Raw genomic sequence first — 115,343 nt, 5'->3', positions numbered from 1 at the left:
GAGCAAACAAAGATTGGCGTGAACAGTTTGGTTGGGATACCCATAAAGTGATAGGCTGAAGCATGGAAAAAATCAGCATTACAGAACAGTTTTTTCTCGCGCCACATCACTTCTTCACAGCGTACTGATACTGGGTATAACACCTCATCACCAACGTCAGCAGCGAGCTTTTCAGCCCAGCCTTTAATGACGACGTTGCGTGGGTCTGATTCACTATAGATAGCATGACCAAAGCCCATGATTTTGTCTTTACGCGCCAGCATCGCCATCATCTCTTTTTCGGCTTCGTCAGGTGAGCTAAAGCCTTCAATCATATCCATCGCCGCTTCATTTGCGCCGCCATGCAAGTGACCGCGCAATGAGCCAATCGCACCAGTAATACAAGAATGGATATCAGATAGGGTAGAGGCACAAACGCGCGCGGTAAAGGTTGAGGCGTTAAACTCATGCTCAGCGTAGAGGATAAGAGAAACGTTCATGACCTTGGTATGGAGCTCGTTTGGCTTTTCACCTTTAAGCAGATGCAAGAAGTGACCACCAATCGTGTCGTCATCCGTTTCTGTTTCAATACGCACATTGTCGTGGCTAAAGCGATACCAATAGTTAATGATTGATGGGAATGCCGCCAGCATACGATCTGCTTGGTCGTTTTCCTCATCAAAGCTCATTTCAGTTTCTAAGTTACCGAGCATTGAGCAACCGGTACGTAACACGTCCATTGGGTGCGCTGCAGCAGGTATACGTTCAAGCACTTCTTTTAATGGCTGTGGCAAACCACGTAAGCTTTTTAATTTGGTCTGATAAGCATCAAGCTCGCTTTGGGTTGGCAAGTTGCCATATAACAATAAGTAAGCCACTTCTTCAAAAATACATTTTTCAGCAAGTTCTGATACGTCATAACCGCGATAAGTCAGACCAGAGCCTGATTTGCCAACGGTAGATAAAGCCGTCTTGCCTGCGACTTGACCGCGTAGACCTGCACCTGAAAGTTCTTTTTGTGCTGCCATGATAAATTCCTTTTGTTGGTAGCTTTTGGGGTGAAATACTAGTAATGGTTAAACGATAATTAAACAGTCATCAGTAAAATTAAATATCGATGATTTTGCTGATGACTTACTTGCATGATTATTGATTGTCCGTCCTTACTTACTATCGGCAAATAGTTTATCTAGCGTTTGCTCAAACTCATGATAGTTTAAGAAGTCATAAAGCTCCATACGCGTTTGCATGGTATCGACGACTTTTTCTTGTGTGCCATCATCAAGCAGATGCTGATAAACGTTTAATGCCGCTTTGTTCATCGCACGGAAGGCGGATAATGGATAAAGTACCATATTAACCCCAACCGCATATAACTGCTCGGTGGTGTATAAATCAGTTTGACCAAACTCAGTCATATTTGCGAGGACTGGAATATCCAATACATCGGTAAACTTACGGTACATCTCGATATCGGTCAATGCTTCGGCAAAAATCATATCGGCGCCTGCTTCTTGAAAGGCAACGGCACGTTCAACAGCCGCATCAAGACCTTCTACAGATAGGGCGTCCGTACGCGCCATCACCACAAAGTCTTTATGCGTCTTGGCATCAAGCGCTGCTTTTAAGCGATCAACCATCTCTGAGATGCTAACGATTTCTTTATTTGGGCGATGGCCACAGCGTTTTTGCGCCACTTGGTCTTCGATATGCACAGCTGCAACGCCGGCTTTTTCCATTTTCTTAATCGTTTGAGCGATATTAAATGCACCACCAAAACCGGTGTCGATATCGACCAATAACGGCGTATCCACCGCATCGGTAATACGGCGCGCATCTTCTAAGACGTTATCAAGGCTTGTCATACCCAAATCAGGCAGACCAAATGAAGCGTTTGCTACGCCCGCACCAGAGAGGTACAAAGCTTGATGACCGACTTGGGTTGCCATCATAGCCGTATAAGCATTAATCGCACCGGCAATCTGTAGTGGTTGGTTATTATCGTTTTTTTGTTTCATTGCACTGCGAAAGCGAGCGCCAGCTGATGAGGTCATGTCGTAGTCCTTACGTGGAGGGATAATCTTATCGATATGATGAAGAAGGATGAGATTGTTGTGCTTGATTATACCCAATTATCCATGACTGCAAAGCGGTGTTTTACTGTTATTAATTAATAAAAATTAATAAATCTATTAATTTTTATTAATTAATTCATATTATGAATAGTGATATCCATTTTATAGAGATTTGCTGAGATTACTATTCATATAGTTCAAGTTATAAAATCTTCGCCATATTATTATTTACATTTAGTTACAAATCACTCTGTTTTAGTCTATTTTGGCTTTGTTAAGGCTGACCATAGCACTCAGCAATAAAAAGCCCTGATAGCTGAGCTAAAAGGGCTTTTATGATAAAAGGTTTTATAACGAGATTTTAATCAAAATTAACCCGCACTAACCAAGGATACCAGCAAGATTGGCTAGGAATAACAAGGTAAAACCACCTAAAAATACAAGACTTGCGATTGAATAGGCATTCATACCGGCTGATAGTTTTTTATGGTTTTTCACGAGCGAGTAGTTTAACCAACCAAAGATAGGTGCGGATATAAATGCTGATATCATGGCGAACTTCAGCATAGCGCCTAACTGTCCGGCAAAGAAACTAATAATCACCAGTCCGCCACCGATAGCATAAGTGGTCCAAAAGGCGATTTGTTTCTTATTAATCTCGTCTTCACCTTTAATCAAACGCCAGCATTCAGCATTGGCACGCCCGTAACCATCCGCACAGGTAATGGTGGTGCCAAACATGCACATAAAGGCGACGAAGGCGACGAGTAGTCTTGACCATTCACCGATAGTGGCGGTATACATATTGATAAGCTGATCGATATAAGCGACACCTGCAGTCTGAATCTCTTGACCAGAGCCGTATTGTACGAAAACACCTAACGCTAAGAAAAACAGCGCTAAAATAGCAGAGACTAAGAAACCAACATTAAAATCCAACAAACCCTGACGATGCGTTGTGTTGTCAGCCTTTCTCTTGGCTGATGTCCACATCGAGGTGATGGCAGCGAACTCAAGTGGTGCTGGCATCCAACCCATCAATGCCACAATGAAACCCAAAGTCGCTAAATTCCAAGGAGATGCTGGGACAAAATCAGCAACCATCACCGTCGGCTTGCCAGCAGCAATCATCACGGCTAACACGGTTGCGGATACGAGCGCAATCATAATCCACTTAGTCACACCATCAAGCAACTTATAATGGCCAGCAATCAGAAAAAACCAACATACAGCAACGATGATGATAGCTAAGGTAATGCTTGATAATCCTACAGAAGCTGGCAGCATAAAGCCCAATATTACGGCAGCAAGTAATGTCACGGCCCCAGTACTAATCACCGCCGATAAAATGGATAGAATAAAATAAACCCATAGATAGGCTTTTGAGCGTTTGGCATAGCCTGCAATTAGACTCTCGCCAGTATCATAGACGTAATCAGTACCAAAGCGGAAGAAAGGGTATTTGAAGACGTTGGCTAGAATAATCATAATCGCTAGCTGCCAGCCGTATAGTGCACCTGCCTGCGTAGACGAGATTAGATGTGAGCCGCCAATAGCAGCAGTCGCCATTAAAATACCGGGACCGAAAATTCGCCAGCTAAATCCTTCTTGCTGCGGAATAACGGCAACGGCGTCGTCATCGTCAGTGATACTCGGGTTATTGAGTGGTTGTGTGGTCATGAATACCTCGAAATGGTTAAAACGGCAAATTATCACTTACCTGTGTCAGCTTGCCAATGAGCGTGAGAAAAACGTTTTATAAGAACCTAAATATAAAACGATTCATCTTGAATCGACTTTAGCATAATGCTGCTGGACAGGATAAGGATTATTCTAATTATTATTACTAATAGTTTGCATGCCTATTCTTGATAGTTAGCATAATAAGTGATGAATATCAAGGGTTAGCACTGCGTATTTTTTGCCGGTTCTTTATAACACAATACGCCACCGATATCTGCCCATTTGACGCAGTTTAGCGTTGTGATATAAAACTTTGCTGCCGATAAGTAATACCACGGCGCTCATAGACCTGATAAATCGCGCTCAGCAAGTCGGGGATTTTAGGATGGACAAAGTCTTTGAGACTATGTAAGTAGATAGGAGAAGTGGCATTTTCATGCAGCAGGCGTCGATAGACTATTTGCTCGGTACGCACTGTTTTTAGGCTGGCAGGTACCAAAGTAATGCCTTCGCCAGCGGCAACCAAGCCGAGCGCCACTTGTAAATCACTCACGGTGGTGGTCATAAATGGAGAGATGCCATATTGGGCAAACAGATGCAGTAAAGGTTCGGTCACCGGCTCAAAAGATGGCTGCTCGTTAGACGACTCATTATGTCGGCTGCCGCTTTGATTATTAGCAGTAGCCATATTATTAATAGTGTTCTTAATAGGTTGGGCTGTCGTCGATATAGGCAGGTGGGTTTGATGATATAAAATCAAGCGATTATTTGCCAAGTCAATCAAGCGTTGTTCAGTGATATGGGCGAGCGCATGCGCTTTAGGAAGCGCTACCAAATAACGCTCATGACGCAACAATATTTGCTGAATCCATGGGTCTTGATGAGCAAAGCGACCAAAGCCAACGTCAATTTCGCCCGTTTTTAAGGCTTCAATTTGCTGATAGGAGCTGATGTCCTTTAAATTGACCTCAATATCAGGGTTAGACTGTTTTAGCTTAGCGATGACCTCAGGTAGTAAGCCATACAGCACTGATGGCACAAAACCAATATTTAAGGCGGCACTGGGCGCTGACAAGCGTTGGGTCATACTGGTGACGGTGTCAATCTCTGTCAGTATCGTACTGATTTTATCGTAAAAGAATACACCCGCTTCTGTCAGATGTAGCGGTCTATGATAACGATCAACCAACTCCACTCCCATATCGGTTTCAAGCTGCTTTAATAAACGGCTAAGCGTAGGCTGTGACAAGCCTGTTTTGGTGGCAGCCGCGCTAAAGCTTTTGCAATCAGCGATAGCAATAAAAGCATTGAGCTGTTTTAAATCCATATTTTCATGCTCATCTGTCTATGACGCTTATTTAACCTAATATTGTGGCTATTTTCTATGAATAGGAGAAACAAGCGTAAATTATACTTGAAGGAGGGGATGCGACGCACTATATTGTGTGGTAACGATAGTGTTACAATTTAGCAAACAATTTATGTAAATTAGCCATACAGACCAAGCGTGAAAACAAGCCATTTTTACCCTCATTGTAGCAATCATTTATTTTTCGTGGCATTAACTTTTCTGGTATCACTTCATGAGCGATAAAAAAAGTAACCAAAGTGCGGATTTAGAGGCAAACTTAGCGAAAATTGCTAATGCTAAGCCACGAAGACGTTCGCGTAAAGATAACATTTATGAGCGCTTTATCACGCGTGTCGAAAATGTGGATAGTGCTGATAGTGACGGCAATCGCGAACAAACTAATGGCGAGGGCTGGCTGGCGCCATTAAAACCGCTAAAAAATGCTGATAAGCTGTCATCCTACGAACCTTTGAGCGCCGCAGAGTTGGAACTATTTGCAAGCCAGCAAGATGAGCTACAGCAAGAGACAAGTCTCAAGGGGAAAAACACCACAAGCACGGGCGTTAACTTAGATTTCTCCGATGAGAATGAGGATTTGGCTACAAGTCATGCAGCAGGTTTCAATCTAGATAAACCATCAAATACTGAATCAGATGACGACTATTCAGACAACCATAATGACAATATCGCAAGAGAGACAGCCTCTTTAGGTAATGATGATCATTACCATTATGAAAACCCTGATATCGACGATTTAGCCACACAACGCCCAACTGAGCTAGTGCCGTCAAAAGATATTAAGCTGGCAAGTAGCAAAAAACCGCTCATCATCGGGATGATTGTTGGCTCATTATTGATTGCTGCGATAGTATTGACGCTTATCTTTACCGGTTTTCTGTCAACAACACCGCCTGCCACTGATTCGGATACTAGTAATGGTAGCAATAAAGTAAATGCAGCAGATAATACACCTAATGCTAGCAATCAACCAACCGTAGATTCTGAAACCAGTGTACCAAGCACTGATAAAAAAAATACTGCCAAGAACATACAAGTAGCCGATGGTCAGCCTAAAGCGCTCACGACCAATGATTCAGAAAATGAATCAGCCTCTGAGCCTGCCATTACATACGAGGACTTTAGACAAGAGTCACAAAGTACGTTGTTTCGTGAGACCAACGATTAAGAGATTTCAAGGCATAAAACCAGTATCTTGATACCGTTTATCCGGTAATCCTAGCGCTCATACCAAAAACCATTGCATCACATTAAAGGTTACGTATCATCATATAAACATGCGGCTATATACCGCTAATCACATATATTGATACGGTATTTACCTATGAGCATCTCAACCAACGACATGAATCCTGCTACTGCTACAGAGCTGCCTAGCGATAGCAGTAATGATGTTATCTTGAATGTCGAGGGTCGAAACCGTATGCGCAGGCCTTATGAGCGCTATATGCAGCAAACCACGCAAAAACGTGCAAAAGAACCAACACCTTCATTCTCTACTAACACTGCTAAACCAACCAAGGGTAGGTCGCTTCATAACGCCAAATTTCTCAGCGTCATTAGTATCTTTTGTGCTGCTTTCTTGCTTGCCGTGTTTGCCTCTAATCATTTACTCTCAAAAAAATCTCAGATATCACTAGAGACTAATAGTACAGCAATTTCTGAAAATACAGTTTCTGCCAATCAAATAAAAATAGCAGTAGCAGCAACCAAGCCTAACTTCATTCCTAAGTCTATTGAGACTCCAAATGAAACGCAAAATGCTTATAGGCAAGTAGATACTATGGCAGTTAAAATGTCACTTAGTGAGAGTGATTTTAAACAAGAGGCGCAGAATACATTATTCCGTGACTCAGAAGAAAACAGAGGACACTTACTAGCAATACAAACAAACCATCGTCCTGACACGACAATTCAGCAAGATATTAACCAAGAGGAATTTGGAGTAGAGGCTAAAAATATATTATATCGAGAAGAAGATATTTCAGAAGCATATAAGTTAGCCGAATAAGCAGCCCGGCTAAGTGTCAATAATCGCAGTAGAAACTTAACAGTCTAAACCTTTATTATCAATGACTTTAAACAGTCTATTTAACATAATATACATTATGCGAAAACAAACCAACGGTCTTAAGAGCTGAGTGCAATATATTTTATCGAGTGCCATTTGCAAATCTTCGTCTTCATTTCTATTAGAGTTCATTCAAAAATATTGGTATCAGATTCCAATTAACGACAATGCTTAAGCAAATGCTCTCGTAACGATGTGCCATCTTCATCTAAGATGACGTCTACCACTTTGCAGGCAGAATCATCACACGACAACTCATAATACACATTATTGCCTTGTGCTAAGCTGACTTGGACCAGCCCTCTGGTGGTCACTGAAAACTCCTTATCTTGTCCATAGTCAGGATCTTGAGAACTCCATAACACGTCATAACCAATATGACATGACGCTTGTTTTCTATCAAAGTAATCTTGCTCAAGCTGCATAGCAGCCTGCAGCTCCTGACTGCCATACTGCTGCAATACGACCGGATAATCTTGACCTTGATTATTTACATCCTGCTGATACATATTAGCGATGGTCGTGACTTTCATGGCAAAAGCCGTCTGTAGTGCCTCTGTTAGATTGGCGGTAGCAGACATGGCAGGAAATCCTATGAGTAACATCATGATAGAAAACATTGTTTTTTGCATGGTGTCCTCCATGAATATGACGTTATATGTGCTATATTCATTAAAACATATATAAAATATCGTTTTACGACATAATTGTGTTAATGAGGTTTGTAACCAGAATCAGCATTTACACAGCACCATTATGAACTTTGATGAGTTATGAGTACTATTGATGAGCAAACGCCCATTTAACTCAGTATTTATTCAGGTCTCAGGTCTCAGGTCTAATGCCGCTCTAATTTCAATAAGCTACGATAAGGATATTCTTATGATGCCGTCATCTCGTTTTGATATTTCTCAGTCAGGGTTTTATAAATTAATAACAGCTGCGTGCTTTGCCTCCCTACTTGTTGCGACTGGCTGCTCATCTTCTGCTGATTCTAATGTCAGAATACCCAATCAGCAAAATGGTAATACCTCAGCGCCCGTCATCTCTGACACCAGCCAGCAAACGCTCAGACAGCAAGCGTTGCGTATTCAGCGTGCGTTGGCGACTAATGACTTTGCTCGCATCACCAATGATATCCACCCAACTCGCGGCGTTCGTTTTTCGATGTATGCGTATGTGCGACCTGAGACCGATAAGGTCTTTAGCCGTGAACAATTCGCCCAATACCTACAACAGTCCAAAATCCGCTTTACTTGGGGTGATTTGGATGGTACTGGGGAGTTATTGGTCACGCCGCTACCGACGTATTTGGCGACTTGGGTTGATGCTAAAAAGTTTAACGATGCTCGCATAAAAACTAATGATTTTGAGTCTAGAGGTAATATGATTAATAACGTGAAGGATGTTTACCCAAAATCAGACGTGGTTGATTTTTATTATAAGGGTACGGACGAGTATGACGGTATGGATTGGCGTGGCATGCGCTTAGTATTTGATGACTATCAAGGCAAACGTTATTTAGTGGCTATCATCAATGACCAATGGACGGTTTAAAGCCTTTTTATCCATAAAAACATGAGTTTATAGCCATAAAAACTAGCACAGGGCGGTGTTATTGAATCCATACACTGCCCTTTTTATTGCTTTTTTCACCTATATATATTTTTATTTGCTATAGATACTTAATACTGATGATTTTTATTAAAGCGGCGTTTGGCGAAAAAACTTCACCATAATCTCGTAAATGTCAGGGTAAGCGTCGACCAGCTTTTGCGGCGTCTCAAAAAACACTTCACTGAGTACCGCAAAAAACTCCGCTGGATTGGTTGCACCGTAACGATCAAGACCTGATTTATGATGGGTTTGAAAATCCTCAAAGTCTCGCGTCATAATCTCAGTCCAGCGCGCAGGATCCATATCGGTTTGCAGCGGCGGAAAACCATTGGCGCGACCATTTAACATATCGAGCTTATGCACAAACTCATGAATGACCACGTTATGACCGTCGCGCTCGCCTGAGTGTTTGGCATCTTTCCACGACAGAATGACAGGACCGCGTAACCACGCTTCGCCGCTGCGGTGTTGGCTACCTTCGTGGACGATACCCAACTCATCTACGGTGGTGGTTTCGCTCTTATAGGAACCTGGATAAATAATAATGGCTGACCAGCCAGCATACCATTCAAGGCTTAGATTTAAGATAGGCAGGCAAGCTTGCAAGGCAATAGACTGCCTAACCGCATTGGTAATCTCGAAACCCTGCGCCCCAGTAATTGACTTGTTAGCCAAAAACAACGTCGCCAGCTCAAACAGGCGTGTTAGCTCATTCTCGTTTAGCCTATCAAGTATCACAATACGCTTAGCGGCTTGCATCCAATCAGCATGGGTAAATTCGCTGTTATCCAAGATACGCTGATCGCGCCAGTCTTTTATCATGCTAAACATATTGAATTTCCTTTAATTTTTTGTCGTTAGACTGTGCTTTTTATTATTAGCGTTATGAGTATTACGTGGCACGGATGATAAACCTACTTATTAACTCTCTAAAGACAGCATATTCATAATCAACTTAATCAAGGTTTCTTTTTGGTTGGGGTCAGATTCAGCGACCAATAAGGTTAATGCGGCAAGCCCCGTGTTATTAATAACCATGTCACCTTTATCATTGAGCAGTCGATTATTACGATGCAGAAAATCCACAAACAAAAAAGCGCCGCTGCGTTTATTGCCATCGGTAAAGGGATGGTTTTTGACCATAAAGTACAGCAGATGCGCCGCTTTACTCTCAATGGTTGGGTATGCAGGCTCACCAAACACCGTCTGCTCTAAAGTACCTAGCACGCTGTCCAAACCATCACCGCGAGGCTTAGCAAATAGCTCAGTCGCCTCACCTCTATCTATAAGCTGCGCTTTTAAATCCGTTAGTGCTGCCATAGCTTCAGTCGGACTCGGTAAGATACCGCCCTCTTGCCCTGCAGGGTTATCAAGTAAACCTTCATCATAGCGCTGTAACCATAAGAATGTTTGTGTGTAACGGCTGATAATCTCAACCAAGCCGCGTCCTTCATCAGTTTTAAGCTCGGGACTTTGCGCGGTTTTTCTAATTAAATTTAACGCTTGTTGTAGCTCGCTTGAGTTTTTATCAAAGCGCTCTTGATTGAGCGTATAGCCTTGAACTAAGTATTCTCGTAAGCGCTGAGTAGCCCAGCGTCTAAACTGCACACCTTGGGGAGATTTGATGCGATACCCCACTGAGATAACCACATCTAAGTCATAAAAAGTCACAGGGCGATCAGAATTTGCAATATGCATTTTTTGCATATTGCTTTTTTCAGCGATTTCTTCATCATTGATGGCATTGGCAATATGACGCGAAATAACTGACTGGTCACGACCAAACAGCTCGGTCATTTGTGCTTGTGACAGCCAAACAGTCTCTTGCTCAAAGCGTACGTCTACCTGCGCCTTTCCATCAGCGCTTTCATAAATTTCTACTTTTGCCATGTCATCATTGATAGCATTGATCATCTCAGTTCACCCAATCCTAATCCCAATAAATGCCTGCGCTGTGGTTATTATTCTTAATAAGCAAATCATACAGCGACTGCATGACAGAGTACATAACAATGACTACCCTGTGCTTGGGGTATCTCGCGGCGTATAGCCGAAATGCTGCTTATAAATACGTGAAAAGTAACCTTGATCGCCATAACCGACTCTATGCGCCACTTCATCGATAGTCACGTAGCTTTTGGTTTTTAAAATATGATTGGCCTGCTTTAAGCGCAATTCTTTTACCCATTCTGAAAAACTATAGGGCAAGTTGGCAAACAGCTTATGCAAGTATCTGACGGATATATGACAAGCAGCAGCGACCAGCGCTGGAGTCAAGGCAGGGTTTTCTAGGTGCAAATAGACGTAATGCTCGATGCGCTTTAGATGGACCGACTGTATAGATGAGCTATTACTCATCATCACTTCTTTCGGAGCACTCAATGTTAATACAATAAGATTAAGCAGCTGCTGCTCTAGGATTTTAACCTCTAAAGCCGCCAATCGATGCTGCTGAATCAGCTCTAATATCTGTCTGATTTGAAAAACTAGCAGCCTACCTGCGCCTTCATCAATGGACAGACTACGGGCAAACTGCCGCTCTATGGTGCCCATCTGCGGGGTTAATAACACTAAAGGCACCTTAATCACATATAACGATACTTCTTGCAGATGATAAAACTCGTAAGGTAAGTTTGATAGCTCAATAAAAAACTGACCCGGGCTTGAGATTAATTGGCGGTTTTCTTGCGCAAAACGAACGCTGCCGGTCACAGGAAAGGTGATTAAAATACTGTCATCGCTATTATTGGCATTAATGCCGTCACTATAATGGTTGCTGCTTACTAAAGTGCGTTTATAATGTACGGTATTGGCATGATAATGCGATACCCCGATATCCAAAAGCTTAGCATGTTGCAAGTAACCAGAAAATTGACTTGGCTGGCGAAAGCTCACATTGAGATCAAAATAGGTGTCGTTGATGGTGCGCTTCCAATCAAACGCATCTAATGTTTGTGCCGTGCTTATAGGAGGCGTTGAAGATATTGGCGGAAGTGGTGTTAATAGTGGGAATGGTACTGCCGAATTTGAAATAGAACTCTCCCCTACAATGTCCATGAGACTATCGCTTTTTGCTGTGCCATTTGTCTTATCTGTATCGTGACCTGCATTCATCCTTGAATACTCTATGAATAAAAAATGAGCGGTAATAGCTGCTTATAAGCGCCTTATCGGACGCTAAGCGTTTATTTTTATATCATAAACGTATAACTACTATGATGTCTAATACGATACCTAAAACAAACATCAGGCATTAAACGAGGGTTCAATGCCTGATGGAAAGGTTATAAAGCTAGAACGATAAAAACTGCAAGCTAAGCCGCTTTGATCAGCTTATAAGTGCCCGTTTCATGCAGCTCTGCTTGCCAGCCTTTTTTAATCACAATCGTGGTGGTCGGTTCTTGAATAAGCGCAGGCCCTTCAATCAACGCCCCTGCCCCAAACTCTTCACCATTATAAATAGGCGTATCAATCCATTCGTAGCCTTGATCTAATATCATCTCACGGCTGCCGACTTGTGCCTGACTGATATCACCTTGTTGCTTAGCAAGCTCTGGTAGCTTAGGCTTACTGATTTTACCGATGACAGCGACTTCGATATTAACCAGCTCCACCTTATTGTCACGCTCATCATAAGTATAGAGCTCTTTATGACGATGATGGAAGGCTTCTAAGATCGTTTGAATACTGGCGGCATCAAGTTTGCCATTGGGTATCAGCACATTACATTCATGCACCTGCCCTACGTAGCGCATCTCCATTGTACGCTCGATGATAATATCGTCTTCTGCAAAGCCATCTTCTAGCAGTTTTTGCACTCCTAGGCTTTCTAGCTCATGCAAGGTGGCATTGAGCGACTGTAGCTCTGAATCTGGCGCAATAAGCATCATTTGCGTGGCCAAATAGTTATATTTAATATCAGAGATGATTTGGCCAAAGGCGCAGAGACAAGAAGCAATCTTTGGTATTAAAATAGTACTAATACCCATTTCTTCTGCCAAATCAACAATATGCATGCCAGCTGCACCACCGGCACAGATTAATGCAAAGTCGCGAGGATCATATCCTTTTTCGATGGTAATACGGCGAATGCCGTTTGCCATATTTTGGTTGACGATGGCGCTGATACCAAAAGCTGCATGCGCCAAGTCAATTTTTAGTGGGTCGGCGATATACTTTTGTACCGCTTGCTGAGCTTTGTCTTTATCTAAAGTGACACAGCCACCTAACACGGCATTAGGCTCTAAGTATCCTAACACTAAATTGGCATCAGTAACGGTTGGCAACTCACCACCTTTACCATAAGAGGCAGGCCCCGGTGTCGCGCCAGCACTTTGTGGACCGACCTCCAACATACCAAAATTGTTCACATGACCAATAGAGCCGCCGCCTGCACCCAACGTTTCGACATGTATCATCGGCACGCCAATACGATTGCGTAAGAAATCAATATCACGGTTTAGGCTGGTTCGGCCAGATTTGGCCATAGTGATGTCAAAAGACGTACCGCCCATATCAACGGTGATGATGTTATCAATACCAAAGGCGCTAGCAATATATAAACCCGCTTGCGGTGCTGATGCTGGTCCTGAATTGATGGCATTAACCGCTCTTTCTCGCATGATGTTACCGACAGCAAGTCCGCCATTTGATTGAAAGTAACGGACCGGCTGCTCAGCCCCTAGCGCTTTAAAGTAATCATCAATCTTATGCACATAAGACGCCATAACGGGGCTTAAATACGCATTAACCAGTGTTGTTGAGGTACGCGTATATTCCTTAATCTGCGGATATACTTCACTACCGCAGCAGACAAACACCCCCGGCATATGCTGCTCGATGAGTGCTTTGGCCCGCTGTTCGTGCTGGGTATTGCGAATAGACCACACAAAAGAGATGGCAACCGCTTGCACGTCTTGCTGTTTTAACACTTTAATCGCATCGAGGATATCTTGCTCATTTAGCGGCTCGTGTTCGGTACCGTCTGCTAAGATACGCCCACGGATGGGAAAGCGGCGGTCACGCGTGGCAATCTGCGGCGCTGGCGGGTAACTGGCATCATAGCGGTGTCCTTCTTCTTTGTGCCCTAAGCGTATCTCAATACTGTCTTCATGCCCTTTGGTACATAGCAAGCCCACTTTCACGCCTGTCATCTGAATCAGGGCATTCAGTGCGACTGTTGTACCATTAATACACAAGTCGCAGGCTTGAATGATGTCCTCAATAGGACGGTTAAACTTGTTGGCAATTTGCTGTAGACCATTGGCAATGGCTAAGGTGCCATCCTCTGGGGTCGATGGTGCTTTAAATAGATGAATGTCACCTGTTTTTTCTGCCAAGACAAAATCTGTAAAAGTCCCGCCAGCATCAACGCCAATACGAAAATCGTTGTTCATAAGTCATCCTTAACTCAATCATGAAAGTTCAATGTGTTTTTTATGCGGTTATCTGACGGCGCAAGTACTCAGTCTCGGCTTCATTGAGCGTCAAGGTTTCTGGGTCAATCACCACACCATATTCAATCTTTGCCGCAGAGATTGAGATAATCCTTTCTTGTACATCCTTGATGACCGCTTTAATATCGCGATCAAATGAGCTGCCATAGCCACCGCCACCCGGATTGGTATTACGCGCACGTTCACCCGGCGTGATTTCAGTAACGGTATTTTTTCTATATAAGTCCGTTTGCCCGTCTTTATGCAGTATCTCTAGACGCCCAACCTTAAGCTCGGGTGAGATTTGCTCAGCACCGCCTGCACCCATGGTGGGATGCTGACGACCTTCGCCAAAGGCAATAACCGTCATAGTATGGTCTAATGGCTCAACTTCCCAAACCGTACCACAGCCGCCGCGGTACTCGCCAGCGCCGCCACTGTCTTCTGCCAAACCATACTTATGAATTAAGATAGGATACTGATATTCCAATAGCTCAATATCCCCCGAGCTTAGCGCCCCAAAGCAGCTCAATGGCCCACAAGCATGCCAGCCATCCATTTGCTGCGTGGCGCCGGCCCCTGAAATAATAGACGCCAAAATCATGGTGACGTATTGCTCGCCAGTCTTTGGATCGATACCAGCAATATTAATCCCTGATGAATGCCCCCAAGACGCGGTAACACGCTCAGGTGCCGCCGCTTCAAATGCCATACGTACTGCATCGGTTAAAGTTTCCATTGGCGTGGTCGTACAGTTAACATGCGGCGCAGGTTCTTTGGCATTACATAAGGTGCCATGCTCACCCAAATCAACGCTAACACAGCGATATAAGCCTTCGTTATACGGCGGCTCTACTTGAGCAAACATCATCAGCCCAAGCAATACCCCTGACATCGAGTTACCGGCATAAGAGTTGATGAAATAAGGAACTTGCGGTGGACTGGTGATTTTAATATGTACATCACTGTCTTTAATGACGATATCTGCACTGATGGTCATATCGCCCAAGCCATGACCCGAGTCTTCTAATACTGCCTCGCCATGATAATCGCCATCTGGGATAGAGGAGATTAATGAGCGCATATGGTGGTCGGCCATGTTCTTTAACTCTTCAATCGCACCGCGCACCGTTTCAACACCGTATTTATCTAGCAGCGCAATCATGTTGCGCTCACCGACGGCACACGCCCCATACTGAGCATTGAGATCGCCTTCTTGATTACGGCGTGAGCGCATATTACTGTGTATGAGGTTAATGACATCACGACGTCTAACGCCTTTCTCCCAAATCTTAATAGGCGGAATGCGTAAACCTTCAGCATATATCTCTTTGGCGTCAGGGTTATAGCCTGCGGGTACAGGGCCTCCGATATCAGTGACATGACCTTTACAGACCGTCCAAAAGACCAGCTCACCTTTATAAAATACCGGCTTATACATACAGCAATCTAAGATATGGCTACCCATCATTACAGGGTCGTTATGATAAATCACATCACCCTCATGAATGTCATCACCGTAATATTCGGCGACGGCTTTCATGGCTGGCATGAGCGACCCTAAATGAATGGGAATATCTTGCCCTTGCAAAATCATCTCAGGCAAATGATCAAACAGCGCATTACTGTAGTCATGGGCTAAGTTAAAGACACTCGAACGGGCGGTTTTTTCTAAGGTGGTTGTCATCTCACGCTGCGCCGTTTCTAGGGCACCACGTACGACAGACAAGGTAATAGGATCTATAGAGGGGTGAGCGTTGCTCATAAAAGACTCCTTGTCGAGAAATTTGGGTCAGAAGAAGCGCGTTTATATAGGAGAAATAAAAGAATATGCCGGTCTATATGACCATTTATCCTTACCATTCATCACGCGCTTTATCTGGCTTATCATCTATCCTAATGATCAAGCTTTTTCACTATAGCGAGGTTTTGGCAAAATAGATTGACTGTGCGTGCATAGTTTTTGACTGTGCGTGCACAATCGTAGTAAAAATTACAATAATTGGTTATCAATAAAACGGCTAAAAATGTCAGTTGGGTGCTGTAAAGCTGTCCATATGATTAAAAAGTTTATTGATAAGGGTATGCCCTATTAAATAGTAAATGACAGACATAAAAAAGCAGCGGAGATATCACTGCGCTGCTTATTAAACCATTATTGTCTGTGTCAATTACTAGCCTACTACTAGCCGCATCATCTGCGTACTGATATAACCGCCAAAGGTGCCTACCGCATAGCCTAAAATACCCAAGAACACCCCAACTGGCGCGAGCGATGGGTGAAATGCTGTGGCGACAATAGGTGCCGATGACGCGCCGCCGGTATTTGCGTTGGAGCCAACCGCTAAAAAGAAAAACGGCGCACGAATCATTCGAGCGACCACAAAAATAATCACGACGTGAATACTCATCCATAATAGACCAATTAATAGCAATCGCCACTGTGACACAATACCCGCGAGATTGATTTGCATACCGATAGCAGCAATCAATATAAAGATAAATACCGTACCGAATTTGGAGGCACCAACATGGTCAAGACGGCGAATTTTGGTGAAAGAGAATATGACACCTATGATAGTAATAATCACCACCATCCAAAAGAATGCGCTGGCAAAGCTGTATTGTACGGCCCAACTATAAGGTGCAAAGAAACCTGCAATTTGCCCACCCACAAAATGTGCCACCCCAACCATGGCAAAACACAAGCCAAACATCACCATCAAATCATTTAAGGTCGCTGGACGCGCATGGTCACGCTCATAGCTTTCGACCGCGGCAATCACTTTATCAATACTACTGCTATCCGCCCGTAAAAACTTATCTATCTTAGCGCTGTGCTTGGCCATGACCAAGATAGCTAGCAGCCATAACGACGCATTAGTGGTATCGACCAAGATCATCATGCCAAATAAATCATCGCTGACGCCAAACAGTTCTTTCATCGCCGCTTGGTTGGCGGCGCCGCCAATCCAACTACCCGCGACCGCTGAAAATCCGCGCCATAGGGTATCGTCGGTAAACATCTCAGGCGATATCCACTTAGCGATACCTAAACTGATTGGACCACTAATGATGATAGCGATACTGGCAGCAAAAAACATCGCAATGGCTTTCCAACCTAAGCCTAAGATTTTAGGGACATCCATCGATAAGGTCATTAGTAGCAAACTGGCGGGCAACAGATAGGTAGCGGTAAAGCCATAAATCTGTGAGCCGATGCCATCAGCGAAAACACCTAGACTGTTTAACGTTGCTGGGATAAAGCAGCACAGCACAATACCCGGCAATACCGCATAAAAGCGGCGCCAAAACTTACCGGGTAGCCCTTGGGTATAAAAAACCAAGCCGATAATGGCCATGATGATGCCAAATGCTAATGGCAGACTGTCAATTGCTAAATAAGAGAGGTCGGGCATCAGATGGCTCCGCAGCACATGATGAATAAAAGCTTGTCAGTATAGACAAGGCGAAAAAGACGCGCAAGCAACGATCAGCTATTCCCGACCTTTTATCATACGCATAGATAAGCCTTACTATAAAACCATGACGCACAAAAAAGCCAGATAACAAGTATCTGGCTTTTAATGTTAGGTTAACTGGCTAGACTAACAGCATTTGATAAAATACCATTATTAAGCAGTCACGATAACGATATTACGAGTTGTTACTACGGTTGCCACCGCTTGAACGACCTTGACCACGGCTGTCAGCACGACCAGCTGGGCGACCTTGGCTGCCACTTGGACGACCACGACCCGTTGCAGCACGCTCACCGCGTGGAACGCCAGTGCTATCACCACGGCTAGGAGCACCAGTGCGCTTGCCTTGATACGGCTTGCCACCTGAACGCTCATTTGGTTTGCCAGATGAATCACGTGGCTTACCTTGATAACCGCTGTCATTGCTAGCGCGTTGACCAGTTGGTGCGCTGTCGCTTGAACGACCACGAGCATTAGCAGGATTGCCTTGATAGCCACCGCTTGAGCGACCACGGCCTTGACCGTTACCGCCGCCACTTGAGCGTCCGCGACCACGACCACGACCATTACCTTTGTTTTCGCTAGGTACATAAGTCTTCTTAGGCTCCATACCTTCGATGACCGATACTTCCATTTTGCGATCTAAATAACGGTTGATAGCGTTTAGTTGTGGACGATCATCCATGCTACATAAGCTGATAGCAATACCCGTACGACCGGCACGACCACAACGACCGATACGATGCACGTAGTCTTCTGTTTGACGTGGCAAGTCATAGTTAATTACGTGCGATAGTGCTGGCACGTCAAGACCACGAGCAGCAACGTCAGTCGCTACTAAGATTTTACATTTACCATTACGCAAGTCTTGAACGATACGGTTACGCTTGCTTTGTGGCAAATCACCATGTAAGAAGCTGGCTTTATGGCCTTGCTCTTGTAGAGATTTGGCTAACTTTTCAGTACTACGTTTGGTCGCAGCAAAGATGATGACTTGTTCCATATCTTTATCGCAAACAATTTTGTCAAGCAAACGGTTTTTATGATCAAAATCGTCACAGTAATACACTTTTTCTTCGATATGTGCTGATTCAACTTTGATTGAAACGCGCTCAGGGTTTTTGGTGAAGCTAGCAGCAATTTTGCCAACAGGACCATCCCAAGTTGCAGAACACATAATGGTTTGACGATTGTCAGGAGCCGCTTTTAAGATATCGTTAATATCGTCAGCAAAACCCATGTCTAGCATACGGTCAGCTTCGTCAAGTACCAATATTTCAAGGCTTGATAAATCAACGCGACCGGCATTGATATGGTCAAGTAAACGACCAGGAGTCGCAACAATCACTTGAACGCCTTTTTTCAAAGCCGTAATCTGACCATTGTAAGGTGCGCCGCCTACTAATGGCACACAGAACAAACCGCGCATATCTTTAGAATACGTACGCACACTGTCATGTACTTGCTGAGCAAGTTCACGCGTTGGCGTTAGGATAAGAGCTTTGGTTAATTTGTCAAAGCTAGTGGCACGGCTTAAACGGTCAAGTACAGGGATAACGAATGCCGCTGTTTTACCACTACCGGTTTGCGCTGACAACAATAAGTCGCGACCTGCTAGAGCAAAAGGAATGGCTTGTTCTTGAATAGGTGTTGGATGGGTATAGCCACTGCGATCAAGCGCGGTTAAAATTGGCTTAGCAATATTAAGTTCAGCAAAAGTGATTTTATTTTCTTCAGCAGCGTCAGTAGTAGCCGCTTGATTATTAGTATCGGTATTTGCAGTTGTGTTTGGGGTATCAGTGCTTTCGATGATGCCGTTTTCAGCGGCGATAGCAGATAAGATGTCAGTCATAGTAATCCTTGGTAAGTATAAGCTGCTGTAAATTCAGCAAGCTTGATGCATACCACTGATAACCGTTCACCACGATGCGTTTATGAATTAATTGTTTTACCCTAAAAAGGCTTAACAATCAAAAGCCAAGCTTATAAAGCTTGTCAATGTTATAAAGGCGTTCGTGCTGTCTGACGTATTTTGGTGGTAGTGCCGAGTGTCTCATCCTTGTTTGCTAACAGCGCATTATCTATGCTTTGTCCAAAGCAGATAAAGTCAGGTAACAACCAATCTATCCCATACAGGGTTAGTAGATAAGATATGAGTCAAAAATAACGTGTTTTTCAATATTTATATGAAGGGTTATTTAAGTACACAAAATCATCGGCAACAATTACTTATGGTCATCCTAGACCCAAAATCGCAGGCGATGTTATCAATCTCATAATTCACGCTAGTCTATGCTAACGTGGGGACGTAGTATAACACAATAAAAAAATATAGGTAGCTATTTTTCAACCAATCATTGAACAAGGCTTTGTTATTAGCCACTCACCGCTAATACAATGCTTCTAATCGGGCACTTACTACCTATCTAAGTTATTTGGCTATGCTGCTATTTGCCTAATTTAACTTCAGTCACATAGGTGGGTAACTGCCACGCACCGCCCGCCTCTATCAAACGGCACATGCCTGTGGTGCTTTCGTGGCTTTTTTCAAATGCTTTGCCTGTCCATACCCAGTCAGTCCTAGATAAGCAATCGCCCATCCCGCGGCCCTTTTGTACCGACGTTAATTTGCCATTGCTATAATCGGTTGCACTCGTCGTCACTAAGGTCGGTTGATGAGGCTTAGTGTCATTGAGTACCCAAACCCCCATGCCGGTGTTATATGCGCCGGTCCAGCAATCATGCTGTGCGAGCAGCTGCTTGCTATTAAGGCGGCTGATACGCCAAGGTGATTTATCCGCTAAGTTTGGGCAATCCGTATTCACATCCTTCATGGTGCTTTTCATCATTTCTGATAGCTGAGATGCACGCATGACAAATGTTTTATTATTGCTAGAGATGGCTTTAGGATTGGGCGTTACCAATCTTAAGGAGGGTGCCGCTCGTGGTGTCAAGACAGTGCTATTAGATTTGCTTGTACCATCGGTAAGAATAAAGGCACTTGGCGTCCCTACTCGGCCCTGTGCTTCATCGGCTTTAAGCATGACAGCGCTGGCACCTTTATCTGATAGTTGCCAACGCGTATTGCGAATCACCAGCTCAATCTTGCTTGACTCAGTCAATGCGCCAAGTAACGCGCTCACTTGTGTTGAGGTCAGCTCAGCATGACCGGCAGCCACCGAATAAGGCTTGGTTTCCCCGTAATCTCTGTCGTTGATAAATAATGATATGCGATGGCGATTGCCGAGCTGCATTAATGCCTTAGCTGAGCTTTCTTTAGCACCGCCCAGTTTAACCTTGCCTTCGACTGTCGCATTGGTACCTGCTCGGCGCACCAATAATACAGACACCGGTAAGTCGCTATTATTCTCTGCTTGGTAACCTGCCAACCGGCAAGTACGGGTATTATCGCAAGCCACTTCCCAGTCTTGGCTGTTAAAACTAACAGGCGTGCTAGCCAGCGCTGCTGAGCTAAATAAAGCCGTGCTAATGGCTGCAAATATAGGTAATAAAATTTTCTTTGTCATTAATAAAGGTATCTTTTTTGTTTTTATAGAATTTATTTTGATATGAGCGTTATCTGTTAATAGATTAGATTTTTGATGACGCTGATAATTGGCATTACTCGTAGTATCACCATAATCAACATTCAAATCACTCGTTAAGAGTAATAATGCACGCTGAGTGTTATTATTATCCTTCATAATCATTACTCATTAATAGAATAAAAATCACCACCTGCTCATTAAAGCGGTGGCTGCTATCTTAACGTATCAATGTTTCTATCTGTTATACTAATGTACCATTATGTAAATATGGAAGTACACCCAATTCAATATATAAATGAATATATTTACATTAAAGAATATATAGTGTGGAATATAGCAAGCAAAAGGTTAATAAGCAAACCACTTATTAACCTTTTTTATTAGAGTGTATGTGCTGATATCTACTCAGCGCTACCGTCAATGAGGGTTATGCGATATCTAACTGAACGCACGGCGGTCAACAGTCGCTTAAGCGAACGGTTTAAAATAAATGCTTAAACAATAGGCTTAAGCTCTAAATCTACGGCGCGTTTAACGGCTGGGCGGGCGGCAATTTTTTGCGCCCAACGCTTTACATGATTATAATCATCTACTTGTAAGAACTCGGCAGCATCATAAAGCTTGCCCAGGACTAATTGACCATACCATGCCCAGATAATCATATCGGCAATATTATAGTCAGACTCGTCATTGCCACACATATACTCATGGTGTTTGAGATGAGTATCCAAGACATCAAGCTGGCGTTTGACCTCCATGGCATAGCGGTTGATAGGATATTCCATCGGCTCAGGGGCATAGGCGTAAAAATGCCCAAAGCCACCACCTAAGAAAGGCGCACTGCCCATCTGCCACATGAGCCAAGATAGACACTCTGCCCGCGCTTTGTTTTGCGAGCCATCAGCAGGCGGCACAAACTTACCAAACTTTTCGGCTAAATATAACAAGATAGCACCCGACTCAAAAAGCGCAATAGGCTCACCGTCTTCAGTGTCAGCAGCATAGTCAACCAGCGCAGGGATTTTAGAGTTGGGGTTGATAGCCACAAATCCTGAACCAAACTGATCGCCCTCAGAGATATCGATTTCATAGGCATCGTACTCAGCGCCTTTAATATTGAGCTCGGCAAGCTCTTCTAACAAAATATTTACTTTAACGCCATTGGGTGTATTCAATGAATACAGCTGTAAAGGCGCATCACCAACAGGCAGTTTCTGCTCATGGCGAGCACCAGCCGTTGGTCTATTGATAGTGGCGAACTTGCCGCCATTTTCTTTATCTTGGGTCCATACTTTAGGTGGGGTATATGCGCTGGTCTTGTTTGATTGATTATTGTCATTACTCATAAGATTACCTGCTTTTTTGTCGTTTTATTATTTGTTGTTTGAGTGCTCTTTAATAACTGAAGTCTTTGCTAGCTATATTTCCACTTATGTTTCTGCAAAAAACTTCCTATTAAAACCGTTCTGCTTTATCGGTTTTTACTAGATAGCCACCTACTATAGCGAAGATTAAAGCTTTGATTAAAGCCCTGTCTTGTAACCTGTTTTTTAAGAGCGGCTAATTGGCTTAAAGGTAATTTTATAAGAACTAGGCGCATATCGTTACTTTGCTACTCTTTAACTCAAAGACAGTTGTTTTTATACTACGCACAACTTAGCGTCTTTTTAGACGCTGTAATCGGCTTTTTTAAGCACTCTTAAAAAGACACTTTTAGAAAACCGCTCTTAGCAAAAATGGTCTTAAGATATGGTGATGTCAATATGGTAACCCTAACCCCAACCCAAGATAAATACCTACCCTATGTGCTAGCGGTGGCGTTATTTATGCAAATTTTAGATGCCACCATCTTAAATACCTCTCTGCCGCAGATGGCGCAAGCTCTCGGTGAATCACCGTTAAAAATGCAATGGGCCGTCATCAGCTACGCGCTGACCTTGGCAATCTTTATTCCTATTAGTGGGTTTTTAGCGGACAAATATGGCACACGGCGCGTATTCTTATACGCCATTATCATATTTTGTATTGGCTCGCTATTGTGTGCCGCCTCACCAACGTTAGATTTCTTGATTGGTTCGCGCGTCGTACAAGGCATTGGTGGCGCGATGATGACCCCTGTCGCGCGTTTGATATTGGTCAAGTCTTATCCACGCAATAAGCTTTTGACAGTCATGAACTTCGCGGTAATACCAGCGTTAATCGCGCCCCTAGTTGGACCAGTATTGGGTGGTTATATTGTGCAATATACCAGTTGGCATTGGATATTCTTAATCAATATACCGATGGGTGTTTTTGGTTTTATCATGGGCAAAAAACTGGTACCGGCATTATTTGAAGATACTAAGCGTCTAGACTGGACAGGATTTGCATTGTTTGCGGCAGCCGCTTGTGGTTTTACTCTTGCTGTGGAATTTGGCTCACAGACAGGTCGTGGGCTTTACGGTCTACTGCTCGCATTAGGGGCTAGTATGCTGATAGGCGCTTATGTTTGGCATGCCAAACGCCGTCTGGCCCCGCTATTTCCGCTGAGCTTATTCAGTATTCGTACTTTTCGCATTGGTATTACTGGCAATTTATTCACGCGTTTAGGTATCAGCGCCGTACCCTTCTTATTGCCGCTGTTGCTACAAGTGGTGTTTGAATATTCACCGTCGCAAGCAGGTTGGCTGCTCGCGCCCATCGCTGTTGGTGCCATCGGTATCAAACCTTGGGTCAGTAAAATCATTCAGCGCTTTACCTACCGTAAGGTTTTGGTGGTCAATACCTTTTTGATAGGTGTGCTGATCATTGTCTTGGCGCAATTTAACGATGCCGCAAATTGGATTTGGTTCATTCCTATCTTGACCATCATGGGCGCTTGTAATTCGATGCAGTTTAGCGCGATGAATACCATTACCATCGGTGATTTAGAAGGCACGCAAACCAGTAGCGGTAATAGTTTGATGGCAGTTAATCAGCAATTGGCGATTAGTTTTGGTATTGCCTTTGGCGCGGCGGTATTAAATCTGCTGCGTGAGCGACTTGATCTTGATATCTTGGTAGCGTTTCAAACCACGTATTGGATACTAGGTATCTTGACCATTCTCTCAGGGCTATACTTTTTACGCCTTAAACCTGAAGATGGTCGCGGCTTGTATTGATGGATTGATTGTTTGCATTAAAAACAAGCGAAAAACGAGCAGCTTTTATCGAAAAAGACAGTTAAACATAAAAATGCCAGCACAGATTAAGATAAGTCTTAACTGACCTTCTTAATCTGTGCTGGCAGGTTTGATCTACTTTTTCTATTTTTAAGGCGCTTTTTCATCGTCCATTTGCGATTGGATATAGTTTTCAACGCCTACGTCTTTAATCAAATCCTCTTGCGTCTCTAACCAGTCTTGATATTCTTCGTTACCGTCTTTGAGGGTAACGAGTAACTGGCGCGAGACATAGTCACGCTTGCTCTCACATAACGTAATGGCATCGGTGATAATGGCAAATTTCTGTTTCTCTAAACGCAGGTTGCAGTCGATAATCTCTGGCACATCTTCACCGACCAAAACTTTACCCAATTCTTGCAAATTTGGCAGACCGCCTAATAACAAAATCCGCGCAATCAGCTCATCTGACCACTTCATCTCAGCAATCGATTGCTTATATAGCGAGTCGTTCAACGCCTCTAAGCCCCAATGCCTTGCAATACGGGCATGCAAAAAGTATTGATTAATGGCTATTAATGACTGACCCAGCACTTTATTGAGTGTGCGAATGATCTCTTTATCCCCTTTCATTTTTATCTCCCTGTATTGATTATTTTATTACTGATGACTTTTAATACTTGTTAAAGGCGCTTAGCGAATAAAATACTAAACAATATTAGGAGAGACTTCCGCCATCTGACTTTGCAAATAATTGGGTAGACCAATCATGTCAATTAGGCGCAATTGTTGCTCTAGCCAATGAGCATGATCTTCTTCGGTGTCTTTAAGCTGCTCAACCAACATCTCACGGGTGACATAGTCATGCTCTGCTTCACAAAGCGCAATGCCGTCTTTAAGGTGCTGCTGTACTTGATATTCTAAATCCAAATCAAGCTGGAGCATTTCAGGAACCGTTGTGCCAACTTTAATCTCGTTGACGCTCATCTTAGGCGTGCCGCTTAACATCAAAATACGGCGGATAATCGCTTGGGCATGTAGCGTTTCATCTTGCATCTCATGGCTGATACGGTCATACAATTTACCGTAATGCCATTCGGCGTACATCTCAGAATGAATGAAATATTGGTCACGAGCCGCAAGCTCACCACCTAATAAAAAATTCAAATAGTCAATTACCTTTGGGCTGCCTATCATCACCTATACTCCTGTATTTTCATTTATTTGTATATACATTCACAATAATACATATATGGAAAGCACTATTAGTAAACTAATCAGTAAAGATTAAAACCAACAAAACGTCTTACAAATTCAGACAGATATAGTAGCATACAGACGTTATATCACTTGTAACGATATGAATTAAGAATAAGACGTTGATTGCGAATTGTCATTAACTCGCATAAGTAAAAAGTATTAGCCAGCTTTTTATAAGCGGATAAGACAAACTTAGAAAGGATTGCTAGAAGATGAGCGATGGCCGCTCTGCCCTGTTTATCAGCCTCATTGATAGTAATGATTTATAGCCCTAACAATGAGGCAGTGACAGGAAGAAACGCAGGGCAGAAAGTGCTTTAAGCTGATATTGCTTAGAAGAAAGGACTAAAAACTTATGATCAATAGCAAGGTCTACAAGCAATGGTTAAACGGCATAAGCCAAAGCATCGAGTTTGGCGTGATGCTCATCAAGATAATCATTGACCATAGGTTCACAGCAGCCACAGCAAGTCGCTACATCAAGCGTGTCTTTTAGACCGTCTAACGTATCAATACCTGAGGCAATAGCGGCTTTAATTTGTTTTTCTTTGACGTCGTTACAGATACATACGTACATGTGCAGGCCCCTACATGGATGTCATTCTTGTTATTCGTTATAATAACGATAATTATTACCATTTACAATAGTATTTGAAAGATTCATAATTCATATTTGTTATCATTACATCGCTATATTACGCTTGCTTAATCCATGTAACTGAATATAAATATGTGTGTAACTAAAAGGTACCAAAGGTAGTAAAATGGCGACGAACTGTAGATTTGCTCATTTTTTAATCGATTTTATAGCTAACTGCTGTTATATTGACCCCCTATTAACTAAACCTATATTGGAATTGTTCTATGTCAAATAATAATTCTACGATACAACCGCTTGAGTTATTTAAAGTGTTATCTGATCCAACGCGTCTGAAGATTTTCCAAATCTTATTTAACAAAGAGTCACGCTGTGTGGGTGAGTTGGTAGAAATACTTGACCAACCGCAGCCGACTATCTCGCGCCATTTGAATCATTTAAAAAAGCTGGGTATCTTAAGCTGTGTTCGTGATGGGACATGGATGTGGTATGAAGTGGCGGATGATTTGCCAGAATGGTGCCAAGATATTTTGGAAATTACCTATAAGCAGATATCAACCAAAGATATCAATATGCCTAAACCTGCTTAGTTTGATACCAAGAGCAAGAGGTAGGTATAATCAATACTTCAGCGCATAAAAAAAGACCTATAAATGTATAGGTCTTTTTTTATCTTAAAATACGGCAACGGCTATCGTTAGTGATGTGGTAACACCACTCAGCCTTATTATATTAGGTCTACATCATACTAAGTCTAAGAAATCACTCACAAAAGCGTTGGCTGGCTGGTGAATCAGTTCCTCTGAGGTACCGACTTGCTCAACGCGACCATGGTTCATTACCACAATCTCATCCGATACCGCCCGTGCCTCTTCTTGGTCGTGGGTTACCATGATGCTGGTAATACCCAGCTCGTGGTGGATATTCTTTAGCCAAGTACGCAGCTCTTTACGTACCTTCGCATCTAGCGCCCCAAACGGCTCATCCAGCAGTAATAGCTTTGGTTTAACTGCTAAAGCACGTGCCAGCGCAATACGCTGACGCTGACCACCTGATAATTGATGCGGGTAAGCGTTGGCAACTTGGGGCAGCTGCACCAAATCTAACAGCTCAGCAACGCGCTTATTGATATCCGCCTTACTTGGACGCTCATTTTTTGGGAGCAAGGTCAGCCCAAAGCCGACATTATCAGCGATGTTTTTGTGACGAAATAAGGCATAATGCTGAAACATAAAGCCGATATGGCGCTTTTGCACGGGCGTATTAGTGACATCTAATTCATCAAACAATATTTGCCCAGAGTCCGCATATTCTAGACCGGCAATGATGCGCAGCAAGGTGGTTTTACCGCAGCCTGAAGGACCGAGCAAGGTCGTTAACTTACCAGTAGGTACCGTGATATTAATGTTGTCTAAGGCGGTAAAATTACCGAATTTTTTATTAACGTTGCGAATCTCAATGCTCATAATGGGTTCTCTTATTATATTTTTGGCTTAACGTCTTAATGCGGGCGGCAGATGGTTTTATGATGCCTGCTTTATTAAGCTATTACTTATAGACGACCTGTGCTTTCTGCCAACGTTGCCTCTTTATCAGCGTTCTTAGCATTTGTAGCGTTTGCAGAGTTGGCGCTAACCGGCAGCTCAGGCGCACTGACCAAGCGCTCGGACTTGGCAAATTTACGATCTTGTAGCTTAGTCATCACTTGTTGTATTAGCAGGGTCACGAGTGCCAAACCAGCAAGTAAACTTGATAAAGCAAAAGCGGCGGTAAAGTTATAATCGTTGTAGGCAATCTCAACCAGTAGCGGCATGGTGTTGGTTTCTCCGCGAATATGACCGGATACCACGCTCACTGCCCCAAACTCACCCATCGCCCGCGCATTGGTCAAAATAAGACCATACAGCAGCGCCCATTTAATATTGGGTAGCGTCACATGCCAAAAGGTCTGCCAACCCGTCGCACCCAAAGTGAGTGCCGCTTGCTCCTCGCTATCGCCTTGCGTTTGCATCAGTGGTATCAGCTCACGTGCCACAAACGGAAAGGTCACAAATAACGTCGCTAAAATAATCCCTGGTACGGCGTAAATTACCTGAAAACCCATGCCCTCAAGCCAGCCACCAATGGTAGAGTTGAGTCCAAATAACAGCACAAACATTAAACCTGCAACCACTGGAGACACCGAAAAGGGTAAATCAAGCAACGTCGTCACCAGTTGCTTACCTTTAAACTGATAACGCGTTACCAGCCAAGCAATCGCGATGCCCATCACCATATTAATTGGCAAGACAATGGCGGCAGTAATTAAAGTGAGTTTAATCGCTTGCAAGGCTTCAGGATCGACTAGCGACGCTATATACAATTGCCAGCCGTTTTTAAAGGCTTCATAGAAGACCGCTAGCAGGGGCACCACCAACATGATGACCATAAATAGCACCGCGATAGTAATAAAAGTACGGCGTACCCATGGCGTATCTTTGGTTGCTGGGTTGCTTTGGTAGTCATAGCTATTAGAGATTTGCATTAGCGAGCTCCTACACGGCGCGACAGCTTCCACTGTACGATATTAATGGTCAGTAAAATGACAAATGAGATTAGCAGCATAAATAGTGCAACCGCTGAGGCGCCTTGAACATCAAACTGCTCAAGCTTGCTGATAATAATGAGCGGTAAAATCTCAGACTGCATCGGAATATTGCCAGCGATAAAAATCACCGAACCATACTCGCCAGTGGCACGGGCAAACATCATACCTGCGCCCATGAGCAGTGCGGGTAACAGCTCTGGTAAAATGACTTTACGAAAGGTCGTAAAACGATTGGCACCCAATACTGCGGCCGCCTCTTCAAATTCAACGGACAATTCTGCCAATACGGGCTGTACCGCACGGACGATAAACGGAAAACTCACGACTACTAAAGCGAGCCAAATACCTAATGGCGTAAAAGCGACTTGAATATCAAACTTGGCGAACCACTGACCAATCAAGCCATTAGGTGCATAAAGGGTGGCCAATGAGATACCCGTCACGGCTGTCGGTAGCGCAAACGGCAAATCAACCAAGGCATTAATCAACGATTTACCCCAAAACTCGTAGCGCACGAGCACCCAAGCGACTAGCGTACCAAATACCATATTGGTGAGCATCGCCAAAAACGACATCCATAAACTGAGTTTGATAGCAGCGGTGACTTGCGGCTGAGTGATGGTTTCCCAAAAACCTGTCCAGCCCATTTGTGTGGTGGTATAGGCCATCATGGCAAACGGTAGCACCACCAGTAACGATAAGCTAAAGACAGTGATGCCCATACTTAACCCAAACCCTGGTAGCACATTGCGCTGGCGCAAGCGTGTCAGCCATCCTTTTTTATTGGCGGGTTTGCTGGCAGGAGAAGTTGTTGCACTCATAGTGATGTCCTGTTGCCTAACTGATGGCTCTTAACTCTTAGTCGTAAGCGCCACGTGATATGAAATGTATTATTGGTTTGCGTAAGCTATAAAGGACACAGCGTGGGTAGCCATGTCCTTTATGTGCTTGGACGTTACTCTAAACCCAATTGCTTCAACGACATTTAATAACAAGTTAATAAAAGGTTTGAGCAATCAGCGTACTAGCGGCTTATTTTGGTGCATTAACGGCTAACTGATCGAAAACACCGCCATCGCTGAAGTAAGTAGCCATGATTTCATCCCAAGTACCAAACGCGTCATTGGGACGGAAAGTATCGATAGGTGGCAATTTATCGCTGTTTTTATCAAGCACACTTTTCACGCTTGGGCGTAAGTATAGGTTGGCTGCCAATTGCTGGGCAGGCTCGCTCCATAAGTAATCAAGATATGCTTTTGCCGCATCGGTGGTGCCTTTTTTATCTGTGACTGTCTTCACGACAGCTACCGGACTTTCAGACTTGATAGAGTATTTAGGATAAACAATATCTACTTTACCCAAGCCAAAATCAGTGGCTGCTAAATTAGCTTCGTTTTCAAAGGTCACTAGAACATCACCGATACCGCGCTGAACGAAGGTAGTCGTCGCTGCACGTCCGCCATTCTCATAGACTTTGACGTTTTTAAGCATGTCTTTCACATAGTTTTTGGCTTGCGTTTCATCTTTATTAAACGCATGTAAACCATAACCATAAGCGCCTAAGAAAGCATAGCGACCATTACCCGTCACTTTTGGATTGGCCATAACAATCTCAACGCCTTCTTTGGTCAAATCCTGCCAGTCGTTAATGCCTTTAGGATTGTCTTTACGCACTAGGAATACGATGGTACTGGTAAAAGGTACGGCGTTATCAGGGAACTTGCTTTGCCAATCCGCCTCGACCAAGCCCTTTTTCTCAAGCAGCTCAATATCAGAGCCTTGGTTCATGGTCGCGACATCGGCTTGTAAACCATTAGCGACAGATAAGGCTTGCTTACTTGAACCACCATGTGACTGTTTGATTAAGATCTTACTGTTTGGGTTTTCCGCTTTATAATGCTCAACGAATAATGGGTTGTAGTCTTTATAAAAATCGCGTGCCACATCGTAAGAGACGTTTAACAGTTCAATGTCTTGCCCCTCGGTAGCGGCTGGCGTGCCTTCGGCATTGGTTGCTGGCTCAGCTTTTTCGCTATTGCTACAACCTGCCATACCCAAAGTGAGCGCCACACCGGCGATACTTAGAGCGCTAAGCGTTTTATTTTTATATTTATAACCTGTAGTATATGATGTCATGGCTGCCTCAAAAGGGATTGGTTAGTTAATGCAAGTATGCTAACAGCGCAAGCTTATTATGTTTAATGATGAATATGCGTATGTTATTGCCAAAACGGAATATAGAATTTATAAAGATAAGGTTATCAATAGCTTAAATGCCATAATTTATGAGTCACCTTAAATATTTTATAAATCGAGTATTTGACCCAAAGACTTTTGCTTATAAATGGCGTCGGGGCTGCCTGTTACTTAACCTGTGCCAGCTGGTCAAAACGCCCGCCATCGACAAAGAACGTCTCCATGATACTGTCCCAATCACCAAACACTGCAACCGGCTCAAAGGTTTGAATATCCTTTAAGGTGCCTGTATGGGCTGCTAGCACCTCTTTGTTGCTCGGGCGCAAATACATCTGCGCCATCAGCTCTTGCGCGGGCTTGTCCCACAGTGCTTTTAGATAAGCGGTTGCCGCGTCAGTCGAGCCTTTTTTCTCAGTGACCGAACTGACGATCGCCACTGGATTATGAATGGTGATGGAATAGCTAGGATAAACAATATCCACTTGACCTTTGGCATGCTGAGTGGCCACCAAATGCGCCTCATTTTCAGTGGTAATCAGTACATCCCCTAGCCCGCGCTGGGTAAAGCTGGTGGTTGCGGCGCGCGCGCCATTGTCATAAGTCACGACGTTGGCGAGCATTTTCTTCATAAAGGCATCGGTTTTTTGTGGCTGAGCGACCGATTCTTTAAATTTATGCAATCCTGAGCCATAAGCACCCAAAAAGGCATAGCGCGCCGTACCACTGGTTTTCGGATTGGGCATCACCACGTCAACATCCGCACGTGCCAAATCTTCCCAGTCTTTGATGTTTTTTGGGTTGCCACTACGCACCAGCAATATCATGGTGGTGCTATAAGGAACGGCATTGTCAGGAAACGCCTCGCGCCAATCCGTTTTTACTAGCCCTTTTTTAACCAACATATTCATATCACTTTCTTGGTTTAAGGTCACCACGTCCGCTTGTAGACCATTGGCGACGGATAGCGCCTGTTTACTAGCGCCGCCGTGTGATTGCTGAATGCTGACCTTACTATCAGGATGTTGCCCCTGATAGATATTGGTAAATAGCGAGTTATAGTCTTTATAAAAATCACGCGATACATCATAAGAGACGTTAAGCAGGCTGATATTTTGCTTATCTTTTGTTCCACTATTCGTGCCATCATTCGTACTGTTTTGGGTAGCTTCGGTAGGACTACAGGCTATCATTAGCATGGCAACGGCTAGCACACCGCCCAACTTAAAACTGAAACGAATATGGTTAGAAGCAACCTGTGATTGCCTGCTTTTATTCTCAATAAATGAGGCGGCATTACTAAATTCAAGCTTGTTAGATACTTTTTGAATGCTTTGATTCGTTGCTTGCATAACGGCTCTCGATAATGTTGATAGAAGCGTTTCTTAAAGCATTGGCAACCTTATTAGGGTCTACAATCCTTTAGATTCGGTTCTATGAATGATGAGAGTTATGCTAACAGCCTGAAAGGCAAACGCTTAGTGACAAATGCGCTTATCGAGTGATTAACTTGGCATAAGTAAGTTTGTTGGTTATTCTACACTGCTTGTTTTTTCCGAGTATTTTTGCGATATAGTGATAAGCAGACACTTTTGAGTAAGTTATGGCATTGCTTAGTATGTAGACGAGCCTTTAGGTAAACGATACTATCCCTTACACCCATGCCCGTCAGGTGATTCACTTAGATAGGCAACCACCATCCCTCTTAATCACTCCTTTATCAAAGGTAACTAAATGATCATGTCTCCACCTCGTTACGTTCATTACCCGCGTTTTTTTGCAGTACTTTTAATGACTTCTGCGGCTTTATTTACCTTAAGTGGCTGTAATAATGTGACGCCCAGTATGAACAACCAAACCATTAAGCAACCGATTGCTGCCGTCACGCCAGCGGTACAAGCAGTCGTCGGAGATTACGCTTCTGAAGGGTATGCCAAACGCGCGCAAGACTATGATTGGGTTGGGGTGAGCGTTCAAGCAGACGGGAATGAGCAGATTGCTATTAAGGTGCGTGCGCGTAGCGATGTAAAAAAATCAACATGCCAATTCGATGCTAAAGCCACCCTTATGGGTCAAGACGATGCGCATGGTGTTATTTTTCAAAGTAAGGTGAATGACAGTACGGCTTTTTTTCAATTTAAGGACAATGTCCTAACTATTGATAGCCAAGATAAATATGCATTAAACTATTTTTGTTCGGGTGGTGGCTCGATTGTTGGAGAGTATCAGAAGCTAGCAGGACATCTAGAGTTGAATTAAAGATTTAAATATTAGAAAAAAACCAGGCACATCTCAGAAAAATAAAAAAAGGGCGTCAGATTTATTGTCTGACCCCTTTTTTATTTAGCCGTTATTCAAGTTTTTTATACCGCAGAGGCACCGACTAACTTGACCTCAGCACGCTCATCAAAAGCGATACCCGCATAATAATCACGCAAAATCTCTAGTACTTCAGGGCGGCTAAAGTTTTCTGGCACCTCTTCATCTTCTGATAGTGCCTTACGTAACTTAGTCCCTGATACTTTGACATGCTCAGAGGCGTCATGCGGGCAAGTCTTATCCGAAGCCATGGCATTACAAGCATTACACCAAAACGTCCAGCCAATTTTTAATGGCTGAGTAATGAGATCGTCTTTACCGACATATTCAAAGATAGTTTGCGCATCAAAAGCGCCATAATAATCACCGACACCGGCATGGTCACGACCGACAATCAGATGGCTACAGCCATAGTTTTGACGGAATACTGCATGTAATAGTGCCTCACGTGGTCCAGCATAACGCATATCTAGCGGATAACCTGCTTGAATAACCGTGTCTTGTCTAAAGTAATTGTCAATCAACGTTTTAATCGCTTCTTGGCGCACTTCCGCAGGGATATCGCCTGGCTTTAAGGCACCTAACAATGAATGGATCAATACGCCATCACAAATCTCGATAGCAATCTTGGCTAGGTACTCATGTGAGCGGTGCATTGGATTGCGAGTTTGGAAAGCGGCGACTGTTTGCCAACCTTTGGCATCCAAAATTTCACGTGTCTCAGCAGGCGTTTTATAAATCTCAGGATATAAGGTTGGGAACTCACCCTCACTTAATACTTCAACGTGACCTGCGATATTAACATCACCTTGCTCCAAGACTTGCTGAACACCAGGATGCTCTGGATCTGTGGTCGTGAATACTTGTTGGCACTCATGAGCTTTATCAATGGTATAGGTTTCTTCTACCGTTAAGACACCCATAATCTCGCCATCTTTCGCAACTAACGCGACTTTATCACCTTGCTTTAGGCTGTCGGCAGTCGCTTTAGGCGCGGATAAAGTAATAGGAATCGGCCAAAACAAGCCGGCATTGTCACCACTTTGCAGACGCATGTTATCAACCACACCCTGCCAATCTGCTTGGTTCATAAACCCATTTAACGGAGTGAAGCCGCCAATACCCAACATAATCAAATCGCCTCGCTCGCGTGAGCTTAACGTAATCGTCGGCAAGCTGCTAGCAAGCTTCAACGCTTGCTTGCGCGCATCGCCTTTTAAGAGTAACGGCTTAAGCTCGCTGCTACCGTGCGGCGGAACAAGTTTTGATAATTTTTGATTAGCTATAGGTGATGTCATATTGATTTAGAACCTTTATAGATAGTGATGAACATAGATAATTAGTGATGAAATAAGTAGCGATAAATTGTATAAGCATAGGCTACCTAACTTTCGTTATGAAAATTTATGCTGTGTTTGGATATACATATGTCTTAAAGGAATTTATGTTTATAGACGCAAGCTTATATGATGTGAATCTGAATTGTTTACCTTGCGACTGGCAATAAGATCAAGTACACACGCAAATCATTTTCGTCGCAGCTTTTACGTTTTAAAATAACATTGAGATTACGTCATGTATCAATATAATTACGCTGACCAAACCTTGGTAGAAGAACGAGTCGCCCAGTTCCGCGACCAAACCGAACGGTTTTTGGCAGGCGAGCTGCCAGAAGAGCAATTTTTGCCGCTGCGTTTGCAGAACGGTCTCTATATCCAACGTTATGCACCGATGTTGCGTATCGCCATTCCTTATGGGTTACTTGCCAGCTACCAATTGCGTAAATTAGCGGAGATTACCCGTAAATATGACAAAGGTTACGGGCACTTTACCACTCGTACCAATATGCAGCTGAACTGGCCAAAACTTGAAGAAGTACCAGATATTTTGGCGGAGCTGGCATCAGTACAGATGCACTCCATCCAAACGTCGGGTAACTGTATTCGCAATACCACCACTGACCCTTATGCTGGTATTCATAAAGAAGAGATTGCCGATCCGCGTCCTTATTGCGAGATTATTCGTCAGTGGTCAACCTTTCATCCTGAGTTTGCATTTTTACCGCGCAAATTCAAAATCGCCGTTATCGGTACCGCCCATGACCGCGCAGCGACGCAAGTTCATGATATTGGGCTGCATTTAAAAACCAATGAAGCAGGTGAGCTTGGTTTTGAAGTTATTGTTGGCGGCGGTCTTGGACGTACGCCAGTTATTGGCAAGGTTATCAATGAGTTCTTACCACGCCAGCATCTGCTTAGCTATTTAGATGCTATTTTGCGGGTTTATAACTTACGGGGTCGCCGTGACAATAAATTCAAAGCGCGTATCAAAATATTGGTTGAGAGCATGGGCGGTCCTGCCTTTGCTAAATTGGTCGATGCGGAATGGGAAGCACATACCAAAGATGGGCCACTGACATTGACCGATGCCAACTTTGCCACTGCCAGTAGTTTCTTCACCGAACCTGATTACCTTAGCTTTGATGCACTACAAGTACAATCTGAGCTCCAACAAACGCTTGATAGCGATAAAGACTTTGCCAATTGGTATCAGCAAAATACCGTGGCACATAAAATCGCGGGCTATCGCGCCGTGGTGATTTCGTTAAAGGCAGGTTTGGTTAATGGTAAGTACGTACCTTCAGGTGATATCAGTGAAGCGCAAATGGACGCCCTCGCCGACCTAGCAGATAAACATAGCTTTGGTGAGTTGCGTGGTACTTATCAGCAGAATTTAGTCTTCGCTGATGTACAAACCAACCAGTTGTACGAGCTATGGCAACAGCTGGTCGAGCTACATTTAGCCCGCCCAAATATCAATACCCTAACCGATATGATCGTCTGCCCAGGTTGGGATTATTGCTCGCTTGCCAATGCCACGACTCACAATATCGCTGAGCAAATCGAAAAACAGTTCGATGATCTCGACTACCTTTATGACTTAGGTGACATTCGCCTCAATATGTCTGGCTGCATGAATGCTTGTGCGCATCATCACACCGGCGATATCGGTATCCTTGGTGTCGATAAAAAAGGCGAATACTGGTACCAAATCAGCCTTGGCGGTAACTCTAGTAATAACGCCAAACTCGGCAAGATACTAGGTAGAGCGGTTCCATCTGATGACGTAGCAACGACGATACAAAAGATAATAGACGTCTATCTAGAGCAGCGCGTCAGCAATGAGAATGAAGTAGAAGGCTTTGGTGAGTTGGTCAATCGCATCGGCATCGCACCCTTTAAGGAGAAGGTCTATGGCTAATCATCATGTATTAAATGCGCAAGGCGAAAACATCAGTCAAAATGATCACTGGTTGGCCCTTACTACCAATGAGCTACCAGACGGCATTGGCCTAACCCATATATCATTGCCTGAGCTATTACAAAAACGAGAAAAACCTGATGTACTCTTGCCGCTTAGCGATTTGTTAGATGCTAAAGGCCATATTGCTGGCGGGTTATTACAGCAAGTACTTGAGTTATTAACCCAACATGCCAGCCGTTTTGGTGTTTGGGTGACATCAAATAGCGACACAGACGTACTGACTCGTATACCAGAGTTTTTATTACAGCAAGATTTGATTGTGATTCATGTGCCAGCTTTCACTGATGGGCGCGGCTTTAGCTTTGCCCAGACCCTACGCCAAATCGGTTATGAGGGCGAGATTCGTATGGCTGGCAACTTTGGACGTGATCAAATTGCCTACCTCCTACGCGCAGGTGCAGACAGCTTTGTGATAAGCGCACATGACCTGCAGTCTATCTCTGATATCAGCCAAGCCTTTAACGCGCTGGCCAGCAGCTACGACGGCCGCAACGCGGCGGACTTACCGATGTTTGCAGGTGCCTAATTTATTATTAAATATTCAATTCACTATTAACTACCTAGCTATTTAAATTATTAACTATCACTAAGGAATATATTATGAGCCAATTACACCCAAATTTAGATATCAACCAAGCCAACCAAGACTTGCAAGGTAAATCACCAGAAGAAATCGTTGCCTGGGCATTAAACCAAGCCAAAAACCCAATCATTACCACTAACTTCCGCCCTTACGAATCAGCGATTTTGCACTTAGTTGCTAAACAGCGTCCTGATATCACCGTATTGTGGGTAGACTCAGGCTATAACACCGATGCAACGTATCAATTTGCCAATAAAGTTATTCGCGATTTAAACTTAAACGTCATCACCTATATCCCTAAGCAAACGGCAGCGTATCGTGACGCGACCATGAACGGCATCCCAGGCATCGATAATCCGCAGCATGATGAATTCACTGACCAAGTAAAGCTTGAGCCATTTCGCCGTGCGCTAGATGAGCTAAAGCCAGATGTGTGGTTTAATGCCATTCGTAAGGATCAAACGGAATTCCGCCAAGGACTTGATGTGCTTAGCTTATCAAAAGACGGCGTGTTAAAAGTCGCTCCATTGTTTGAAAAAACAGACGCTGATTTGGATGTTTATCTTGAAGAGCATAATTTACCAAATGAGTTTGATTACTTTGATCCAACTAAAGTAGAAGAAAGCCGTGAGTGTGGTTTGCATACACAGTTATAATATTTTTAATTTAATAAACAGCTATCTAAATCGAAAAAGCCCTTTTATTTTTAAAAGGGCTTTTTCGATTTAGATAGCTTATAGATTTTTTAGAGCGTTATTTACGACCAAGCACCCAACCACCATCCATAAAGACGTTCGAGCCATGCATATAGTTCGAATCATCAGACGCTAAAAATACCGCTAGCGCTGCAATCTCTTCGGGCTTGCCGGCGCGCTGGGCTGGGATACGATTTAAACGCTCATCATCAATACCATCGGTCATAGGGGTCTCGATAAAACCTGGCGATAGAATATTCACTTTGACCCCTTGACTGCCAAAATCAAATGCCAACTGCTTAGTGAAGCCTAACACCGCATGCTTGGAGGTCACATAAGCTGAACCACCCGGACCTGCCATTTGCGTCGCTTGTGAGCCAACATTGATAATCGCCCCACGCCCTTGCTTGATAAAATGTGGAATCACCATTTTTGCGGCGAGATATGGTGCTTTAACATTAATCGCCATCAGTTTGTCATATAAATCTTCTTCTAACTCGACGGCATTATCATAACCATCATGGATGCCAGCACCATTATATAAAATGTCAATTTGACCATAAGTTTCTAAGGATTTATCGACCACCGCTTGAATCTCTGCTTTCTTTGTCACATCAGCAAGCACAAAGAGAGCCTCTTGACCTTTATCTGTCATGTCTTTGACAATGCGATTGCCGTCTTCTTGATCGCGACCCGTGACGACTACCTTTGCACCTTCATCGGCATATGCTTTTGCAGTCGCTTCGCCTAGTCCTGAGGTGCCGCCAAATATAATGGCTACCCTGTCTTGTAATTTCATAATATTCATCCTTGTTATTTTATACTGTAAATTAAGATTTTTTTCTATCTGATTGTATCTGGGTTAGATTAACATAGTCACTTAACTATCAATGTTAGCCTATGTTGGATATTTTTTTACAAGCTAATAACTGACACATATCTACCCTTTTAGTTGCATAAATAACGTTTTCTTAACGTTTTATCGGATAACATTAAGGTATTCTATGGCTTCAAAGCTGGCGTAACATCACATTAAACATTAAGCCAACCTTTTAAAGCTAAACTATGGACGAAGTTGCCCGTCGTTGCGGCTACTTGTGCTCATTTTTATAATCAAGCTCGATCATGGCTTTGCCACACTCATCAATACGGACATTTGATATGCCTTTAATAAAAAAAATTGATTCATTCTATGAAAAACTGCACGATAAGCTGCCAGTCGTAGGCAAAGCGGCTTCTTTTCTCACGGGCGTTAGCGTCCTTACTGCTAATAGTGCGTTGGTTGGTCTGCCGGTCTGGACTATGGGCGCGGCGAAAGTATTGACCGGGTCAAAACTGACCGATGATGCCTTAATTGCGATTACTAAGTATTGGATTAACAGTAATAACGCCGTGATTGACCATGCACTACCTCATAGAGACTGGCGCATTAACTTGCCCGATGACTTGAGCGAAGACAAACAATATCTGCTGATAAGCAACCATCAATCGTGGGTTGATACGAGTATTGTGCAATATATCAGCCAAGACAGACTGCCTTTAACGCGGTTTTTCACTAAGTTTAATTTGATTTACATTCCCGTTATCGGTCAAGCCTTTTACTTTTTAGACTTCCCAATGATGCGCCGCCACTCTAAAGAAGCGATTGCCAAAAATCCTGCCCTCAAAGGTAAGGATATCGAAGAAGCCAAGCGTGCCTGCCGTCAATTAAAAAACAAACCCTTTGCCCTCCTAAATTACTTAGAAGGCACACGTTTTACCCCAGAAAAACATGATAAGCAAGGCTCACCTTATCAGCACTTATTAAAGCCACGGGCTGGCGGTTTGTCGTTAGCCCTTAATGCATTAGGGGATGAGTTAGATTCTATCTTAGATGTCACCATCGTCTATCCAGACGGCGCGCCTGATTATGATGATTTATGGAAGGGTAATATTCGCCGTTTGGGCGTCGATGTGACTCGCCTACAGATACCAGACGAATTGTTTGCCGCCATTATGGATGGTGGCTATGACCGTGATGAAGACACTAAAAAAATGATGTTTGATTGGTTAGAGGATATCTGGCAACAAAAAGATGCGCGCATTACCAAGATGCTGAGTGAGTTTGAGTAGGTTCTTTGCAACCAGTTAACTATATTTATAGCCAATAAAGAACCCAATATAATATTAGCCACAGGCTTTGTAATTAGCCTGTGGCTTTTTCAATGTGCTATTTTACATTTCACCTATTCCACATCCTAGCAAAAATCGTCACTAACATATCAAAAACGAATATGTTAATGCCAATTCACTAGGTGAGCATACGCCTGTGATACCTCATAATAGTTGCATATTTTATATTGATTGAATAACTGGTGATACTATGAACACCTTTCCATTATTTTTTAAATTAGAAGACCGCAAAGTACTGATCGTCGGTGGCGGTGATGTGGCGCTACGTAAGGCAGATTTGCTGAGCCGTGCTGGCACGTGTATTACTGTCCTAGCGCCAAGTATTAGTACTGAGATACAGACCTTATTATCAGATAGTAAGCACGAACTCATTTATGAAAACTATAATAAAGCTTATATGACGGGCGCGCGCGTTATCATCGCCGCCACCGATGATGAAACGCTGAATCATCAAATTCATGCTGACGCCAGCGAGCTTAATATTCCTGTTAACGTCGTTGATACCCCGCATTTATGCGATTTTATTTTCCCTGCCATTGTTGAACGTAATCCCATTGTGATTGGCATATCGTCCAACGGTAAAGCGCCGGTGCTGGCACGTTTGCTGCGTGCCCGCCTTGAAACCTTGATTCCACAAGGCTATGGCAAATTGGCCAAACTGGCTGGCGAGTTTCGAGGCGAGGTTAAAGCCAAAATTCCAACGCTTACAGGACGCAGGCAGTTTTGGGAAAAGGCATTTGAAGGTCAAGTCAGTCAGCTGATGTTTGCTGGCAATGAAGATGAAGCGGCTGCCCAACTGCAAGCTGATTTAGATAACACAGCGGCTGCTATCAGTGAAAAAAATGTAGCAGATGATATATCCACAACATCACAAACCATGCAAAATGCAATAGGCGAAGTTTATATCGTTGGCGCCGGTCCTGGTGATCCAGAGCTGCTCACCTTTAAAGCGCTGCGTCTCATGCAGCAGGCTGACATTGTCTACTATGATGCGTTGGTCTCACCGCAAGTATTGGATTTATGTCGCCGCGATGCTGATAAAGTGTTTGTTGGTAAAAAACGCAGCAACCATGCCGTCGCACAATTAGGTATCAATGAGCTGTTGGTCAATAGTGCAAAAGAAGGTCGGCGTGTGGTACGTTTAAAAGGCGGCGACCCCTTTATCTTTGGGCGCGGCGGTGAAGAAATTGAGAGCTTACGTGCGCATGGCGTTCCTTATCAAGTCGTCCCCGGTATTACCGCTGCCAATGCCGCTGCTAGCTATGCGGGCATTCCGCTTACCCATCGTGATCATTCGCAGTCAGTACGTTTTGTCACGGGATTTTTGAAGGCTGGCGCGCCCAACAGTAACTTTAAGAGCTTCTTAAATACCGACGAGACCGTCGTGTTTTATATGGGTTTGCATTCGCTGCCACGCTTGACGACAGGCTTGATTGACGCGGGACGCAGTAGCGACACCCCAATTGCAATCGTCTCTAATGCTAGCATGCCCAATCAGCAAGTATTGACTGGTACGCTTGCCGATATCGTTGAATTGCAAGAACAAAATCAACTACCAACACCTGCTCTGCTCATCATGGGTGATGTCGTCGCGCTACATCATGACTTGGCTTGGTATAATTTACAGAATCAGCAGCATAATCAAAACGTTAGCGATACCGATGATAATTGGTTACGAGGCGGTACGGCGGCGACACCAAACAGAGAAATTACTAGCCAACAGGCACATGCGTTATCAATGGTAGCTAATTTAGCAACGGCTGATGATGGTTTGGAGCAGCTGGTTATTGGCTAGGATGAGTTTTTTGACGAGCACAAAAAAGCCTGCTAGTCATTGCTAACAGGCTTACTTTATTAATGCTTTCTAAAAACTTAAGTAGAGTTGCATTGTGAGTATTACGCTATAATTCAAGAAAGTCTATAATATGCTGCAGCCATTGATCGTAGTTATAGTTTTCTAACACATGGGCACTCGCATAACGCATCATTTCTTCCTGATGCTTAGTATAGCCTTTAGATAACTGCGCGAATAGTTCATCAGCCTGCTCTTTACTGTCGACAACTTCACACATACCCTCAAAGCGCGTACTAACTGCCAAACTGGGATTAGTAATCGCTAATCTACCACATGCCATAATCTCAATTAATCGACGAGAAAACATACTCGGTGAATCAGTCACAGTATTGACATTAAGTGCATGCGAGTACTGACGATACATATCACCAGTCTTATTGTGAGCGACCGCAGGATATACGTTAGTATTAAGTAAGTCTGGATAGCGATAGACATCAGACTTACGGTCCGAGTTACGATCTATGATATCTAATCCAAAAGGCGACGCTGCACTAAATGCCATATCTTGCCATTGTCGCCGAGCATTATGGACATGCTTACTATAACTACCGATAAATAGACTCTTACGATAGCGCGGTGGTGATGTGGCGGGATAATGAAACTTAGGCTGCACGGCAAAGGGTAGCACCCCTACTTTTACTTTATTACCTAATATCGCTTGGTAGCGCTCGACACAGTTTGAATCAACAGTCAGTACATACTTGAATAAGCTAGCTGAATCGATAAAACGGTTAAAATGTGCACCGTCTTCTTTATTCCAAAATACAGCAGGAATATTATACTTATCTGCCAGCTCTAAAAGTTTGCGGAGTTCGACGTTATTGCGCTCAGGATAATCAGGATAATTGGCCAACTTATAGCGCCATGCATCCTTATACCCTCGCCATACGGATTCGACTAATATAAAGTCTGGTTTAAATATTTTAAATAACTGAAACCAGTTTTTATCTTTAATTTGGAAAACTTTTACAGAGCTTTCGTCCAATGCGAAAGAGGTTAGCTCGTCGCTTATTAAAGCTATTCTAGGTTCTTTAGAGGTATTGAATAGACATTTCATTTTTTACACCTACTAAATAGAATAGCTAAGACTATATGTTTTTATGTATAAAAATCATATAACCTTAGTTAATTAATATAAATTTAACATTAGAAAATCAAGAAAATAGAAATAACAACTAACCTATATTCAGTCTAAAAAATATTTATCTATAATTCAGCTATCGATAGATATTTTGTCTGAATCAAATGTCCTTTTGTCTCCGTGTGCTTTATCTCTAACAAAAGCCTTAATATAAAATACTCCATCAAAGTCCTCTATAAGAAACTCAGCTTTCATATTATCTGTGTACCACTTAGTTTCTATTCTTTCATCATCTTTATATAAGTAGAAAGCATAATCATACTTAGACGGTTCAAAAAAATAGCTGTCAGCTATAAATTCTCCTAGTACTTTGTTTTTTTCTACAGATATATTTACATCAAACATATTTAATCCTCAGTTTCTATAAGTTTATTTTATACTTACGATTATTTTTTCAAAGATACTGTCAGTCTTCCTAAGCCTTTTTCTAATGGATAGTAATGTACGTCAAAGCCATATTTTTTAGCCCAGTTCTCACAAATATCTCTTTCTTCTTGCCTAACGGTATCATCCATCCATACTTCAATACGGCTAGATAATTGATCAAATAACGCAGGTAAAGCAGGGTAACGGCTGTATAGACAAGTATTACCGGGTGGCCCATCTACCCATATCAGATCTATATTTTTAATATTTTTTACTAAAGATTTTGGATACCAAGTTGATGGCTTGTCAGCATCTTCAGAATTGATATGTTCTGCATCCCATTTCTCTAATTCACCAATACGAAGATCTACCCAGCCTTGTAAATGGTTTTGCTGTAAATGAGATAATGTCTGTGCACCATAATATTTACTATTCTCTATAGAGAATAATTTACCTGTACCATTTTGACTGAGTGCATCTGCAATTACTAAAGTTGATGCGCCACTACCGAACTCAACTATTACTGCAGGTTTAGCCTCCATTATATGCGTATGCAATCGCACTAATACATCAGGAGAGCTTGCCCATCCGCGTAGTGAAGGAAGTTGCGTATTAGGTAAAAGACGACGCTGTAACCAAGATAAACTTTCCAATTGTGAATAGATACGATTTTGTACTTTGATTAAATCTTGTGTTAGTTTATTAAATTTTTCTATATTTGCTTCTGCAAATACACTTTCTAAATCCTCAATTTTTAATGTATTCATGACCCTGTCATTCCTATCCATAGCTTAATATATATTCATATAGTACTAATAGCGCATTAGAATTACCAAAATTTTAAGAAAAGAATCTCTATTAAAGACAACAACATAAAAAATCTTAACGACAGTCTGATTTCAATTTTTATCTATAATTCGATATTTTTTAAAGAAAGTAACTCACCTACTGAAATTATTTTTGAAGCATTTATACCTAAACGAGCATTCCATGATGATTTCTTTAAGTCATTCATAGCTGATTGTACTTCTTCTGTTGTAAATAAATTAAATTCAGTTACAGTCTTAGAGTATTTTTCTAAGTCTAAAATCAATAAATCAAACATTGAAACATCATTTTCAGTTCTTTGTTGTCTAGGTTCTAACTCATAAAAAACTTCAAGTTTACAAGGTACTTGAGAAAATTTATTCTTATCTAAACTTCCAATTCTTTTTAAACTTTCATTTATATCTGCCTCGGAGTAGTTCTTTTCTTCTTCGTCAAAAGGAATACCTAAGACATCAGGATAGCATCTAAGGAAAAGATCTAGAACTAATGAGCCCTTTTCTTTCTCTAACTGATTTAGTTCTTCAAAAGCTCTTGCTAAATAAATAGATGCCATTGGAGTAACATAGTATTCACTTAAGTTTCTATGAGTACTTCTTCCTACATGAAATCTAGACCTATAATTCCAATAATAATCAATCATAGATGCTATTTTATTTACAGGAGCCTCAATTTCACTAAGTGCTTTACCAAATTTTCGGTTCAAAGCATAGAGATTACTTTGATTGCTTACCCCTTTTGCAACATTATCCATAAATTTATTTGCTGGTAGTAAATAAAAATCTCTAAAACACTCACCACAAGCTCCATGATAGTGAATTAACGTTTGAGGACGGGAAGACGATGGAAAGTACACGGGAAAGTACACTCCTAAATTTCCTAACTTCCATAAGTCATATAAATCTTCTTGACTACCTTGGCCATATATATATGATTTATTGGTGATAGTGAAACCATATTTATCAGCTAATTTAGTTGCTACCTTATAATCGTCACCTACACCTTTACCACACATAAAATTGATCTTTGACAAATCAACACCTGACGCTAAGATGGTTGCTAGAACGACTCGAGAGTCGACACCGCCGGTAATATCAACTGTAACTCGATCCTCAAAATAATTAATCAATGTGTAGTTGACGTCGATTGTCCGTTTAAAAAAATGATCTAGAGCATCAATATAACTTTGATTTTGTAATACAGGAGGTAAATCAGAAAGGCTAAAGGTTGTATTCCCTTTCATGATTTTTAATACTTTATTGCGTGGTAGTACTTTAATGCTATGAATGAGAGTATCATTACTAACTAATTGCTGTGTAACACCATGTCTTACTTTCAATATATCAATTTGATCATGATCAAGTTGAAGTTGTTCGCCATTAAATGTTAAATGTCTGCACAATAATATGAAAGAGTTGGATATTGCCCATACATTATTCTTGATGTAATAAAATAAAATGTCTTGGCCAAAAATATCTGTTCTAGCTAATACATTTTCTGTATTAATCTTTACGAGCGAAAAGCGTCCATCAAGTGGACTATATAAGTCTGGAAAGTCGTTGTTTTGAAGATATAGTCCAAGCCCTCTTTCACCAATAATAATAGATTTATCATCAAACATAGTTCCGCTAAAATAATAGCTATTTTGTTCACTAAAGCTTGAAGCTACGTAAAACCCTGTTCCTTGAATATCAGTATTCATAAATTACCCTTAAAGCTAGAAAAGATTCAAATAAATAGCATTTTGCTCTATATAAACCGTAAATTATTAATATTGAACCCTTTAACCTAAAAAAAATTGAGAATATTATTTGAAATATTTGAAGAATCAAAGTTTAAGACATACTTTTTATTTGTTTTTACATGTGAATAATTAGAATAAATAAACCTTATTGTCTCAGATACAGAGTCAAAAATACAATCTTCAGGATATATTGTTTCAGCTCCCGGCCATTTTAAAATAACGGGAACAGCACCACTAGCCATACCTTCAGCTACTGACAAATGGAAACTCTCATTATCACTTACCGATAATATCCATCCAATATTCTGTAGCCATTCATCTATTGGCCCATGACCTTCAAAGACAACGCTTTTATCCCAACCATTATCTTTGATTCGTTGATACTGCTGTTGATAATAAGCCATCTCTTCAGCTTTAGCTTTGGAGTGCATCCAGGGGTATTCTTCAGGACGCTTACCCTTAATGAATAGCTTGTAGCGCTTATCCTTTTGATATAACTGCTCAAATATATCTAATGCTCTATCTAATCTCTTAGACTGTGGGACATCACCTATCATCCCTAAATGAAACTTAGAATTAGGTAGTTTAGGCTTATCTAAAAGCTCGGTATCCACCATATTAAAGACCATTTTGCATTTTTTACGTTCTAGCTCGAACTCTGCAATCATTAATTCATAAAAGTATGGAGATACGAATATATAGTTGTCAATATTATCGTGGTTACATTGATCCAGGTGACGAGTTTTTAACTCTTGAGCATGAATGCGGGTTATGAGTTTCTGACCTTGTTTCTTATGATTAGAGTACCAGACCAGATTACCCAGTCCCCATTCGCAGAAAATAATATCAGCTTGATTAAGAAGCTCGATACTTTGTTTTTCATCATGCTTGCTATGACTTTCCCATTTATCAATTAAAACCTCAAAATCATCACTACTTTCAAGTGCTTCAATAATAAACTTAGCAAACTTTAAATCATGACCGGCGATAAGGACTTTCTTTTTGTCTTGTATAAATGTTAATGCCTGTTTTGCCAACTTAGCGGTATTAATATGTGAGTAGTACTCTACCTTATCAACATTAATAGATAAGTACCCTTGCATAGCATCATACATAGCATCCGTAATACCATCGATATCATCTTCAGTTAATGATGCACCACCTATTTCATTTAACATATCAGGCACACACCCATGTGCCATGGTCACTGCTAAAATGGGTTTTTTTGCACCCATATAGTCAGCCAACTTACCAGGATAAAAAGGGGTATCTTTAATACCTTGATCGCTGAAATCCGCATCACGCAATAGAAGACAGTCTGCTTCACTCATTACTTTTAGACTTTCTAAATAACTTACAGTTCCTTTAAAGCTTACTGTATCAACTAGACCGTAGTCAGCAGCAGCTTGTATATAACGATCATTCGCACCATAAAACTCTAATGTAAAGCAACCGCGTAACTCAGGATGTTTTTGCAATAGACGTTGTGCGCCTAGCATAAAAGGTTCAGCAGTACGCTTAAATTTGTAGAGCATGCCAACATGCATAAAACGAAACACATTGTTTAGTCTATTATTATAATTTTCTTGGTTAGATAAACTAGGATACATGCGCTCATCAAAGCAGTGCGGTAAAACAAAAAACTTTTCTCTATCGACCTGCTGAGCCTGAGTCACAATTACTAAGTCTTGCTGATAAATGTTGGTTACTATAATACGGTCTGCTTGCTGTAATACCTGCGCTTCAGTTTGGCTATCTTCTTCCAGCATTGGAAATTGATAAGAGTCATTGAATGGGTTGGCAGCTATCGGATCTCCGAATGAAGCGACCCATCGCAATTCAGGGCTACTTTTTTTAATAGCCATCGCTGCCATATGTGACGCTATTTCATGAGAGTGTGAAATCATTGCTGAATAATGGTTTTTTTGCTTTAATACATTATAAAGCTCAATAACTTTATTGACATAATGGTCGCGAGCATCTGCATTACGAGCGTCTTCTGAAGGCATATCAATTTCATAACGATTGAAGCAACTAGAGGCGAAGCGAAACATTGCTTCATTATCTGGCTTATCATCTCTTCTGATTTGTAGCACATCATATTCGTAGCCTGTATCTTTTAGACGTTTGAACAAATTGAATGCTGAAGAGCTTTTGTAAGGCGGGAAGTGCCACGATATAATCAATACCTTTTTAGTCATTTATAGCGCTCCCCAATAGATAAAGTCTTCTAATGCTTCAGCAGAAATTGCATCATTTACGTTGCATTTCAACACCTTATTACTACCGTAGTATTTGCTCTCATCATTATAAAAGGCATGACCCAACTTCATCGCATAGGAAGTCGTATTATCAGACTTATTTAAATACTGATAGGCATCTTCAAAATTTTCTAATTCTATAAAAAGTTGCTTAGAAATAGCAGTTTGTGATTCAAATACCTTTTTAGCACGTATTATATCTGCTTCGCTATTAACGGTTATTGCCAATGTAGCCATCGGTACAGTAACCTCGACCTCCATACCTAATAATTTACAAATTTCTTGAATACGGTGTCCATAGGTATGCTCTCGCATCACTCTTCTAACACCTAACCGAGCTATTTTATTATAGACACTAGGTGAAGACTCAAGTTGCATGAGCTGTTCTGCAACACTCAAATGCTTATTTGGCATAATAACTAAGTCACCAAATAGCTGTTGAACCCCGACTGAATAATTCGTGATAACAGGTGTCCCTGAAGCTAGAGACTCATAGACTCGACGAGCGAACATAGTAGCGGAGTCCTGCACTGAATTCATATTAACTTGATACTTATAACCCTTATGAACCTTCCAGATATCTTCTGGAGGTAAAGTACCAACGATGTGAGATTGATAGCAATCAGGAAATACGAATTTATCAATATTTCGATGATAGTTTCTATCGAAGATATCATACGGGACTTGAGCAATTTCTAGCTGTGACATAATGTTGTTGAAGTCAGCACAGCGCTGAGGCTTATCGCCATAATAAGATCCTGCAAAAACTGCTTTTTCTAACTTTGGAATAATAGGAGAAGGGTTATGGATTTTAGGCTGAGCACCGAATGATAGCGGATATACGTCAATACCAAAGTCTTCTTTGTATCGTTCAACCATATTAATATCTGTAGTAATAGCAACATCGAATAACTTAGCAATGGCACCAAACTTTTCATAATGTGGTGGATCTTCTTTATTCCAAAAAACAGTAGGAATATCATTTTTCTTGCAGTACTGTAACAGTGGACTAAGCTTTCTCCCACCGCTACTTCCTTTTGTCAGTGTGCCCCAATTGCCATCATTACCGCGCCAGCAGCTTTCTACTAAAAGGAAATCAATATTATTGGTTTCCATCTGAGACTGCCAATCTTCTTGAGTAACTTTAATGAGATTAACCTCATAAGCAAGACATTCAGTCGTAAACTCGTCTAATATGCAGGCAATATTAAGATCTGAAGTATAACGTTTGATACTTGGATCCGAAATAATAGGGTTAGGCAAGGGCTGGAATACTAGCTCTTGACGACTAACCTCTCGTTCTCTTTCTTCATCATAACAGCGAGCTTTTAGACGAATATCTACTTCTTCATCGTCTTTTAGACCCATGCCAGCTACCGAAACCTTTATGCTTGCTACAGTGGTTGGTAGTTTAAACTTAATAATGTGCTTAAGACTTTCTTCGATATTAGTACAGTTATTATTAAGATAGCGAAAATGCTGCTTAAAAGCTCCAGACACTCCCACGCCAGCTAATGCTATATCTTCAATCTTATTACCTGTAGAATTTAAGAATTCTAGCAAAACAACTGCCTTACGAGAAGTAATGTCATTTTGAAGACGATATAGCACAGCCGCTGAGAGATCTAAGGTGTTACCTGCTGCCTGTACTTCAATATGAGCCAATTCAGTTATATTATTATCGTTAATAGTAACGTTAATCAGTTCTCCAGATTTTATTTTCTTCTCACTATCCTCATTGTAACAGCGAGCTTTTAAACGTATATCTACTTGCTCAGCATCTTTTAGGCCCATCCCAGCTACCGAAAATTTTACGCTCGCTACAGTAACTGGTAATGGAAATTTAATTATCTCCTTAAGATTTTCTTCGATATTATTACAATTACTGTTTAAATAACGAAAATGCTGCCCAAAGGCAGCGGATACTCCTACACCAGCTATAGTTATATCCTCTATTTTATTACTTGTAATGTCTAAAAACTCTAATAGAACAACAACTTTACGAGCTGAAACATCACTGCTTAACCGGTAAAGCACAGCTGCTGAAAGCTCTAATATATCACCTGCTGCCTGTACTCCAATATGAGCTAATTCAGTTATATTATTATCGTTGATGGATACATTAACTAATGCTTCTGAATTTAATTTAGAATTTATATCGCCATCGATTTCTTTGTTCTCAGTATTAGATTCTGACTTTTTATTAAAAGTATCTATGAGATTATTATGGAGTTGACTCTTTAGTATAAAGTGATCTGCTTCTACTGTGTTTAGCGCATCACTTAATGCAGTAGTAATGTTTTGCTTAGTATTTATATTTTGAGGTTTATTAGTAATATCTATTTTATTACCCGTTAATCGGTAATCTTCCAAAAGTTCTTCATCTGTAAGAAGAATAAGGACTTTGTCTACCAAGCCGGCACTCTTTAAACTATGTAGTTTCCTTTTACGCGATTCAGCATAAATCTTCAATAGTTTGGAAGGCAATTCTGTAGTAGGAGACTGATTATTTAAGGTATCAATAATAGTCTTCCCAAGTTTATAAGAGATAGTATTATGTTCAGTTGTAGTATCTTTTAAATCTCTATTTTCTGCTTCAAGATTACGAATATAGTCTGCTAGCTCATCGGCATTAATACTATGATTGTCTCTGGTAATGACCAGATCAGTACGATCAGTCTTATTATTCTTAAATAGCTTTTTGAATCTTTTCATAAAATATTTGCCTAAATATAATAACTAGTTCAAACGTAATATTCTTTAGCTCTACTATAAGCAGTTCAAGAATGTCGATTCTATAGATATACTAAATCAGATATTACCGACCATATTCATAACTTGAATGTTCTTTGGGGTTGTCTTATCTATAAACTCATTATGAGCAACTAAAATAACTGCTATATCTGCATTACCTGCAACTTCTGATAAAGTCACTAGCGTGCCAGCTGATAACTTTTCAGGCAGCGTTTGAATATTAGGCTCAACCAATAAGATTTCTGCATTATCAGCATCGAGCATTTTTTTAGCGATATTAACTGCTGGGCTCTCACGTAAATCATCAATATCAGGCTTAAAAGCTAATCCTAATAGCGCTACTGTTGGCTTCTCAATACCTTGTGCTTTTAACTTATCGATCTCAGCATTGATCTTACGTATTACCCAGTCAGGCTTACTGTCATTGATCTCACGAGCAGCTCGGATGATTTTCGCCTCATCAGGATTTTGATTGACGATGAACCAAGGATCTACAGCGATGCAGTGGCCACCGACCCCAGCACCAGGCTGCAAGATGTTGACGCGTGGATGATGGTTAGCCAGTTCGATCAGCTCCCAGACATTGATATCTAACTTATCAGAGATGATAGATAACTCATTGGCGAAGGCGATACTTACATCACGAGAAGCATTTTCGGTCAGCTTAGCCATCTCAGCTGTACGAGAGTTGGTTGCTAGCAGCTCTCCTTGTACAAAGATACGATAAACTTCTTGTGCCTTTTTGGTCGACTCTTTGGTCATGCCACCAATAATACGATCATTTGAGATAAGCTCTTCCACGACCTTGCCCGGTAACACACGCTCTGGACAATAAGCCACATAGATATCAGCCTCAGTATCAGGCTCATGGTATTTAGGAAAGGTTAAATCAGGACGTGCTGCTGCAAGCCATGCAACCATCTGTTCAGTAGCCCCTACTGGTGACGTTGACTCCAAGATTACTACATCGCCTTTCTCTAACAAAGGCGCTAATGCTTCGCTAACAGCTTGAATAAAAGACAAATCAGGGGTATGGTCGTCCCCTTTAAACGGTGTCGGTACTGCAATAAGATAAGCATCTGCGTGTACTGGCTTAAGACTGGCTTTGAGTTTACCGTTATCAACGGCTTGTTTAACAATTGCTTCTAGACCCGGCTCAACGATATGAATTTTGCCTTGATTGATGGTATCGACCGCATGCTGATTGACATCGACGCCGACGACATTAGCCCCATGGTGGGCGAACATCGCAGCGGTTGGTAAACCAATATATCCTAAGCCAAACACACAAATATTATTCATCTTAATCCCGTTTAATCCCATTAATTTAATATTAAGTTAGCTGAAATCTTTAGCTGTTTGCTCATAGAAAAATTCAACGATAGTTTCAGTGATACGCTGTGAGGCCTTACCATCACCATAAGGGTTATGGGCTTGGCTCATTTTTAAATAAATCGCTTCGTTTTCAATCAGATTGCTCACTTCAGCCACGATGGTAGGGCCATGAGTACCTACTAGCTTGACGGTACCTGCCTCGACTGCTTCTTGACGTTCAGTCGTTTCACGCATTACTAGTACGGGGATGCCAAGTGATGGTGCTTCTTCTTGAATGCCACCTGAATCCGTCAAAATAATATGACTGGTACTCATCAAATAAACAAATGGCAGATAATCTTGTGGCTCAATCAGCTTGACATTATCAAGACCACTTAATAAGCGATTGACAGGTTCTTTAACATTGGGATTGAGATGGACAGGATAAACGAACTCATAGTCTGGATATTTTTGAGCCAGCTCTTTGATAGCTTGGCAAATTGATTCAAAACCATCACCGAAGTTTTCACGACGATGACCAGTGATCAGTACGCGGCGTTTGCTAAAGTCCAGTTCAGAAAACTGCTGTTGTAGTTGCTCTCGTAGAGATGAGTCATTTTCCAGCTTGTCTTTAACATCTAGCAAGGCATCAACCACTGTGTTACCAGTAACATAGATGTATTCTGGATTGTTATGCTCATCATATAGATTTTGCGCCGCAGCTTTAGTCGGTGAGAAGTGCAGCTTAGTAATGACGCTAGTCAGTTGTCTATTCGCCTCTTCTGGCCAAGGTGAGTATAGACTATAGGTACGCAATCCAGACTCAACGTGTCCGATCGGTATTTGCTGGTAAAATGCTGCTTGTGCACCGCATAGTGTGGTCGATGTATCACCGTGGACGAGTACCAAGTCAGGCTTACATTCTCGTAAGATAGGCTCAAGCGCCATTAGCATTCTAGAGCTGGCTTGGGTGAGGCTTTGATTGCTTTTCATGATATCTAAATCGTAGTCTGGAGTAATCTCAAACAACGCAAGCACCTTATCTAACATTTCACGATGCTGAGCAGTTACACAGACTATCGATTCAATATCAGGGTTTGCTTCTAATGCCTTAACGACAGGCGCCATTTTAATCGCTTCAGGGCGCGTACCAAAAATACTTAACACTTTTTTCATGATAGCTTCTTATAGTATATTCACGTATACAAATATATACACATAATTACAAAAATATAAATAAGCTTGCTATTTTAGGTCTCTAAACATTGACCATCAAGTAGCCATATGTTGTTTATTACTAAGCAATTATGTATGGAATTACTACTAAGTAACTGTATGTTATCTTAATAGTGTATTAGTGTTAGATATAGGATATCGCTAACTACTGTGATTATCGAAAAAATTGTCATCACAAGTAATTTTTAGTTTTCGAGAGTAAATTATAAATATTGCATTATAAAGACGATTAATTAATACGCGCTTCTAACCCAACGCAGCAAATCTCGACAATTCTTGCTAGAATAATCGCTGTCTTTCATTCGCCATTAAGCCTCATTATGTCTTTATCTGCTGTTACCCCTTTAACCATACTTCATACCTCTGACTGGCATCTAGGGCGCAGGCTTTATGGGCGCATGCGTTATGAGGAATTTGAAGCGTTTTTGCGCTGGTTACAAGACACCATTAGCGCGCAGCAAGTGGATGTACTGATTGTCGCTGGTGACATCTTTGACACCATGACCCCTAGTAACAGAGCCCAAGCGCTGTATTATGAATTTTTAGGCAAGGTGTCGAAGTCATGTTGTCAACATATCGTCATCGTCGCGGGCAACCATGACTCCCCTACTTTTTTAGATGCACCAAGCAATGTATTAAAGTTTTTAAACGTCCATGTCATCGGTACCGCTTGTGACGACTTAAGCGATGAAGTGATGGTGTTAGACGATGCAGCCGGCAACCCGCATTGTATTATCGCTGCTGTACCTTACCTGCGTGACCGTGACGTGCGTGGTAGTCAGGCTGGCGAGTCTGCGGATAGCAAAGATGCCAATGTTATCAAAGGCATTCGCGCCCATTACGATGAAGTGGCTAGCATTGCTAAAGCACAGCAGGCAGCATTAACGAAAACCCATCAACGACAGATTCCTATCATCGCCACTGGTCATTTATTTGCCGCTGGTAGTAAGACCACGGAAGACGATGGTGTGCGAGATCTGTATGTGGGCAATTTAGGTCAAATCTCTGCTGATATGTTCGATGATGGCTTTGACTATGTGGCACTTGGTCATCTGCATGTACCGCAGCGTGTCGGTGGTCGTGAGAATATTCGTTATTCAGGTTCACCTATCGCCATGGGCTTTGGCGAGGCTAAGCAACAAAAACAAGTATTGCTGGTAAAATTTGGTGCAGTAGAAAACGGTTTTAAGGATAAAACATCAACCGCTTTTACTGAGCATCCTTTACCATCAATCAAGCAAGTGACTAAAAAGGCAGCCACTCAAACGACTGGTTTTATAGATGATTTATTTGGTTTTCCTGATTCAGTAGAGCCCGAAGCAATGACGCCAAATAGCATTGATAAAGAATCTTTTAATCAAACAGATGCTATACAGTATAGTGATGCCACCTCCAATGTTACGTCTAACTCAACCTCTCAGCTACTGCATCATGATGAGTCGCGTCAGATGCAGGTTGTCTCGCTTCCTATTCCTTGTTTCCAAAAATTGGCACAAATAACAGGTGATTTACCTGCTATTGCTGCTGCGATAAAATCATTAAAGCCCTCAGAGTCCATTTGGCTAGAAGTGATTTATGACGGTGATGAAATCGTTAATGAGCTGCGTGAAGAAGTGAACGTCATGATAGAGGGCTTAACTTGTGAAGTGTTAAAAATCAAAAACACGCGTACGTATAATAAAGTTCTCAATCAACAGCAAGCCTCTGAAAATTTACAAGACTTAAATGAGCTGGATGTGTTTGATAAGTGCCTAGAAATTAATGGTATTGCTGATACGCAAAAATCGTCATTGCGCACGGCTTATCAGCAGATACTCCATAATATTTATCATAATGATAGTCGGGCTGAGTAAAAAATACTCAGTAAAAATGCTTATTTAGTATCTAATCAGCCTCTCTTTTCTTTTTCTTATTGAAACCATCCATTAAAAATACAAAGACCTATACATGCGCCTAATTGAACTACGACTCAAAAACTTAAATTCCTTAAAAGGCGAATGGCATATCGATTTTGCTGATTCCGCTTTTATCAATGAAGGAATATTTGCCATCACTGGGCAGACAGGCGCTGGCAAGACGACGATTTTGGATGCCATATGTCTTGCGCTATATGGTGAGACACCGCGGATTAATAGCATCAGCAAAAGTAGTAACGAGGTCATGACGCGGCAAACGGCGGAGTGTTTCGCTGAAGTGGTGATTGATTTAAATGGCACCCAATATCGCTGCCGCTGGGGTCAGCGCCGCGCTTATGGCAAAGCAGATGGTAACTTGCAAGATGCTACCCACGAGATAGCTTTGGTGAAGTCTGAAACTGGCAATCTAGACAACGCAGACGTGCCAGTGGGCGATGAAATATTAGAAAGCAAACTGTCACGCACCAAAGATAAAATTATTGCGCTAACCCATATGGATTTCAATCAGTTCACCCGCTCAATCTTACTGGCTCAAGGGAGTTTTTCCGCGTTTTTAAAAGCCAAAGCCGATGAACGTGCTGATATTTTAGAAAAAATAACTGGCACTGATATCTACGCGACGATATCAACCCATGTTTTTGAAAAAAAACGTCATGAAGAAGAAATACTGAGCAAGTTGCAGTTTGGCTTAGACGGCTTAACGTTGTTAGAGGCAGATGAAGAAGCGCTGATTGGCGAAAAATTAACAGCGCATCAAACCGCACAAACCGAGCAGCAACAACAGTATCAAAATCTTAACGAGCAAATCAATTGGCTCGATGCCGTGACGGAGTTAGAACAAAACGTCGTCAGCTATCAAAAGGATGTTACGTCGGCAAAGCAAGCGCAGGCAGATTTTATTCCTAATGCTAAACGCCTTATTGCCGCCAATAAAGCCTTGGAGATTGACAGTCAATACAGCCAACTTGTCCATAACCGTGACACCGTCAAGCACTTACAAGATGAACAGCAGTCGCTAAATCATCAACTGCCGCAGCAAGAAAATCAACTCACGCAAGCCACGAGCGCTCTACAAGCGGCAAAGGCTCGTACGCAGACAGCAAGTAATGAGCTACAAACCACTTTGCCCAAAATTGCACAAGCCCGCAAGCTGGATGCGGCTATCGCTCAGCACGAGCATGTGTTAGACGACCATCGCCAAAGAAAGCAAGCTATAGCAGCCAATATACAGCGCTTATGTCAAGAGATAGACCATCATAAAGAGCGTTTCAATCAAGACCAAACCCAGCTGACGAGTATCGAGACGTACCTTAGTGATGCTGACGCTCTGCACGATATCGATACTGATGCGGCAAACTTTGACAGTCATTGCAGCCGTCTAAAGGTGCTGCTACAAGACAATGCCGCTTTAGTAAATGAAAAATACAACCATCATCATAAAACCAGCGACTATCAAGCCAACCTTGATAAATGTCAGCAGCAGCAAGACACCACTAAATCTTTGATTGCCAAGGCGCGTGAGGAATCAACGGCTTTACAAAAAAAGCAGGCTGGCTTAACCCAACAGCAGTCTTTGGCTGATTTACGTGGCGAGCAGGAAAATATTGACCACACCAACAGCCAGATTGAGCAAGTGATCTTTAAAGCACAACAAATGGGGGCGCTTACGGCGCAAATCAATAAGATAAACACCACCCTGCCCACTCTCAATGAGACATTGATCAAACTGGCAACGGCTATTACTGATAACGAATCCATCATAATAGAGGCAAAAGATCGTCGTCAAGATAAGCAAGAGCTGTTGGACTCATGGCAACACGTCGCAAGTTTAGAGCGTTATATTAGCCAATTAAAAGAGGGCGACCCTTGCCCGCTTTGCGGCGCGCTTGAGCATCCTTACGGTGAGCATCACCCTGTGTTAGATAAGGAGCCATCCGAAGTTGCCCAAACGCAGCAGCAGATAAGCGAGCTGGATACGACGATAAATGCGCTAGAACAAACCTTATCTAAGCAACGTATTGAGTATGCCACTACTCAAAGTCAGATTGAGCAGTGGCAAGAACAAAAAAGCCCGCTATATGAGCAGGTAAAAACACTGTGCGCAGACAGTGGTCGCTTAATACAGCCACTTTTGCATAAAACCTATTCTGATTCTCACGCCCTCACCACCATCATGAATCCACTTGGGCAGATTGGCGCCGACATGGATGTACTGAGTGGGCAGATAACGACTGATTCAGCTGATTTTAACCTTATAGAAGATGCTTTATTAGTGCTAGGTACGATTAAAGACCAACTTACCGCGCGCAGGCATTATCTAAAAAATACGCTTAGCCAATATGAAGCGCTGAGCGATGAGCTTACGACAACAAGTAAAACCATTGAGACGCTTGAACAACAGCAGTATAAGCTTGCTAGTGATATGCATGAGATTGAAACCAATATTAAGATAGGTTTGTTGGCTGTAGAAGGTATCGACAAAAAAACCTGCGCAAATTTTGCTGAATTAACCACGCTTAAAGGCGCTATATCAGCGATATTAAATAAGTATCTGGCTTATGCATTAGATTCTGTCGCAAAGCCTGCCACCTTACAGCCGCTGATAACGAGTATAGATGAGAGAATTGTACTAAACGAAATGGACTATGACGCTCATATCCATACACTTCGTCAACAGCGTAGTAACTTGGTGCAATTAAAACAGCAGTTCAATGCGTATAAGAATGAGCAGCAAACCCTGATGACTGCGCTTGGCAGCGTAACGGTGCAAATTGAAACCAAGCAAGCACAATTAGATAAAGACCAGGCTGAGCTTGATCACCTGACTCAAGCGATTGCGGATAAAACTGAAATGCTTGAACAGTTAACGGCTGAACGGCGCGAGATTTTTACGGACAACGCACGTAATATCGGTGCTGATCATAGCAATAGCATCACTATTAATCCTGATGAAGAAGACACACGATTACGCGCTTTAGTAGAACAGGCAAATACTGAACAGGCCTCGGCACAAAGACAGTTAGACAGTGCGAAGCATATCCTTCAGCAATTACAGGAAAAACAGCAACAGCTTACCGACCAATTAACCACCGCTACTACTGCACTCACCATGCAAGAAGATATCTTTAAAGCGGCGCTCGCCAGCTCTGACTTTATTGATGAAGCAGACTTCATGCGCTCGCGCCTACCTACCGCCGAGCGCCATAGCCTAACGGAGCAGCAGCAGCAGATAAGTGATACGCTCAAGCAAGCGCAATCGCTATTGGCTCAAACCATGCAAGCACTTACTAAGAAAAAGTCTGAATCCTTAACCACTGAAGAAAGAGAAACGTTGGTTCAGCAGCAGCATCTGGCGCAAAATGAGCTGCACGGCTTGATTGAGGCGATTGGCGCCATGAGTCAACAGCTCAAAGACAATGAAGAGAAAAAAGGCAATCAACAAGCCCAACGTCAAGCTATTGCTCAGCAAAAAGAGACCCTGCAAGTATGGCGACAACTCAATGAATTGATAGGGTCAAGTAGTGGTAAGAAGTATCGTACTTTTGCACAGGGTTTAACTTTTGATATTATGGTGACACATGCCAATGCCCAACTGCACAAAATGAGCGATCGCTATTTGCTGGCTCGTGATGACAATAACCCACTTGAGCTCAATGTCATTGACAACTATCAAGGTGGCGAGATACGCAGTACCAAAAATCTATCCGGCGGTGAAGGGTTTATTATCAGTTTGGCGCTTGCACTTGGGTTATCGCAGATGGCCAGTCACAATATCCGCGTCGATTCATTATTTTTGGATGAAGGCTTTGGCACTCTAGATGAAGAGTCACTTGATATTGCCTTAGATACCTTGACCAGCTTGCAACAAGAGGGCAAATTGATTGGTGTCATCTCACACGTACAAGCACTAAAAGAGCGCATTTTAACCCAAATTCAAGTTGATAAGCTGTCAGGAGGCTTTAGTAAAATTACTGGTCCAGGCTGCTATCATATAGCCAGTTAATGCTAAAGAAATTTTGGAGTGGCCAATGTTATGCCCATTATGATTCAGCTTACTCATATGAATGCGCGACCGATGATGGTATTTATCTTTATAATCATCACTTTTATTTTAAGTTTTACCCCTGCTTATGCAACAATTAGCTGCGCTGGTTATTTACCCAGTAGTTATTTTGAGCGTATCGAAAATAACAAGCCTTTTGCTGGCAAGTTAATCGAATTAACAGATGGCACGCAGCAGCTACACGATCTAAATGGCAATATCATCACGGATAATTTGTCTGATGCTTATATAGTAATGGATAAATATGTATTAGCTCAGCAACATGGTAAATACGGCGTTGTTAATGCGGCTGGCAAGATAATTGTGCCTTTTACATATGATGAGATTCAAACTGAACCGGATATTGCCACCAGCTTTATTGTCAGCGTTAAGTCATCAGATGGTAAGACCAAACAGGGTATTATCAATCGCCATGGCGGCTGGGTTTATCCGTTAGACAATGCTCATATCGAGCATGCGCATTACGATTCTGATTATGACCAAGATTATTTTATAGTTACTAACAATAACGAGCTGACAGGATTGCTTGATGATAGAGGCTACTGGGCTGTAATGCCGCAATACGATGCGATTCATCCGTTAAATGCCTGTACAGGCGAGTCTTTATATTTACAAGTCAGCTTTAAAAATAAAACGGCGCTTATTGACCAAAATAATGATGTCATCATTCCACTTGCTGCCGACCAACATATCGAATCTTTTAATAATTCTGCCAAGCCGCTACTATTTTTACGCAGCACGTTAGTTACTGGTAGCACAGCCACCGGTATGAGCGAAGATATTCAAGACGATATTGTTAGCGCTCAAATTATCGACGCTAATGGTAAGTTAATCCTCGCATCAGAAGCACCGATTAGAAAACTGCTATATCATCAGCTCTATACTTATAAGCAAGCGGGTAAGTTTGGGATTATTAATGATAAAGGTGAAGTGATACTAAAACCCCAATTTGACAGTTATCGTGATGATGCGGATAAAGTATGGCTTGAAAAGAATGGTAAAATGCAACGTTTAAATACTTTCGTAAAGGTAGATTAGCGCTTTTATCATTTTTATTGCTTCTATTCTAGTGCTTCTATTTATCATTCGAGCATTAGAAAATAGAAAACCACCGTTAACTCATAACGGTGGTTTTTTTAATCAAAAGATGGGCTTATTGTATATAAACACTTAGCCAGCTTTCTATTTGCTCACTATTTAGTTACGAGACCACTAAGCTCACTCATTAACACTGATAACGTCGATAAGCTGGTAGTACTCTCATCATTGCTATCGATTTTTTGCATCTCTGCAGTGACGGCGTCAAGCTGGCTGGCGTGACGTGATTTCCAGTCATTAAAGGCTTGCTTAGCATCTGATTGTGTCAACAAGGTATCCATAAGCATGCGTAAGCTGCGCGAGACTTCGTTGACGAGGGCGTGACGCGCGCGTCGATCCCAGTGGTCTTGCTGCGGTAACGTGGCAATATTGTCCATCATCCAATCTAACTGCAGGACGTGATAGGCCTGAAAGTATAAGGTCGCAATCTCATCGACTGGGCGCTCATACTGCTCAGCCAATAGAGCCGCATCAAGCGCATCGACATGATAAGGCAGCATCGCAAACATTGCCGCATCATTAGCAGAGAGATCATCTGCCATTAAGCTTGTGGTGTCTTCTTGCAAGTATTCTGAGAATTGCTGCTCGATAAAACCACCGGATTTGGTCAATTTCTCGACACTGTCTTCAAAGCGATTGATCATATCAGCAACTTGCAAATCTTGACCGAAGGCATTGATAAACCACACCACACCATTTTCGAGGGCATCACGCAGACGCAGTTCAAGCTCGAGCAGCAAGGTCGCATCGACTTGATTGTCCAGCGACTCAAGCAGATCCCATGCTTTTGACACATGGAAGACGTCACGTGCAATCGCATAACCACGTGCAATAGTGGCGAGCGTTTGTCCCGTTTCTTCATGCAGACGGAATAAAGCTTCGATACCCAGACGGTTGACAATGTTATTGGTTAAATAGGTACTGATAATTTCACGGTGCAGACGATGTTCTTTCATCTCATCAAAGAAGCGCGATGCCAGCTCATCAGGGAAGTATTGACGTAGCTCATTAACGAAGTACGGCGCATCAGGTAAATCTGACGATAATAAGTTATCATAAACCCACATTTTTCCGTAAGCCATCACGACTGCCAGCTCAGGATTGGTAAGACCTGTGCCTGATTTTTGGCGTTTAGCAATTTCCTCATCGGATGGCAGATACTCAATCGCGCGGTCCAAACGACCTTCGGCTTCTAACATTTGAATAAAGCGTTGATGATCGCTTAAGTTTGCGGCGGCACGCAGATGGCTAAGCTCAAGCGCTTGCGGTTGTAGATAATTTTGGCGCAGTACCAATTCAGCGACCGTGTCGGTCATAGACTCTAACAACTCATTACGCTGCTTTAAGGTCATATCACCTTGCTCGACCACTTTACCAAGTAAAATCTTGATATTCACTTCATGATCTGAGCAATTGACGCCGCCCGAGTTATCGATAGCATCAGTATAAATTCGCCCACCCGTTTGTGCGTATTCGATACGCCCTTGTTGAGTAAAGCCTAAGTTACCACCTTCCCCAACGACTGCCGTACGCAGCTCACCACCATTGACGCGCACGGCGTCATTGGCACGGTCACCAACATCAGCATGACTCTCATTCGCGCTTTTCACATAGGTACCGATACCACCATTCCAAATCAGATCAACAGGCGACTTTAATAAGGCACTGATTAACTCATTTGGCGCAAGGCTATCTTCATTGATATCAAATAATGCTTTCATTTCAGGACTGATAGCAATGGTCTTATCTTGACGGGAGAAGACGCCACCACCTTGACTGATGAGCGATTTTTCATAATCGTCCCACGTTGATCGCGGCATTTCAAACAAGCGTTCACGCTCGGCATAAGACGCTATAGTATCTGGGCTTGGATCGATAAAGATGTGCAGATGGTTAAAGGCAGCAACCAGCTTGGTATGAGTGGATCTGAGCATCCCATTACCAAAGACGTCGCCGCTCATATCACCGATACCAACGACGGTAAAATCATCACGGTTTTGGATGTCCATACCGCGCATACGGAAGTGGCGCTTGACCGACTCCCAGCCACCGCGTGCGGTGATGCCCATCGCTTTATGATCATAGCCAACCGAGCCACCTGAGGCAAAAGCATCGTCAAGCCAAAAGTTATATTCGCTTGATAAAGCATTGGCGATATCTGAGAAAGTGGCGGTGCCTTTATCAGCGGCAACGACTAAGTACGGATCATCCTCATCATGGCGCACAGTATTGGCTGGCGGAATGATTTCGCCATCAACAATATTGTCAGTGACGTCAAGCATACCGCGGAGGAATGCTTGATAACAGGCAATACCTTCTGCTTGGAAGGCGTCACGACCATCGGCCATGGTTTTGGTCTTAACGATAAAACCACCTTTGGAACCCACTGGGACAATCACCGCGTTTTTGACCATTTGTGCTTTGACCAGACCTAGTACTTCGGTACGGAAATCTTCCATACGGTCCGACCAGCGCAGACCGCCACGCGCTACTTTGCCGCCGCGCAAATGCACCGCTTCCACACGTGGCGAATAGACAAATATCTCAAACATCGGTTTAGGTTTGGGTAAGTTTGGAATGTCTGCTGCCAAGAACTTAAACGACAAACGGTCTTTACGTTGCCCATCCGCCTCTCTTTGGTAAAAGTTGGTGCGTACCATGGCGTTAATTAGATCCAAATACCAACGGAAGATGCGATCTTCATCTAGGCTACTAACTCCTGCTAGAGCTTTGTTAATTTGTGCCTGAATTTGACTGGTTTTGGTTGCACGTTCACTTTCATCGTATTTAGGATTCATACGCGCATCAAACAGATCAGCCAACGCCACGCTGATATCACTGTTTTTTATCATGGTTTGTTGAATGTAAACACTAGAGAATGGCGCTTTTGCTTGCATCATATAACGTGATAAGGCTCGCAAGACCACCACATCATAAGTGTCTAGCTTGGTAATCAATACCAATTCGTTAAAGGAGTCGCTCTCAACACGCCCAGCCCAAATTTGCTTAAGACTGTCTTCGAACTGTGTGCGTACCACTTTCATATCGATAGTATCAACATGCTCTAATAACAGCTCATACTCCTGCATCCAGATAGGCTGCTCTGATAAATCAAACTCATAGGTTTGGGCAGAAATAACCGATACACCGAAATTTTCTAATACCGGTAAGACTTTGGATAAAATGACTGGCTGCTGACGACCATATAGCTTGAGATGCAGCTGATTGCTCGCATCACCCGTTGACTGGTATAAGTGCCATATCATCGGTTGCTCGTCCGTCAAGTTAGCCAAACGCTTGGTGTCTTCAACCGCAGTCCGCGCATCAAAGCGCTCTTGATAGGCCGCAGGAATATAGTTTAGAAATCGGCGCATTAAGGCATTGGCCTGCTGCTCGCCAACATTATCCAAGAGCATTCTTTGGTAGTTATCGCTCCATGACTGCATAAGAGCCGACAGCTTATCTTGCAGTGCCGCTGTATCTACCTCATTCACTTGACCGGGCACAGTGCGTACATGCACATGGACGCGGGCGTGTTCAGACTCGTTAAATTCCGTCGTGAAGCCGGATGACGTACCGCCATAAGCGTTTTTTAGGACATTTTGTACTTTAATACGCAGTTCGGTATTGAACTTATCACGCGGGATATAGACCAAGCAAGAGACAAAGCGCTGATAATGATCGACGCGACTAAATAAACGTAAGCTCTTCTTGTCTTGAAGCTGGCTAATGCCAGATACGATAGGATACAACTCTTCGACGCTGGCTTGAAACAGATCATCACGTGGTAAAGAATTAATAACGTGCATCATTTTATGATAAGCATGGCCGTCACGTGGTAAATCAGCCATCGCCATGATTTTATTGGCTTTTTCACGCAGTAGCGGAATCTGTTGTACGCTTAGCTGATAGGCTTGGGCAGTAAATAGTCCAATAAAGCGATATTCACCGATCAGTTTGCCATTGTCATCAAACTTATGAATCCCCAAAAAATCCATGTATACCGGACGGTGGACTGGCGACACACGGCTTGATTTAGACAGCATCAACACCTGAGGCTCAGTTAATAGCTTTTTAAGGTTACTCGGCAGCTCATCAAAGCTCTTTGAAAGCGCATCCTCGCTACTGCCACGTAATAGACCAAGACCACTATTACCAATTGAAAATAAGTCTAAATCCGTGTTGGCTGCTTGATTAGTCGTGCTATTAACGTCAACGTTACTTCCACCTTCCAAGCGATATTCTCGGTAGCCTAAAAATATAAAATGCTCATCCAATATCCAATCCAAAAATGCTTGAATCTCTTGCTGAGAGTAAAATACTTCAGGTAGTGGCTTAGTAGCCAGCTCCGCTTTTACGTCCATCAATTTGGTACGTATTTGTTGCCAATCGCCAACAACGATATCGAGTGTATCAATTTTTGCGAGCAGCATTTTCTTTAAGGCGGCCAACTCATCATTGTTTTGATAAGCAATTTCACAATGAATCAAAGACATGTGTGAAGTGCCACTTTCCTCTGCGCCTTCGATATGAGTAATACCACCATTTTCATCACGTTCGATATTCATAATGATATTGTAGGTGCGATGGACGTCAATACCTTCCGCTTCTAGGCTCATCAAAAGGGTGTCTACTAAAAATGGTCTATCGTAAGCGACTATTTGAATAACCGTATGCGAGCTATGAAAATGCTGCTCTTCGGCAATAGGATTTAAAATAGCAAGCTGCGGTTGACTACCATCATAGGCTTTGAGAAGGGTAAAGTGATGCAGCGCCATCCCCGCTAAGTCAGTATTACTGATATTTTTTGCGGCTTCTTGATGCAGCGGCTGATAATAGCTATGAATAAAATGGTCAAATAATGATTTGTCCTTTTGTACATAACTGGTGGCAATATCGCTTATTTGGCTGATCCGCTCTTTTGCGATATTTAGGGTGTTAGGCATATCCATTGTCCTTTGTTATAAGTTTGTTGTTCTAGTTTCTTCTGTGACTGACTTATTTTTGCTTGATGCCGATTGTTTGCAGCCATTCATCCATGCTATTTATTAGCAGTATTTTTGTACCCCGCTTCTATATAACCATGCTTCTACACAACCGTAGTTCTGTATCATCGTGCTTATTTAGCATACGTATCGGGTATGTAGTTAATCTCCCTTTTTTAAAATACTCGTTAAATTTTACTGGCATTCAATGGCTCAAATTGTGTATCTCATAAATAGCCATTCGCGGGTCTTTCCTGCTGCCAATCTATTAAAGTGTAACGCACCTAAGCGCATAGCTAAAGCGTACAACATCATTTCATGAATCATCAATATGTCGATAACCTTTAATAATAAGACAATAACATCCTAATGTAGTCTAATACTTGCTGGCAGGTGGATACTCATGACAATCACGGCGTTTTTTTGTTAGAATACCGCAGTATATTGAACCGTGTTCTACTGGCTCAGTACTCACTCACACATTATGAATTTTAATGCTAAGGGCAAGACGTATGATGAATATTTTGGTGATTGGCTCAGGTGGTCGCGAACATGCGCTAGCATGGCAGTGTGCAAAAGACGACAACGTACAAAACATCTATGTTGCGCCCGGTAATGCTGGCACTGCCCTTGAACCTAAATGCCAAAACGTCACGTTAGAGGATTCAGCCAATACTAACGAACACAGTGCAGTCATCGAATTTTGCCAAAATAATGCCATAGACATGGTTATTGTTGGTCCAGAAGCACCCTTGGTGACGGGTATTATCGATGCTTGCCGTGATGCTGGTATCAAAGCGTGGGGTCCAACCGCTTATTGTGCACAGCTAGAGGGCTCAAAAACCTTTGCGAAAGAATTTATGGAACAAAACAATATTCCTACGGCTGCTTATCAAGGATTCACAGACGCTGCTGCTGCTAAAGCTTATATTGATGAGCAAGGTGCACCGATTGTTATCAAAGCCGACGGTCTTGCTGCGGGTAAAGGCGTTATCGTTGCTGAAACCATCGAACAAGCACATGAAGCAATTGACGATATGCTTGCCGACAATAAATTCGGTGATGCTGGTAGCCGCGTGGTCGTTGAGCAGTTTTTGCGAGGTGAGGAAGCCAGCTTTATTTGTATGGTAGATGGTGAAAACATCTTACCGATGGCAACCAGTCAAGACCATAAGCGTGCTTTTGAAGGCGATACTGGTCCAAATACAGGCGGCATGGGCGCTTACTCTCCTGCGCCAGTCGTCACTCAAGACGTTCATGACAAGGTGATGACGCAAGTCATCCAACCTGTCGTTGAGGCGATGAAAGCCGCCGGTCATCCTTATACGGGATTTTTATACGCGGGGCTTATGATTGATGATGCGGGCGACCCATATGTGATTGAATTTAACTGCCGTTTTGGTGACCCAGAAACACAGCCTATTTTGATGCGTTTGCAATCATCGATGGTTGATTTGGTCGCACAAGGATTGGAAGGTAAATTACCGACCGAAGCCAAATGGGATGATCGCCCTGCTCTTGGTATTGTCGTTGCTTCAAAAGGCTATCCTGAAACTTCATCAAAAGGTGATGTAATTGCAGGCTTACCAGAGTTAGATGCAGACAATCAAAATGCGGTAAAAGTCTTCCACGCAGGTACTGCCTTTAGTCATGCTAAGTTGGACAATATCAATCCTGATGTAACAACTCACAGTAAAAAAGAAATTGTTACCGATGGTGGGCGCGTATTATGTGTGACTGCGCTAGCAGATACTATCTCAGGAGCGCAGCAAGCAGCATTGGCAGTCACTGCTGCGATTAGTTTTGATGGTGCGCATTATCGCCGTGATATCGGGCACCATGCTATTGCTCGCGAAAACGTTTAATACAATTGAGCTGATTTAAAAACGCCATAAACTTTATAATGATTCGACCTAGTGTAATGCTAGGTCGTATTTTTTTGAACATGCTTTTTTTGCTACATTATTCTTGAATAGCCGCTTTTTAATAGATTGTTTTTAACAACTTGCTTTTAAAAAGCTATCCTAGATAGCTTAGTGTTAGAATAATGGTCATCAGAGTAGCGCACGACTTTTAGTGCTTTAACCTAGCAGTAGGATAAGCCTTAAATCACTTTAAGTATTAACTGGCTTGTTTTAGCTTACAAAGTAAGCGACAGCCTGAGCTAAGACCCCTCAAACCACCTCTCGTTATATGATACAATTTTGTACCAGTACGTCGCATCTCCCTTGTATTGTAGGTTTTATACCCGCAAATCAATAGAAACCGGATGAATGATTATATTTATGGCAAATGATACCTCTAGACCTCCTAGTAACAAACCGTCTACTAATAATAAGCAATCAATCGATAACCTAAAAACCTCAGGGTTTGAGCGTCGGATGTCCATTGCTAAAACCTCCTTAAATATCGGACGTCGTTGGGCAGGTAATAGTGTGTCTGGTATGTTCTTAAATAAAGAAGCGCGGACTGCGCGTAACCAAATATTTATGGAAGAACAAGCGACTTATTTAGCAGAAGAGCTGGGTAAATTAAAAGGGTCGGTGGTAAAAATTGGTCAAATGCTAGCGATTTATGGCGAGCATATATTACCGCCCGAAATCACGCGTGCCCTACAAACACTTAATGATGATACTGCAACCTTAGCATGGCCAAAAATTGAACTGACATTACGACAGTTATTGGGCGCTAAGTTAAATGAGCTTGAGGTTGATCCAGTTCCTATCGGCACTGCTTCCCTCGCCCAAGTACATCGAGCAACCGTATTAGCAACTGGCGAACAAGTAGTCTTAAAAATTCAATATCCGGGTGTAGCGGATGCCATCAATTCTGACTTGGCTTTATTTAAACGTTTATTAAAGGTCAGTAATATCGTTCCGCAAACACGCGCACTCGATGCTTGGTTTGAGGAGATACGCGACCTACTCCATCACGAAGTCGACTATGAAGCGGAAGCGGCGACTACAGAGCGTTTTTATGAGCGGTTGGCTGAAGATCCTCGTTATATCGTTCCAAAAATCAATCGTACTTACTCAACCAAACGCTTGTTATGCATGTCTTATGAGCCCGGTATCACCGTTGTCTCTGAAGCGTTGCAATTATTACCGCATGAGCGCCGCAGTGCCATTGGTCAGGCGGCTATCGAAATCATGATGCAGGAAATTTTTGTTTGGGGTGAGATGCAGACGGACCCAAATTTTGGTAATTATCTCGTTCGTGTCAGTCATGATGAACATGAAATCGATAAACTGGTCTTGCTAGATTTTGGTGCCATTCGCCAGTTTGACAATACCTTATTAACGATTGCGCACGGGTTATTACGAGCAGGATACCGTCATGATCATCAGGCAATGAAACAAGCTATGACCGGTTATGATTTTTTCGATAGTATGAGTGATAAAGTTCGCTCTGATATCGCTTCCTTGTTTTTATTGGCCACAGAACCTTTTAGTGACCCTGCCCTAAATCCTGACATACCTGATAACTGTTTAGATGAACAGCAGCGTTATATTTGGGCTAATAGTAAATTACATACTCGCCTCTCGAATGATGCCACGCGGGCGATGCAGTCTTTTGAGTTTAACCTACCACCTAAAGAGTTTATGTTTATCAGCAGGAAGTTTATTGGTGCTTATACATTCTTGACAGTGTTAGATGCACATACTGACTCTAATAAATTGGTAAAACCTTTTTTATAATTCGTAAATATTGATATTTTTTGGACCGCTCCTTTGTGTAGCGGTCTTTTTTATTTCTTATATTTTTTTGCTTAGGCTATTTCATATAGGTATATTAGAAATCTATTCTGATTTTTTGAATTATTATTTTTATTGCTTAGGCTATTTATCCTGTGATTCAAGGTTTGCTTGCCATGTATCAAATCTGGTTTGATACCCTTCAGGCTTACGCATGTTTAGCTGCCAACATGTCTCGCCACGCGCCAAGTATTTAACTTCAAAGTGTGTGCGTTGACTATCACTTGCCACTTTATGGCGCGTGTTCGGTAAGCACCAGAGCTCATTGGCCTGCTGTTCTGCATTATCCATGTAGGCTTCTATATTAGTCGCCAGTACCACTTCCCCACCTATCTGCAAACGAGAGAGTAAGAACTCAAAGAAAGGCATGTTTAACCATTGCTGATTAGGATTATGTTGCTCAGGATTGGGATATAATATAAAGATACGCTCGATACTGTTTGGCGCAATGGCATAAACAATCCATGCGATGGCATCCGCATGAATTGCGCTTAGATTGCTTGATTTTTGCTGCCCTGCCAATTTAGCAAAGGCCTCGAACTTATTGCGCGTGCGCTCGATGGCTATCAGGTGCTTATCAGGGGTTTGTTGCGCAAAGCTAAGCGCATGTTTACCCTTCCCTGCCCCAATCTCTAACACTAAAGGCAGCTCAGCGTCGACCAATACCTGTGGCATGATAAAATCGCGTGGGGCTGAGAGTTTTTGTGGTTGAAAAGCACGCTGCTGCTGATGTGAAAGCTCAAGATGATGAGTCATCTACTATCCTTAAGGTATTTGTCATTTGTCATTATTCGACCACATGCTATTATATAGTCAATCAGGTACGATAGTAAGGCAACGACCTTGCTCATCGAACGACAACCACGAATTGATCAGTGCGATTGACCATTAGTTTGTCATTTTAATGCCATCGTGATTTTACAACCTCTAAATAAATCAATCGTACCAATTTACCTGTTTAGAAAACACCCATTATTCATACTCGCTGTTGATTATAAGCGCTGTTTTGCATAACCGCATTTACTAATATGCCTCTAGGATATACCCACTTGTATTATGACTGAATCTACTTCTAGCACCAATTCCTTACCTAAAACCTATCCTTGTCCAGAGTGCGGCAATCAAACCGCGTGGCAAGACAATAAATATAAGCCGTTTTGTAGTCATCACTGCAAGCTTATCGACTTAGGCGCATGGGCAAACGAAGAATATACTTTACCTGCCGAATCGACGCCGTTTTCTGATGAGCTCTAACCAATCCCTTTAACCTTTTATTATCCCAAGGATGTTTTACATGTCTGCTACTTACCTGATGCCCACTTATAATCGTCAACCAATCAGCTTCACACGCGGTTCAGGCAGTTGGCTTTATACCAAAGATGACACGCCTTACTTAGATGCCTTGACGGGTATCGCAGTATGCGGCTTAGGGCACTGTCACCCAAAGGTTACGGAGGCTATTCAGCAGCAGGCAGCGACCTTGGTACATACCAGTAATTTATTTGGCATTGATTGGCAAGAGCGCGCTGGCGAAGCCTTATGTCATGCCGCGCAAATGGATAGCGTATTCTTTGCTAATAGTGGTGCTGAAGCCAATGAAGCGGCACTAAAATTGGCGCGACTGTATGCGTATCAGCAGGATTTTAAACGCCCAAAAGTTATAGTCATGGAACAATCATTTCATGGTCGTACCTTGCTCTCATTATCAGCAACCGCCAATCCTAAAGCACGTGAAGGTTTTTATACTTTGGATGAAGACTTTATCCGTGTGCCCTTTGGTGATATTGCTGCCATTGAACAAGCAGCTCAAGACCATGATGATATCTGTGCGGTATTTGTAGAGCCTATCCAAGGTGAAGGTGGTCTTAATACCGCAGAAAATGGTTTTACTTACCTTGAACAGATACAAGCCGTATGCGATAACCATAACTGGTTATTTATGTTGGATGAAGTACAAACCGGTAACGGCCGTACTGGCAAGTACTTTGCTTATCAGCATAGCAATGCTCGCCCTGATGTACTAACAACTGCTAAAGGCTTAGGTAATGGTTTCCCTGTAGGTGCTTGCATGGTACGGGGACGCGCCAATGGCTTGTTTGGTGCCGGCAGTCATGGTTCAACATATGGTGGCACACCATTGGCCAGTCGCGTAGTACACAGCGTTTATGAAGTACTTGCAAATGGCGATATCATGGACAATGCCGTCACCGAAGGACAATTCATCCGTGAGAGTATGATTAATGCGCTTGGAAAATATGGCGTTAGCAGTCGCGGCGCTGGAATGATGATTGGTATTGCGCTCCCTGAACAGATGGACTGTAGCACCTTGGTTGACCGTGCCCGTGATGAGCAAAAATTGATTATCAACGTCACTGGTGGTCATGTGATTCGTCTGTTGCCACCACTTAATATGAGTCGTGATGAAAGCTCACAAGTGGTCGAGCGCTTGGTTAACTTGTTAAAGCCTTTGTTTTAAACGGCTAGTGTAATCAAAGTCTAAAGCTAAAAAAGCCTATAGATAATTTATCTATAGGCTTTTTGCTTTTTAACACTTTAAAAGCAAATATTGCTAAACACTCGACTTAATTAGCATGAAAATATTTTTTTAACACTTCTAAACAGCGGGTAATTTTTGCAGGCTGCTGATCACGGTTTAAGGTGACGGCATATAACACAAAACTTGGGAGCTGATAGCCGGTCAAAACCTCAACCAAATTGCCACTTTCGAGCTCTTTTTTAACATCCATTTCCATGATTCGAATTAAGCCATGACCTTCTTTTGCTAAGGTCATCGCCATAAAGACATTATTGGTATGAATACGCGAGTTCATCTTAATGCGTGTTTTCTTACCCGTTTCAGTCTGGGTAAGCTCAACATGATTGGCATCCTTCATAATATCAATACAGATAAGCTGATGGTCTGCCAAATCTTTAGGTGTTTCAATTTTTTTATGTTGACGCAAATACTGCGGCGAGGCGACCAACAGTTGACGTACATCAGATAATGGATGATTACTCAACGTTGAATCATTGATATTGGGACTCATGCGTACCGCAATATCAATACGCTCATCAATCATATCAATGTAATGATTGTCGGCGAAATAAGTAATGCTAAGGTCATCGTGCGCCGACATCCAACTGGATAAAGCGGGTAGGATATGATGCACGCCAAGCTCAGGTGTCGTTGCAATGCGTAAGCTACCGGCGAGCTCATCACGTAATTGATTAACCTTAATACGCCCTTGTTCAGCAGCACTAACCACGTCTTTTGCCGCTTCATAAAAGCTTGCACCCGCTTCTGTTAAGCTTAGCTTACGAGTTGAGCGATGCAGTAGCACCACACCCAGCTCGTTTTCTAAAGAACGTATTTGTTGACTAACAGCACTGGTTGTAATACCCAGTTCGCGAGCTGAACCACTAAAAGAGCCGTGTCCGACCACACTGGCAAACACAGCCATACCACGTAAATTATCTAACATATTCTCACCTAAGCTGCTTTTTAGTTTTTAATATAACTTAACCATTATAGCGGATTATAATAAATCTTACAGTTTTTTTAATATAACCCTCATGGTCAATCAAGGCAATTTTCCTATCAATAAAACCAAAAATATCAAGACGATAAAATAATTTCGCCTTGATATTTTTATAAATATCATAAGTGTAATAATGGTTTGGTTATTAAAAAATGCCAATTATAGAATTGTTGATTGTTTAATATAACTGAACTTTGCCCATCTTTCCTTCGCCGCGCTCAGTCAAATATTGCATAACCGGTGTATTGAGTAATTTTGACTCTGCCACTGCTCTGGCTTGTATGAGGCGTTTTTGTTGACGACGTTCAGGCGTCTTATCATCGGCCTGCATGATACTGCCATCTATCTGTAAGCTGATGTCCGCTTGCGTAAATTGTGCTTGCAATGTTGCCGCGAGTTGTTGAAAGGTGGCTTGCAAATGCTTGCTGTCCACTGCCGTGACAAAGACAGCTTTATCATTACAGCGACCTGTCATCATACCTTGACGCGCCAACGCCAATTCATCTGAAGCCAAACTACCAGCTTCGCGAGCGCATTGCAGCCAATAGTCCCATTTTTCTGGTGTCCATTCGCCCGTCAACTCTTGCGGGGCGCAACGTAACAAAGTACGCGGATCATCAAGCGGAGATAATAATTGAGAATCATTTGCGTCAGGCTCAACAACAGGTTCAGGCTCAACAACAGGTTCAGGCTCAACAACAGGTTCAGGCTCAACAACAGGTTCAGGCTCAACAACAGGTTCAGGCTCAACAACAGGTTCAGGCTCAACAACAGGTTCAGAACTAATATTAGTATTTAATAACTCTAACGCTTCATCATGGCTATAATCATCATATTGACTCAATTCAGCGCTATCATAGCTTGCGTTATGTGAGTCGACTTCATTTCGATTTTGGGTCTGATAATCAGCATCATAGTCTGGTAACGGCGGTATTGATTCCACTACTACTGAGGTTGGCGTTAATAAAGAAGCTGACGCTGGATGCTCATTATTATTTAATGGCTCAACAGTATTTAACGAAACTGTATTAGATTCAGCGGTAGCAGCAGTCACTGTCTCTATCGAAGGTATAGGAGTAGATGTAATATCAGGTACGTTCTTTAAAATCTCATCGACGGGTAATGGACGAAAAGCCAAGAGACGTAAAATACACATCTCAAGCGCTTGCATCGGCGTACTGGCAAGCTTGACGCCTTCACGTGCTTGTACCACGATTTCGTAGTACAGCTGTAAGACATCAGGGCTCATATGCTGGGCAAGCTGATTAATATGCTGTGCTTGCGCTTCATTGACGTTAAGGGCAACCTCAGGCAGCAGTTGCGTCAATGCCAATTGATGTAACAGCTCAGCCAAACCATCGAACATGCTGGTCGCATCTACCATTTGCGCACGCATCTGCTCAATATGAGCAGCGACGGCAGATTTATCATGATTATAGATGTCTGTGATTAAACGGACTAAGTCAGCCGCATCAATTAAGCCAAGCATGGCATTGACCGTCACATCATCTAGTGCACCTTGCCCAAAAGCAATCGCTTGGTCAGTCAATGATAACGCATCACGAACCGAGCCTTTAGCAGCACTGGCCAATTGCCAAAGTGCAGGCTGCGTATAACCTACTTGTTCTCGGGTTAAGATATTGGCTAAATGTTCACTGAGTAGACTTTGTGATAAAGGGCGCAACACAAACTGCAAACAGCGCGAGATAATAGTGATGGGCAGTTTTTGCGGATCAGTGGTGGCCAATAGAAACTTGACATGCTCAGGTGGCTCTTCCAAGGTTTTGAGGAGCGCATTAAAGCTGTGCGTCGACAGCATATGCACCTCATCAATCAGATATACCTTATAACGACCTTGGCTTGGCGCATAAGGTACATTATCAAGTAGCTCACGGGTGTCTTCAACTTTGGTACGAGAGGCGGCATCAATCTCAATCAGATCAATAAAACGTCCTTGATCAATCGCCACGCAATTATCACAGACGCCACATGGGGTGCTGGTAATACCGGTGTCGCAGTTTAGGCATTTAGACAAAATACGAGCGATGGTGGTCTTACCGACACCGCGTGTACCCGTAAATAGATAAGCATGATGCAGTCGATTATAATCAATCGCATTAATCAGTGCTTGTGAGACGTGTGATTGCCCAATCAACTCATGAAAGTTTTTTGGGCGATATTTGCGCGCTAAAACTTGATATTGCTGCGTCATAATGAATGCCAATGTGAGTAGTAATATAAATAAAGCATCAAATCAGCGATTTATCTTAGAACCAAATATCGAAACTGGGTTCTAGAATAGGTTATGACTGAGCTCGCAACTCAGCCAACTGTTGGTACAAACGCTGGATATTTGCATCGATAAGCAAGCCATGCTGATGGAACGCATCGAGGTAGACCTCGGTATTCACGCTATCTTCACAAGGTCTGACTTCGACACCGATCAAAAACAGATCTTGCATAACGGGTTGCTGCATTTGGGCATTGAGCTCAAACAACAAATCTTGATAACCGGCACGAACCTTGTCTGCACTTAATGAGCTATTGTCATCTTGCGCGTAAAATACCATTAGATAATGACGCCCAAAGACATTATAAGAGTGCTCGTGGCGCACGTAGCCGGTCCAACGTGAATCTTGATCAATGGTTCTGTGAGCCAATATTTTTTCTATCAAGCAAGCGTAGGTATACATAGACTCGTCGACTAAAATATCAACCTGTTCTTTTGGCAGTGGTGTACCCGCTTCATAACACTCTCTGATTAAGCTATTAAAAAGCCGATACCACATGCGAGTATTCTTTTGAATCTCTGCCATTAATGCTTTAGCAAATTCCGCCTGCTCAGGCTTTGCCGCTTTTAGCAACCGTGGTTCAATCTGCGTTATCAAGTCATGGCCGACCAATTGCTCTTGAACTTTAATCGCTCTTTGATGAAAATCTGGCGACTGTAAAAACTGTGCAAGCAAGGTTGATTCGTCCTGAAACGATTCAAACCCCGTCAGTTTACTGCGATGAAAGTCTAAAAATGCCGTCAAATCACTGGGCGTCACCAATTGCTTAAGTATCTCAGCAAAGTTCTGGTAGCTAAATACTTGCAGCACACTTTCTTCATCGTCCAAATCTAGCACACAGTCTTCCGCAAAAAACTGACTGCCATACTCATACCCAACTGTATAAGAGACTGCCTCTACAGGCTTAGTTTGGTGGCTATTTCGATAGCTGTTCTGATAGCTGTTGTGATAAGCACTCTGAGCCCTGTCTTTTTCAGCAATGTCTCGATGCTGAACCGACAGTGAGGTCAAGCCAATAAAATAAATCGCTTTAGCTGCTTTCTTATCAGATGCCGACTCATTCTTATAGGCGAGCGCCTTATCATTCTTAAAATATAGCTGAGTGTGTTGCTTGATCAGCTGATTGACGACCTCTTTTCTCCATGTACGAACTTGAGCACTATCAATATCCTGCCTATCGGCCTGCATCATCACGTCATTGACGATAAGGTAGACCACGGCATTAGAAAACTCGAAAACAAAATCATAACCCTGAAGATACTCAGGGTCAGTGATTTTGTCTGGGGTTAAGTCGTACAAAGATAAAAAATTCTGCTGAACCATCTGCTGCCAAATCGACGGTGGTACTTGCTGAGTATCCATAATATCCCTATACATGAGATCTCATAAAGCGCTTGAGACCATTCCATTAAAAGTAGAAAAAACCTTCTTATGTTCAGTTTAGTCCCAGCGTGGATTTATGGCAAGCAAACCCGTTTAGCTCTCAATCTTGCGGCGCATATGCGGGAATAAAATCACATCACGAATACTGGCTGAGTCCGTAAACAGCATCACCAAGCGATCAATACCAATACCCTCGCCTGCTGTTGGAGGCAAACCGTAAGACAATGCTTCAATATACTCTTCATCGAAATGCATGGCTTCATCATCGCCAGCGTCTTTTTCAGCGACTTGACCATGGAAGCGCTCAGCTTGATCGGCAGGATCATTAAGTTCACTAAAGCCATTTGCCAGTTCACGACCGCCAATGAATAGCTCGAAGCGATCAGTAATCTCAGGATTGTCATCGCTACGGCGCGCCAGTGGCGACGTTTCAGCAGGATATTCCGTGATGAAAGTCGGCTGACGTAACTGATGCTCAGCGGTTTCTTCAAAGATAATCGTCTGCAATTTGCCCACGCCAAAGACGTCTTTGACTTGTTGCCTAAGGGTCGTTGAAGCGTATTCTGCAAGATAATCACGATCGTTAATACGTGACATATCAAAGTTTTCTGCATATTTAGCGATAGCATCAGACATAGACAGGCGGATAAATGGTGCTTTTAGGCTAATCGCTTCACCCTGATAAGTCAGCTCCGTCGTACCCAGGATATCCATTGCCAGCTCGTTAAACAAGCGCTCAGTCAAATCCATCAAATCATGATAATCAGCATACGCCTGATAAAACTCAATCATAGTAAATTCAGGATTATGACGGGTTGACACGCCTTCATTGCGGAAGCTGCGGTTGATCTCAAATACTTTTTCAAAACCACCAACCACAAGGCGTTTCAGATATAGCTCAGGCGCGATACGCAGATATAATGGCATATCTAGGGCATTATGATGGGTCACAAACGGACGAGCAACCGCACCACCTGGAATCGGATGCATCATCGGCGTTTCAACTTCCATAAAACGCTCATTCAACATAAACTTGCGAATACCGCTGATAACTTGGCTGCGTATCACAAAGGTGTCGCGAGTTGTCTCATTGGTCATCAAATCAAGATGGCGATTACGATAGCGTGCTTCAACATCGGCTAAGCCATGAAACTTATTTGGCATCGGACGTAGCGCTTTCGTCAATAAATGAAACTCTTCGATATGCACATATAAGTCGCCTTTTCCAGAACGACCGATATAACCAGATACGCCAACGATATCACCCAAATCTAGTGATTTAATAGTCGCCAATGTCTCTGGATCTAGCTGTTTACGTGCCACATATAACTGAATACGACCTGTCATGTCTTGAATGACAATAAACGCCCCACGATTTAGCATTACGCGACCGGCAACGTTTACCTGAGTTTTTTCACCGTTGGCAATTTTATCTTCAATTTCTTGCTTTGAGATACCATCAAAAGCCGTTTGTAAATCCTGAGCGTAATCCGTGCGCTTAAAGGTATTAGGATAAGGTTGCTTACCTGACGCAGTAATCTCATCTAGCTTAGCTTGAAGTTGAGCAATCAACTCGTTAGCGTCTTCTGGAACTTGCTCTTGATTCTGGTTTTGATTGTTGTGCTTTGACATAATACTCTCAAAATTATTAGATAATTAAAGGAATAAACGAAGTAAATTTAAAATAAGACGTTCAAATAAAACATGGAAATAAAGGAGCTGAATAACATTTATGTATTTTTCATACTAAAAAAAATTAAAACTAATCGACACAAATAGCAGGCTGCGCCACGCCTTTTTCAATCGTTTGATAACAGCCAAACCGGCTGCTATCACTAGCGCATTGCCCAAACTGATTTTTGACATTAGCATCTACAAACTCACCGGTGTTTTTGCATTTACCTTGGCAGTCGCTACTGTCTTGGCAAGCTTTGCCTGCATCGGTATAAGACACCACACATTGATAACAGCCAAGCCGACCTTGCTGCAAAAACGTTCCACCTTTTGTGCCACATGCTTTTACCAGATCATTAGGCGGATAAACACACGCTTGATAAGCAAGTGGATCGGCTTTTATATCTGCTGTGACACTATCAGAATTCACTGGCGGCGCTATTGAAGTTGATGCCGTTATATTACAGCCAGATAACCAAAATGCCGTAAACACAGCCAATATAACCAGCATAATGCCATTAGAGGATTGTCTTAAAGCTGACCAGTCATTTATCATAATTACCACCTTAGTTTTACTATTATAAATAACTGGCTTTATTGCCATGGTTTGTGACTTTAGCTTACCCAGCTTGTGACTGTCTTAATCACCGCCGCCAATACTTGCCATCAAGTCTGCTTGGTGTTCGCGTAACAGTGCATCAAGGATTTCATCCAAGTCACCTTCCATAATCGCATCAAGCTTGTATAACGTCAGGTTGATTCGATGGTCAGTCATGCGACCTTGCGGGAAGTTATAAGTACGGATGCGCTCTGAGCGATCACCGCTACCGACCAAATCACGTCGTATCGAATCCGCCACATCAACCTGTGCTTGTACCTTTGCTTGTTGGATTTTAGACACTAGCATTTTCATCGCATGGGCACGGTTTTTATGCTGACTGCGTTCTTGTTGACACTCTACCACGGTACCAGTCGGTATGTGCGTCAAACGTACCGCAGAGTCCGTGGTATTCACGTGCTGACCACCTGCACCGCTTGAGCGAAAGGTATCCATTTTAATGTCTGCAGGGTTGATATCAACCGTATCATCAATCTCAACTTCTGGCATGACAGCAACCGTACAAGCCGAAGTATGAACGCGGCCTTGGCTTTCAGTTTCAGGCACACGCTGGACGCGGTGAGCGCCCGACTCAAACTTTAAACGACCATAAACACTATTACCCGACACGCGGGTAATAATTTCTTTATAGCCGCCGTGCTCACCCTCATTAGCCGACAGAATATCTACCGTCCAGCCTTGAGTTTGGGCGTACTTTTGATACATACGGAACAAATCACCAGAGAAAATCGCCGCTTCATCACCGCCTGTTCCCGCTCGAATCTCTAAAAATGCAGGCACTTTATCATTAGGGTCTTTTGGCAACATCATAACGTTAAGCGCTTCTTCCATCTCTACAATGGTTTCACGGGCACTGTCAATCTCATCCTGCATCATCTCTTTCATTTCAGGGTCTGATGCTTCTTTTAGCATCGCTTCCGCATCAGCCTGATCGGTTTCTGCACGCACATAGTTTTGCCATAAAGTAGTGATATCCATCAAGTCACTATGCTCAACAGACAATTCACGAAACTTATTATTATCGCTGATGACACTCGGGTCTGATAATAAGGCGGTGACCTCTTCATAACGGTCTACCATCTGGTCTAAACGCAGGCGTAAGGATTCTTTCATAAAAGGACTTTTTTAAAATGAGGAAAATAAGAGAGTGATTATAGCAAATTTTTTCGCTTAATTTAAAACCTCTAAGCAATCTTGCCATTATATTCGCAAACTGGCTGTTTCATCGCATATTCTGCCTAAATATTAGCCCCTAGCTCCACTGCTAATAAGAAATCTGTAAACATAGCGCACAAAAACAGTGCAGACAAAGAGATAAACAACGGACATAAAAAAATAGCTAAGAGTGCTCTTAGCTATTTTTTCTTATTATGATAGATACCACAGATTTTAGATAAAGGCTTATACCTTACGAACCAGTACCGAGCCAATCGAGTAACCGGCACCAAACGAGCAAATCACACCCAAATCACCTGATGCTAGCTCATCTTTATAACGATGGAAGACAATCATCGGACTGGCTGAACTGGTATTGGCAAATTCAGCGATGACACTCGGCACAATCGCTTTATCCGCTTCTTTACCAATAACCGTACGTAAGATTAAATCTAGCATATTGGCATTGGCTTGGTGTAACCACATCATTTTTACATCAGACGTTGCGATGTCATTTTCTTGCAGATGCTCAGTGATAATCTCTGAAACTTTTGGACAAACTTCACGGAAAACTTTACGACCATTTTGCAAAAACAGCTTGTCGGTAACTGGCTCTTTGATATCCGGATACATCTCAGTCTGCGCCGCTAAGAACTCAGAGCGATCCATAAAGCCATATTCGTTTTTAATGTTGGTCGAAAACTGGGTAAACAGCTTGGCATTTAAAATCTCATAGCCTTTTGGTGTATCTAGCTCTTCAACAATACAAGCGGTTGCGACATCACCAAAGATGAAGTGACTATCACGGTTGCGCCAGTTCAGATGCGCTGAGGTAATCTCGACGTTTACTACAGCAACGCGTTTGGCAAGACCAGACACGATTGAGCCATGTGCTTGTGATAGACCAAAAGTCGCCGCACTACAAGCAACGTTCATGTCATAGGCAAAGCCACCAACCATACCAATCTCATTCTGAATCTCAATAGAAACCGCCGGATAAGTACGCTGGAAGTTTGAGCAGGCAAGAATGATACCGTCCAAATCATTGGCTTCTAACCCTGCGTCAGCCAGTGCATCTTTCAGGGCGGCAGCGCCCATCTCTGCCATGATAGACAGCTCCTCACCCAAATTGCGGTAAGGAATCACAGGCGCCATAATTTCAGGATCTAAAATACCGTCTTTTTCCATCACATAACGGGATTTGATACCTGAGACTTTTTCGATAAAGGCGGCTGATGAAGGCTGAAGTGCAGTAATTGTCCCTGCATCAATCTCATCGGCATGCTTAGCGTTATAATTTTTAACATATTGGTTAAATGAATCGACTAGCTCTTCATTACTAATACTATAAGGGGGGATATACAGGCCGGTGCCCGTGATACAAGTCGTCATGATGCGCATCCTTGTCTACTACGATGGTGCTTGAAATAAGCATAAAATTGGAGAAAAAAACAACAGTCGTCTAATTTTCGGTGAATAACTGTAAACTTAAAATAAGTGCCTTTATTATGCCTGAATAATATAATTTTTCTAATACTTTGTTACAAATAATCAGCTTCTTGACGGGAATAAGTAAAGATTGGCTTCATTTTCCAACAGCTGCGCTATAATCAGCGTTGATTATAATGGCTTAACAGCTCTATTTTACCCAATACAATCATCTTTGGTTGCATTCGGTTGTCACTAATTGCCACAGACTCGTTAAACCTTTATAGACTTAACTGATATTACCCACCCTTTCTTTTTACTTTTTGACTTTGGAATAATAATGGCGGAACTTTTAAACTGGCTATTCGGACAATATGCCGACTACCCAACCCTATTTATTACCTTAGAATTGATTGCGGTTATATTTGGGGTAAGCAGCGTCTTATTGGCCAGCAAAACCAATATTTTGGTTTTCCCCGTTGGACTGGTCAGTACCGCCATTTTTGTCTATTTGCTGTGGAAATGGCAATTATTCGGTGATATGTTTATCAATGCTTATTACAGCGTGATGAGTATCTATGGCTGGATAAATTGGACGCAGAATAAAAATAATGTAGAAATCAAAAAATATCACGATCATATAAATCCAACCAGCCAGCAGCAAGATCATAGCGTGCAGAATACTGGCGCGCAATACGCTATTGAAATTGAAGTTGAGCATTTAAGCAAAAAAGATGTGCCCATACTGAGCGCCCTAGCAGCAGCTACCATCGCTTTTGTCGCCTTGGTATACTACTTTAGACCCGTCATCAATAATAATTTTAGCTTTGATGGCGCTGAGCTTGGTGTGCATTTATTTACATGGGTAGACTATACTGATATGTTGACTACGGCACTTTTTTTGATGGCGATGTGGCTAATGGCACGGCGCAAGATTGAGCATTGGCTGCTATGGATTGTTGCTGATGCCATTTCAGTACCGCTCTATTTTTATAAAGGTCTTACCTTTACGTCACTACAATATGTAGTCTTCACTCTTATCGCAATCTGGGCATATTATGAATGGCAAAGACGCTACCGCGTTCAATCTCACGCAGCATACGCCTAAATCTGTTATCAAGGTCGCCATACTGGGCGCGGAAAGTACTGGCAAGACCACTTTATGCCGCGATTTGGCCGCGCATTTTGGCTGTCCTTGGGTGCCAGAGTATATGCGCAGCTATCTGCAAGCAAAATGGGATAATGAGCAGCTGACCTGTACGTGGGATGACTTACTGCCCATCGCACAAGGTCAAATTGAATTAGAAAACGAACTTGCAAAACAAGCTGCGCAAACGTCTAACAACAACCATTATTTATTCTGTGACACCAGTTTATTTGAGCTTATGGTCTACTCCAACTGGTATTATGGGGATTGCCCTGAAGCACTTACCCAAGCAGCATTGGCGCACCATTATGATATGATTTTATTGACTGAAGTTGATATCCCATGGGTCGCAGATGATTTACGTGATAGCCCACATCAACGTGAAGACATCAGCGATTATTTTGCCAGTCAATTAACTTTGCATAATAAGTCTTTTCAACGTATCGGTGGTGACAGAGATGAACGGGTTCAACAAGTCGTAAAATTATTAGAGTGATTGTAATTAAATAAAAACACTTAGGCTATTTAACACAGTTTAACGTCGTTAGATTGTTTAAACAAAGATGGTAAAATCCTGTGTCATTCATTAACTATCTAACAATTTTGCTATTTAAGGCTTTAGCCCAGTTTTTACAGTCATTTTCACAGCGCTTACATACTTGACTGGGGCTTGAAATAAAATCCACGTAGCCACAATACATACAAGCATAATACACCTGTGGCTCTATCTGCTTGACGGGCTGATACTGCTTAGGGAAAAGCGGCAAGCCATAGCAGGTGTCTTCAGGCGCATATAATAAGATACTAAATTCCCCATCTGTCTCAAGCAAACCAGTGCGCACCTGTCCCAAATGCTCAACCCCTTGCTGGCGCATTTCGGCAAAAAACTCATCATGCGACATTTCGCCCTTTTTTATCTTATCAAGAACCAACATACTGTCCTCGACGATATATAAAGACTTCCCTTCTAACAAATCTTCGAAAGGCTGATATTTCATCATCGCCCATGTACACAGGCGATAAAGAAAAATCACCATACTCATAATCAGTACCGCTTGGATAATGGGCAAGTCTTCGGTAAACATCGGGTCACCGGCGATAGAGCCAAGTGATAAGATAATCGTCAGCTCAAAGATAGACAGCTGCCGCACGCCGCGCTTACCGGTAAAGCGTAAAAACAAAATAATAAGCGTAAACATCGCGATGACGCGTATGAGTATTTCAGCGGCAAATGCCCATGTGGTGTCATAAATAAAGATGCTTGCCCAATCCATGTGTTTTTCCCTGTTATTATTTTTTGGCAGGATTACTGTATCAAAACCACGTTACAGACTACTGTGCTCAAAGCAGCTCCATTTTATGCAAAAACTCTGTTAATGATTGTAGGAATTATTTTTGAAAGCCGCTTTATATACGATGACTGCCTTAATAGCGTTTGCCGCCAACTCATTGCTTTGCAGAATGGCATTGGTAGACGGTGCAATTGATGCTTGGAATTTTACCGCTATCCGCTTGTTAAGCGGCGCCGCTTGCCTTGGGCTAATCATGACGTTGCAAGCACACTATCTAAAACGAAACCGTTTAAAACGAACTGATTTGAAATATACGGAAAATCTTGATTGTACTGTCTTAAAGGACAAAGGCGATTGGCTCAGTACCATTAGTTTAGTGATTTATGCGCTCTGTTTTTCAGTGGCTTACCAAGCACTTGATACTGGCACAGGTGCACTTATTTTGTTTGCAGTCGTACAGCTCACCATGATTGGCTGGGGAATTTATAATAAAGAGAAATTGAACCGCGTGCAGTGGCTAGCGCTTTTAATAGCATTTATAGGCTTTATGTATTTGATGCTACCGTCCGCTACGACACCTTCCCTATCTGGCGCGCTGATGATGGCAATCAGTGGTGTCGCTTGGGGTGTCTATAGCATACGCGGCAAAACCTGCGTATCACCCTTGAGAACGACTGGCTTTAACTTTTTAAGAAGCCTAGTGGCTGTGCCGATATTGGCACTGGTCGGTATGAGTTACCTTACAGACATAAGTATGAAGGGCGTCATACTGGGAGCAGCGTCAGGTGCTATCGCCTCTGGCATCGGGTACAGTATTTGGTATGTGGCGATGCCACTGTTAAAAACCACCGAATCTGCGGTGGTGCAACTTTGCGTACCTATACTTGCGGCAATAATGGGCGTGGTGTTTTTATCTGAGCAGCTTACTTTAGAGTTCGTTATCGCAAGCTTGGTTATTTTGGGTGCAGTGTTGGTATTTGTGTTAAATAAAAAGCAAGTTAAAGCAAGGGTTTGATATCAGATATATACTAGGCATACAGTAAGCCAGGCTTTACTGGCCGCGCGATTCAGTCATTAATCTGATAGCCAGCGTTACTTTCCTAAGCTCGAACCACAACATGAAATTACAGTTTTTGTTGTATCATACCGCTTAGTGTAACAAACAAGATTCACACCAATTTTGATCAACATTGAGAGATATTATGAAAAAATTATTAGCCGTAGCACCTTTTGCCGTATTACTAGCTGCTTGTGCAACCAATGCACCAACCACTACTACGCCAGCGACCAATACTCAACAAGTAGTTCAATCATTCACTTGTGAAGACAATGGGCAATTGACTGCTACATATGCTGCAAATGGTCAAGCTGCCAACCTAAACGTTACCTTGCCTAAAGTTGGTTTGAACAATGCCAAAATCATGATGAAGCAAGCGGTATCAGGTTCTGGCGCTCGTTATGTCAATGATGTTAATCCTAAAACTACTTACGATTGGCACACCAAAGCAGATTATGGCATCATGACAATCAAATCAGATAATGGTCAACAGTATCAAGTTAACTGCCAACTATAATAACCATAAATAATAACTGGTAGTTACTTAAGTAAAATCTGTATTTTTACTTAAATCTATTTAAAAAAAGAGCCAGTAGTCAAACTACTGGCTCTTTTTTGTACGCAACTCATTTTTTGTATTTAATAATTTGATTTTAATTATGAAAATTGCATCACTCATTAAAAAGCTGCTTGAATACTTTATATACCCAAGCAGTTGAAAGTATTATTATTTTTATATTTTTTTATAGTTATTAGATAATTGCTATTCGGTAATAGCTATCAGTTAATACTTAGTCAGCATCAATTCTGCTTAAACAACCGTCACATGCAAACGTGCATCGACATTACCGCGAGTGGCATTGGAGTACGGGCAGACTTGATGAGCAGCTTCAATAAGCGTTTGCGCTTGTGCTTCATCGATACCAGACACCTCAACGTACAAATCGATATCTAAGTTATAGCTGCCATCGGCCTTCATACCAATACCAACTTGGGTCGAGGTTTTTGAAGCAGTGATAGGCAGTTTCATTTGCTGCGCCGTCATATTTAAAGCGCTATCAAAACAAGCCGCGTAACCCATGGCAAAAAGCTGTTCTGGATTGACCCCTTCTTTATCTTGCTCTTGAAAAGAAACCAAATCAAAACCTAATGAACCATCGTCAAGACCGGTATGACCAGAACGACCGCCCGTTGCAGTGGCGCGAGTTTTATAAAATATTTTCATTATGTAGTCCTTATGATGTTTTATTTAAAAAAAATTTGATTAAATCAGTAATGAGGCTGCATTAGTCTCAATAAGGCTAGTATAAGAGTCAGCGAGACAATCTGTTAGAACATAGCTCCAAACGTCTTGCCCAATCCTACAAACATCTATAGTATCGAGCAATTGCATAAAATAAGAAAACCTAATGAACCAATCAACCATTGAGCAACTACTGTCGATATTGCCTAGAAACAAAACCATCGAATCTAATATTCCAGGTTTGTTTTTTTACTGTGCTGATAAACCCAGTAAAGCCGTCAGCTATATTCAAGAACCTAGTATCTGCATCGTTTTACAAGGTGCGCGTGAGATTTATTTGGGTGCCGACTGCCAGAGATTTGATAAGAGCGATCTAATGTTTTGCCCAGTTAATATTCCTTTAAGCATGCACATAAAGCATGCTTCGGTAGAGCGTCCGGTCATCGTGCTATCTATGAAATTAAACCTTGCCCTGATTAGTGAGGTTTTAGTAAAAACACCGCCTAAACAACCTAACGCTGAAGGTCATTTAGGAATAAAGTGGCAATTAGACAGTACTATAATGGCGGCGTTTGAGCGCCTTATACACTTGCTTGATTATCCAAACGATATTGAGTTTCTTGCTTCATTAATTCAGCAAGAAATTTACTATCGCCTGCTTATAGCAGAGCAAGGCAATAAATTGCGCCAACTAGTAGTCAATGGCAGCCATACGCACCGTATTACCCAAGCTACCGATTGGATAAAGACGCATTTAAATGAGGTAATTGTCATAGAAGAATTGGCCAGTCGCTGCGGCATGAGTGTGTCGAGCTTCCACCAGCACTTTAAAGATATTACTCAGTTAAGCCCGCTACAATATCAAAAGAGTCTACGTTTGATGGAAGCAAGACGACTGATTCAAGCAAACGACGCTCAAATTGCCCAAATCGCTATGCAAGTCGGTTATGAAAGCCCAAGTCAGTTTAGCCGAGAATATAAACGGTTATTTGGCGTCAGTCCGAGTGCTGAATTAAATACTTCAAGTGAATCGCCAGCTCACTATTTATGTCCATAAACATATAGCTGTATTATCAAAACTGACAAGCACGTTTATGAATTAGTGCCTAAATTAATGTTTGTAAGGAAATATCGTGCAGGAACTACGACGTTTTAAGGATTATTTACATGACAGACCTAAGCCAACAGGTATCGACGTTATATGTGATCTAAAGCATTTTTCTATTTATTTAGCGCCAAAGGTTATTGGTTAACTGGATAATTGGTTGGGTGTTTTTTTGGCAATAAACTGTACTACTGCACTTAAACCTTGATGACGCTTACCTTCAGAAATTATGCGCTGCTTTTCCATACCCGTTATTTCTTCGAGGTCTGCCAACTCGCTACGCAAGATTGCTAACGAACTAAAGCGCTCTTTTTGCGTAGCCGGTGGACCACCGATTGCCTCCATGGTCAGTTGCTGCTCTGTATAAGCTTCAAGGATAAACACACCATTTGGCTTGAGTGCCGGTGCAATCTGTGCATAAACGCGCTGGCGTACTTCTTTTGGCAAATGCGCCCAGATAGAAACAATACCATCCCACTGTGCTTCACCAAACTCATAGTCGGCTAAATCGGCAACTTGAGTGATGATATCAACGCCTCTATCTCTAGCTAGCTGTAGTGCTTTGTTTAAACCCACATCAGATAAGTCCATGGCAGTCACTTGGTATCCTTGCTCCGCCAAAAACACCGCATTCCTACCTTCACCTTCAGCCAAACATAAAACCCTGCCACCTGATGTTATCTTCCGAAACTCATCTCTCAAAAAATCATTAGGTTTTGTACCAAAGACATACTCTGCTTCGTTATAGCGCTCGTTCCACATATTTTAATCCTTCTTTATCTATTTTTGCTTAGGCTATTTTTAAATTATTTATAGGCGTAGTGATTAAACATGCGGTTAACGCAGAAAACCATTGACTTCACTCATATATTCATAATATAACATATAATATATATTCATTATATCGCATTTATTATAGCGCTTTTAATAGCGCGTAAAATCACCAGCATATTTGGGGAGGAAGTCACATGATCCGTTTAAGCTACACTCTCAAATGTTGGGCGCTAGGTATTACCTATTACTTAGGCTTTTACTTCATTGTCCTCTCAAGCAATCCTGACTTCGCAAAGTATCTCTATTTTTTGGCTATTAGCACCCTGCTCTTTCCGATTGCTAAACGTGCAGTCGATGTCGTTAGCGATTTGATCGCACCCCACACCATTATCTTTAATGGATTATTAGCGTCCTTGCTAATTAATATTGTAATTTGGCTATTGACGCCGTTTATCGTCGCATTGACGCTTATCGCATTATTTTTCTATGGCATGGGCGTAATTACAGAAAATATAAGAGCGAAGCCCTAATGCGAAACCTGAAACTTAAAATGTGAATAATAATTAGAGCAAAGATAGAATCGCATTGTCTTTGCTTTTTAATTTACAATTTTACAGCTTTATGATTTTATTACTTTTTAGTCAGATTATGAGGACCTTAAGACACCTAGTGCGTAACGTCTTATCGCTTTAATCACCCAAACATAGTACAGTAGATACCTGCCTATATTTTTACTCGTGCTTATATCAGCACTTATCTTTGCTAATCGCTTATGCTATTACACTTACTAGCGGTTAAGCCGATTAGCACATGGCAAGCAATACAACTTTACCAATGTGATGCAACAGCCGTCATTTTAAGAAATGACGGTCTAACTGCGTCTTAATCAGGGCTTTTTATTGAAGGAATTTTATTGAATGACTACTGCTACTCGCCAAGAACATGACCTACTCGGCTATCGTGACGTTCCTGCTGATGCTTACTATGGCATCCAAACTTTACGTGCTTTTGAAAACTTCACCGTCAGTGGTGTACGCTTAAATCAGTTTTCTACCTTTATTCGTGCTTTTGCCACCGTTAAAAAGGCGGCGGCTATTGCCAATAATAAAGTGGGCGTACTAAATGATACGGTTAAAGATGCTATTGCAGCAGCGTGCGATGACTTAATCGATAATAAATATCACGACCAGTTTATTGTTGACATGTTCCAAGGTGGCGCAGGTACTTCAACCAATATGAATGCCAATGAGGTAATTGCCAATCGAGCGCTAGAAATTCTAGGCTATGAGAAAGGCGATTATCAGCATGTTCATCCGAATAACGATGTCAACCTGTCACAATCGACCAACGACGCCTACCCTACGGCGATGAATGTCGCTTTAGATGATTACTGCGTGCGCTTATTAGATAAGATGGCAATATTACATACCAGCCTTAAGAAAAAAAGCATTGAGCTTGCCGATCAATTAAAAATGGGGCGTACCCATTTGCAAGATGCCGTACCTATGACCGCAGGTCAAGAGTTTAATGCCTTTGCAACCATGATCAGAAAAGAGATGGATCGCATCGAATCTACTCGTGCGCTATTTCATGAAATCAATATGGGCGGTACGGCGATTGGTACGGGTTTGAATGCCCCAGCTGGCTATTCGGAAGAGGTTGCCAAGAGCTTATCCGAGTTGACTGGCAGACCTTACTATATCGCCGAAGACTTGATTGAAGCCACGCAAGACACCAGTGCTTATGTTGCCCTGTCTGGCAACTTACGTCTTTTTGCTGCCCGTTTATCTAAGATTGCCCATGATTTACGTTTGCAGTCTTCTGGTCCGCGTGCCGGTTTAGCGCAATATCGCTTGCCTGAAATGCAGCCTGGTAGCTCAATTATGCCCGGTAAAGTAAACCCTGTTATCCCAGAAGTGGTGAACCAAGCTTGCTTCCATGTGATGGGTATCGATCATACCATCGCTATGGCGTCAGAAAACGGTCAGCTACAGCTAAACGTTTTTGAGCCAGTGATTGCCTTTAACTTGTTTACCGGTATGAGCATGCTTGCCAATATCTGTGAGATGTTTGCCACGCGCTGTATCGATGGTCTGATGATGAATAATGAGGCTTGTAGCGTCGAGGTATTCAATAATATCGGACTGGTCACTGCACTAAACCCACATCTTGGTTATGACGCGTCTTCTTTTGTCGCAAGAAGAGCGCAAGAGACTGGTGGTAGTGTGTATGACATCGTATTAGAAGAAAAACTGATGGATAAAGAGACGCTAGATGACATCTTGTCTCCTGCCAATATGGTTTATCCAAAAGTTAGGGCCTTACTATAATTTGTCTTTAGCTGAATAAAAAGGCTGGGTTAGCGATTGCTAATCCAGCCTTTTTTTGTCTTATTAGTATTTATAGTCTCATCTTAGTTAAACTCTAAAAAGTCTGACATAAGTAAATTGTATATATCATGACTATAACCTTTTACAAGAATTTTAAATCGGGAGATTAGCATTAGCTAACCTCCAAACACTAATCCTAACTCACTTTGTCCCACATCTTGCTTAGGCGCTTCGGAGATACTGCCATACGGGTTTTCATCGGTTGCGCGAAAAGCTGAATGCGATATTCCTCAACCATCCAGCGATACTCACTAATGGCTTTATCATTGGCACGATTTGCCAGCCGCTCCATATGTACATCAAGGGCGTAGACACCTTCAAGATCTGATTCAATATTATGCTCAAGGCGTTCGATACGAATCTCCAGCGCCTCCAGATAGCGCGGATACTGCTGCCAATGGCTATAATCCATGCGATAAACAAAATCAGCCAATTGCAAATCCTCTAACTGGTCTTCAATATCTTCGATAGATTCACCAAATATCTCTCGATCAAGCATCAATAAACTTTGGCGAATACGTTGCCAGCGCGTATAGACATTTTTAAGCGTTTTTATCACACTTTGACCGGTCAATAGGAAGTTGCCCGCCACCACTTCCAAGGTTTTTTCATACTCTTCTGGTGTAAAGGGCAATTCTTCAGCAAGAGCTACAGCACTATCATCGGCGCTTTCAGGTAAATCGGTACTATGATCAAATAACACATAATGCTCTTCAAGCGCCGCATCCAATGCCGCATCGATGACGATGGTTTTCAGCTTTTCCATATCCCCGAGTGGCGCAAACGCCAATTTAAATATCTTATCTATTTGACTGGTGAGCTGTTTCTTCTTAGCACCCAGCTTACCTTTAATCAGGGTCAAAACCCCGATACGGTGCGCCTGCAACGCTGCATTGACATCGGTATATTGATGAATCGATACCGCTTCGCCTGCTTCATCAGCAACCAAGGCAGCAAACTGCTTCATCACAACGCCTGCGCTATGATGGTTTTTGCTGAAGGCGAAATGCTCAGGGAATTCGGTGTGCGTTCCCTGCTGCTCATTCACCGCTTGTCTGGTTTCAGAAGCATGACGGATTTGCAGCGTTTGCAGGTCGCGACCCTTTTCGATAATGCGGTTTTTGTCATCGACCACACAGATTTGCGGCTGCAAATAGCGATCAATACTAGATGGATTAAAATTCTCTGGAGTCACTGACATAATGCCGCGACGATTTAATGCTTGGCATAGCTGCTTAAGCAAGCCTTGACCACCAGAGGGCTGCAATTCATCAAACAAGCTATCGGCCGTGTCGGGAATCGGTACGATTTGACGGCGAACATCCTTGGGCAATGACTTGAGCAATTGCAATACCAGCTCATAGCGCCAACCGGGTACACCCCACAATAGCTCGATCGCATCAAGCTGCGGTAGCGCCACAAGTGGTACGCGAATGGTTACGCCATCATCATCGCTCGAGGGATCAAAGACATAGCGCAGCGGTAATTTTAAATCGCCCAATTTCCAAACTTCTGGGAAATCGCCTGTCGTTGGCGCTTGGCTATTAAGAACATCATCATCGGTAAAGAATAAATATTTAGCATCGGTTTTTTCCACTTCGGCACGCCAATCCTCAAACGCTTTGCGACTGGCAATATGCTCGGGAATTTTTTTATCATAAAACTGATACAGCGCTTCTTCATCGACCAATAAATCACGACGACGCAATTTATCTTCGATGCGTTCAATATCAGCGATTTTATCCATATTATGCTGTAAAAATGGCGCTTGCCGACCTAAATTGCCGGTCACCAAACCATCACGGATGAAGATTTCTCGCGACTCAGCCAAGTTCACTTGCTCATAGTTGGTCAGCTGTTTACTAATAATAATCAGACCAAATAAGCTAATCTGTGCGTATGCTTTGACACGCCCCGTCTTTTTCGACCAATGCGGCTCAAAGTAGTGATATTTTAATAAGTCGCCTGCCGCTGAGATAATCCATTCTGGTTCAATCTTAGCAACGGTACGCATAAAGACTTGCGAGGTTTCCACCACTTCAAAGGCCATGACCCAAGGCGGCACTTGTTTAAACACCGTACTCGCGGGAAAGATTTTGGCTTTCTGTTGGCGAGCCGCTAAGTATTCACCACGATTTTCGGTTTTATGAGCAATCGTAGATAACAAACCTGTCAATAGCGCGCGATGTAAATTGGCATATTTAACGGCTTTGAGTTCTTCATCTTCAATCGCGGTAGGGTCGCTAGTAGTATTCTCTAATGAAGTATTTTTATCATTACCTTTATCAGTAGTTTGTACATCTTTAACATCGGTCAGCTTCAGCTCAGTAACCATTTGTACCAGCTGACGATGGGTTTGGCTCCATTCGCGGACACGCGGGAAGCTCAGATAGTTTTTCTTGGTAAAATTCTTACGCTGATTACCAGACAACTTGTTGCCGTCTTCATCTTTTTCGAACAGCGCTTTCCACAGGCTCAGATAGAATAAAAAGTCAGAGTCATCTTGACGAAACTCAGCATGCTTTTGATCCGCTTGCTGGCGCTTATTTACTGGACGCTCGCGTGGATCTTGGACGGCAAGCGCAGCGACAACGATGAGCATTTCACGGATACAATCAAAGTCAGAACCAGCAACCAACATACGTGCTAGCCTTGGATCAATGGGCATACGTGCCATCTTTTGACCAGTCGGTGTCAGAACCAGATGATCAAGACCTTTTTTGGGCTTGTTAGTTTGCTTAGTGGTAGTTACTTCATTTTTAGAGGTAATCGCGCCTAACTCATCAAGCAATTTATGCCCATCAGTAACCAAGCGGCTATCGGGCGGCTCAATAAAGGCAAAGTCATCGACACTGCCTAAACGCAGATTGGCCATCTGTAAAATAACGGATGCAAGATTGGTACGTAAAATCTCAGGTTCGGTAAACTCAGGACGACCAGTAAAATCCTCCTCGCTATAAAGACGAATACAAACGCCAGGTGCGACACGACCACAACGCCCTTTACGCTGATTGGCAGCGGCTTGTGAGATAGCTTCAATCGGTAAACGCTGTACGCGCGAGCGATACGAATAGCGTGATATCCGCGCAAAACCCAAATCAATCACATAACGAATACCAGGTACGGTCAGCGCAGTTTCGGCAACGTTGGTCGCAATAACAATACGCCGACCGCGACCTGAAGGTTGAAAGATACGCTGCTGCTCTTCGTAAGTTTGCCGTGCAAATAGCGGCAATACTTCGGTGTGTTTCGGCCCATGACGCTCAAGTACCTCTTGCGTCTCACGAATCTCTGCTTCGGTCGCGGCAAATATTAAAATATCCGCTTGGTCAGCATGACCTTTATTCTGTGCATCGCTAAAGCACTCTTCGACTGCCGCAACCACAGCACGTGGCAGATTCTCTTCAAAATCGTCGTAGCTATCATCATCCGAGCTGTTTACTGGCTCATCAGTTAATGGACGATAACGGACTTCAACGGGGAAACTACGCCCTTCGACATTAAAAATCGGCGCAGGTACGTTGCGTTTTAGCTTATTATCATAACGGCTAAAGTATTCGCTAAAACGCTTGGTATCAAGCGTTGCAGAGGTAATTATGACTTTTAAATCAGGGCGCTTGGGCAGTAGTTTTTTTAGATAGCCCATAATAAAGTCAATATTTAAGCTACGCTCATGAGCTTCATCAATAATAATGGTGTCGTATTTACTTAAAAAACGATCATGCCCCAATTCAGCAAGCAAGATACCATCAGTCATGAGCTTCACGACCGATTGCGCGGTGCCTTGTTCATTAAAACGAATCTTGAAACTGACGGTATTACCGAGTTGCTCACCCAATTCTTCAGCGATACGGTTTGCCACACTGCGTGCTGCTAGTCGTCTTGGCTGTGTATGCCCTATTTGTCCTGTAATACCGCGACCTGCCAGCATTGCTAATTTCGGTAATTGGGTGGTTTTACCAGAGCCCGTCTCACCTGCGACGATAATCACTTGGTTGTCAATAATACCTTGGATTAAATCATCAGCACGTTGACTCACGGGCAAATCAAGATTTAGTTTTTCTGCCAGTTTGTCTGGGATACTATCCATACGTGCCTGCACCGCTTGCTGTGAGCGGGTTTTTATCTTGTCATACTGCGCACGTTTTTTAGCGAGCTCATCCTCTGCTTTACTATCAGAAACTTTCTTATCTCTCTTACTGTTAGCCACAGCGGCACGCGCCAGCTCACGCTCTAAGCGGCTAAGGAAATAGCTATCTTTAGCTAAAACTGGTAAATCAGCGACAACCTTAGCGTGCGAAGATGCGTTATCACTGTTTGCCGTGATATTTGAGTCATCATTATTTGGGTTGGCAGCTTTACTTGATCTATTAGAGCTGATGTCATTGCAGCTAAGGGCATTGGAGCTTAATTGTTTGGTTATATTTTCAGTAGGAGTTTCTGCGGCATTCTTAGAAGTATTGGGCATATTTGCTTAGGCTATTTATTATTTGGAAGTGGTTAGATTATGGGGGTAATTTGGGCATGATTCAAGATGGTTATAGTGCTTGGTTGACACATTGAAATCTTTTATCAGTTTTGAGAGCCCTAGCTTTGATGGCATCCATAATGTAATAGTTTTTTTATGCCCATGGTTAAACCATCAAACACGCCCTAAAACTAATGAAAACGACCTAAAGAGTAAAATTAAGCGTTACTGGTATAAATGACCTGTCGACTAGTCGCAGCTCCCGTAAAGAAGGTATGTAGCTTTTGAAGTGGTACCATAGGAAAAGGCAGGTGCAACGACAGTATTAATCTCTCAAACGTGACCAACTCATCAGCTAATGACTTAGCGACATCAGGCTGAATCTGCGGATTTTCATAAAGATTATCAATTAGCCATGTCAATTGTGGAAAATTGGCATTATTGTGAACCTGATAAAGAGTGGTCAATAGCTCATCAGGTATCTGGCAACGCATTTTGCGAATGATGCCATTTTTATAGTACATATCTAAAGCCATGTTATTCTAAGCTCCTTAAATTCTTGATACTGAGATAACCAACGTACTCTTTATCATCAGCATTCACAAGCTCATGACTCTCATTAGTAATCGGCTCAATTAACAGCCGAACATTGGAGATAAGGTCATTGACGTTGTATATATCATCAATATCTACTTCAAACTTATCATCAATATGCGAGGCAGCATTAAAAGGCGACTCTTTATCTTTATAAGTAAACGCTTTATAAAACTCGCTCTGCTTTGCTTGCTTAATGGCGTCCGCTTGAGTAGCAGCAACAATAAGCAGTTTGTAATGAAACTCCTCAAAACTGCCGCGCTGATAACCACCTAAGTTGATAAAGAATAGCTTTAAACCGTTGGCACTCTCTGCTTGGCTACTTGATTCGACCAATTTAATCGCATAATTATCAACTTTACTAATCGCTCGGTACGAGTCAATGTGCCATTTATTTTTGACTTCAGGCCAATGGTTGTTGATATCGACAATTAACTCATTAACGTGATTCCCCACCCCAAAGAAAATATCGTGCTGTTCGATCAAACGACCTTTAGGGCGACCACCGAGTTGCACCATAAACAGTGTTAGCATTTTATAAAGTCCTTATTAGATATGCATTAAGTTAATAATTATTTTCAAGTTTTGGTTTAGATAAAGTAATGTACTATTACTGATAATTCGAATACTTCTCTATTGCGGCAAAAAATAGGCACTAACTAGGTTATACCTTATTGGGTATACAAGCATTAAAAATAAAAAGGCATAAAAAAACCTGATGTTTAAGAGTCACTTAAACATCAGGTTTTATCAATACTAACGAGTTACTGATTAAATTAGTGCTCAGGCATGATTAGACTACATTAAGAAAAAATATGCCCACAACCCGACGACAAAGGTAGCAATGATATTGAGTATGACACCCACACGTATCATCTCTGTTTGCTTAATCAGACCCGTACCAAAGACAATGGCGTTTGGCGGAGTCGCAACAGGGAGCATAAAGGCACAAGAAGCACCGATACCGATAATCATTACTAGTACTGCAGGTGGCAGACCCATTTGCTCAGCAATAGCAGCAAAGACAGGCACTAACAAGGCCGCAGATGCGGTATTAGAGGCAAACTCTGTTAAGAAGATAATAAATGCCGAGACTGCAAGTACGACTATGATAAGCGGTGCAGCTGATAGTCCATTGGCAACGGTTTGACCAAGAACCAAAGATGCTCCTGAGACTTTTAGAACGGTTGAAAGTGCAATACCACCACCGAACAGCATGAGTACGCCCCAGTCAGTATTGTCAGACACTTGCTTCCATGACACCAAACCCAAGCTAACCACTGCTGATGCCGCTAATAGCGCGACAATGGAGTCAATATCCTCGACATTCAGTGCTGTACCGATTTGTTTAGAGAATATCCAGCTCAATGCGGTGACAATAAAGACAATAATCGTCAGCACACGTGGCTTATTCCATGCAATAGCCTCATCATCTTCGTTCAGCGTGACCTGACGATTAAGATTGGGCTTGAGAAATAAATACATCGCACCAAGCAATAATGGCAACAGCACTAACATCATTGGAATACCAAACTTCATCCAATCGACAAAAGCGATATCAAGTGCTTTAGCAGCAATAGCATTGGGCGGTGAACCAACAATCGTACCTAAACCACCAAGGCTGGCAGAATAAGCAATACCTAATAATACGAATACAAAGGTACCACGGTCTTTTTCGCGATCAACCTGCGTTAGAATACCCAGTGCTAATGGCAGCATCATCGCTGCAGTAGCCGTGTTCGATATCCACATCGATAAAAACGCAGTTACCCCAAATATTAAAAATACCGCGTTTCTAAGATTGCCGCCTGACATTGACAGAATCTTGAGCGCAATTTTTCTATCTAACTGCTGTACGTGCAACGCTGCCGCTAACGCGAAACCACCAAAGAACAAATAAATGATTGGGTTGGCAAAGCTTTGTAAGCCGATTGCAGCATCGAAGTCGGGCAAGCCAATAAGTGCACCTATAACGACGACCAATATCGCCGTAATGGTCACATGCACCGCTTCCGTCAACCATAATACGCCGATAAAGAACAACATCGCGAGGCCTTTATTGGCACTCATATCGTACGGCAACACATTATAAATAATCATACTGATAACCGCCGCAATGGCGACAACTATCAATCCTTTACCGGTACCCTTTGGAAAGGTGTCGGTAAATAAATACTCATTGCCATCATCAGGAAGATGGCTATCTAATTTTTGCTCTGACATAAAATGTCCTTATTTTCCCAAAGACAGTGTAAAAAGACCCTAAAATAAAGACGTATTTTAGCGATTTACCATTAATGAATCGGTAACCACTAAAAAGACGCCGTCATCATAGCAGATATATAACAAAAAATTAATTTAACAAAGCCGTTATTAAATTTCTGATAACTATCATCATATTGAAATTAACAAGCACCTTAAGGAATTCACCTTAAAAAATACTTTGCAGAGATAAACTGTCCTCGCTTATTATGCACTGTTGAATCGAGATAATTCGAGATTCATTTCAGTAGCAGGATGTCATGATTCCGTGGTTAAACCGAATATAAGGTAAATCACCCATATCTAAGCCACCAACCTTATCAAGCAAAAGTCCTTGTGATATGCGGTTACACATCGTCACTAAACAAGCGTACACTGTATATGTACAAGCGCATGGCGCTATCCCATACTAAATGAGCTGATATAAAAACAAACACCAATAAAAATTTACCTATTAAATAGTTATAACGTTTTTTTATTGGAATTTGATAAAAATAAAATAAACAGGAGTACTTTATGACAGATCCAAATAAAACGGACGCGACCACTAAAATGGCACCAAGAGACATCAACCAAGATGGCTTAGCCAAAAAAGACCAACAGCGTACCGATGACTCTGCGTTAGACATGATGCAGGGATTGCACGAACATGAGAAGCACGAAGAAGACGATAAATAATTTATTTAAGCAATGCAATGATATTAAAAGCGCCCATCAAGCAGATGGGTGCTTTTTGCGTCGTGGCTGTCTCTTTTCCGGTAGACGATCTGAAGCATAGTTATAAATAAATGCGGCGCTCAAAACAATGGTAATAGGGACAAATAATGCCCCATAGCCGACTTTGGCATATAAAAATGCACCTACTGCGCTGCCGCCGCAAAAGCAGTACCAAATAATCGCTTGAAAGCCTAGTGTGGGCTTACTAATACGCCGACCAGCCAGCCAATTGCCGATTGCCGCACCCATGTCTGAGGTTAATCCTGTCAAATGCGTGGTTCGAATAACGGCTCCACTATAAGTGGCGACCATCGCATTTTGTAAACCGCACGCCATTGCCGCTGCCAATTGCCCTAAATAATCATGCTGCTGATATAACCAATAGCTAATCAGTAACAAAGCCGCTTCAATATAAAGCGCTGTGCCATAACGCCGACCCAGCTTTAATGACCTTTGACCAATGACAAAGCCACTCAATACTGCCCCTGCCAAAAAAGACAACAGTAGCGCACCAATATATAAGATACTACGACCGTCTAAATGGGCAATCGCGGCTGAAAATAAGCTTACATTACCTGTCACATGCGAGACAGATAAATTGGTAAAACCCATTAACGCTGCCGTATTGACGCAGCCTGCACTGAATGCCAGCACGGCGCCACCCCACAATATCCATCTTGGTAATTTGGTTATCATATTCGTCGCTTAATGGTTTATCGCCAAAAAGCCGTTATTATAACCAAAAAGACAGCCAATTGGCTGTCTTCCTTACTTCTTAAACCCTATTACCTGACATTGACAACAATGCCACAACTATTATTTTGTCTCATCAAGCATCATTAATTGCTCGCTGATAGCGACAGTATTAAAGCCTGCATCAACAAACATAATCTCACCAGTGATACCAGATGCCCAGGGTGATAGTAAGAAAAGTGCCGCATTACCGACTTCGGTCTGAGTGATATTCCGCTGTAATGGTGCAATCTTTTCACTGATATCGAGCATTTTACGGAATGACTTGATGCCACTTGCCGCAAGGGTACGGATAGGCCCTGCCGAAATCGCGTTGACACGAATGCCTTCACCGCCCATCGAGGTGGCAAGGTAGCGAACGCTGGCTTCAAGACTGGCCTTTGCCATGCCCATGACGTTGTAATTTGGCAATACTGAAATACTACCTTCATAAGTCAAGGTCAGCATAGAGCCATGACGCATGGCTAATAAGGCACGCGCTTCTTTCGCCAATGCCACAAAGCTGTAGCTTGAGATATCATGAGCAATTTGGCTGCCTTCACGAGTCGTGGCATTGACAAAATCACCATCCAACTGATCCATCGGTGCAAAGCCAATCGCGTGTACCACGCCATCAATACCATCGCCCCAATGCGCTGTAACTTGCTCAAAGCATGCGGCAATCGACTCATCCGATGCCACGTCACACTCAAGTACCAAATCAGCTTCAAAGGCTTCTGCTGCCATATCGACACGTTTTTTAATTTTATCATTTGGATAAGTGAGAATTAATGACGCGCCTTCACGATGTAGTGCTTCAGCGATTGCCCATGCAATAGAGAGTTTGCTGGCGATGCCGGTAACGACAAAGCGCTGTCCTTGTAGTAGCATAATATTTCCTTGTTAAACGATTAACATTCGTTAAGACAGTTTTTTATGAAAAGTAGTAATTAAAATATAAAAGTTGCTTTATTATACACGAATCAATTTAAGTATACAGTCGTAAACTATAACTGTCTTATCAAATTCCTTAAGCTAACTATTTGCGTCCTTAACATACCATACTTCAGACAGCCTTATTTTATAGAGATGAGACCCATGCTCGTTAACGGTATGAAATTGAGCTCACTTCAAGTATAATCTCAACACTTCCAAGCTTGCACAATTTTTATAAAAATCCTTTACAACTGTTGTTTGTAAAACAAGGATTTAGCGTTAAGCTACACCCACATTTTGGATGGCTGCCAAACTTATGAGCAATACCCCAACAATAACATCAGATTATCAAGAAAGTGTCGAATCTTATCGTCAGCTAATCACCTCAACTGGCGAAGACTTAGAGCGTCCTGGCTTACAAGATACCCCGATACGTGCAGCAAAAGCATTTGCGCATTTGACTAAGGGTTATCATCAAAGCTTGGATGAAGTCGTTAATGGTGCCGTATTTCCATCGACCAATCGCGAATTGGTCTTGGTGCAAAACATTGAATTTTATTCATTGTGTGAGCATCATATGTTACCGTTTCATGGCGTCGCGCACATCGGCTATTTGCCGAATGGTCACGTATTAGGGTTGTCAAAATTCGCCCGTATCGTCGATATGTTTGCCCGTCGCTTGCAAATTCAAGAGAATTTGAGTGAACAAGTGGCGCAAACGATTATGGATGTAACGGGTTGCCGCGGTGTGGCAGTGGTCATGGATGCAGCGCACATGTGCATGATGATGCGCGGTGTCAATAAACAGCATTCAACCACGCGCAGTACAGCGATGCTAGGCGAATACGTACATGACAATCAAGCGCGTAATGAGTTCTTAGATGCGGTGCCGAAGCGTAAACCTGCATTTTAAATACCGATTACGACAAAAAATTAGAGAAATAAAAAAGGATACTAAGGTATCCTTTTTTTGGTCTAAGCAACTGTTAAACTTAGTAAAAAGCAAAAAAAAGAGCACATTACCTTATCAGTAATATGCTCTTTTTATTTTTAGAGGTTATTAACTAGATTTATTAAGTGACTTTATCACTCTTAGAGTCACGAGATACATGCTCATCACTGGCTTGCTGAATCTTCGTTAAAATAGCCTTGATTTCAGACGCTGACAAATAAGTCGGTACCGCATAAGTATCACTGACTTCTTTTGCGGCTGCTTTAGCAATGTTATCAAAATCACTGCTTTGCATGTCTTTAACCGTTGGATCGATATTTAAGGTGGCAATCAGTTCGCGTACTTGCGCGATTAGCTGATCTGCAATCTCAGCATCACTCTTGCCAGCTTGACCGGCTTTTACCATACCCGTTTTTCTAGCCAGCTCCGCCAGTCTTTTTTTGCTCGCTTCACGATTGACGTCAAGCACATAAGGCAGCACGATGGCATTAGCGCGACCATGAGGAATACTATAATACGCCCCTAACTGGTGAGCGATGGCATGAACATAACCAAGACCCGCTTTATTAAAAGCGATACCGCCGTAATGAGCGGCTATACCCATCTCTTCTCTGGCTTTAAGGTTGCCACCATCTTTATAAACCACTGGTAAGTTTTGCATCACAGACTTAACTGCAGAAGCCGCATAGTAATCCGTCTCGACGCTAGCATTGGCGCTCATCCATGCTTCTAAAGCATGTGTTAAAACATCAATACCAGTATCCGCTGTAATATGTGCTGGCATGCCTTTCATGATAACCGGATCAATAGCCGCTGCTAATGGGACCATTCTTGGATCAATAGACAGGGCTTTTTGATGAGTTTTGTCGTCTGATACGACCGCACCAAGGGTTGCCTCTGAGCCCGTACCAGCCGTTGTAGGAATACAATAGAGCGGAACCGAAGGCTTTCTGGCTTTAAGAATACCGATAAGCTGTTTTGGTTTACAGTTATTGCCTTGTGACATGGCAATCATCTTAGCCGCATCAATGACTGAGCCACCACCGATGGCAATAATCGAATCGCACTTAGCGTCGATAGACTTGCGTAGACCTTCTTCGACGACTTTAAAAGTAGGGTCTGGCGTAATACCATCATAGACTTTATAGCTGATTTTTTTGCTATCTAGATAGTCGGTGACTTTAGCAGGGATACCAAGCTTATTTAGTACCGCGTCAGTGACAATAAATACGTTGGTATTGCCTTCATTGATGAGCATGTCGCACAGATCCTCACAAGAGGTCTCGCCGACGAATAGCATTGGTCTTCTGATAGGTACAACATAGGAGAAAGCTTTTAGCACTTTGGCACGAGTTTTGGCAACCGCCAAATAACCAGTATGTTGTAAACCACTGCTGTTTACTAATTTAGAAATAGTAGTTTGTTTTTTCATGGGCAAAAATCCTTTTTAATGATACTAGCAACAATAATGACGATTAGTTCAGTTAATAAAAATGTTGTTCAAGTGAAAATTAGGGCAATGTAAACATCTGTTTAAAAGTTATTGTACCATTGCCATTCTTAGCATGTCATGATTAGTATGAACTGCTATGTTCTGATTGTTTCATTCTATCTACCTAAGCTAAATCATACTCGCCTGCAATAACTGCTGCGCATACGGATGCTGCGGATTATTAAACACTTCCTCGGTAAGACCTGACTCAACGCACATGCCATCTTTAAGTACCATAATATGCTGACATAAGGCGCGCACTACTTTTAAGTCATGACTGATAAATACATAACTGATCTGCATTTTTTCTTGAATTTCACGTAGTAAATTAACGACGGTTACCTGCGTGGTACTATCAAGCGCAGACGTTGGCTCGTCCAATATCAAGAGACTTGGCTGCATAATGAGTGCGCGCGCAAGAGCCACGCGTTGACGCTGACCACCTGATAGCTCATGCGGATAACGCTGCGCAAACTCAGCTGGCAGATGCACGGTAGCGAGACTATCCATCACTGCCTGCTGACGTACCGCTTTATCAACGCCTTTTACTAACAACCCCTCTTCAACGATTTGCATCACGGTCATACGAGGATTAATACTGGCAAAAGGATCTTGGAACACCATCTGAATCTGTGAGCGAAAGATACGTAGCTCTTTTTTAGACAATGCTGAAATATCTTGTTCATTGACCATTATCTGGCCACTGACACGTGCTTGATTGCTAAGTAACTGGCTTAAGGCAAGCGCTATTGTGGTTTTGCCAGAGCCTGACTCACCAATGATGCCAAGTGCTTGGCCTTTTTGCAGCGTCATTTTTAAATCTTTTACCGCATCAAACCAACGTCTGGTACGGCCAAATAGACTTTTTTCAATCGGGAACTGTACTTGTAGGTTGTTTACTTCCAATACGGTTGATTGCTGACTTTCATCATCAAATAAACTTAGCGCTTGACCAAAGTCTTGTTTGATAAGCGCGCGAGTATATTCTGCTTTAGGCTGACTAAACACCGCTGCGGTTTGCCCTTGCTCAATCGTCCGTCCTTGGTGCATGACGATCACTTCATCGCTGTAGCGCCTGACCAGATTGAGGTCATGGCTAATCAATATCATCGCCATATTATGCTGACGCTTGAGATTATCTAACAGGGTGAGAATTTCATGTTGTAGGGTTACATCAAGTGCGGTAGTCGGTTCATCAGCGATTAAAATATCGGGCTGCTGCGCTAACGCCATGGCAATCATCACCCGTTGACGTTGACCGCCTGACAGCTCATGCGGATAGCGATTTAGCTTATCAGCGACATCAGTGATATTAACGTCATTTAATAGCTGAATAGTTTGCGTATGCCATTGTTTTTTGGATACGCCAATGAGACGCAAGGATTCCGCGATTTGTTTGGCGACCGTATGTAGCGGATTTAACGCCGTCATTGGCTCTTGAAATATCATACCAATGCGCTGTCCACGAATAGAACGTAGCGCTGTATTACGTCCCTTATCATTGGCTATCGGTAAGGCAGTCATACCTGCTGACCCTGCTAGCTGCACCTCACCACTAATAATCAAATTATCGGGCAATAAACCTAACAATGCCAAACTAGCAATTGACTTACCAGAACCCGACTCACCAACGACAGCCAAGGTTTGACCTTGTTTTAGCTCATAAGACAGCTTATCGACTAAAGTAATGCCTGCATCGGTAAAGATGCTGAGCTCATCCACTTGCAGCATTAGCTTGTGTTCTGTATTACTATGATTTGTGTTCAAGTTGTTATTTTGCCTATGAATCATAGTCATATTAAGAGCGCCTCGGATCAAAGGCATCACGCAGCGCTTCGCCAACGAAGATGAGCAATGACAAAATAAAGGTTAAGCTAAAGAAGCCAGATAATGCAAGCCATGGCGCATCAAGGTTATTTTTCCCTTGTACCATCAGCTCGCCCAGCGATGGTGAACCAGGTGGCAGCCCATAACCCAAGAAATCTAACGCTGTTAAAGCAATAATATTGGCGGTTAAAATAAACGGCAGCTGCGACAAGCTCGACGCTAACGCATTGGGCAAGATATGCCTTAGCATAATTTGGCGGTCCGAAACCCCAAGATTACGGGCGGCACGCACATAATCAAAGTTACGCGCGCGCAAAAACTCTGCACGTACCAAACCGACTAAGCCCATCCAACCGAATAACAGCATCATCGCAAATAGCATAAAGATACTAGGACTAAATAAGCTCACTAAAATAATAATCATAAATAGCTGCGGCATACCGCCCCATACTTCCATGAAGCGCTGCCCTGCTAAATCCACCCAACCACCGTAATACCCTTGTATCGCACCAACGATAACGCCAATCAATGCACCCGCTAGCGTCAATGCCAGACCAAATAACAATGACACTCGCATGCCATATAGTATCCGAGCCAACACATCACGACCCATATCATCAGTACCAAGCCAATTCTGGCTATTGGGAGCCGCTGGATATGGAATACCCAGCTCAACGTTTGGCGTCTGATCTGCAAAGGGAATAAGCGGCATCAGGTAATACCCCTGAGCATTAATCAACATTTGCACCGCAGGGTCTTTATAATTGGTTTCGGTCTCAAACACACCACCAAAAGTCGTTTCGGGATATGCCTTTAATACTGGAAAGTAATAATCACCTTGATATTGCACCAGCAGTGGCTTGTCATTGGCAATCACATTGGCTGCCATACAAATAACAAATATCAGCGCAAAAACAATTAGCGATATGACGCCAAGACGATTTTGACGAAAGCGATTAAGTCGCGCCTGCCAGACAGGATTGAGGCGACGTTTTTTTTCTATAGAAATAGCAGATTTGTTTAAGGGCATTGAAGGTAATGGATGACTTGACATTAGCGCCCCTCAAAGTCGATACGAGGATCAATTAAGTGATAACTCAAATCACTGATTAATTGTAATAACAGTCCCACCAAGGTAAAAATAAACAGCGTACCAAATATCACGGGATAATCACGCTGCTGAATGGCCTCGAAACCTAACAATCCCAAACCATCAAGTTTAAAAATAATCTCAATGAGAAAGTTTCCAGCAAAGAAGATCCCAACGATAGCCGCCGGAATACCCGCGATAATAATCAGCATGGCATTACGAAACACATGTCCATATAGCACTTGCCGCTCACCCAAGCCTTTGGCACGAGCGGTCAGCACATATTGCTTGCCGAGCTCTTCTAAAAAGCTAAACTTGGTCAGATACGTCAAGCCAGCGAAACCACCAACCGTACTTGCCAACAGCGGCAACGCCAAATGCCAAAAATAATCTTTCACTTTACCAAGTGCGCTTAATTGATCAAAATTCTCAGAGGTCAACCCTTGCAATGGAAAGATATTCCAGTAGCTGCCACCTGCAAAAAACACCAGTAATATAACGGCAAACACAAATACTGGGATTGCATGGCCGATAGCCAGTAGCATGGCTGTGACTTTATCAATCCCCGAGCCATGATGCATAGCTTTATAGACCCCGAGTGGAATCGCTATCATATAAATCAGCAGCGTACTCCAAAGTCCAAGCGAGATTGATACTGGGAGCTTCTCAATAATCAATTCAGTTACCGCTTGTCCTTTAAAAAACGACTCACCAAAATCCAGTTTGGCATAGTTCTTTAGCATCAGCCAAAAGCGCTCAGGTGCTGATTTATCAAAGCCATATTGAGCATTGATTGCCGCCACCATCTCTTCTGATAGACCGCGCGTACCTTGGTAAGTACTGTTATGACTGCCTGCACTGCCAGCACCGATATTGCTACCGAGCGCATTGTCTTTTGCACTTTGCTCAATAAGTGCCAGCTGCTGCTCAACAGGACCACCAGGTGCTGCTTGGACGATAACAAAGTTTGCCAGCAATATCAAAAATAGCGTCGGTAATATCAGTAGCAACCTTTTTAAGATATAACGACCCATAATAGCGGCTTCCTAAAATAAAGAAATATGATACCAATCCCAAATAATACGGTTAGCAGAATCAAACTCGCTTAGCCTACGAAATATCGTACTTGCACTCGTTTTTCTTGCTACGCTTATTTTTGACAGTGGTATGACAACAGATAAAATGAGCAGCTCATATTTATTTGTTTTAGAAGTTATTTTTAAGCTCACGTAGCGCAGCAAATATAGTCAAAGACTTTTCATCCTCAATATTTATTTTAGATTTCACCCCTGCTATCACACTCGGCTCTTGCGTGCGTAAAAACACATTTATCGCGCGCTCATGTTCTAAAGTAACGGGTAACGTCGGGATACCCTCGGCGTTTTTTTCTTCTGCTTGTGTCAAAGCTTGCTGCATCGCTTCATTAGCAGGCTCAATAGATAAGCCAAAGCGCAGATTACTAGCGGTATATTCGTGCGCAGGGTATAGCAAGGTATCGGTTGGCAATCCATTCAAACGCTTAAAGCTGTCATGTAATTGCTCAATCGTCCCAGTAAACACACGTCCGCAACCAGCACTAAATAAGGTGTCACCGCAAAAGCAATGCTTACGCCCGTCAATCTCTAGGATATAAGCCACATGACTGGCAGTATGACCGGACACATCCCATACTTGCGCGGCGCAGCCCCACGCACTTACCGTACTGCCGTCTTTTATGGTCTGGTCTTCATCGACGTTGTGTTCAGCATGAGCGACCAGATGTGTCATTGGATAAGACTCTTGCAGCTCAGCGACGCCACCGATATGATCATGGTGATGATGAGTGGTCCAAATAGACGTCAGATCCAGCTCATTTTCCTCTAAATAGGCAATGACTGGCTCGGCTTGACCCGGATCAATGACAATCGCCTGCTTATTATTTTCGTTAATTAATGTCCAGATATAATTGTCATTAAATGCTTTAATCGGGTGAATACGAATACTCATATTAAGTCCTTACCAGTGATTGTCTGTATTACTCATGTCTTTGATTAAACGTTTTAAAATCAAATAAAACTTTAAGATTCAGCGTCATTTCAGTTATTATTTTAAATTATTGTTTCAAATATCGATTAACACGGGCTTCCGCTTCTTTATCTGTCCACCAATAGTCGATACCGACAGCGTTGGTGGGCAGTTTTGCCGTATGACGATACTGATTCCAGTAGGCAACGTTGGTCGCAGATTTGCCGTATAAAGGTACTAAATAATGCCCTGCACGTAGCAGTCGATCAAGCACCTTCGTATATAAAACAATCTCTTCACGACTCTCAGCATTCGCAAGCGCGGTTGTGACCTCATCTATCACTGCATTTTTAATACCGATGGTATTAGCATTGCCCGCTTCATCAGCGGCGGCACTGCCCCAAAACGCGGCTTGCTCAGCACCAGGCGATAGGCTTTGGGCAAATACATCGACCACCATATCATAGTCAAAACGGCGCATACGTTCGTAATATTGTGGACCATCGACTTGACGTAACGTCGCATCAAATCCTAGACGCTTTAAATTGCGGATATAAGGCAACAGCACTCGACCCATGGTCTCGCCTGTCATCAAAATCTCAATCTGAGCCAGCTTGCCATTAGGCTGATATAACTTCATATCCTCATAATAAAAGCCAGCATCTAGTAACAACTGCCGCGCTTTTAATAACTCGTTACGATTAAAGCCGCTACCGTCACTGGTTGGCAATTGCCATTCACTCAATACAACTTGACGCTGTATCGGTTCAAGCTTAGATAATAATGGACTCAGCACCTGCATCTCTGCAGCTGATGGCGTTCCAGTGGCAGCAAGCTCCGAGCCATGGAAAAAGCTTTGTAAGCGCTCATACTGCCCATAAAACAAGGTCTTATTCATCCACTCAAAGTCATAAGCCTTGCTTAACGCTTGACGGACGCGAATATCTTGAAAAAGTGGCCGACGCATATTCATCACCAAACCTTGCATCGGTACTGGGTTTTCACTGCTTATGGTTTCTTTCGTGATAAGACCTGCTTTGACGGCGGGGAAATTGTAACCAGTTGCCCAATTAGCGGCTTTATTCTCAGGGCGGAAGCGATATTGACCCGATTTAAAGCCCTCAAAAGCAATCTCATCACTTTGATAATAGACAAACTTAATCATATCAAAATTATAACGCCCACGATTGACCATCAAATCACGACCCCAATAATTGGGATCGCGAACATAGCTGACCGCGCGACCTGCATCAATGCGCCCAAGTTTATAAGGACCACTCCCCATCAGCGGTGTCAACGTTATTTTCTCAAAATCCTTATCGATAGAGGTCTTAGCAAAAATAGGAAACTGCCCAACCGTTAATAAAATCTCTTTATTGTCATCAGAGTTAAAAATGAATTTTACTTGTTGTTTATCAAGAACTTGAATGTCTTTAATATCACCCAAATAGCTGCGAATATACATCGGCCCTTTATTCAATATTGCGTCATAAGTGGCTTTGACATCATTACTGGTCACCGGTGTACCATCCCAAAATCGAGCAGCAGGATTGATATGATAGATAATCCAACTGGTGTCATCAGGGTCATAAGTGACCTTACTTGCCAGCTGCGGGTACATGGTAAAAGCTTCATTTAATGAGCCAGTCATCAAGGTATCATACAGATAATCAGTACCTATCATCGCCACACCCGTGGTCATCCATTTATTAGCAGCATTAAAGGTACCACGTGCATCCAGTGATAGCGTACCACCTTTGGGGGCATTTGGATTGGCGTAGGGCATAAAGGGCGCGTCAATATACTCAGTGGTACTATTATGACCAAGCGCGGTAGTGGTGATTGGCGCGGCGATACTAACTGATATCCAGCTCGCCATTGCCCCTAATGTTGCCACTAACAAGACGGCTTTTAGCATGGTATTTTTTATCATAATAAAGTTATAACAAACCCCTCTGCTAGACCAAATAAATAGATGAAGAATTTACCTAATGAACTGAAAGCGAATGGTAGCTTAAAGGAGAACTTATTAAATAACAGCGTAGCAAAAACACGACGTATCATAAGCGCTGCAAAACTTTATCATAACAAACTTAGATTTTTTAACCTAATGGTTTGCGGTGTTAAGTATATGGTATAACCAAACCTTGGCCCTAAAAGAACGCTAACACTCATAAAAAAAGACGCAGCTCATAAAAGTTGCGTCTTTTTTTAAAACCTGTGCTGACTTAAGCGTGTTTCTTTTCAAATGCTATCATAAAGTCAACCAGTTGCTGTACCCAGTCTAGCGATACCGCGTTGTAAATACTGGCACGCATACCGCCCACATCGCGGTGACCTTTGAGATTCATCAAACCTGCTGCTTCTGACTCTTCTAAAAATACTTTATCAAGGTCGCTATCAGCTAAAGTAAACGGCACGTTCATGATAGAGCGATATTTAGGGTCAACTGGGTTGCTATAAAAACTGCTGTTATCAATCGTTTTATAGAGTAAGTCCGCTTTTTGCTGATTAATCTTGCCGATAGCAGCAACACCGCCCTGCTCCTCTAACCAATCAAATACTAACCCTGCTAAATACCAAGAATACGTCGCTGGCGTGTTTGACATTGATTCTTTTTCAGCTTGGTGCTCATAGTTCATCAGCAGTGGGCACCACTCACTTGCCCGGCCCAATAAATCTTCACGAATAATCACAATAATCAGCCCTGCTGGACCGATGTTTTTTTGTGCACCGGCATAAATCATCCCAAACTTAGAGACATCAATGGGCTGTGATAAAATGCAAGAAGACATATCAACGATAATAGGCGCATCCACTTTCGGTGGCTCAAATATTTGCAAACCATGAATGGTTTCGTTGGCGCAGTAATGAAAATATGCTGCATCTTCGCTCAGGTTCCAATCGCTTTGGGCTGGTACATCAGTAAAGTTACTGTCTTTACCAGTTGCGACCACATTAATCTCACCAAGGCCAAGTTTGGCATAGCGCTGTGCTTCTTTGACCGCTTTACCGGACCAGGTACCCGTTGTCAGATAATCTGCGCGGCCACCATTTAATAGGTTTAATGGAATCGCTGAAAACTGTAAGCTGGCACCACCTTGTAAAAACAGCACTTTATAATTGTCTGGAATGTTCATCAACGAGCGCAATTTAGCTTCAGCTTTTTCAGTAATCGCGATGTACTCTTTACTACGGTGACTCACTTCCATAACCGACATGCCGCGGCCCTGCCAATCAAGCAATTCTTCTTGAGCGCGTGATAATACGGCCGTCGGTATGGTGGCAGGTCCCGCTGAAAAATTAGGTACGCGGTTAGGAGCGGCTTTAGTGGTCATAATCAATATCCTAAATATGATGAAATCATCGTTGTTATATAGATTTTAAAAGCTACAAACTACAGCTTTAAAACCCCTTAAGGTGAGTCTTATCTCTATTTTTATTTTTAATCATTATGTTCAATAGCTATTGCAGCAAGCTCTAAGCTAAGCCTTTAACTTTGGCTCGATAACCGCTCCCAAAGTTGACGCTTTAATTTGTTATTAGTAAGCATCTCTTCTAGTGTGGGTACAGTAGTCAAGTTAGGATGCTCAAGACCTTCAGGTAACGCAGTCAATGCGGCAACTTTTATCTCTTCACTGCGACCAAGCTTAAAGACATATCCAGCAAGGCTGGCATTGGCAAGCTCAGCCGTATCCATACCTTCACAAATAGGAAATGAGGTCGTCTCACAGGTGATGGATAGCGCTTGCGTGATATTTTTCCAGAGCTTTTGGCTCTCATTATTGAGTGCTTGGATATCCACCAAAACCACCCAATCCCCATAGCGACCACCTTGTAAATCAAATGGCACTATCTTTTTAAAGCTGTCCTCTTTAAAACTATCTGCTTCAAAGCTCTCAGTGTTATTTATATCAGCAATAGCAGTTTGCTCGACGATAGTGTCTACAAGGGATGTAACGGCTGGCTTAGATACATCAGGGGCAGTCGAATCAAAACTATAGGTAACTGGGCTTTGAGGTTCAGGCTGAATCCAACCTGTCTCATTCGCATCATCGTAATAATGGTTAATAGACTCATCATCTACCATACCTGATATAGCATCAATATTTGAGGATTTAATATTCGAAGATTCAACGCTTGGCTGTTCAGTGGTGGTCGCAGAAGAAGTGCTAGCATTAGCTAAAGTTGGGTTAGCTGTAATCTGCTCGAGCAGAGCAGGCGCAGAAATATCTGCGATATTCATGGTTTCAGAGCTCGGCTGCACCCACTGATTGATACCCATCATCGCTAAAATCTGGCGCTGCTGCATACGATGCTGCATGACAACTAGCGGGTCTTGGATATCACTCATGCTTATTTACTATCCTACTTATCTAAAATGGATTTACAGGCTGTTACTGTCAAAAAAAAAACAACGAAGAAAAATAATATCAAAAAACATTTAAAACATATTGCTTCTTGCCAGCAAAACACTTACTTAAATGTAGTCAATTACATTGATTAGAAAAGCTGTCGAACCCCTAACCAATGATTGGCTAGCATGGTCAAACAGTCATATTCATCTTGACTGACTATCGTATCGTGTAACATCACTGTATGCAACGTACTCAGCCATTGCCGGTAAGTATTATAATCATATGAATGATGACCAGTGGCATTACCCGCATTACCTTCCTGTATATAAGCATTATAATCTATTTGACCGCTGCCCTGTTGCCTCTCTTGAGAATTATCCTCACGTTTGGCTTCTGATGCAGCCGACTTACAGACAGGCGCTATAAAAATAGGCACCGCTTCTATCAACGCCAATAATTGGACACTATTTAGATTTTGCGCGGTCAATAATAACCATTGCAAGTTTGCATCACTAACGACTGCTAAATCAATATCAATCAAACGTGCATGACGTCGTAAATCCACAAGATAATGAGCACTGCTAGCACTATTAAAGAGCACTGCACTATGTACTGAGCTATCTAGTGCGGATATTATCTGCCCTTTGGCATCTTTTGATAAGCGATAAGCCAATAAAGCAACCATTGTTCTCGCGGCAACATCAAGACCATCAAATACTTGTCCTGAAGGATCAAGCTGAGCATAAATATCATCCGTACTAGCGTGTAATACTTGCTGCCATAATGTCTGTGCAGGTATATGCGACTGCGATTGTTCATCATTTAATATGGCAGACAATATCGGTAATAATTGCTGCAGCTGTAGCGCTTGCCATAATGCTAAGATTGATGGCAACCGAGAATCGGTATTTCCTGAAAGAGTGAACACTGGTTTATATTCATCAATACAACCATCATCATTAGATAATTTATCAGCAAAGTTTTGGCTTAAATCTGCCGTTAGATAGGTTTTAAAGACTTCAATAATACCTTGCTGATAGCGTATCAGAATCGTACGACATTTTTTTTGCTGCATATAATGTTGATGATATTGATTACTATGATTGGCTTTATACTTTAAGCGTAATTCATTAGTAGCGCTTTCTGACAGATTATATTGTCTCAGTTGCTTTAGCGCCAATGCTAGCAACGCACTGTCTAAACGCCGATCAAGACTTGCCACCGTCTCTAATAATTTGTGATCTAACCTATGTGGTAAAAATGGCGTGTTGCTGCTAATACCAGCGCTATAATTGTTGCTGATTTCAGTAGCAGACGTAACATCCTCATGCAGTCCAAGCCAAATATCGGTTAAATCATAAGTCGCCGTTGTTGACAGCACGTGACCTTGATGACACAGCAGCACTGCTTCAATCAATGCTTGCGCCCCTAACGGATGATAACTGTGATTGATCACATACTGTGGTAACGATACTTTTTCTATATCCTCGATACCAATTAATGTATCTGATGCTAAGTCACTGTCAGGTTTTGCTTGCCATGGCTTTAGCAACTGATGAGTGCCTATCTGCTCTGCTTGTACCTGCAAACGACCATCAATGACCACATCCTGTTCTACAACAAACTCAAGCCCCGCATCGGCTTCCGATTGGTTGTTCATTTCACCTGTAGAAAAGGCAGCGACTTCTTTATTGATAACGTCATTAGAGCAATCGATGATGCTGTTATTAATAGAGGCTGATTGATTGTTAAATATTGACGAGCATTGCGTATTTGTCTCTTGTTTAATCTTGCTTAGGCTATTTGCTGTTACCACGCCCCAATCACCCAATCGCCGCTGTTCATATATCTCTTTAATCTTTTGTTGATTGATGCATTTTTCTTTAGCAACCTGCACCGCGAAATCATGATAAGCATTTTCGTTAATAGCGCTCATACGCTCAGTCAAGCTTGGGTGCGTGGCAAACCAAGAGACGTCACCCAAATCCGCCCCGCTACTGGCAAAAAAGAAATGACTAAGCCCATTGATATCGGCGATACCGGTTAAGCGCGAACCAAGCGAATCTTGATGGATGGCTTTTAAGGTTTCCATGATGGCAGGCGAGCGTGTTAGCTGTACGCTCGTCGCATCAGCGAGTAACTCACGTTCACGATTAAAGCTGTGTTTGATGAGTTGAGCACTGGCCATGCTTGAGAAGCTCAATCCATGTATTAGTAATGTCCAGATACTTCGCGGCGCTTGCCGATCAGTGGCAGCTGTGCTTTGTAACCACATCGACTGGGGCTTAGCGGATGACTGCTGATTTTTGGATTGATTTTGCCAGTAGGTGACCCACTCATTATGAGTCGTAAAGCTTGCTGTCTGCGCTTCAGTGCTACGGGCATGACTATCAATGGTTCTTTGTGGTAAAGGTTTTTTTTGATTGACCGCATTGTCAAAATAATTTTGCTGCTTATTCTGACTGCTAGCGCCAAAGTTATTGACGGAATCACTCCAGTCATAAAGTAATTGCAAGCCTGCTAGCACGACCATTAGCTGTAAATTGAAGGTGGCATCGCCATGCAAGATATGACCATATTCGTGCCCTATCAAACCATACAACCCCTCATCGGACAGCTTATCAAGCGCGCCTTGAGTGACAACCAATACCATATCTTGACTATGACGGCCGGCAACGAAGCCGTTAATCCCTTGCTCATCAGGCAGAACATACAAGATAGGCATACTCAAACCCGAGGCAATGGCGAGCTGTTGTGCAATCTCATAATAACGGCGATAAACAGGCGGGAAATCACGCTCATCGCGTACCGCGATATGAAGGGCACTAAAACGAACTTTCTGTACAGGCTGATGTTGATTAGCAACCCCTTGACTATGCTGCCAAGCATCTTGGCTATGGTCAATGAATAACCGAACGGCCCCTACGCGCTGAGCAATCGCACGACCACCTGCTACTAAGCGTCTATATTCTAAAAAACTACCAATGACGAAGCTACCGATCGTCCATACAACCACCAGTATTAACACCCAGTAATAAATGCCACCGGTAAACATGTTCAGCAGCAGCGACATAATAGCGAGCGCCACCGCAATATGGGCAAATATAATGAGAAAAAATAGCCCATAGAGCAATAAGCTGCGCCGAGTACGGCTACGCTGTGCACCAAAAAAATCCATCTACTTATCTGACCTAGCGATAGCTAAATGCATATAAAATCAACCCATATTAACGACAGGTGCTTGCGCAATTGCCTTTCTGTCTTCAAATACCAATGGGCTGAGTGGCCGAAAGCCAAAGGTGCTGCTGACGAGGTTATTAGGGAACACTTCACGGTCGTTATTATAAAACATCACGCTGTCATTATAATGC

At 42.5% G+C, this 115,343-nt stretch carries 87 protein-coding genes (2 of these 87 running past the window's edge); 27 read left to right on the top strand and 60 right to left on the bottom strand.

Features of this window, described 5'->3' with window-relative positions; translation table 11 throughout:
* The 4 genes from prpC to FQ084_RS05075 all read right to left on the bottom strand — a co-directional run.
* On the bottom strand, positions 1-1,007 hold the 5' portion of the coding sequence (gene prpC, locus FQ084_RS05090) for a 2-methylcitrate synthase (RefSeq protein WP_149489515.1). It extends 121 nt beyond the left edge of the window; 1,007 of the gene's 1,128 nt are visible here — the first part of the coding sequence; its start codon is at positions 1,005-1,007; its stop codon lies off the left edge, out of view.
* Positions 1,008-1,142: 135 nt separating this feature from the next.
* Positions 1,143-2,033, bottom strand: a complete 891-nt coding sequence (gene prpB / locus FQ084_RS05085) for a methylisocitrate lyase (protein WP_149489514.1) — start codon at positions 2,031-2,033, stop codon at positions 1,143-1,145.
* Positions 2,034-2,435: 402 nt separating this feature from the next.
* Positions 2,436-3,734: an NRAMP family divalent metal transporter gene (locus tag FQ084_RS05080; RefSeq protein WP_149489513.1), complete on the bottom strand. Its 1,299-nt coding sequence runs from the start codon at positions 3,732-3,734 to the stop codon at positions 2,436-2,438.
* A gap of 295 nt (positions 3,735-4,029) precedes the next feature.
* Positions 4,030-5,064 carry a LysR family transcriptional regulator gene (locus tag FQ084_RS05075; protein WP_149489512.1) on the bottom strand — a complete coding sequence of 345 codons (1,035 nt, stop codon included), beginning with the start codon at positions 5,062-5,064 and terminating at the stop codon, positions 4,030-4,032.
* A 256-nt stretch (positions 5,065-5,320) separates the two neighbouring features.
* Here FQ084_RS05075 and FQ084_RS05070 point away from each other — a divergent pair, with 256 nt between their 5' ends.
* The gene (locus FQ084_RS05070) at positions 5,321-6,274 is read left to right on the top strand and encodes a hypothetical protein (RefSeq protein WP_149489511.1); all 954 of its coding nucleotides are present in this window, start codon (positions 5,321-5,323) and stop codon (positions 6,272-6,274) included.
* Between the two features lie 156 nt (positions 6,275-6,430).
* The gene (locus FQ084_RS05065) at positions 6,431-7,117 is read left to right on the top strand and encodes a hypothetical protein (protein WP_149489510.1); all 687 of its coding nucleotides are present in this window, start codon (positions 6,431-6,433) and stop codon (positions 7,115-7,117) included.
* A 218-nt stretch (positions 7,118-7,335) separates the two neighbouring features.
* Here FQ084_RS05065 and FQ084_RS05060 read toward each other — a convergent pair whose 3' ends face one another.
* The gene (locus FQ084_RS05060; protein WP_149489509.1) at positions 7,336-7,809 is read right to left on the bottom strand and encodes a hypothetical protein; all 474 of its coding nucleotides are present in this window, start codon (positions 7,807-7,809) and stop codon (positions 7,336-7,338) included.
* A gap of 250 nt (positions 7,810-8,059) precedes the next feature.
* On the opposite strand from FQ084_RS05060, the gene FQ084_RS05055 reads away from it, so the two are divergent.
* Entirely contained in the window at positions 8,060-8,734 is a 675-nt protein-coding gene (locus FQ084_RS05055) for a hypothetical protein (protein ID WP_149489508.1), read from the top strand.
* 147 nt (positions 8,735-8,881) lie between these two features.
* On the opposite strand, the gene FQ084_RS05050 is transcribed toward FQ084_RS05055, so the two are convergent.
* From FQ084_RS05050 to yghU, 9 genes are all read right to left on the bottom strand, one after another.
* Positions 8,882-9,625 (bottom strand): zinc-dependent peptidase, encoded by a 744-nt coding sequence (locus FQ084_RS05050; RefSeq protein ID WP_149489507.1) that lies wholly within the window; start codon positions 9,623-9,625, stop codon positions 8,882-8,884.
* Between the two features lie 90 nt (positions 9,626-9,715).
* Positions 9,716-10,708, bottom strand: a complete 993-nt coding sequence (gene rhuM, locus FQ084_RS05045; RefSeq protein ID WP_149489506.1) for a RhuM family protein — start codon at positions 10,706-10,708, stop codon at positions 9,716-9,718.
* Positions 10,709-10,810: 102 nt separating this feature from the next.
* Positions 10,811-11,908, bottom strand: coding sequence for a helix-turn-helix transcriptional regulator (locus FQ084_RS05040; RefSeq protein ID WP_149489505.1), 1,098 nt, complete (start codon positions 11,906-11,908; stop codon positions 10,811-10,813).
* 200 nt (positions 11,909-12,108) lie between these two features.
* Positions 12,109-14,190 (bottom strand): hydantoinase/oxoprolinase family protein, encoded by a 2,082-nt coding sequence (locus FQ084_RS05035; RefSeq protein ID WP_149489504.1) that lies wholly within the window; start codon positions 14,188-14,190, stop codon positions 12,109-12,111.
* 40 nt (positions 14,191-14,230) lie between these two features.
* On the bottom strand, positions 14,231-15,994 hold the full coding sequence (locus tag FQ084_RS05030) for a hydantoinase B/oxoprolinase family protein (RefSeq protein ID WP_149489503.1): 1,764 nt from the start codon (positions 15,992-15,994) through the stop codon (positions 14,231-14,233).
* 409 nt (positions 15,995-16,403) lie between these two features.
* Positions 16,404-17,648, bottom strand: a complete 1,245-nt coding sequence (locus FQ084_RS05025) for a DUF819 domain-containing protein (protein WP_149489502.1) — start codon at positions 17,646-17,648, stop codon at positions 16,404-16,406.
* A gap of 238 nt (positions 17,649-17,886) precedes the next feature.
* Positions 17,887-19,563, bottom strand: a complete 1,677-nt coding sequence (locus FQ084_RS05020) for a DEAD/DEAH box helicase (RefSeq protein WP_149489501.1) — start codon at positions 19,561-19,563, stop codon at positions 17,887-17,889.
* Positions 19,564-20,158: 595 nt separating this feature from the next.
* The gene (locus FQ084_RS05015; RefSeq protein ID WP_149489500.1) at positions 20,159-21,415 is read right to left on the bottom strand and encodes a DUF1176 domain-containing protein; all 1,257 of its coding nucleotides are present in this window, start codon (positions 21,413-21,415) and stop codon (positions 20,159-20,161) included.
* A gap of 338 nt (positions 21,416-21,753) precedes the next feature.
* Positions 21,754-22,605 carry a glutathione-dependent disulfide-bond oxidoreductase gene (yghU, locus tag FQ084_RS05010; protein ID WP_149489499.1) on the bottom strand — a complete coding sequence of 284 codons (852 nt, stop codon included), beginning with the start codon at positions 22,603-22,605 and terminating at the stop codon, positions 21,754-21,756.
* 417 nt (positions 22,606-23,022) lie between these two features.
* Between yghU and FQ084_RS05005 the strand changes: the two genes are divergently transcribed.
* Positions 23,023-24,399 (top strand): DHA2 family efflux MFS transporter permease subunit, encoded by a 1,377-nt coding sequence (locus tag FQ084_RS05005; RefSeq protein ID WP_149489498.1) that lies wholly within the window; start codon positions 23,023-23,025, stop codon positions 24,397-24,399.
* A gap of 150 nt (positions 24,400-24,549) precedes the next feature.
* Here FQ084_RS05005 and bfr (FQ084_RS05000) read toward each other — a convergent pair whose 3' ends face one another.
* The 3 genes from bfr (FQ084_RS05000) to FQ084_RS04990 all read right to left on the bottom strand — a co-directional run bounded on the left by bfr (FQ084_RS05000) (position 24,550) and on the right by FQ084_RS04990 (position 26,236).
* A complete protein-coding gene (bfr, locus tag FQ084_RS05000) occupies positions 24,550-25,032 on the bottom strand; it encodes a bacterioferritin (RefSeq protein WP_149489497.1) in 483 nt (160 codons plus the stop codon).
* 75 nt (positions 25,033-25,107) lie between these two features.
* Positions 25,108-25,596 (bottom strand): bacterioferritin, encoded by a 489-nt coding sequence (gene bfr, locus FQ084_RS04995; RefSeq protein ID WP_149489496.1) that lies wholly within the window; start codon positions 25,594-25,596, stop codon positions 25,108-25,110.
* Between the two features lie 448 nt (positions 25,597-26,044).
* Positions 26,045-26,236: a bacterioferritin-associated ferredoxin gene (locus FQ084_RS04990; protein ID WP_149489495.1), complete on the bottom strand. Its 192-nt coding sequence runs from the start codon at positions 26,234-26,236 to the stop codon at positions 26,045-26,047.
* A 287-nt stretch (positions 26,237-26,523) separates the two neighbouring features.
* Here FQ084_RS04990 and FQ084_RS04985 point away from each other — a divergent pair, with 287 nt between their 5' ends.
* Positions 26,524-26,847, top strand: a complete 324-nt coding sequence (locus tag FQ084_RS04985; RefSeq protein WP_149489494.1) for an ArsR/SmtB family transcription factor — start codon at positions 26,524-26,526, stop codon at positions 26,845-26,847.
* A gap of 153 nt (positions 26,848-27,000) precedes the next feature.
* Here FQ084_RS04985 and FQ084_RS04980 read toward each other — a convergent pair whose 3' ends face one another.
* From FQ084_RS04980 to FQ084_RS04960, 5 genes are all read right to left on the bottom strand, one after another.
* Complete coding sequence (locus FQ084_RS04980; protein ID WP_149489493.1) at positions 27,001-27,723, bottom strand: sulfate/molybdate ABC transporter ATP-binding protein; 723 nt, start codon at positions 27,721-27,723, stop codon at positions 27,001-27,003.
* 86 nt (positions 27,724-27,809) lie between these two features.
* A complete protein-coding gene (gene cysW / locus FQ084_RS04975; protein WP_149489492.1) occupies positions 27,810-28,781 on the bottom strand; it encodes a sulfate ABC transporter permease subunit CysW in 972 nt (323 codons plus the stop codon).
* Positions 28,781-29,665, bottom strand: a complete 885-nt coding sequence (gene cysT, locus FQ084_RS04970; RefSeq protein ID WP_149489491.1) for a sulfate ABC transporter permease subunit CysT — start codon at positions 29,663-29,665, stop codon at positions 28,781-28,783. The genes cysW and cysT overlap by 1 nt, the downstream gene beginning before the upstream one ends.
* Positions 29,666-29,876: 211 nt before the next feature.
* Entirely contained in the window at positions 29,877-30,980 is a 1,104-nt protein-coding gene (locus FQ084_RS04965) for a sulfate ABC transporter substrate-binding protein (RefSeq protein WP_149489490.1), read from the bottom strand.
* 227 nt (positions 30,981-31,207) lie between these two features.
* Positions 31,208-32,389, bottom strand: coding sequence for a sulfate ABC transporter substrate-binding protein (locus FQ084_RS04960; RefSeq protein ID WP_149489489.1), 1,182 nt, complete (start codon positions 32,387-32,389; stop codon positions 31,208-31,210).
* Between the two features lie 388 nt (positions 32,390-32,777).
* Here FQ084_RS04960 and FQ084_RS04955 point away from each other — a divergent pair, with 388 nt between their 5' ends.
* Positions 32,778-33,296 carry a hypothetical protein gene (locus tag FQ084_RS04955; protein ID WP_262880657.1) on the top strand — a complete coding sequence of 173 codons (519 nt, stop codon included), beginning with the start codon at positions 32,778-32,780 and terminating at the stop codon, positions 33,294-33,296.
* 104 nt (positions 33,297-33,400) lie between these two features.
* Here the strand turns inward: FQ084_RS04955 and sat are convergent, their stop codons facing one another.
* On the bottom strand, positions 33,401-34,654 hold the full coding sequence (gene sat / locus FQ084_RS04950; RefSeq protein WP_149489487.1) for a sulfate adenylyltransferase: 1,254 nt from the start codon (positions 34,652-34,654) through the stop codon (positions 33,401-33,403).
* Positions 34,655-34,931: 277 nt separating this feature from the next.
* On the opposite strand from sat, the gene FQ084_RS04945 reads away from it, so the two are divergent.
* The 3 genes from FQ084_RS04945 (at position 34,932) to FQ084_RS04935 (ending at position 37,919) form a co-directional block, all read left to right on the top strand.
* The gene (locus FQ084_RS04945) at positions 34,932-36,617 is read left to right on the top strand and encodes a nitrite/sulfite reductase (RefSeq protein WP_149489486.1); all 1,686 of its coding nucleotides are present in this window, start codon (positions 34,932-34,934) and stop codon (positions 36,615-36,617) included.
* A complete protein-coding gene (locus FQ084_RS04940; protein WP_149489485.1) occupies positions 36,610-37,206 on the top strand; it encodes a DUF934 domain-containing protein in 597 nt (198 codons plus the stop codon). Before FQ084_RS04945 ends, FQ084_RS04940 begins: the two co-directional genes overlap by 8 nt.
* A gap of 74 nt (positions 37,207-37,280) precedes the next feature.
* Entirely contained in the window at positions 37,281-37,919 is a 639-nt protein-coding gene (locus FQ084_RS04935) for a phosphoadenosine phosphosulfate reductase family protein (RefSeq protein WP_149489484.1), read from the top strand.
* Positions 37,920-38,016: 97 nt separating this feature from the next.
* Here the strand turns inward: FQ084_RS04935 and FQ084_RS04930 are convergent, their stop codons facing one another.
* On the bottom strand, positions 38,017-38,757 hold the full coding sequence (locus FQ084_RS04930) for an SDR family NAD(P)-dependent oxidoreductase (RefSeq protein WP_223144845.1): 741 nt from the start codon (positions 38,755-38,757) through the stop codon (positions 38,017-38,019).
* A 362-nt stretch (positions 38,758-39,119) separates the two neighbouring features.
* On the opposite strand from FQ084_RS04930, the gene FQ084_RS04925 reads away from it, so the two are divergent.
* Both FQ084_RS04925 and cysG read left to right on the top strand, forming a co-directional pair.
* The gene (locus FQ084_RS04925; RefSeq protein WP_149489482.1) at positions 39,120-40,070 is read left to right on the top strand and encodes an acyltransferase; all 951 of its coding nucleotides are present in this window, start codon (positions 39,120-39,122) and stop codon (positions 40,068-40,070) included.
* 250 nt (positions 40,071-40,320) lie between these two features.
* On the top strand, positions 40,321-41,925 hold the full coding sequence (gene cysG, locus FQ084_RS04920; protein WP_149489481.1) for a siroheme synthase CysG: 1,605 nt from the start codon (positions 40,321-40,323) through the stop codon (positions 41,923-41,925).
* A 106-nt stretch (positions 41,926-42,031) separates the two neighbouring features.
* On the opposite strand, the gene FQ084_RS04915 is transcribed toward cysG, so the two are convergent.
* From FQ084_RS04915 to wecB, 8 genes are all read right to left on the bottom strand, one after another.
* A complete protein-coding gene (locus FQ084_RS04915; RefSeq protein WP_188032889.1) occupies positions 42,032-42,838 on the bottom strand; it encodes a glycosyltransferase in 807 nt (268 codons plus the stop codon).
* Positions 42,839-43,198: 360 nt separating this feature from the next.
* Positions 43,199-43,471: a hypothetical protein gene (locus tag FQ084_RS04910; RefSeq protein ID WP_149489479.1), complete on the bottom strand. Its 273-nt coding sequence runs from the start codon at positions 43,469-43,471 to the stop codon at positions 43,199-43,201.
* Positions 43,472-43,512: 41 nt separating this feature from the next.
* A complete protein-coding gene (locus FQ084_RS04905; protein WP_223144844.1) occupies positions 43,513-44,259 on the bottom strand; it encodes a class I SAM-dependent methyltransferase in 747 nt (248 codons plus the stop codon).
* 143 nt (positions 44,260-44,402) lie between these two features.
* Positions 44,403-46,019, bottom strand: coding sequence for a hypothetical protein (locus FQ084_RS04900; RefSeq protein ID WP_149489477.1), 1,617 nt, complete (start codon positions 46,017-46,019; stop codon positions 44,403-44,405).
* An 86-nt stretch (positions 46,020-46,105) separates the two neighbouring features.
* A complete protein-coding gene (locus FQ084_RS04895; RefSeq protein WP_149489476.1) occupies positions 46,106-48,262 on the bottom strand; it encodes a hypothetical protein in 2,157 nt (718 codons plus the stop codon).
* Positions 48,263-51,037: a glycosyltransferase gene (locus tag FQ084_RS04890; protein WP_149489475.1), complete on the bottom strand. Its 2,775-nt coding sequence runs from the start codon at positions 51,035-51,037 to the stop codon at positions 48,263-48,265.
* A gap of 96 nt (positions 51,038-51,133) precedes the next feature.
* On the bottom strand, positions 51,134-52,378 hold the full coding sequence (gene wecC, locus FQ084_RS04885) for a UDP-N-acetyl-D-mannosamine dehydrogenase (protein WP_149489474.1): 1,245 nt from the start codon (positions 52,376-52,378) through the stop codon (positions 51,134-51,136).
* A gap of 36 nt (positions 52,379-52,414) precedes the next feature.
* The gene (gene wecB / locus FQ084_RS04880; RefSeq protein WP_149489473.1) at positions 52,415-53,566 is read right to left on the bottom strand and encodes a non-hydrolyzing UDP-N-acetylglucosamine 2-epimerase; all 1,152 of its coding nucleotides are present in this window, start codon (positions 53,564-53,566) and stop codon (positions 52,415-52,417) included.
* A 380-nt stretch (positions 53,567-53,946) separates the two neighbouring features.
* Here wecB and FQ084_RS04875 point away from each other — a divergent pair, with 380 nt between their 5' ends.
* The 3 genes from FQ084_RS04875 to FQ084_RS04865 all read left to right on the top strand — a co-directional run bounded on the left by FQ084_RS04875 (position 53,947) and on the right by FQ084_RS04865 (position 60,643).
* Positions 53,947-55,479, top strand: a complete 1,533-nt coding sequence (locus FQ084_RS04875) for an exonuclease SbcCD subunit D C-terminal domain-containing protein (protein WP_149489472.1) — start codon at positions 53,947-53,949, stop codon at positions 55,477-55,479.
* 94 nt (positions 55,480-55,573) lie between these two features.
* On the top strand, positions 55,574-59,545 hold the full coding sequence (locus FQ084_RS04870; protein ID WP_149489471.1) for an AAA family ATPase: 3,972 nt from the start codon (positions 55,574-55,576) through the stop codon (positions 59,543-59,545).
* Between the two features lie 30 nt (positions 59,546-59,575).
* Positions 59,576-60,643 (top strand): WG repeat-containing protein, encoded by a 1,068-nt coding sequence (locus FQ084_RS04865; RefSeq protein ID WP_149489470.1) that lies wholly within the window; start codon positions 59,576-59,578, stop codon positions 60,641-60,643.
* A gap of 155 nt (positions 60,644-60,798) precedes the next feature.
* Here FQ084_RS04865 and FQ084_RS04860 read toward each other — a convergent pair whose 3' ends face one another.
* On the bottom strand, positions 60,799-65,649 hold the full coding sequence (locus tag FQ084_RS04860) for an NAD-glutamate dehydrogenase (protein WP_149489469.1): 4,851 nt from the start codon (positions 65,647-65,649) through the stop codon (positions 60,799-60,801).
* A 554-nt stretch (positions 65,650-66,203) separates the two neighbouring features.
* Between FQ084_RS04860 and purD the strand changes: the two genes are divergently transcribed.
* Positions 66,204-67,553: a phosphoribosylamine--glycine ligase gene (gene purD / locus FQ084_RS04855; protein WP_149489606.1), complete on the top strand. Its 1,350-nt coding sequence runs from the start codon at positions 66,204-66,206 to the stop codon at positions 67,551-67,553.
* 420 nt (positions 67,554-67,973) lie between these two features.
* On the top strand, positions 67,974-69,386 hold the full coding sequence (locus tag FQ084_RS04850; RefSeq protein WP_149489468.1) for an ABC1 kinase family protein: 1,413 nt from the start codon (positions 67,974-67,976) through the stop codon (positions 69,384-69,386).
* 141 nt (positions 69,387-69,527) lie between these two features.
* Here the strand turns inward: FQ084_RS04850 and FQ084_RS04845 are convergent, their stop codons facing one another.
* Positions 69,528-70,199 (bottom strand): DUF938 domain-containing protein, encoded by a 672-nt coding sequence (locus FQ084_RS04845; RefSeq protein ID WP_149489467.1) that lies wholly within the window; start codon positions 70,197-70,199, stop codon positions 69,528-69,530.
* A 300-nt stretch (positions 70,200-70,499) separates the two neighbouring features.
* On the opposite strand from FQ084_RS04845, the gene FQ084_RS04840 reads away from it, so the two are divergent.
* A complete protein-coding gene (locus FQ084_RS04840; RefSeq protein WP_149489466.1) occupies positions 70,500-70,697 on the top strand; it encodes a DNA gyrase inhibitor YacG in 198 nt (65 codons plus the stop codon).
* Between the two features lie 40 nt (positions 70,698-70,737).
* Complete coding sequence (locus FQ084_RS04835; RefSeq protein ID WP_149489465.1) at positions 70,738-71,919, top strand: aspartate aminotransferase family protein; 1,182 nt, start codon at positions 70,738-70,740, stop codon at positions 71,917-71,919.
* 106 nt (positions 71,920-72,025) lie between these two features.
* On the opposite strand, the gene FQ084_RS04830 is transcribed toward FQ084_RS04835, so the two are convergent.
* The 7 genes from FQ084_RS04830 to FQ084_RS04800 form a co-directional block, all read right to left on the bottom strand.
* A complete protein-coding gene (locus FQ084_RS04830) occupies positions 72,026-72,925 on the bottom strand; it encodes a LysR family transcriptional regulator (protein ID WP_149489464.1) in 900 nt (299 codons plus the stop codon).
* Positions 72,926-73,160: 235 nt separating this feature from the next.
* A complete protein-coding gene (gene dnaX, locus FQ084_RS04825) occupies positions 73,161-75,194 on the bottom strand; it encodes a DNA polymerase III subunit gamma/tau (RefSeq protein WP_149489463.1) in 2,034 nt (677 codons plus the stop codon).
* A gap of 91 nt (positions 75,195-75,285) precedes the next feature.
* Positions 75,286-76,650: a hypothetical protein gene (locus FQ084_RS04820; protein WP_262880656.1), complete on the bottom strand. Its 1,365-nt coding sequence runs from the start codon at positions 76,648-76,650 to the stop codon at positions 75,286-75,288.
* Positions 76,651-76,749: 99 nt separating this feature from the next.
* Entirely contained in the window at positions 76,750-78,288 is a 1,539-nt protein-coding gene (gene lysS / locus FQ084_RS04815; protein WP_149489462.1) for a lysine--tRNA ligase, read from the bottom strand.
* A gap of 130 nt (positions 78,289-78,418) precedes the next feature.
* A complete protein-coding gene (locus FQ084_RS04810) occupies positions 78,419-78,886 on the bottom strand; it encodes a hypothetical protein (protein WP_262880655.1) in 468 nt (155 codons plus the stop codon).
* Positions 78,887-78,970: 84 nt separating this feature from the next.
* Complete coding sequence (prfA, locus tag FQ084_RS04805) at positions 78,971-80,062, bottom strand: peptide chain release factor 1 (RefSeq protein ID WP_149489460.1); 1,092 nt, start codon at positions 80,060-80,062, stop codon at positions 78,971-78,973.
* A gap of 288 nt (positions 80,063-80,350) precedes the next feature.
* Complete coding sequence (locus tag FQ084_RS04800; protein ID WP_149489459.1) at positions 80,351-81,496, bottom strand: beta-ketoacyl-ACP synthase III; 1,146 nt, start codon at positions 81,494-81,496, stop codon at positions 80,351-80,353.
* A 376-nt stretch (positions 81,497-81,872) separates the two neighbouring features.
* Between FQ084_RS04800 and pnuC the strand changes: the two genes are divergently transcribed.
* A complete protein-coding gene (gene pnuC, locus FQ084_RS04795; RefSeq protein WP_149489458.1) occupies positions 81,873-82,640 on the top strand; it encodes a nicotinamide riboside transporter PnuC in 768 nt (255 codons plus the stop codon).
* Complete coding sequence (locus tag FQ084_RS04790) at positions 82,591-83,175, top strand: AAA family ATPase (RefSeq protein ID WP_149489457.1); 585 nt, start codon at positions 82,591-82,593, stop codon at positions 83,173-83,175. Before pnuC ends, FQ084_RS04790 begins: the two co-directional genes overlap by 50 nt.
* Positions 83,176-83,269: 94 nt before the next feature.
* Here the strand turns inward: FQ084_RS04790 and FQ084_RS04785 are convergent, their stop codons facing one another.
* Positions 83,270-83,953: a DUF421 domain-containing protein gene (locus FQ084_RS04785; RefSeq protein ID WP_149489456.1), complete on the bottom strand. Its 684-nt coding sequence runs from the start codon at positions 83,951-83,953 to the stop codon at positions 83,270-83,272.
* A 121-nt stretch (positions 83,954-84,074) separates the two neighbouring features.
* Here FQ084_RS04785 and FQ084_RS04780 point away from each other — a divergent pair, with 121 nt between their 5' ends.
* Together FQ084_RS04780 and FQ084_RS04775 are read left to right on the top strand one after the other, a co-directional pair.
* Positions 84,075-84,986 carry a DMT family transporter gene (locus FQ084_RS04780; RefSeq protein WP_149489455.1) on the top strand — a complete coding sequence of 304 codons (912 nt, stop codon included), beginning with the start codon at positions 84,075-84,077 and terminating at the stop codon, positions 84,984-84,986.
* 187 nt (positions 84,987-85,173) lie between these two features.
* A complete protein-coding gene (locus tag FQ084_RS04775) occupies positions 85,174-85,545 on the top strand; it encodes an MliC family protein (protein WP_149489454.1) in 372 nt (123 codons plus the stop codon).
* A gap of 294 nt (positions 85,546-85,839) precedes the next feature.
* Here the strand turns inward: FQ084_RS04775 and FQ084_RS04770 are convergent, their stop codons facing one another.
* Positions 85,840-86,253 carry an organic hydroperoxide resistance protein gene (locus tag FQ084_RS04770; protein ID WP_149489453.1) on the bottom strand — a complete coding sequence of 138 codons (414 nt, stop codon included), beginning with the start codon at positions 86,251-86,253 and terminating at the stop codon, positions 85,840-85,842.
* A gap of 184 nt (positions 86,254-86,437) precedes the next feature.
* On the opposite strand from FQ084_RS04770, the gene FQ084_RS04765 reads away from it, so the two are divergent.
* Positions 86,438-87,328, top strand: a complete 891-nt coding sequence (locus FQ084_RS04765; RefSeq protein ID WP_149489452.1) for an AraC family transcriptional regulator — start codon at positions 86,438-86,440, stop codon at positions 87,326-87,328.
* A gap of 192 nt (positions 87,329-87,520) precedes the next feature.
* On the opposite strand, the gene FQ084_RS04755 is transcribed toward FQ084_RS04765, so the two are convergent.
* Positions 87,521-88,138 (bottom strand): class I SAM-dependent methyltransferase, encoded by a 618-nt coding sequence (locus tag FQ084_RS04755; RefSeq protein ID WP_149489451.1) that lies wholly within the window; start codon positions 88,136-88,138, stop codon positions 87,521-87,523.
* A gap of 206 nt (positions 88,139-88,344) precedes the next feature.
* Between FQ084_RS04755 and FQ084_RS04750 the strand changes: the two genes are divergently transcribed.
* Together FQ084_RS04750 and FQ084_RS04745 are read left to right on the top strand one after the other, a co-directional pair.
* Complete coding sequence (locus FQ084_RS04750; protein ID WP_149489450.1) at positions 88,345-88,680, top strand: hypothetical protein; 336 nt, start codon at positions 88,345-88,347, stop codon at positions 88,678-88,680.
* 387 nt (positions 88,681-89,067) lie between these two features.
* Positions 89,068-90,480, top strand: a complete 1,413-nt coding sequence (locus FQ084_RS04745; RefSeq protein ID WP_149489449.1) for an aspartate ammonia-lyase — start codon at positions 89,068-89,070, stop codon at positions 90,478-90,480.
* A gap of 196 nt (positions 90,481-90,676) precedes the next feature.
* Here the strand turns inward: FQ084_RS04745 and hrpA are convergent, their stop codons facing one another.
* From hrpA to FQ084_RS04725, 4 genes are all read right to left on the bottom strand, one after another.
* Positions 90,677-95,008: an ATP-dependent RNA helicase HrpA gene (gene hrpA, locus FQ084_RS04740; RefSeq protein WP_262880654.1), complete on the bottom strand. Its 4,332-nt coding sequence runs from the start codon at positions 95,006-95,008 to the stop codon at positions 90,677-90,679.
* 218 nt (positions 95,009-95,226) lie between these two features.
* A complete protein-coding gene (locus tag FQ084_RS04735; RefSeq protein WP_149489448.1) occupies positions 95,227-95,544 on the bottom strand; it encodes a hypothetical protein in 318 nt (105 codons plus the stop codon).
* Position 95,545: 1 nt separating this feature from the next.
* Entirely contained in the window at positions 95,546-96,136 is a 591-nt protein-coding gene (locus tag FQ084_RS04730; RefSeq protein WP_149489447.1) for a DUF1543 domain-containing protein, read from the bottom strand.
* Between the two features lie 264 nt (positions 96,137-96,400).
* Positions 96,401-97,825: an SLC13 family permease gene (locus FQ084_RS04725; protein ID WP_149489446.1), complete on the bottom strand. Its 1,425-nt coding sequence runs from the start codon at positions 97,823-97,825 to the stop codon at positions 96,401-96,403.
* Between the two features lie 555 nt (positions 97,826-98,380).
* Between FQ084_RS04725 and FQ084_RS13225 the strand changes: the two genes are divergently transcribed.
* Positions 98,381-98,542: a hypothetical protein gene (locus FQ084_RS13225; RefSeq protein WP_188032888.1), complete on the top strand. Its 162-nt coding sequence runs from the start codon at positions 98,381-98,383 to the stop codon at positions 98,540-98,542.
* Positions 98,543-98,578: 36 nt separating this feature from the next.
* Here FQ084_RS13225 and FQ084_RS04720 read toward each other — a convergent pair whose 3' ends face one another.
* Positions 98,579-99,277 (bottom strand): YoaK family protein, encoded by a 699-nt coding sequence (locus FQ084_RS04720; protein ID WP_149489445.1) that lies wholly within the window; start codon positions 99,275-99,277, stop codon positions 98,579-98,581.
* A gap of 120 nt (positions 99,278-99,397) precedes the next feature.
* Complete coding sequence (locus FQ084_RS04715; RefSeq protein ID WP_068405263.1) at positions 99,398-100,204, bottom strand: enoyl-ACP reductase; 807 nt, start codon at positions 100,202-100,204, stop codon at positions 99,398-99,400.
* Between the two features lie 361 nt (positions 100,205-100,565).
* On the opposite strand from FQ084_RS04715, the gene folE reads away from it, so the two are divergent.
* The gene (folE, locus tag FQ084_RS04710) at positions 100,566-101,162 is read left to right on the top strand and encodes a GTP cyclohydrolase I FolE (protein WP_188032887.1); all 597 of its coding nucleotides are present in this window, start codon (positions 100,566-100,568) and stop codon (positions 101,160-101,162) included.
* A 160-nt stretch (positions 101,163-101,322) separates the two neighbouring features.
* Here folE and FQ084_RS04705 read toward each other — a convergent pair whose 3' ends face one another.
* The 10 genes from FQ084_RS04705 to FQ084_RS04660 all read right to left on the bottom strand — a co-directional run.
* Entirely contained in the window at positions 101,323-102,633 is a 1,311-nt protein-coding gene (locus tag FQ084_RS04705) for an iron-containing alcohol dehydrogenase (protein WP_149489443.1), read from the bottom strand.
* Positions 102,634-102,822: 189 nt separating this feature from the next.
* On the bottom strand, positions 102,823-104,484 hold the full coding sequence (locus FQ084_RS04700) for an ABC transporter ATP-binding protein (RefSeq protein ID WP_223144857.1): 1,662 nt from the start codon (positions 104,482-104,484) through the stop codon (positions 102,823-102,825).
* 7 nt (positions 104,485-104,491) lie between these two features.
* On the bottom strand, positions 104,492-105,550 hold the full coding sequence (locus FQ084_RS04695) for an ABC transporter permease (protein WP_188032902.1): 1,059 nt from the start codon (positions 105,548-105,550) through the stop codon (positions 104,492-104,494).
* 23 nt (positions 105,551-105,573) lie between these two features.
* Positions 105,574-106,644, bottom strand: a complete 1,071-nt coding sequence (gene yejB, locus FQ084_RS04690) for a microcin C ABC transporter permease YejB (protein WP_149489440.1) — start codon at positions 106,642-106,644, stop codon at positions 105,574-105,576.
* Positions 106,645-106,816: 172 nt separating this feature from the next.
* On the bottom strand, positions 106,817-107,596 hold the full coding sequence (gene gloB, locus FQ084_RS04685; protein WP_149489439.1) for a hydroxyacylglutathione hydrolase: 780 nt from the start codon (positions 107,594-107,596) through the stop codon (positions 106,817-106,819).
* A 106-nt stretch (positions 107,597-107,702) separates the two neighbouring features.
* Positions 107,703-109,547, bottom strand: a complete 1,845-nt coding sequence (locus tag FQ084_RS04680; RefSeq protein ID WP_149489438.1) for an extracellular solute-binding protein — start codon at positions 109,545-109,547, stop codon at positions 107,703-107,705.
* A gap of 295 nt (positions 109,548-109,842) precedes the next feature.
* Positions 109,843-110,952, bottom strand: coding sequence for a 3-phosphoserine/phosphohydroxythreonine transaminase (serC, locus tag FQ084_RS04675; protein WP_149489437.1), 1,110 nt, complete (start codon positions 110,950-110,952; stop codon positions 109,843-109,845).
* 155 nt (positions 110,953-111,107) lie between these two features.
* Positions 111,108-111,968: a hypothetical protein gene (locus FQ084_RS04670; protein ID WP_149489436.1), complete on the bottom strand. Its 861-nt coding sequence runs from the start codon at positions 111,966-111,968 to the stop codon at positions 111,108-111,110.
* Positions 111,969-112,117: 149 nt separating this feature from the next.
* A complete protein-coding gene (locus tag FQ084_RS04665; RefSeq protein WP_149489435.1) occupies positions 112,118-115,150 on the bottom strand; it encodes a M48 family metalloprotease in 3,033 nt (1,010 codons plus the stop codon).
* Between the two features lie 39 nt (positions 115,151-115,189).
* Positions 115,190-115,343: the end of a LemA family protein gene (locus FQ084_RS04660; protein WP_149489434.1), read on the bottom strand. Its footprint extends 443 nt past the window's final position; only the last 154 of its 597 coding nucleotides appear in the window; its start codon lies off the right edge, out of view; the stop codon is at positions 115,190-115,192.

It is taken from the genome of Psychrobacter sp. ANT_WB68 (genome assembly GCF_008369115.1).
Classification (GTDB): domain Bacteria; phylum Pseudomonadota; class Gammaproteobacteria; order Pseudomonadales; family Moraxellaceae; genus Psychrobacter.
Note: the sequence above shows the minus strand (reverse complement) of the source record. Positions and strands in the feature narration are given on the sequence as shown.

Coding starts and splice junctions, on each gene's coding strand:
- prpB (WP_149489514.1), bottom strand. CDS start 2,033: ATGACCTCATCAGCTGGCGCTCGCTTTCGCAGTGCAATGAAACAAAAA.
- FQ084_RS05080 (WP_149489513.1), bottom strand. CDS start 3,734: ATGACCACACAACCACTCAATAACCCGAGTATCACTGACGATGACGAC.
- FQ084_RS05075 (WP_149489512.1), bottom strand. CDS start 5,064: ATGGATTTAAAACAGCTCAATGCTTTTATTGCTATCGCTGATTGCAAA.
- FQ084_RS05070 (WP_149489511.1), top strand. CDS start 5,321: ATGAGCGATAAAAAAAGTAACCAAAGTGCGGATTTAGAGGCAAACTTA.
- FQ084_RS05065 (WP_149489510.1), top strand. CDS start 6,431: ATGAGCATCTCAACCAACGACATGAATCCTGCTACTGCTACAGAGCTG.
- FQ084_RS05060 (WP_149489509.1), bottom strand. CDS start 7,809: ATGCAAAAAACAATGTTTTCTATCATGATGTTACTCATAGGATTTCCT.
- FQ084_RS05055 (WP_149489508.1), top strand. CDS start 8,060: ATGATGCCGTCATCTCGTTTTGATATTTCTCAGTCAGGGTTTTATAAA.
- FQ084_RS05050 (WP_149489507.1), bottom strand. CDS start 9,625: ATGTTTAGCATGATAAAAGACTGGCGCGATCAGCGTATCTTGGATAAC.
- rhuM (WP_149489506.1), bottom strand. CDS start 10,708: ATGATCAATGCTATCAATGATGACATGGCAAAAGTAGAAATTTATGAA.
- FQ084_RS05040 (WP_149489505.1), bottom strand. CDS start 11,908: ATGAATGCAGGTCACGATACAGATAAGACAAATGGCACAGCAAAAAGC.
- FQ084_RS05035 (WP_149489504.1), bottom strand. CDS start 14,190: ATGAACAACGATTTTCGTATTGGCGTTGATGCTGGCGGGACTTTTACA.
- FQ084_RS05030 (WP_149489503.1), bottom strand. CDS start 15,994: ATGAGCAACGCTCACCCCTCTATAGATCCTATTACCTTGTCTGTCGTA.
- FQ084_RS05025 (WP_149489502.1), bottom strand. CDS start 17,648: ATGCCCGACCTCTCTTATTTAGCAATTGACAGTCTGCCATTAGCATTT.
- FQ084_RS05020 (WP_149489501.1), bottom strand. CDS start 19,563: ATGACTGACATCTTATCTGCTATCGCCGCTGAAAACGGCATCATCGAA.
- FQ084_RS05015 (WP_149489500.1), bottom strand. CDS start 21,415: ATGAAGGATAATAATAACACTCAGCGTGCATTATTACTCTTAACGAGT.
- yghU (WP_149489499.1), bottom strand. CDS start 22,605: ATGAGTAATGACAATAATCAATCAAACAAGACCAGCGCATATACCCCA.
- FQ084_RS05005 (WP_149489498.1), top strand. CDS start 23,023: ATGGTAACCCTAACCCCAACCCAAGATAAATACCTACCCTATGTGCTA.
- bfr (WP_149489497.1), bottom strand. CDS start 25,032: ATGAAAGGGGATAAAGAGATCATTCGCACACTCAATAAAGTGCTGGGT.
- bfr (WP_149489496.1), bottom strand. CDS start 25,596: ATGATAGGCAGCCCAAAGGTAATTGACTATTTGAATTTTTTATTAGGT.
- FQ084_RS04990 (WP_149489495.1), bottom strand. CDS start 26,236: ATGTACGTATGTATCTGTAACGACGTCAAAGAAAAACAAATTAAAGCC.
- FQ084_RS04985 (WP_149489494.1), top strand. CDS start 26,524: ATGTCAAATAATAATTCTACGATACAACCGCTTGAGTTATTTAAAGTG.
- FQ084_RS04980 (WP_149489493.1), bottom strand. CDS start 27,723: ATGAGCATTGAGATTCGCAACGTTAATAAAAAATTCGGTAATTTTACC.
- cysW (WP_149489492.1), bottom strand. CDS start 28,781: ATGCAAATCTCTAATAGCTATGACTACCAAAGCAACCCAGCAACCAAA.
- cysT (WP_149489491.1), bottom strand. CDS start 29,665: ATGAGTGCAACAACTTCTCCTGCCAGCAAACCCGCCAATAAAAAAGGA.
- FQ084_RS04965 (WP_149489490.1), bottom strand. CDS start 30,980: ATGACATCATATACTACAGGTTATAAATATAAAAATAAAACGCTTAGC.
- FQ084_RS04960 (WP_149489489.1), bottom strand. CDS start 32,389: ATGCAAGCAACGAATCAAAGCATTCAAAAAGTATCTAACAAGCTTGAA.
- FQ084_RS04955 (WP_262880657.1), top strand. CDS start 32,778: ATGTCTCCACCTCGTTACGTTCATTACCCGCGTTTTTTTGCAGTACTT.
- sat (WP_149489487.1), bottom strand. CDS start 34,654: ATGACATCACCTATAGCTAATCAAAAATTATCAAAACTTGTTCCGCCG.
- FQ084_RS04945 (WP_149489486.1), top strand. CDS start 34,932: ATGTATCAATATAATTACGCTGACCAAACCTTGGTAGAAGAACGAGTC.
- FQ084_RS04940 (WP_149489485.1), top strand. CDS start 36,610: ATGGCTAATCATCATGTATTAAATGCGCAAGGCGAAAACATCAGTCAA.
- FQ084_RS04935 (WP_149489484.1), top strand. CDS start 37,281: ATGAGCCAATTACACCCAAATTTAGATATCAACCAAGCCAACCAAGAC.
- FQ084_RS04930 (WP_223144845.1), bottom strand. CDS start 38,757: ATGAAATTACAAGACAGGGTAGCCATTATATTTGGCGGCACCTCAGGA.
- FQ084_RS04925 (WP_149489482.1), top strand. CDS start 39,120: ATGCCTTTAATAAAAAAAATTGATTCATTCTATGAAAAACTGCACGAT.
- cysG (WP_149489481.1), top strand. CDS start 40,321: ATGAACACCTTTCCATTATTTTTTAAATTAGAAGACCGCAAAGTACTG.
- FQ084_RS04910 (WP_149489479.1), bottom strand. CDS start 43,471: ATGTTTGATGTAAATATATCTGTAGAAAAAAACAAAGTACTAGGAGAA.
- FQ084_RS04905 (WP_223144844.1), bottom strand. CDS start 44,259: ATGAATACATTAAAAATTGAGGATTTAGAAAGTGTATTTGCAGAAGCA.
- FQ084_RS04900 (WP_149489477.1), bottom strand. CDS start 46,019: ATGAATACTGATATTCAAGGAACAGGGTTTTACGTAGCTTCAAGCTTT.
- FQ084_RS04895 (WP_149489476.1), bottom strand. CDS start 48,262: ATGACTAAAAAGGTATTGATTATATCGTGGCACTTCCCGCCTTACAAA.
- FQ084_RS04890 (WP_149489475.1), bottom strand. CDS start 51,037: ATGAAAAGATTCAAAAAGCTATTTAAGAATAATAAGACTGATCGTACT.
- wecC (WP_149489474.1), bottom strand. CDS start 52,378: ATGAATAATATTTGTGTGTTTGGCTTAGGATATATTGGTTTACCAACC.
- wecB (WP_149489473.1), bottom strand. CDS start 53,566: ATGAAAAAAGTGTTAAGTATTTTTGGTACGCGCCCTGAAGCGATTAAA.
- FQ084_RS04875 (WP_149489472.1), top strand. CDS start 53,947: ATGTCTTTATCTGCTGTTACCCCTTTAACCATACTTCATACCTCTGAC.
- FQ084_RS04870 (WP_149489471.1), top strand. CDS start 55,574: ATGCGCCTAATTGAACTACGACTCAAAAACTTAAATTCCTTAAAAGGC.
- FQ084_RS04865 (WP_149489470.1), top strand. CDS start 59,576: ATGCCCATTATGATTCAGCTTACTCATATGAATGCGCGACCGATGATG.
- FQ084_RS04860 (WP_149489469.1), bottom strand. CDS start 65,649: ATGCCTAACACCCTAAATATCGCAAAAGAGCGGATCAGCCAAATAAGC.
- purD (WP_149489606.1), top strand. CDS start 66,204: ATGAATATTTTGGTGATTGGCTCAGGTGGTCGCGAACATGCGCTAGCA.
- FQ084_RS04850 (WP_149489468.1), top strand. CDS start 67,974: ATGGCAAATGATACCTCTAGACCTCCTAGTAACAAACCGTCTACTAAT.
- FQ084_RS04845 (WP_149489467.1), bottom strand. CDS start 70,199: ATGACTCATCATCTTGAGCTTTCACATCAGCAGCAGCGTGCTTTTCAA.
- FQ084_RS04840 (WP_149489466.1), top strand. CDS start 70,500: ATGACTGAATCTACTTCTAGCACCAATTCCTTACCTAAAACCTATCCT.
- FQ084_RS04835 (WP_149489465.1), top strand. CDS start 70,738: ATGTCTGCTACTTACCTGATGCCCACTTATAATCGTCAACCAATCAGC.
- FQ084_RS04830 (WP_149489464.1), bottom strand. CDS start 72,925: ATGTTAGATAATTTACGTGGTATGGCTGTGTTTGCCAGTGTGGTCGGA.
- dnaX (WP_149489463.1), bottom strand. CDS start 75,194: ATGACGCAGCAATATCAAGTTTTAGCGCGCAAATATCGCCCAAAAAAC.
- FQ084_RS04820 (WP_262880656.1), bottom strand. CDS start 76,650: ATGTATAGGGATATTATGGATACTCAGCAAGTACCACCGTCGATTTGG.
- lysS (WP_149489462.1), bottom strand. CDS start 78,288: ATGTCAAAGCACAACAATCAAAACCAGAATCAAGAGCAAGTTCCAGAA.
- FQ084_RS04810 (WP_262880655.1), bottom strand. CDS start 78,886: ATGATAAATGACTGGTCAGCTTTAAGACAATCCTCTAATGGCATTATG.
- prfA (WP_149489460.1), bottom strand. CDS start 80,062: ATGAAAGAATCCTTACGCCTGCGTTTAGACCAGATGGTAGACCGTTAT.
- FQ084_RS04800 (WP_149489459.1), bottom strand. CDS start 81,496: ATGACGACTTGTATCACGGGCACCGGCCTGTATATCCCCCCTTATAGT.
- pnuC (WP_149489458.1), top strand. CDS start 81,873: ATGGCGGAACTTTTAAACTGGCTATTCGGACAATATGCCGACTACCCA.
- FQ084_RS04790 (WP_149489457.1), top strand. CDS start 82,591: ATGAATGGCAAAGACGCTACCGCGTTCAATCTCACGCAGCATACGCCT.
- FQ084_RS04785 (WP_149489456.1), bottom strand. CDS start 83,953: ATGGATTGGGCAAGCATCTTTATTTATGACACCACATGGGCATTTGCC.
- FQ084_RS04775 (WP_149489454.1), top strand. CDS start 85,174: ATGAAAAAATTATTAGCCGTAGCACCTTTTGCCGTATTACTAGCTGCT.
- FQ084_RS04770 (WP_149489453.1), bottom strand. CDS start 86,253: ATGAAAATATTTTATAAAACTCGCGCCACTGCAACGGGCGGTCGTTCT.
- FQ084_RS04765 (WP_149489452.1), top strand. CDS start 86,438: ATGAACCAATCAACCATTGAGCAACTACTGTCGATATTGCCTAGAAAC.
- FQ084_RS04755 (WP_149489451.1), bottom strand. CDS start 88,138: ATGTGGAACGAGCGCTATAACGAAGCAGAGTATGTCTTTGGTACAAAA.
- FQ084_RS04750 (WP_149489450.1), top strand. CDS start 88,345: ATGATCCGTTTAAGCTACACTCTCAAATGTTGGGCGCTAGGTATTACC.
- FQ084_RS04745 (WP_149489449.1), top strand. CDS start 89,068: ATGACTACTGCTACTCGCCAAGAACATGACCTACTCGGCTATCGTGAC.
- hrpA (WP_262880654.1), bottom strand. CDS start 95,008: ATGCCCAATACTTCTAAGAATGCCGCAGAAACTCCTACTGAAAATATA.
- FQ084_RS04735 (WP_149489448.1), bottom strand. CDS start 95,544: ATGGCTTTAGATATGTACTATAAAAATGGCATCATTCGCAAAATGCGT.
- FQ084_RS04730 (WP_149489447.1), bottom strand. CDS start 96,136: ATGCTAACACTGTTTATGGTGCAACTCGGTGGTCGCCCTAAAGGTCGT.
- FQ084_RS04725 (WP_149489446.1), bottom strand. CDS start 97,825: ATGTCAGAGCAAAAATTAGATAGCCATCTTCCTGATGATGGCAATGAG.
- FQ084_RS13225 (WP_188032888.1), top strand. CDS start 98,381: ATGACAGATCCAAATAAAACGGACGCGACCACTAAAATGGCACCAAGA.
- FQ084_RS04720 (WP_149489445.1), bottom strand. CDS start 99,277: ATGATAACCAAATTACCAAGATGGATATTGTGGGGTGGCGCCGTGCTG.
- FQ084_RS04715 (WP_068405263.1), bottom strand. CDS start 100,204: ATGCTACTACAAGGACAGCGCTTTGTCGTTACCGGCATCGCCAGCAAA.
- folE (WP_188032887.1), top strand. CDS start 100,566: ATGAGCAATACCCCAACAATAACATCAGATTATCAAGAAAGTGTCGAA.
- FQ084_RS04705 (WP_149489443.1), bottom strand. CDS start 102,633: ATGAAAAAACAAACTACTATTTCTAAATTAGTAAACAGCAGTGGTTTA.
- FQ084_RS04700 (WP_223144857.1), bottom strand. CDS start 104,484: ATGATTCATAGGCAAAATAACAACTTGAACACAAATCATAGTAATACA.
- FQ084_RS04695 (WP_188032902.1), bottom strand. CDS start 105,550: ATGCCCTTAAACAAATCTGCTATTTCTATAGAAAAAAAACGTCGCCTC.
- yejB (WP_149489440.1), bottom strand. CDS start 106,644: ATGGGTCGTTATATCTTAAAAAGGTTGCTACTGATATTACCGACGCTA.
- gloB (WP_149489439.1), bottom strand. CDS start 107,596: ATGAGTATTCGTATTCACCCGATTAAAGCATTTAATGACAATTATATC.
- FQ084_RS04680 (WP_149489438.1), bottom strand. CDS start 109,547: ATGATAAAAAATACCATGCTAAAAGCCGTCTTGTTAGTGGCAACATTA.
- serC (WP_149489437.1), bottom strand. CDS start 110,952: ATGACCACTAAAGCCGCTCCTAACCGCGTACCTAATTTTTCAGCGGGA.
- FQ084_RS04670 (WP_149489436.1), bottom strand. CDS start 111,968: ATGAGTGATATCCAAGACCCGCTAGTTGTCATGCAGCATCGTATGCAG.
- FQ084_RS04665 (WP_149489435.1), bottom strand. CDS start 115,150: ATGGATTTTTTTGGTGCACAGCGTAGCCGTACTCGGCGCAGCTTATTG.